The sequence below is a fragment of the Jatrophihabitans sp. YIM 134969 genome, assembly GCF_054456675.1.
The window spans coordinates 1-97,376 of sequence record NZ_JBTJEQ010000015.1 but is presented as its reverse complement, the minus strand read 5'-3'; the positions used below and the strand labels follow the sequence as shown (position 1 = coordinate 97,376).

The following is a 97,376-nucleotide window of genomic DNA, read 5'->3' as shown; positions in this document are numbered from 1 at the left end:
CAGCGGACCGCCGCGCCGGCCCCCGCACCACGACCGGGCGCCCGCCCGGCCACCCGTCCGACCGGGCGCCGCCCGGCCGGCAACCAGAACCGACCGAGAGGCAAGCGGTGACCGACCCGTCCAGCTCTTCCCCCGACGCCGCCGCCCCGACCGGCGACGCCGGTCCGGCGATCGCCAAGATCGTCGCCGACGGCATGCGGGACGTCCCGGACTACCCCAAGGAAGGTGTCCTCTTCAAGGACATCGTCCCGCTGCTGGTCGACGCCGACGCGTTCGGCGCCACGATCGCGGCGCTCGCGCAGATCGTGAAGGCCGCGCACGGCGACGAGCCGGTCGACCTGGTCGCGGGCATCGAGGCGCGCGGGTTCATCGTCGCGGCGGCGCTCGCCCGTGAGCTCAAGTGCGGGCTGTTGCCGCTGCGCAAGGCGGGCAAGCTCCCGCCGCCGGTCATCAGCGAGACCTACGACCTGGAGTACGGCACCGCGACGATCGAGACCTCCACCGGCGTCATCGACGGCCGGTCGGTCTACCTCGTCGACGACGTCCTCGCGACCGGCGGCACCCTCGTCGCCGCCTCCAAGTTGGTGTCCGGCGCGGGCGGCACGCTCGTCGGTGTCGGGGTGCTGCTCGAGCTGGGGTTCCTGGGCGGGCGGGCCAAGCTGGCCGAGGCCGTCGCGGCGGACCTCCCGCTCGCTGCGCTGCTCGCGGTCTGAGGAGCGGGCGCCGGGCCGGGCGGGAACGTTCTCGGCTCGGTTAGCCTTGAGGTGGACAGACGCACCGCCCGGTCCGTCCCGCCGTCCCGTCGCCGCGAGGAGAACACCCTGAGCACCGACGCCACCACCGCGAGTCAGCAGAGTGATGCGCTGACGCGCTCGGACGCGCCGGTCGGGTCCACACCCGCCACCTCGGAGGCCCTCGCTGCCACCGAGACGCCCGTCGACCCGGCTCCGGCCGCGCCGCCCGCCTCGCCCACACGACCCGCGGCCACCACCGTCGCTTCGCCCGCGACCGTCGCCGCCTCGCTCACCGCGCCGGGCAGCGCCGGGCGTCGCCGGGTCCGCGACCGGCTCGCCCGCCGCCTGGTCACCGCCGGGTCGAGGACCCCGACCGTGGCGCCGGTGCTCGAGCCGCTCATCGCCACCCACCGCACCGCCCACCCGAAGGTCGACCCCCGGCTGCTGCAGCGCGGCTACGACGTCGCCGAGGAACGCCACCGCGGGCAACTGCGCAAGAGCGGCGATCCCTACATCACCCACCCGCTCGCGGTCGCGACCATCCTCGCCGAGCTCGGCATGGACACCACGACCCTGGTCGCGGCCCTGTTGCACGACACCGTCGAGGACACCGGCCTGACCCTCGACGAGGTCCGGGCCGAGTTCGGTGACGAGGTCGCGCACCTGGTCGACGGCGTCACCAAGCTCGACAAGGTCAAGTACGGCGAGGCCGCCGAGGCCGAGACGATCCGCAAGATGATCGTGGCCATGGCCCGCGACCCGCGGGTGCTGGTCATCAAGCTCGCCGACCGGCTGCACAACATGCGCACGCTGCGGTTCCTGCCGCCGGCCAAGCAGGAGCGCAAGGCCCGCGAGACCCTCGAGGTGCTCGCCCCGCTCGCGCACCGGCTGGGCATGAACACCATCAAGTGGGAGCTGGAGGACCTCGCGTTCGCCACGCTCTACCCCAAGCGCTACGACGAGATCGTGCGCCTGGTCGCCGAGCGCGCGCCCGGCCGCGACACCTACCTCACCGAGGTCACCGACCGCATCAACGCCGACCTCAAGGGCGGCGGGATCAAGGCGAGCGTCACCGGACGCCCGAAGCACTACTACTCGATCTACCAGAAGATGATCGTGCGCGGCCGCGAGTTCACCGACATCTACGACCTCGTCGGCATCCGCGTGCTCGTGGAGTCCGAACGCGACTGCTACGCCACCCTCGGTGTCATCCACGCGAACTGGCAGCCGGTCCCCGGCCGGTTCAAGGACTACATCGCGATGCCGAAGTTCAACATGTACCAGTCGTTGCACACGACGGTGATCGGCCCGGGCGGCAAGCCGGTCGAGCTGCAGATCCGCACCCACGGCATGCACCGCACCGCCGAGTACGGCATCGCCGCGCACTGGAAGTACAAGGACGCCGGGGCGGCCGTCGCCGCGCCCGCCGCTGTCGCCGACGACATGGGCTGGCTGCGTCAGCTGCTGGACTGGCAGCGGGAGGCGCAGGAGCCGGAGGAGTTCCTGGACTCCCTGCGCTACGACCTCGCCGGCGCCGAGGTGTACGTCTTCACCCCCAACGGCGACGTCCAGGCTCTGCCCGCGGGCTCGACCCCGGTCGACTTCGCCTACGCCGTGCACACCGAGATCGGTCACCACTGCATCGGCGCCAAGGTCAACGGCAAGCTGGTCGCCCTCGAGAGCACCCTCGACCACGGCGACGTCGTCGAGGTCCTCACCAGCAAGGCCGAGGGCGCCGGTCCCTCGCGCGACTGGCTGGAGTTCGTCAAGAGCCCGCGCGCCCGCACCAAGATCCGGCAGTGGTTCGCGAAGGAACGCCGCGAGGACGCGATCGACGCCGGCAAGGTTCAGCTCTCGCGCGCCATGCGCAAGGCGGCCCTGCCGTTGCAGCGGCTCATGGGCGGCGACGCGCTGCTCTCCATCGCCCGTGAGATGCACCTGGCCGACATCGCGGCGCTCTACGCCGCGGTCGGCGAGGGGCACGTCTCGGCGCAGTCCGTGGTCCACAAGCTCGTCGCTGCGCTCGGCGGCGAGGAGGGGGCCACGGAGGACATCGCCGAGACCGCCCTGCCGCAGGTCTCCTCGCCCGCGGCCGACCGCCGCGGCGGCGACACCGGTGTCGTGGTGAAGGGCGTCAGCGACATCCTCATCAAGCTCGCCCGCTGCTGCACTCCCGTGCCGGGCGACGAGATCCTGGGCTTCGTCACCCGCGGTGGCGGGGTCTCGGTGCACCGCCGCGCGTGTACGAACGCGTCGTCGCTGCTCGACCAGCCCGAGCGGCTCGTCGAGGTCGAGTGGGCGCCGTCGACCACGTCGCGGTTCGTCGTGTCGATCCGGGTCGAGGCCCTCGACCGCCACCAGCTGCTCTCCGACGTCAGCCGCGTGCTCTCCGACGAGCGGGTCAACATCCTCTCGGCGTCGGTGAACACCAACCGCGACCGGGTCGCGATCAGCAACTTCACCTTCGAGCTGGCCGCGGCCGAACACCTCGGTCACCTCGTGCGCACCATCCGCGGGGTCGAGGGCGTCTACGACGTCTACCGCGTGCAGGCCACGGCGTAGCGGTGCCTACGGTGAGGTCATGAGCGATCTCGCCTCCCTCCCCGTCACCACCCTGCAGGGCGAGGCCACGACCTTCGGTGAACTCACCGGGGGCCGGGCCGCGCTGGTGGTCAACGTCGCCAGCAAGTGCGGGTTGACCCCGCAGTACACGGCGTTGGAGAAGCTGCACGAGGAACTCGGCCCCCGCGGGTTCACCGTGATCGGGTTCCCCTGCAACCAGTTCATGGGCCAGGAGCCCGGGAGTGCCGCCGAGATCGAGGAGTTCTGCTCGGCGACCTACGGCGTCACCTTCCCGATGACGGCCAAGATCGAGGTCAACGGCGCCGACCGCGACGCCGTCTACCAGGCGTTGACCGAGACCCCGGACGCCGACGGCGAGGCCGGCGACGTGCAGTGGAACTTCGAGAAGTTCCTCGTCGCGCCCGGCGGTGACGTCGTCGCCCGCTTCCGTCCCCGCACCGAGCCCGACGACCCGGCCGTGCGCGCGGCGATCCAGCAGGTCCTGCCCGCCTGATCGAGGCGCGCCGCGTCAGCAGCGGCCGTGGGGGGTCACGCCGGGCGGAGCAGGTACGTCTCGAGTTCGCCCAGCGCCGCCCGGGCGTAGCCGGGCCAGAACCGGGCGATGAGCGGGACGGCCACCGCGCCGACCCGGCCCCGCGGGTGCAGGGTCCAGGCCCAGGTGACCCGCGAGCCTGTGCCGGCGGGCTCGATCGTCCAGCTGCCGTCGACGTACTCGACCAGCGGCTTCAGCGCGCCGGTGAAGGTGTCGACGCGGTAGGCGAAGCGGTGCGGCCGGGCAACGTCCAGCAGTCGCTCGAGCATTGTGCCGCCGTCGGCGAGGCGGATGGTGCGGGTCTGGCCGACCGTGCCCCACACGCCGTCCTGGTCCGTGCTCCGGATGGGCGGCAGCGGACCGAACCGGTGCGCGAACAACTGCGGCAACGGCATCGGCAGCAGCCGGTCGAACGTCTCCTCGACGCTCACCGGGTACGTGCGGGACTCGGCGACCTCGACGGCGTGGGCCATGCCGTCGAACCCTAGGCCTTCGACATCGCGAATTCTGTGTACTCCTGCGGCGTCAGGCCGCAGGAGTACACAGAATTCGGCAGTGGGTCAGCCGGTGGCGGAGGAGGGAGCGCCGCTCGCGGGCGCCGACGACGCCGCGGCCAGGTCGAGCTCCGGCGACACCGTGACCTTCGTGAACTTCAGCTCCTGCTTGGGCTTGCCGCCGCCCGCCTGGTTGCTGCCGTCGTTGCCGGCCTTGACGACCTTGTCGAGCAGGTCGAGCCCGGTCGTCACCTGGCCGATCACGGTGTAGTTCTGGCCCAACTGGCTGTCGGCGGTGATGAAGAAGAACTGGCTGCCGTTGGTGTTCGGGCCGCTGTTGGCCATCGCCACCGCACCGGCGGTGTACTTCGCGGCCGAGAGGTTCTCGTCCTTGGTGGTGTACGTCGGGCCGCCGGCCGTCGTGCCGCTGGGGTCGCCGCACTGGACCACGAAGATGCCGGAGTCGACCGTGCGCGGGCAGTTGGTGCCGTCGTAGAAGCCCTTCTGCGCGAGGTACGCGATGGACTGCACGTTGCACGGGGCGCCGGCGCCGTCCATCTTCACCACGATCGGGCCGAGGTTGCTGGTGAACGTCAGCGTGCGCGCGATCGTCGGCGTCGGGTCGGGGTCCGGCGGCAGGCCGACGTCGGTGAGGTTCGTGTTGCCGGCGGCCGCCGGGGTGTAGCCGCAGGGGCCGGTGGTCGCGTTCGCCGGCGCCGTCGTCGCGCTGGTGGGCGCGCTGGAGTCCGACCCGTTCGCGACGGGCTTGGTGCCGCTGTCGTTGCCGCCGAGGCCGATGACCAGACCCAGGACGACACCGATCACGACGAGCGTCCCGACGACCGTCACACCGATCATGGTCTTGCGACGGCGGGCCTCCGCCTCACGACGACGCTCGAGCTGCTGCTGCAGGTTGCGGCGGGCGCGCTCGCGCTCCTGCTTGTTGGTCGGCACGGGCTCGGAAGATACAGGGCGCGGCCGTGCGGCGTGGCCCCCCTCATCGCGCGCGCTCAACCCGGTGGAGGCACGTCGGTAGGGTTGACGGGTGCTCGTCGAGGGATTTCCCGCCCAGTACGCGGGCACCAACTGCTACGTCGTGGCTCCGGACGCGGGGGAGCAGTGCGTGGTCGTCGACCCCGGCGTGGGGGTCGGGCCGCAGCTCGCCGACGTCCTGGAGCGGCACCGGCTGCACGCCGTGGCGGTGCTGCTGACCCACGGCCACCTCGACCACACCTTCTCGGTCCTGCCGGTCTGCCAGGCCACCGGCGTCGCCGCCTACGTCCACGCCGCGGACCGCCGGATGCTCGCCGATCCCTGGTACGGCCTCGGGATGGCGCCGGGCGCGCCGCTACTCGGCGTCGAGGGGCTGACGTTCGCCGAACCCGACGACGTCCGCGAGATCGCCGACGGCGAGCAGCTCGACCTCGCCGGCTTGCGCTTCACCGTCCGGGACGCCCCCGGGCACACGAAGGGCAGCGTCCTGTTCGGCTTCGACACCGAGGCCACGGGCGCCGAACCGGTCGTGCTGTCCGGCGACGTGCTGTTCGCGGGCTCGATCGGGCGCACCGACCTGCCGAGCGGCTCGATGGCCGACATGCGCGCCTCGCTGCGCGACGTCGTCCTGCCGCTCCCCGACGACACCGTGGTCCATCCGGGCCACGGGCCGTCGACGACCATGGCGCGTGAACGCGCCACCAACCCGTACCTGCAAGGACTGACCCCATGAGCCGACCGAGACCCCTCTCGGGCTTCCCCGAACTGCTTCCCGCCGCCCGGATCGTCGAGCAGACCGTGCTCGACATCCTGCGGCGGACCTTCGAGCTGCACGGCTTCGCCTCCGTCGAGACCCGCGCCGCCGAGCCGCTGGCGCAGCTGCTGCGCAAGGGCGAGATCGACAAGGAGGTCTACGTCCTGCGGCGGCTGCACGCCGAGAACGAGCCCGAGCCGTCGGGCGAGGTCGACGAGGACCAACTGGCGCTGCACTTCGACCTCACCGTGCCGTTCGCGCGGTACGTGCTGGAGAACGCGGGGCACCTCGACTTCCCGTTCCGCCGCTACCAGATCCAGAAGGTGTGGCGGGGCGAGCGGCCGCAGGAGGGCCGCTACCGCGAGTTCACCCAGGCCGACATCGACATCGTCGCCCGCGACACCCTCGGGTTCCACCACGACGTCGAGGTGGCCCGCGTCATGGCCGAGGCCCTCGCCGCGTTGCCGCTGCCCGGTGCCCGCCTGCAGGTCAACAACCGCAAGCTCATCGAGGGTTTCTACCGCGGGCTGGGTGCCCCCGACACCGCGGCCGTCATGCGGGTGGTCGACAAGCTCGACAAGTTCCCGCGTGAGGCCATCGCGGGCCAGCTCGAAGCCGAGGCGGGCCTGTCGGCCGAGCAGGCCGAACGCTGCCTGCAGCTCGCCGAGATCCGCTCGACCGACACCACGTTCGTGGAGCAGGTCCGCGCCCTCGGCGTCACCGACGACCTGCTCGAGGAAGGTCTCGCCGAACTGGCCGCCGTCCTCGAGGGGTGCGCCGGGCTGACGGGAGCGGCCGCCGGCCGCGTGCGGGTCGAGGCCGACCTGCGGATCGCGCGCGGTCTGGACTACTACACCGGCACGGTCTTCGAGACGCGCCTCGACGGCTTCGAACGGCTCGGGTCGATCTGCTCCGGCGGCCGGTACGAGTCGCTCGCCAGCGACGGCAAGGTGTCGTTCCCCGGCGTCGGGATCTCCCTCGGCGTCAGCCGGTTGCTCATCCCGCTGCTGCAGCGCGGCGTGCTCGCGGCCACCCGGTCGGTGCCCTCGGCCGTCCTGGTCGCGCTCGTCGACGACGAGTCGCGGCCGCGGTCGCAGCGCATCGCGACGGCCCTGCGCTCACGCGGCATCCCGTGCGAGGTCGCGTCCGCGCCGCAGAAGTTCGGCAAGCAGATCCGGACCGCGGAGCGGCGCGGCATCCCGTTCGTCTGGTTCCCCGGCGACGACCCCGGCGATCCGCTCGCGGGCGACGTCAAGGACATCCGCTCCGGCGAGCAGGTCACTGCTGACGCCGCCCAGTGGTCCCCGCCCGCCGAGGACCTGCACCCCACCATCGACTCCACGGCCGACGAACCGATCGTCGACACCGTTCCCATCCCGTGATCCGCACCGCCGAAACCAGGAGATCTGAGTCCACGTGACCACGCCCGCCCCGTATCGCACCCACGCCGCCGGATCGCTGCGTCGCGAGAACGCCGGCGACACCGTCGTCCTGTCCGGGTGGGTGGCCCGCCGGCGCGACCACGGCGGGGTCGCGTTCATCGACCTGCGCGACGGCTCGGGCGTCTGCCAGGTCGTCATCCGCGAGGAAGCCGCCCACGAACTGCGTTCCGAGTGGTGCCTGCGCATCACCGGCGAGGTGCGCGTCCGGCCCGAGGGCAACGAGAACGTTGCACTGGGCACCGGTGAGATCGAGGTCGTGTGCAACGAACTCGAGGTGCTCTCGACCTCGCCCGCGCTGCCGTTCCCGCTCGACGACCACCTCGAGGTCGGCGAGGAGACCCGCCTGAAGTACCGCTACCTCGACCTGCGCCGCAGCGGGCCGTCCGAGGCCATCAAGCTGCGCAGCCGGATCAGCCGCGCCGCCCGTGACGTGCTCTACGGCTTCGACTTCCACGAGATCGAGACGCCCACCCTGACCCGCTCCACCCCCGAGGGCGCGCGCGACTTCCTCGTGCCCGCGCGGTTGCGGCCCGGGTCCTGGTACGCGCTGCCGCAGAGCCCGCAGCTGTTCAAGCAGTTGCTGATGGTCGGCGGCATGGAGCGCTACTTCCAGATCGCGCGCTGCTACCGCGACGAGGACTTCCGCGCCGACCGGCAGCCGGAGTTCACCCAGCTCGACATCGAGATGAGCTTCGTCCACCAGGACGACGTCATCCGCGTCGCCGAGGCCGTCGTGGCCGCGCTGTGGAGCGAGATCGGCTACGAGGTCCCGCTGCCGATCCCGCGCATGACGTACGCCGACTCGATGGCCCGCTACGGCAACGACAAGCCCGACCTGCGCTTCGGCCAGGAACTCGTCGACTGCACCGCGTACTTCGCCGAGACCCCGTTCCGGGTCTTCCAGGCCGAGTACGTGGGCGCGGTGGTCATGCCGGGCGGCGCCTCGCAGCCGCGGCGCACGCTCGACGCCTGGCAGGACTGGGCCAAGCAGCGCGGCGCCCGCGGCCTGGCCTACGTCCTGGTCGGCAACGACGGCACGCTGTCCGGCCCGGTGGCGAAGAACCTGTCGGACTCCGAGCGTGAGGGCCTCGCCGCGCACGTCGGCGCGAACCCCGGCGACTGCGTGTTCTTCGGGGCCGGCGCGACGTCCTCCACACGGGCCCTGCTGGGCGCTGTCCGGCTCGAGGTCGGCAAGCGCTGCGACCTCATCGACGAGTCGGCCTGGGCGTTCACCTGGATCGTCGACGCCCCGCTGTTCGAGCCGGCCGGTGACGCCCGGGCCGCGGGTGACGTCGCCGTGGGCTCCGGGGCCTGGACGGCCGTCCACCACGCGTTCACCTCGCCCAACCCCGAGTGGATCGACCGGTTCGAGGAATCGCCCGGCGAGGCGCTGGCGTACGCCTACGACATCGTCTGCAACGGCAACGAGATCGGTGGCGGGTCGATCCGTATCCACTCCGAGTCGGTGCAGAAGCGGGTCTTCGCGATCATGGGGCTGTCCGAGGAGGAGGCCCAGGCCAAGTTCGGGTTCCTGCTCGATGCGCTGAAGTACGGCGCTCCGCCGCACGGCGGCATCGCGTTCGGCTGGGACCGGATCGCCATGCTGCTGCACGGCGACGCCTCGATCCGCGAGGTCATCGCGTTCCCGAAGTCCGGTGGCGGCTACGACCCGCTCACCGCGGCGCCGGCGCCGATCACCGCCGAACAGCGCGCCGAGGCGGGCATCGACTTCGAGCCCGAACCGGAGGACGGCGAATCGCCGCCCACCGCACCCCAGGGCGTCACGACGAGCAACTGATGGGTTCCACGCGGGCGACGGCGGCCGCGGTCGTCGTGCTCGCCGGTGTGGTCCTCACGGGCTGCTCCGGCGGATCGGACGGTGGTGGGCCCACGTCGTCGTCCGCGCCGAGCACGGTCACGTCCACCCCCACCGGCTCGCCGACCACGTCGACGCCGACCACGACGCCGCCGACCTCGCCGACCTCGTCCGCGTCGACCGGTACGCCGTCGACCGGCACGTCCGGTGCGCCGACATCGGCTTCGCCCGCACCGACCCGGTCGGTGGCGCAGCCGCCCGACCCGGTCGTCGAGGCGCCCAACGTCGCGGCGTGGACGCTCACCCGGGCCGCGCCCGGGGCGCCCGTCGCCCGGCAGTTGCCCGCCGTGCAGTGCGGTCAGGACGGCTCGGTCGTGGCCGCGGGTCTGAGCCTCGCCGCGGGCGGGACCCGACTCGCGCTCAGCGACCCGGCGGTGACGGTCACCGGCACCTCGGACGTCGACGCCGCCGGTGGCACGTTCCGCGGCCGGGGCGTCGACACCGCCGTCGTGTTCACCTGGACGTGCTGACGTCCTTCACGAACGTGGTCGTGCCCTCGGGGCCGTCCGCGTCCGGCACCGGCCGGTAGCCCTGCCGGGCGTAGAACGCGTGGTTGGCGCTCGACAGCGCCCCGGTGATCAACTCGAACCGGGTCACCGACTCCGGCACGTGGGCCTCGGCCCAGGCGAGCACCGCCGCACCGAGGCCGTGCCCCTGCCGGTCCGGCACCACGCCCAGCCGCCCGACGAACGCGGTGCGGCCGGCGTCGCGCAGTGAGGTGCGGACCATCGCGGTCAACCGGCCGTGGTCACGCACCCCCCACACGGTGAAGGTGTCGTCCGCGAGGTCGCGTTCGACGTCGGCGAGGGTCTCGTGCAACGGCGGGATGGCCAGCGTGTCGTTGGCGTGGGCTTCCTGCACCCACGCCGCGAGCTGCAGGGTCAGCACCTCACCGGCGTCCGCTGGTCCGAGGCGGGTGGTCGAGGCGGCGATGTCGGGCACGGGCACGGTCCGATCCTCGTCCTACGCTGACCGGCATGGGTCAGGGGCTGTTCGACGTCGACACACCCGACGTCGACGACCGCTCGGGTGCGGTCGGCGGAGGCGACCCCGACGGCCCGGACGCGCCGCTCGCGGTGCGGATGCGCCCGCGCACCATCGACGAGGTCGTGGGGCAGGGGCACCTGCTCGGGCCGGGCTCGCCGTTGCGCCGCCTGGTCGAGGGCAGCGCACCGCTCTCGCTGATCCTGTGGGGGCCGCCCGGCACCGGCAAGACCACCCTGGCCCGCCTGGTCGCGGGCGTCCCCGGGCGGCGGTTCGTGCAGCTGTCGGCACTGACCGCGGGCGTGAAGGACGTCCGGGCGGTGATCGAGCAGGCCAAGACCGACCTGGCCCGACGCGGCACGCTCACCGTGCTGTTCATCGACGAGATCCACCGGTTCTCCAAGACCCAGCAGGACTCCCTGCTCGGCGCGGTCGAGGCCCGCACGGTCACGCTCGTCGCGGCCACGACCGAGAACCCGTTCTTCTCCGTGGTCTCGCCGCTGCTGTCCCGCAGCCTGCTGCTGACCCTCGAACCGCTCACCGACGAGGACGTCGCTGGGCTGGTCGACCGTGCGCTCGTCGACAACCGCGGCTTGGGCGGGGCGGTCACGCTCGACCCGGAGGCCCGCTCGCACCTGCTGCGCATCGCCGGCGGCGACGCACGTCGGGCGCTCACCGCGCTCGAGGCGGCCGCCGGCGCGGCGGTCGCGGCCGGGCGGGAGTCGATCGACCTCGCCACGCTGGAACAGGCCGTCGACACCGCGGCGGTCCGGTACGACCGTGACGGCGACCAGCACTACGACGTCATCTCGGCGTTCATCAAGTCCATCCGCGGGTCCGACGTCGACGCTGCGTTGCACTACCTCGCCCGCATGATCGAGGCGGGGGAGGACGCCCGGTTCATCGCCCGGCGCCTGGTCGTCCACGCCAGCGAGGACATCGGCATGGCCGATCCCACCGCGATGCTCGCAGCCCACGCGGCGGCCGACGCCGTGCAGCTCATCGGCATGCCGGAGGGTCGGATCCCGCTGGCGCAGGCCACGATCCACCTGGCGCTGGCGCCGAAGTCCAACGCCGTGGTCGCAGCGATCGACGCCGCTCTCGCCGACGTCCGTGAGGGTGTCGCCGGGGGCGAGGGCGGCGCGGTGCCGCCGGCCCTGCGCGACGCCCACTACGCGGGTTCGAAGAAGCTGGGGCACGGCGCGCGGTACCGGTACCCGCACGACGATCCCGCCGGCGTGGTCACGCAGCAGTACCCGCCCGACGCCGTCCTCGACCGGAGTTACTACCGCCCGACCGGGCGCGGCAACGAACGCGCCGTGGCCGAACGGGCCGCCGCGTTGCGGCAGATCGTGCGGGGCGGCCGCGACTGAGGTCGGGGTCGCTTCCCGGGAAGTCTCAGCAGAACGCTGACCCGCGCGGGGTCGCCGGGTAGGGTCGCCGGGTACCGCGACGCCGGTGCGCGTGAGCATGCGCGTACGCCAGGGCCGTCGCCAGGCGAGTCACGAGGAGTTTTCCGTTGTCGGGTGGGACCATCGCCGGGTTGATCGCGGCAGGCGCGTTCGTGCTGCTCGTGCTCCTTCTGGCCGTGCCGTTGCTCAAGCTCGGCCGCGTGCTCGACGAAGCCACACTCGCGATCCGCAAGACCTCCGACGGTGCCGTGCCGCTGCTGTCCGGCGCCCAGGTCACGCTCGAGCAGGTCAACACGCAGCTCGGTGAGGTCGAGGGCATCACCAAGGGCGTCGGGAACATCACGACCAACGCTGCGGCGTTGACGTCGATCGTGTCGAGCACCGTGGGTGGTCCGCTCATCAAGGTCGCGGCGTTCAGCTACGGCGTGCGCAAGACCGTCCGCTCACGGCGCGAGGGTGACCTGGCCCCCAGCCGTCACGGCCGCCGTCGGGCTCGCTGATGCGCCGCCTCTTCTGGCTCGTCGCGGGCGTCACCCTCGGGGTGCTCGCGTTCCGCCGTCTGCAGCAGACGGCCGAGAAGTTCTCGGCCACCAACGTCGGCAACAGCCTGTCCAGCGCGCTGACCCAGCTCGCCGAGCAGGCGGGGGAGTTCCTCGCCGACGTCCGCGCCAGCATGCGCGAGCAGGAGGACCGCCTGCGTGAAGGCGCGGGCCTCGACGCCGAACCGGCCGCCGCGCTGCCGGACCGACGGGCGGAGCCCTCGGCGTGAAGACCGCTGAGATCAAGCGGCGGTTCCTCGCGCACTTCGTCGACCACGGGCACGAACTGGTGCCCAGTGCACCACTCCCGTTCGACGACCCGAACCTGCTGTTCGTCAACGCCGGCATGGTCCAGTTCGTGCCGTACTTCATCGGCCAGCTCTCCCCGCCGTGGAAGCGCGCCACCAGCGTGCAGAAGTGCGTGCGGACGCAGGACATCGAAGAGGTCGGCAAGACCACCCGTCACGGCACGTTCTTCCAGATGAACGGCAACTTCAGCTTCGGCGACTACTTCAAGCAGGGCGCCATGGAGCTGGCGTGGGAGCTGTCGACCAAGTCCGTCGCCGACGGCGGGTTCGGCCTCGACCCCGAACGGATCTGGCCGACCGTCTACCTCGACGACGACGAGACCTTCGCGTTGTGGCGTGACCACATCGGTGTCCCGGCCGAGCGCATCGTGCGCCGCGGCAAGGAGGACAACACCTGGGACATGGGCATCCCCGGCCCGGCCGGCACGTGCAGCGAGTTGTTCTACGACCGCGGCCCGGACTACGGGCCCGAGGGTGGCCCGGCGGTCGACGAGGACCGCTACATGGAGTTCTGGAACCTCGTCTTCATGCAGTACGAGCGGGGCGCCTCGACCGGCCCGCACAAGGGCGACTACGACATCCTCGGCGACCTGCCGAGCAAGAACATCGACACCGGCATGGGTCTCGAGCGGATGGCGACCCTGCTGCAGGGCGTCGACAACCTCTACGAGATCGACGAGACCTTCCCGGTGCTGCAGCGGGCGGCCGAACTGTCCGGCAAGGCCTACGGCGCGCACTCCGGGCACCTCGCCTCGGACTCCACCCAGGACGACATCCGGTTGCGGGTCATCGCCGATCACGTCCGCACCGGGCTGATGCTCGTGGGCGACGGCGTGACCCCCAGCAACGAGGGCCGCGGTTACGTGCTGCGGCGGATCCTGCGACGCGCGGTGCGGGCGGCGCGCCTGCTGGGCGGGGAGTTCACCGACGGCGAGGTGCTGCCGCAGTTGCTGCCGGTCGCGCGTGACGCCATGAGCCCGAGCTACCCCGAGCTCGCCACCGACTACGACCGCATCGCGATGATCGCCTACGCCGAGGAGGCGACGTTCCGCCGCACCCTGGCGTCGGGCACGACCATCCTCGACACCGCGGTCCGCGACACCAAGGCCGCGGGCGGGACCGCTCTGGCCGGCGACCGCGCGTTCGCCCTGCACGACACCTACGGCTTCCCGATCGACCTCACGGTCGAGATGGCGGCCGAGGCCGGACTCTCGGTCGACCAGGACGAGTTCCGCCGGCTGATGGCCGAGCAGCGCGACCGGGCCAAGGCCGACGCCAAGTCCAAGAAGAGCGGCGTGGGTGCGAGCCCGGCCTACCGCGAGCTGCGCGAGGTCGGGCCGACGCAGTTCACCGGCTACGAGACCCTCGAGACCGAGTCGCGCGTGCGCGGCATCATCCGCGACGGCGACCTCGTCGACTCCGTGGGTCCGGGCCACACGGTCGAGGTCGTCCTGGACGCCACGAGCTTCTACGCCGAGTCCGGTGGCCAGATCGCCGACGAAGGGATCATCACCGTTGCAGGGCGCAACGGTGATTCCCGGCTCAAGGTGCTCGACGTCCAGCGGCCGGTCAAGGGACTGATCGTCCACCGCGTCGAGGTGCAGTCCGGTGAACCGTTGCGTGGTGCAACGGCCCTGGCCCAGGTGGATCCCGAGTGGCGACGCTCGGCGCGCCAGGCGCACTCCGGCACGCACGTCGTGCACGCCGCACTGCGGGAGATCCTCGGCCCGTCGGCGCTGCAGAGCGGTTCGTTCAACCGGCCGGGGTACCTGCGGCTCGACTTCGCGTGGGGTTCGGCGCTCGACCAGCGCACCCGCGCCGACGTCGAGGACGCCGCGAACCGCGCGTTGCGGCTCGACCTGCCGGTCGAGGTCCGCTACATGCCGCTCGTGCAGGCCCGGGAGATCGGCGCGCTGGCGCTGTTCGGTGAGACCTACGACGCCGAGGTCCGGGTGGTCGACATCGGCGGCCCGTGGTCGCGTGAGCTGTGCGGTGGCACGCACGTCGCGCACTCGTCGCAGATCGGCGCGATCACGCTGACCGGCGAGTCGTCGGTCGGCGCCGGCGTGCGGCGCGTCGAGGCGTACGTCGGGCTCGAGGCCATCCACTACCTCGCGAACGAGCGGGCCCTGGTCGCCGGGCTCACCGAGATGCTGAAGGTCCCGGAAGCCGAACTCACGGACCGTGTCGCCTCGCTCGTCGCGCGGCTGCGTGCGGCCGAGAAGGAGCTCGACGCCGCGCGCGCAGGCGCCGTCCTCGCCCAGGCGGGCGCGCTCGCGGCGAAGGCCGAGGCCGTCGGGTCGGTCAACGCCGTCCTGGCCGCGGTCGCCCCGGGTGTCACCGGCGGCGACCTGCGCACCCTCGCCCTCGATGTCCGCAGCCGTCTCGGTGAACCGCCGGCCGTCGTCCTGCTGGCCTCGCCCCCGTCCGATCCGGGCGGCGCGACAGCCTTCGTGGCCACGGTGAACGCGGCCGGGGTCGCCGCCGGTGTGTCGGCGGGCGACGTCGTCAAGACGTTCGCGCCCGTGCTCGGCGCGCGTGGCGGCGGCAAGGCCGACGTCGCCCAGGGCGCCGGTGGCGACGCCGCGAAGCTGCCCGACGCGCTCGCGGCCGCGCGGACACTGCTCGCGGGAGCCGCCGGCTGATGGCGGTCTGGCTCGGGGTGGACGTGGGCACCGTCCGGATCGGCGTCGCGAAGAGCGACGCCACCGGACTGCTCGCGTCTCCGCTCACGGCCGTCCGCCGCGACCGCCGCGGCGGCACCGATGTCGCGGCCCTGGTCGCGCTCGCCGCCGAGTGGGAGGCCGAGGGTTTCGTCGTCGGGCTGCCGGTGACGTTGCGCGGCACGGAGGGCGCCTCGGTCGGCATGGCGCGGGAGTTCGCCGCCGCGCTGACCGCCGCCGCCCCGGACCTCACGGTGCGGTTCACCGACGAACGCAACACCACGGTGACCGCGCAGCAGCACCTGCGCGCCATCGGGATCCCGGCCCGGCGCCAGAAGGACCTCATCGACGCGCGTGCGGCAGCGGTCCTGCTGCAGGCCTGGCTGGACCGGGAACGCGCCGCCACGAGCAGCGGGGAGGTGACGGCGTGAGCCGCCACGGGAGCGGGGAGAGCCGCGAGGACCACGGGTACGGGAACGCGGCGTCGGACCTGTTCGAGCCGTACCCCGAGGACGACTTCGCCGACGACGACCACGGTCACCCCAGCGGCCCGCTGCCGGTGACCCGCGCGAGCCGTCGGGCGGCCAAGGCCCAGGCACGCCGTCGCCGGCGTCGCCGCCTGGTCCTGGTGCTCGGACTCGTGGTCATCGTCGGGTTGGGGTTCGGCGCGTACAAGCTGTCGGGGTCGTTGTTCGACTTCGGTGGCAGCGCGGCCGACTACGAGGGGCAGGGCAGCGGGTCGGTCACGATCCGCATCCAGCCGGGCGACGGCGCCGGTGCCATCGGCCAGACCCTCGCCGACGCAGACGTCGTCGAGAGCGCCGAGGCATTCGTGGCCGCGGCCCAGGCCGACGACCGGTCGACCGACATCCAGCCCGGGGTCTACGCCCTGCGCCGCCAGATGTCGGCGCAGTCGGCCCTCGCGTTGCTGCTCGACCCGACCTCCCGGCAGAGCGTGCAACTGGTCATCCGCGAGGGGGCGGTGCAGGCCGACGTCGAGCGTGACCTCGCGACCGCGCTGAAGGTCCCGGTGGCGGAGGTGCAGGCGGCGGCGAAGGACGTCCGGCAGATCGTCCCGGACGACTACCTGACCCCGAAGCCGCCGACCTCCCTCGAGGGGTTCCTGTTCCCGGCCACCTACGACTTCGACCCCGGCACGACCCCGCTCGAGGCCCTGCAGGCCATCGTCACCCGGTACACCACCAACGACCGTGAGGCCGGGTTGTCCGGATCCGCGGCCAAGCTCAGGTTGACGCCGTACCAGGCGCTCACCATCGCCTCGATCGCCGAGGCCGAGGCGAAGTTCCCGGGTGACTACGCCAAGGTGGCGCGGGTGATCATGAACCGGCTCGCCGCGAAGCGGCCGTTGCAGATCGACGCGACGACCATCTACGGCGCGAAGGTCGCAGGCGTCGACCCGAAGACCATCACGTACTCCGAGTTCGTGACGCCGTACAACAGCTACCTCAACGCCGGGCTGACCCCGACCCCGATCGGCAACCCGGGCGAGGCGGTCATGGCCGAGACGGCCGCTCCGCCCGCCGGGAACTGGATCTACTACGTGAACGGCGACGCGCAGGGCCACCTGTTCTTCACCGCCAGCGAGGCCGAGTTCACCGCGGCCGTGACCCGGTGCCGCGACAACAACTGGGGTTGCGCCTGAGCGCACCGCGGCGCGCGGCGGTCCTCGGGTCGCCGGTCGCGCACTCGCTCTCGCCGGTCCTGCACCGCGCCGCGTACGCCGCGCTCGGGCTCGACGGCTGGACCTACGAGGCGATCGAGTGCGACGAGGCCGCGTTCCCCGGAGTGCTCGCGGCGCTCGACCCGGCCTTCGTCGGACTCTCGTGCACGATGCCGCTCAAGCGGGTCGCGCTCGCGGCCGCCACCACCGTCGCCCCCGCCGCGAGGCTGGTCGGCGCGGTCAACACCCTGGTCCGCGCCGACGACGGCTGGAGCGCGGACAACACCGACGTCGACGGCGTCCTCGGCGCGCTGGCCGAGGCGGGCACCGGGTCCGCCCCGGAGTCGGTGCTGCTGCTGGGCGCGGGTGGGACGGCCCAGGCCGTCGTCGTCGCCCTGGCCCGGCTCGGGGTCACGGGGGTGACCGTCGGCGTGCGCGACACCACCCGGGCGGCGGAGCTCCGCTCGACCGCGGAGCGGGCGGGCGTCGTGCTCGACGTGGCGCCGTTCGCGGACCGCCTCGACGCCGAGCTGGTGGTCTCCACGCTGCCCGGCGACGCCGCGGCCCCGCTGGCCGGTCGGCTCGCTCCGGACGTCCGGACCCTGCTCGACGTCGTCTACGCCCCCTGGCCGACCACGCTCGCCCGGTCCGCGGCCGCCGCCGGCGCCGGGGTCGTCGGTGGGCGGGCCGTGCTGCTGCACCAGGCCGCCCGGCAGGTGGAGCTCATGACGGGCCGTCCCGCGCCGCTCGCGGCGATGGCGGCGGCGCTGCCGGCATGACCCGCGGCCACCCCGCCCCGCCGCACGGCACCGCCCCCGCGGCCTACGCTCGACCCGTGGCCATCGCGACGACCCGGCGCGCGGTGGTGGCGGTCCGCCCCGACGTCGCACCGCGGCAACGCCCGGACGACCTCGCGGTCGAGGCACCACTCTCGCTCGTCCTCGACGAGACCGTCATCGCCACCCTCATGCGCACGCCGGGTCACGACGTCGAACTCGCGGCGGGGTGGTTGGTCGTGGAGTCCGGTGTGACCCGCCGTGACGACGTCGAGGGTCTCGCGGAGGTCCACGCCTTCGACCTCGAACCCGACCGGGTCGTGCTGCGCCTCGCGCCGGGCGTCGAACCGCCGCGGCCCCGCGCCTACGTCACCTCCGCCGCGTGCGGGGTGTGCAGTGCCGACGTCCTCGACCTCGCCGGCACGCGCCCTCCGGGCGTGCCCGCGGCGACCGACGGCTGGACGGTCGCGTCCGACGTCCTGGTGGCGTTGCCCGACACGATGCGTGAGCACCAGCGCGCGTTCGACCGCACCGGCGGGGTCCACGCCGCCGCGGTGGCGACCCCCCGCGGTGAGTTGCTCGTGGTCCGGGAGGACGTCGGGCGGCACAACGCGGTCGACAAGGTCGTGGGCCACGCGCTGCTCGAGGGTCCCTTCCCGCTGACCGACCACCTGCTCGTGGTGAGTGGGCGGGTCTCGTTCGAGATCGTGCAGAAGGCGGTGGCCGCCGGGGTGTCGGCGATCGTGGCCGTGTCGGCGCCGTCGTCGCTCGCGGTCGACCTCGCCCGCGAGCACGGTGTGCTGCTCGCCGGGCTCGTCCGGGGCGGCCGGATGAACCTGTACGCGGAGGCGGAGCGGGTCGTCTGACGTCACGCCGGGTGATTGCGTCCCAGGACGCAACCGGCGGTTCAGTGGGCGTTCGACGCGCGTGATCCGTCGGTAAGGTCCGAGACGAGCTGCCCACCCGCGTCAGTCCGACACCGCACGTCGGCCCACCGACAGGAGCACCGATGGCGTACGACCCGAGCGAGGAGCTCGCCGTCCTGCGTGACGATCTCGACCGCCTCCAGCAGGATTTCGGCGCCGCCGAGGAGGCGAGCCGCAAGCCCGTGACCGAGTACGACCGGACCGGCACGGTCACGGTCGAACTCGACGCCGACGCCCGGCTGCAGCGCATCAAGATCGCCGGCTCCTGGAACCGGCACCTGCAACCCCACCAGCTCGGCGCGGCCGTGCAGGAGGCGTTCGTCGCCGCCGGCCTCGCGCGGACCCACGCCTGGGGCGAGAAGATCGCCGACCAGCGCCCGGCGAGCCGGGCGCGGCCGGCGGAGCCGCCGAGCACGGCCCTCGCGGCCCAGCTGGACTCCGCGCAGGAGCGCGGCGTCGACACCGACGAGGTCCTGCGTGCGCTGCGCGACATGCTCCGCGAGTTCAACGAGAGCATCGACGCGGTGTCCGAGCAGGCGGACGCGATGGTCGCGGCCGAGTACTCCGGCCGGAGCACGTCCGGTCACGCCACGGCCGTCGTCGGTGGGACGGGGGACCTGCTCCAGCTGGAGTTCTCGCCGGGCTGGGTGGAGACCGCCCACCCCACGAACCTCGGCCGTGAGGCCACCGAGGCCGTCCTCGCCGCGCAGCGGGCCCGGGGTGAGTCGACCGTGCAGGACCTCATCGAGAACAGTCCGATCGGGGAGGCGCGCCGCCTCGGCGCCGACCCCCTCGAGCTAGCCCGCCGCCTCGGACTGGGCTGAGCCCGTCCACCCGATCCGTTCCACCAGAGAGGAAGAGCGATGACCCTGAAGAGCGCGCTCGAGGCGCTGGAGACCGACGCCAAGACCTGGGACGACGTGAACGTCTCGCTCACCTCGGCGGCCGCCAGCGCCACGTTCGAGAACCTCACCGACGACGAGTTCTCGTGGGCGGGTTCGGCCAGCGGCCTCACCGCCACCTACGCGGCCCTGCAGCAGAAGGTCGCGGGCCTGTGCAGTGGCGGGGCCACCGAAGCCGGCGACATCGCCGTGGAACTGCGCAACGTCAAGAAGACCTACGAGGGCACCGACGAGGCGGCCAAGGCCCGCCTCCAGGGCGTCTGGGACGTCGCGTGAGCGCCGCCGGAGCCGATCTCCTCGCCGAGATCGACGACCTCTGGAACAAGCTGCAGGACAAGTTCACCAGCCTGCGCGACACCATCAACCGGATGCTGGACAAGGTCCCGGGCTTCCTCGACTGGATCGTCGACCGGGTGAGGGACGGCTGGAACTCCCTCTGCGACAAGATGCAGATGGTCTGGGACCGCGTCTCCTACTTCTTCGGGCACATGGGTCGACCGTGGGACCTGTCGAGTACCGCCGACAGTTGGTCGACCGACGTCGGCGGCAAGACGAGCAACGAGGTGACCAAGGTCGACGCCGGCCTGTTGCTGGTCGACGACAACTGGGCCGGTGACGCCGCTGACCAGTACAAGCAGCACATCCCGCTGCAGAAGGCGGCGCTGCAGGCCATCAAGACCACCTACACCGACGCCATCAGCGCCGCCCTCGACAAGGTCCAGATGGCGATCTACGTGTTCTGGGGCCTCTGCGTCACCGCCATCGTCACGTTCATCGGCGGCATGATCGGCGCGTTGTCCTCGGCGGCCACGATCTTCGGTCTGCCCGCGGCCCCGTTCATCGCCGTGGGTGCCGCCCTCGCCGCGGACGCGCAGTTCGCCGGCGGCGCGTACAACCTCAAGGCGCAGGCGGCCAGTGCCAACAGCTCGCTGGTGGCCAAGCTCGCCGACAACACGGCGTTCCCGAACGGCGCCTGGCCGAAGGGCACCGCCTGAGCACCTCGGCGGCGCCGACCGGCCGGGTCGGCGCCGCTCGTGCGGGGTACGCGTTCCTACTGATCGTCCTGGAGCTGGTCTTCACCCTGCTCGGCTGGGTCGGGGGCGCGGACGACGGCGCGCTCGAGGTCGTGTTCCGGTGGTCGGCACCCGTCGGGGTGCTCCTGATGTTCGCGCTGCTGGTCGCCGCCGGCGCGCGCAACCGTCGGGTCGTGGGGACGATCACCGGTCTGGCCGCGGTGCGGGTCGTCGTCGTGCTGGTGGCGCTGCTCGCCGTCGGCAGCGACGACCCGAACGGCCGCGCCGACGGGAGCTACCTGCTGCTGACCGTGCTCGGCACGGTCGTCGCGCTCGCCGCGGTGGTCGTCGCGCTGTCGGTGCTGCGTGTCCTCAGCCGCGGTCGGCCAGCAGGGCGCTGAGCCGGTCGACCGCGGCTCGGACGTCGTCCGGCGACCCACCGGCGCGCCCGGCGGCGAGCCCGGCCAGGAACGTCGTGAGCGGTGCGGCCGGGCGGGCCACGCCGTGCGCGGCGTCGCGGGCGAGGTCGAGCAGCAGCGTCACCGGCACCACGCCCGCCGGCAGGTCGAGGGCGGCCGCCGCCTCCTCGAGCCAGGTGGTCATCGGGGCCGGTTCGGGTGTCGAGGTCACCTCGGCACTGTGCCCGGCCGCGGTGAGCCGCTCGACGTCGGCCGGGGTGTCGAGGTCGTCGCTCCACCCCCCGCTGTCGGCCACCCCGACCACGTCGACGCCGTCGTAGAGCGCCCGCACCCGGGCCCCGGCGGGGTCGCCGACCCGGTGCAGCGATCCACGCAGGGCGGCGGTCCGCCACACCGCGAGCAGCCACTGCCGGCGACCGCCCGCCTCGACCACCGCGGCGTCGTGGTCACCGAGCGCCGCCAGCAGCGCGGGCACGGCCCCGCCGCCCGCGGGGAGGTCGCCCGCGAGCAGGACGACCGCCGCCGCGCTGACGTGGGGGAGCCCCGCTGCGAGCGCCGCGACCGGACCGCCCCCGGGCGGGTCCTCGCGGGTCCACACGTCGACGCCCGCCACCGCGCGCTCCGGTCCGACCACCACCCGGTGCCCCGCGACCGGCGCCGCGAGCAACCCCTCGAGCACGGTGCGGCCGTCGGGGCGGCGCAGCAGCGCCTTGTCCAGGCCGCCCAGGCGGGTGGCGGGGCCGCCCGCGACGACGAGCAGGTCGGCCTCGGGCAGGTCGGCGTCGGGCACGTCGTCATCCTGCCGCGCACCACGCCCGGTTCGACGCGGATCGGTGCCCGTTGTCCGGAATCTGCCCGCGATCTTGAGCATGATCGCCGTGAGCTGATCTTGGTCGCGCGGGATCACGTGTTCCGTCAGCTGCCCCCCCCCGAACGTGAGAGCAGGTTCCCCCGTGACCACCACGCCCCACCGCGACCACCGCCCCGCCGCGACCCCCGCCACCGACGTCGTGACCACCCGGCGGTCGTGGTGGGAGGGCGTCCAGTGGGACGTGAGCGCCCTGCTCACCGAGGCCGCCCACCCGCTCGCCACCGAGCGCCGCGCGAGCTGACCCGACGGTCGCGGCGGGCCCGACCCCGTCGCCCACCGATCCGCGGTCGGCGCCTCCCGGGGAGCCGCCCCGGCCCCAGGGCATGTCTCAGGACCTCGTGCTCCGCGCGACGAGCGGCGGTTCTGAGACACGCCCCAGGGCATGTCTCAGGACCTCATGCTCTGCTGCGCGGCGCCGAGGCACAGCGTCTGCTGCGTTGTCGTCGTCGCGGACACCACAACGGTGTCCGTGTCCTCCTCCGCCTTGCATCCACCGCACCTCGACGCCGCTCGCGACGAGCGGAGGTTCTGAGACACGCCCTAGCCTGACCGGGTGACCTGGACCGGCGCCGTGGCAGGGGCGGTCGCGGGGCTGCTGCTCGGCCCGCTCGTCGCGTCCCTGGTCCTCACCGCCCCGGAGCCCGGACCCTGGTGGGCGCCGTGGCGGCCGACCGGGCGCCGGTGGTCCGACACCCCGGTCCGGGAACGGGCCGGGGTCACCGCGGTGGCGGTGGTCGCCGCCGCCCTGGCCGGAGCCGGTGCCGGGTGGACCGCCGCCTGGCCGGCGTTCGTCCTGGTCGGGATCGCGGCGGGTCCGCTCACCGTCGTCGACCTGCGCCTGCACCGCCTGCCCGACCGCATCGTCGGACCCACCGCGCTGCTCGCGGTCGCCCTGTTGGGCGTCGCGTCCCTGGCGACGGACCTCGCGCAGGCGTGGCTGCGGGCCGTGGTCAGCGGCGTCGTCGTGCTGGTGGTGCTCGGCGCCCTGGCGCTCGCCGCCCGCGGCGCGTTCGGGCTCGGTGACGCGAAGTGCGCCGCCGTGCTGGCCGTGCTGCTCGGCTGGCGGTCGGTCACGGCGGTCGTCGTCGGGCTCTGGGTCGGGTTCCTCGTGGCCGGGCTGGCGGCGGTGGTGCTGGTCGTGGCCGGCCGCGCCGGCTGGCGGACCCGCATCGCGTTCGGGCCGCCGCTGCTGCTCGGTGCGCTCGGCACCGCCGCGGTGCTCGCCGGCTGAACCCGGGTCGGGGCGTCTGGGAGACTGACGGGCGTGTTGCGGTGGATGACGGCGGGGGAGTCGCACGGTCCGGCCCTGGTCGCGGTGGTCGACGGTCTGCCCGCGGGCATCGAGGTGACCACGACCGCGATCGCGGACGCGCTGGCGCGGCGTCGGCTCGGGTACGGCCGCGGGGCCCGGATGAAGTTCGAGCAGGACGTCGTCGAGATCACCGGCGGCGTGCGGCACGGGCGCACGATGGGCGGGCCGGTCGCGATCCGCGTCGACAACACCGAGTGGCCGAAGTGGACCACGGTGATGAGTGCCGACCCGGTCGACGCCGAGGTCCTCGCCGAGCAGGCCCGCAACGCCCCCCTCACCCGGCCGCGCCCCGGTCACGCCGACCTCGCCGGCATGCAGAAGTACGACGTCGACGACGCGCGCCCGGTGCTGGAGCGCGCGAGCGCCCGCGAGACCGCGGCGCGGGTCGCGGTGGCGACCGTCGCCCGCCACTTCCTCGCCCAGGTCGCGGGCGTCGAGATCCTCTCCCACGTCGTGTCGATCGGGTCGGTCGCCGTCCCGGCGGGCACCCTCCCCGGGCCGGGCGACCTCGCCGCGGTCGACGAGTCCCCGGTCCGCTGCGCCGACCCGGCCACCTCGGCCGCCATGGTCGAGGAGATCGACGAGACCCGCCGCGCGGGCGACACCCTGGGCGGGATCGTCGAGGTCGTCGCCTACGGCCTGCCGCCGGGGCTCGGGTCGCACGTTCAGGGCGACCGTCGCCTCGACGCCCGGCTCGCCGCGGCCCTCATGGGCATCCAGGCCATCAAGGGCGTGGAGGTCGGCGACGGCTTCGAACTCGCCCGCATCCGTGGCTCGCAGGCGCAGGACGAGATGGAGCCGGTCACCGGTGGCGTCCGCCGCCGCTCCGGCCACTCCGGCGGCACCGAGGGCGGGATGACGACCGGGGAGGTCCTGCGGGTCCGGGCCGCCATGAAGCCGATCTCGACCATCCCGCGCGCCCTGCAGACCGTCGACACCGTCACCGGCGAGACGGCCGTGGCCATCAACCAGCGCTCGGACGTCTGTGCCGTCCCGGCCGCGGGTGTCGTGGCCGAGGCCATGGTCGCGATCGTGCTGGCCGAGGCCGTCCTGGAGAAGTTCGGTGGCGACAGCGTCGGCGAGACCCGTCGCAACGTCCAGAGCTACCTGGCCCGGGTCGCCGAGCGCGGCCTGGCCGTCGCGCCGTGACCACGGTCCTGGTCGGGATGCCGGGCGCGGGCAAGACGACCGTCGGCCGCACGCTCGCCGCGCGCCTCGGCCTGCCCTTCGCCGACAGCGACGACCTGGTCGTCGCCGCCACCGGCCGGTCGGTCACCGACCTGTTCGCCGAGTCCGAGGCCGTGTTCCGCGCCGCCGAGGCCACCGCGATCGTCGACGCCCTCGCCTCGTTCGACGGCGTGCTGGCGCTCGGGGGTGGATCGTTGCTCACGGCATCGGTCCGCGAGGCGCTGGCGGCGGGTGGGGTCCCGGTCGTCCTCCTCCGCGCCCGGGTCGACACCCTGGCGGGTCGCGTGGGCGACGCCACCACCCGGCCGCTGCTGGTCGCGGACCCGGTGGCACGCCTCGAGGCACTCGACGCCGAACGGGCCGCGCTCTACCTCGACGCCGCCGACGTCGTCGTCGACACCGACGACCGCAGCGTCGCCGACATCGTGGATCTGGTGCAGCAAGCAACGATCGGAGTGCGTTCGTGACCGACTCGCCCACCCGGATCACGGTGGCCGGCGCGCAACCGTACGACGTCGTGGTCGGGACCGGCCTGCTCGGCGAACTCCCCGCCCTGCTCGAGGGTGCCGCCCGCGTGGCGGTCATCCACCCGCCGACCCTGCGTGCGAGTGCCGAGGCGATCCGGGACGACCTCGCCGGCCGCTTCGAGGTGCACACCGTCGAGGTGCCCGACGGCGAGGACCAGAAGACCGTCCCCGTCGCGGCGTACTGCTGGGACGTCCTGGGCCAGGTCGGCTACACCCGCTCGGACGTCGTCGTCGGGCTCGGCGGCGGCGCGACCACCGACCTCGCCGGCTGGGTCGCCGCGGCGTGGCTGCGGGGCGTGCGGGTCGTGCAGGTCCCGACCACCCTCGCCGGCATGGTCGACGCCGCAGTCGGCGGCAAGACCGGCGTCAACACCGAGCGCGGCAAGAACCTGGTCGGCGCGTTCCACCCGCCGGTCGGTGTGCTGTGCGACCTCGCGTCGCTCGCCACGGTGAACGTCAACGACTACGTCACCGGGTTGGCCGAGGTCGTCAAGTGCGGCTTCATCGCCGACCCCGCGATCCTCGACGTCGTCGAGGCCGACCCGGCCGCGGTGATCGTGCCGGGCAACCCGTTCGAACGGGAACTGGTCGAACGGTCGGTACGGGTCAAGGCCGACGTGGTCGGTGAGGACCTCACCGAACAGGGTCGGCGCGAGATCCTCAACTACGGCCACACCCTCGGCCACGCCATCGAGAAGGCCGAGCGGTACCGGTGGCGCCACGGCGCCGCCGTGTCGGTGGGGCTGGTCTACGCCGCCGCGCTCGGCCGCGTGCTCGGCCGCCTCGACGACGCCACGGCCGACCGCCACCGACGCGTCCTCGACTCCCTGGGGCTGCCCGTGCACTACGCGGCCGACGCGTTCCCGGCGTTGCTGGAGAACATGAAGATCGACAAGAAGGCGCGCGGCAACCGGCTGCGCTTCGTCGTCCTCGACGGCCTGGCCCGGCCGGTCACCGTCGACGGCCCCGACCCGTCGCTGCTCGCAGCGGCCTACAGCGAAGTGGCGGTCTGAGAACAGTGCCTGGTGCAACGGTCCGCGTCCTCAACGGCGCCAACCTCGGACGGCTCGGCACCCGCGAGCCCGAGATCTACGGTTCGACCACGTACGCCAAACTGGCCGCCCTGTGCGTCGCCGCCGGTCACGAGATGGAGCTCGAGGTCATCGTCGACCAGACCGACGACGAGGGGCAGCTGCTGCGTTGGCTGCACGAGGCCGCCGACGCCCGCACCCCCGTGGTCCTCAACCCGGGCGGGTGGTCCCACACCTCGGTCGTGCTGCGTGACGCCGTCGCCGACGTCACCTCCCGCGGCGTGCACGTGCTCGAGGTGCACATCAGCAACGTCCACGCCCGCGAGCAGTTCCGTCACCGCTCGCTGGTCTCGGGCGTCGCGAGCGGGGTGCTCGTCGGGCTCGGGGTCCAGGGCTACGTGCTCGCCCTGTCCTGGCTCGCCGGCGAACTCGACGTCTGAACCCCCGAATTCCGTGTCTTCTTGCAACCGTCGGCTGCAAGAAGACACAGGATTCGTCAGAAGCTGGCGGGCTTGGACTTCGTGTACAGCCAGGTCTGGAACAGGTCGGTGAGGTCCCGGCCGCTCACCTGCTGCGCGAGTGCGATGAACTGCGCTGTGGTGGCGTTGCCGTAGCGGTGCTGGTCGGTCCAGCTCTTCAGGGTCTCGAAGAACGCGGCGTCGCCGATGGTGTGGCGCAGCACCGCGAGCGTCATGCCGCCGCGCTCGTACACCGCACCGGAGAACATCTGGTCGCGGCCGGGCGCGGCGATGGCCTGCTTCCAGAACGACGAGCTCGCCGGGATCCCCGCCCACTCCTGGCGGAACGACGTGTACGTGTCGTCGCCGCCGCCGTGCTCACCCCAGTACGCCGCGGCGAAGGTCGCGAAACCCTCGTTGAGCCAGATGTCCTTCCACGTCGCCACCGACACCGAGTCGCCGAACCACTGGTGGGCGAGCTCGTGCGAGATGGTGCCCTGGTCCGGCGCGAACCCGTAGAGCGGACGGGTCTGGGTCTCCAGCGAGAAGCCGACGTCCGGCACGTTGTCGACGATCGCGCCGGTCGAGGTGAACGCGTACGGGCCGAAGACCTTGCTCCAGTAGTCGGTCACCCGCCCGCTCACGCCGAACACGTCGCGTGACGTCACGTCGTCGGCGAGTGCCGGGTCGTACCCCATGGTCTCGGGGATGCCGCCCGGTGTGGTGCCGTTCCGGATCGTGAACTTCCCGATGTCCACCGTCAGCAGGTAGGTCGCGGTGGGAGACGGGTCGTCCCAGACGAACGTCGTCCGGCCGGCGCCCGTCGTGGTCGAGAGCAGGTCACCGTTGCCGATGACCTGGGTGCCCTTCGGCACGGTGGTGCGGACGGTGAACGTGGCCTTGTCGCTCGGGTGGTCGTTGCTCGGGAACCAGGTGTGGGCGGCGTTCGGCTCGTCACCGACGAACGCGCCGTCGGGCGTGTACTGCCAGCCGTAGTCGGCCCCGAACACGATGGGCGAACCGGTGATGGTCTCCGGGACGCCGGCGTAGGCCACGGTCGTCGTGAACGATGCACCGCGCAACAGTCCGGTGCGCGGGGAGACGATCAGTTCCCCCCCGCTCTGCGTGAACGTCGCCGTCACCCCGTTCACCAGGACGCTGCTGACCTTCATGCCCGAGAGGTCGAGGTCGAAGCGGGAGAGGTTCTGCGTGGCCCGCATGGCGAGCACCGCCTTGCCCCGGAGCCGGTGCGTCGAGGGCGTGTAGTCCAGCGCGAGGTCGTAGTGACCGACGTCGTACCCGCCGTTGCCGAGCGAGGGGAAGTACGGGTCACCGACGCCGGCGGCGCCCGGTGCGTACGTGGGCGGTGCGGCCGTCGGCCGCGCGGCGGCGGCCGACCCACCGGCGAGGGCACCCGCCGCGAGGACGGCGACGGCGGAGGCGGACAGGACGGAACGACGACGCGACACGGGGCACCTCGGACAGACGTGGGGATCGGCGGTGCATCACCTTTGCCCGAGATGTGGGTTCCGTCAACCACCGGTCAGCGCCGTGGCGCGCCCAGCGCGCGGAAGACGGTCACCAGGGCGTCGGGGTGGACGAAGCCGACCACGACGTCGCGGTCCAACCCGGCGCGGGCGAACGCGGCCTCCAGGGCGCGCCGCGGGTGGTACTCGGCGAGCGAGGCGAACAGCGACCCGCCGCGTCCGATGAACGCGGCGTCGACGTCGCGCTCCCAGCGGGCCCGGTCGCCCGCGGGCAGCAGCGGGGTCGGGCGCCGGACGATCCGCAGGACCCCGGCGTCGGTCGCGGGGACCGGCGCGAACGACCGCCGGGGGATCCGGGCACCGAGCTCCCAGGCGAACCAGGGCCACGACATCGCGGTCGTCCTGGTCCACCGGTCGAAGTCGCCCGCGCGCTTGCGGGCGAACTCCCACTGGGTGATGAGGGTGGCCGTCCGCAACGCCGGAGCCGCCAGCACCCACGTCACGATCGGCGTGGTGCGGCCGAACGGGATGTTGCCGGCGAGGTGGAACGGCGTGCGTGGCGGTGCGGACGCCAGGAAGTCACCGGTCTCGAACCGGATCCCGTCGACGTCGCGCAGTCGCCGCTGGGCGGTCGCGGCCATCGCCGGGTCGAGCTCCCACGTCGTCAGCGTGCCGAAGTGCGCGGCGAGGTCGCGGGTCAGCGCGCCGTCGCCGGTGCCGACCTCGACCGCGGGCAGTCCGTCGGCCGGCGGCAACGCGGCCAGGAAGGAGGCGATCGCGCGGGGGTCGCGCAGGAGGTTCTGCGACAGGGTGCGGCGCCGGTCGCCGCGCCCGCCCCGGCCGGTGTGGCGGCGCGGGGGCGGCGGGGTCACGGCGGCGACCCTAACGAGGGCTCGCCGGGGGTGCCCGTGGACCCTGCGTACCCTGGGCCGCTGACCGCACCCCGCCCCCGGGCCGGGCGTGCACGCAGACCGCACGACCGAACGCCGACCACATCGACTGGAGCACACACCCAAGTGGCCACCACCAACGACCTGAAGAACGGCCTCGTCCTCAACATCGACGGCCAGCTCTGGACGGTCACCGAGTTCCAGCACGTCAAGCCCGGCAAGGGCGGCGCGTTCGTCCGCACCACCCTGAAGAACGTGCTGTCGGGCAAGGTCGTCGACCGCACCTTCAACGCCGGCACCAAGGTCGAGACCGCCAACGTCGACAAGCGCGACATGACCTTCCTGTACCGCGAGGGCGACGACTTCATCTTCATGGACGGCGACACCTACGACCAGATCCCGGTGCCGCTCACGGTCGTCGGGACCGGCGCGGGCTACCTGCTCGACAACTCCGAGGCGACGGTCGCGGTCCACGACGGCACCCCGCTCTACGTCGAGCTCCCCACCTCGGTGGAACTGGTCATCTCCCACACCGACCCCGGCCTGCAGGGCGACCGCTCGACCGGTGGCACCAAGCCCGCGACGCTCGAGACCGGCGCCGAGATCCAGGTGCCGCTGTTCGTGTCGACCGGCGAGAAGGTCAAGGTCGACACCCGCGACGGCCGTTACCTCGGCCGCGTCAACAGCTGACGCTGCGACCCGGAACCCGATGCCCGCCCGCTCCAAGGCCCGCAAACGCGCGGTCGACGTCCTCTACGAGGCCGACCTGCGCGGTACCGACCCGCTGACGACCCTCGCCGAGCGGGTGGCGCGTGCCGACCCGCCGGTGCGCGACTACACCGTCGAACTGGTCGAGGGCACGGCCGCACGCCTCGCGTTCATCGACCAGGTCCTGGACGAGTACGCCCAGGGCTGGACGGTCGGCCGCATGCCCGACGTCGACCGCGCGGTGCTGCGCCTGGCGGTCTTCGAACTGCTCTACCGCGACGACGTGCCGGCCGCTGTCGTCATCGACGAGGCGGTCGAACTGGCCCGGATGCTCTCGACCGACGACTCGCCGGGGTTCGTCAACGGCGTGCTCGGCCGCGTCCACCGCGAGGGCCCGCCCGCGAGCGCCGGCGACCTCCCGGCGGCTCCCGTGGCTCCCGCGGCTCCCGCGGCGGAGCAGCCCGCCGACGACGACGCTCCGGTCGACGACGACGTGGTCCGGCCCCTGTAGGTCGCCCCCGGAACACTGACGGGGAAGTGCGGGGACGGCGAGCCCTGGGTACAGCGGGGACGACGACCCCCTAGGGTCGATCGACGACACGTCCCGTACGCGACCCGAGGAGTTCCATGACGACCCCAGAGGGCACCACCACTGCCCGCAACCCGCTGCTCTCGATCGCACCGCTCGTCGTGGCGGGTCTCGGCGTGGTCGCCTTCATCGCCGGGTTCCTGAAGTTCAGCGGGACCGACGGCGAGCTCTCCTTCTCGGCCAACGGCTACGAGACCGGCATCTCGGTCGTGCCGTTTGCCCTCGTCGTGGCCGGGCTGGGCGCGGCGGCAGGGCTCTCGAAGGCCGTGACCGCGTGGCCGGTGCTCGCCGTCGCGGGCGCGGTGTTCCTCTACCACCTCGGTCTGATCTTCAGCGGCCCCGGCGGCGCCCGGTACGGCTACTGGATCGTGTTCGTCGTGGCGCTGCTGCAGACCGCCGCCGCGGTCGTCTACCTGCTGGCCGAGAAGGGGATCATCAAGAACACCCCGAAGCAGCCCACACAGAACTTCGGCGGCGGGTACGGCGGCCAGCCGGGCTACGGCCAGCCGTCGCAGGGCTACAACGCCCCGGGTCAGGGTGGCTACGGCCAGCCCTCGCAGGGGTACGCGACCCCGCCGGCCACGCCGTCGTACGGCCAGCCCGCGAGCGGCTCGGGCTACGGGCAGCCCGCGGGCTCGGGCTACGGCCAGCCCGCGACGCCGCCGGCGACCCCGCCGCAGCAGCCGGGTGCCCAGCCCGGTGGCGGCTACGGCTCCTCGGGCGGCGGCTACGGCCAGTCCGCGCCGCAGCAGTCGCCTCCGCCGCCGCAGAACCCCGGCGGCGCGCCGTCCTCCCAGCCCTGGCAGTCGCCGAACTCCTGACCGGTAGGCTCACCGGCAGTCCCGACGCTCGTCAACGGGCCGTCCCGAGAGGCGGACACGACGTCGGGGGAGGAGGTTCTGCCTGCCCATGGGAAGTGTCCCGGCAGCAGCGGACAGTGCGACGGTGGTGGCGGCTCCCGCCGCGGCGACCGTCCTGTCCGCCGGCGATATCGGCCGCACCGTCGACCGCATCGCCCACCAGATCCTGGAGAAGACCGGCGGCGCCGAGGGCGTGGTGCTGCTCGGCCTCCCGACCCGCGGGGTCCCGCTCGCCCGTCGCCTCGCCGCCCGCATCAGCGCGTTCGGTGAGCGCGAGATCGCGGCGGGCGCGCTCGACATCACCCTCTACCGCGACGACCTGCGCAGCGGCGGCGGCATCCGCGCCCTGCACGAGACGGTCGTGCCCGACGGTGGGGTCGACGGTGCCACCGTCGTCCTCGTCGACGACGTCCTGTACTCCGGTCGGACCGTCCGGGCCGCCCTCGACGCCCTGCGCGACCTCGGCCGGCCCGCGGTGGTCCAGCTCGCGGTGCTGGTCGACCGCGGCCACCGCGAGTTGCCGATCCGGGCCGACTACGTCGGCAAGAACATCCCCACGGCGCCCGACCAGAGCGTGCGGGTCCGCCTCGCCGAGACCGACGGTGACGACGCCGTCCTGCTGACCGCGAACGCGCGGGCGGACGGAGGCCCCCGGTGAAGCACCTGCTCTCGGCCGCCGACCTCGGCCACGACGAGGCCGTCGCGGTCCTCGACACCGCCGAACGTCTCGACGCCGCCCTGGTCGGCCGCGAGGTCAAGAAGCTGCCGCCGCTGCGCGGACGCACCGTGGTCAACCTGTTCTACGAGGACTCCACCCGCACCCGGACCTCGTTCGAGCTGGCCGCGAAGCGCTTGTCCGCCGACGTCATCAACTTCGCCGCCAAGGGCAGCAGCGTCAGCAAGGGCGAGTCGCTCAAGGACACCGCGCTGACCCTCGAGGCCATGGGCGCCGACGCCGTGGTGATCCGCCACTCCGCCAGCGGGGCCGCGCACCGGCTCGCGGGCTGGGTGCAGGGCAAGGTCGTCAACGCGGGCGACGGCACCCACGAGCACCCCACCCAGGCCCTGCTCGACGCCTTCACCATCCGGCGGCGCCTGCGCGGCGGGGAGGGCGACCTCGCCGGTCTGACCGTGACGATCGTGGGCGACGTCCTGCACTCCCGGGTGGCCCGTTCGAACGTGTGGCTGCTGACCGCCCTCGGGGCGTCGGTCAAACTGGTCGCCCCGCCGACCCTGCTGCCCATCGGCGTCGAGGCCTGGCCGGTCGAGTTCGGCTACACGCTCGACGACGCCCTCGAGGGCAGCGACGTCGTGATGATGCTGCGGGTGCAGCACGAACGCATGGGCCAGAGCTTCTTCCCGACCTCGCGCGAGTACGCCCAGCGGTACGGGCTGGACTCCCGCCGGCTCGGGCTGATGCCGGACGACGCCGTGGTGATGCACCCCGGCCCGATGAACCGGGGGATGGAGATCAGCGCCGAGGTGGCCGACGACCCGAAGCGCTCGACGATCGTCGAGCAGGTGGCGAACGGGGTGTCGGTGCGCATGGCCGTGCTCTACCTGATGCTGGCCGGGGGTGACGACGATGCCTGAGCTCCTGCTCACCGACGTCCGGCCCTACGGGGAACAGGCCGTCGACGTCCTCGTGCGTGACGGTGTCATCGCCGAGATCGGCACCGGCCTCCGCACCGAGGGCGAGACCGTTGCAGGCAACAACGGTGTGCTGCTGCCCGGTCTGGTCGACCTCCACGTGCACCTGCGCGAGCCCGGCCACCCCGACGCCGAGACCGTCGCCACGGGTTCCGCCGCGGCGGCGCTCGGCGGGTTCACCGCGGTGTTCGCGATGCCCAACACCGAACCCGCTGCCGACACCGCGGGGGTCGTCGAGCAGGTCCGGCGGCTCGGGCGCGAGGCCGGGCTGGTCGACGTCTACCCGATCGGGGCCGTCACGGTCGGCCGCGCCGGCGAGCAGCTGGCCGAGTTGGGCGCGATGGCGACCTCGGCCGCGGCGGTGCGGGTGTTCTCCGACGACGGCTTCTGCGTCTCCGACCCGGTGCTGATGCGCCGCGCGCTGGAGTACGTCAAGGCGTTCGACGGCGTCATCGCCCAGCACGCCGAGGAACCCCGGCTGACGGTCGGCTCACAGATGCACGAGGGGCTGGTGTCGGCGCGGCTCGGGCTCGCGGGCTGGCCCGCGGTCGCCGAGGAGGCGATCATCGCCCGCGACGTCCTGCTCGCCGGTCACGTCGGCTCCCGCGTGCACATCTGCCACCTCTCGACCGCCGGCAGCGTCGCCATCGTGCGCGCCGCGAAGGCCGCCGGGCTGCCGGTCACGGCCGAGGTCACCCCGCACCACCTGGTCCTCACCGACGACCTGGCCGAGGGGTACGACCCCGTGTTCAAGGTCAACCCACCGTTGCGTACTGCAACGGACGTCGAGGCCGTCCGGGCGGGCCTGGCCGACGGCACCATCGACGTCGTCGCCACCGACCACGCTCCGCACGCCACCGAGCACAAGGAGTGCGAGTGGTCGGCGGCGAAACCCGGGATGCTCGGCCTGCAGACCGCGCTGCCCGTCGTCATCGACACGATGGTGCGCACGGGCCGTTTGGACTGGCGCACGCTCGCCGAGCGGATGTCAGTGGCGCCGGCCCGCATCGGCGCGGCCGACCGTGACGGCCACGGCGGCACGCTCGAGGTCGGCGCACCGGCCCACCTGACCGTCGTCGACCCCGACGCCACCTGGACCGTCAGCGGAGCGGCCCTCGCCTCGATCGCCCGCAACACCCCGTTCGACGGCCGGACCCTGCCCGGCCGGGTCACGACCACGCTGCTGCGGGGCGTGCCGACCGTCCTCGACGGCCGGGTCGTCGCCCGGGTGCCCGCGTGATCCGACTACTCCTCACGGTGGTCGTCGCGGCCGTCGTGGTGCTCGTGCTCGCCGCCATGCTCTGGGGCTGGCAGCGGCGCGCCGCGCGGCAGGACGTCCTGCTCCCCGACCTCGACACCAGCCCACCCGCCGAACCCGACCTCGGCGAGCTGGTCGCCGGACCCCACACCGGTCTGTACGTCGGCACGACGTTCGCCACCAGCTGGCAGGACCGGGTGGTCGTCGGTGGGCTCGGCCGGCGGGCGTCGGCCACCGCCTCGCTGTACCGCGGCGGCGCGGTGTTCGAGCGCCGGGGCGACACCCCGGTGTTCCTGCCGTGGGCCGTGATCGACGGCGCGCGGGTCGAACCCGCCCTCGCCGGCAAGGTGCTCGGCAAGGGAGGGCTGCTGGTCCTGCGGTGGCACCACGCCACCGGATCCGACCTGCACCTGCTCGACACCGGGTTCCGCGCCGACGACCGCCGCGCCTACCTGGAGTGGGTCACGGCGCTCGACGCCCCCGCCCTGCTCCCACCCGCGTCCCCACCCACCTCACACGAACCCAGGGAGTCCGCCTCGTGACCACCCGCGACGCCGTCCTCGTACTGGAGGACGGCCGTGCCTTCCGCGGCGAAGCGTTCGGCGCCGTCGGCGAGTCCTTCGGCGAGGCCGTCTTCTCCACCGGCATGACCGGCTACCAGGAGACGCTCACCGACCCGAGCTACCACCGGCAGGTCGTCGTGGCCACCGCCCCGCAGATCGGCAACACCGGGGTGAACGACGACGACACCGAGAGCCGCCGGATCTGGGTGGCGGGGTACGTCGTCCGCGATCCCTCACCGCGTCCGTCGAACTGGCGCTCGCAGCGGTCGTTGCACGACGAACTGGTCGTGCAGGACGTCGTCGGCATCAGCGGCGTCGACACCCGGGCCGTCACCCGCCACCTGCGCGAGCGGGGCGCCATGCGGTGCGTCGTGAGCAGCGTCGACACCGACGTCGACTCGCTGCTGGCCAAGGTGCTCGCCAGCCCGACCATGACCGGGAGCGACCTCTCCGCGCAGGTCACGACCTCCGAGCCGTACACGGTCCCGGCGGCCGGCACCCAGAACTTCGCCGTCACCGCGCTGGACTTCGGCATCAAGGCCATGACCCCGCACCGGCTGGCCGAACGCGGGATCGCCACCACGGTCGTGCCCTCGACCAGTTCGCTCGAGGACGTCCTCGCGGCCGGTGGCGACGCCGTGTTCCTCGCCAACGGCCCGGGCGACCCCGCGACCGCCGACGCCGCGGTCGAGGTCGTGCGCGGTCTGCTGGCGCGCCGGGTGCCGGTGTTCGGCATCTGCTTCGGCAACCAGATCCTCGGCCGCGCCTACGGTTTCGGCACCTACAAGCTGCGCTACGGCCACCGCGGCCTCAACCAGCCGGTGGCCGACCGCCGCACCGGCAAGGTCGAGATCACCGCCCACAACCACGGGTTCGCGGTCGACGCCCCGACCGACCGCACCACCGACACCCCGTTCGGTGCGGTGTCCGTCAGCCACGTCTCCCTCAACGACGACGTGGTCGAGGGCCTGCAGGCCCACGACGTCCCCGCGTTCTCCGTGCAGTACCACCCCGAGTCCGCCGCCGGCCCGCACGATGCCGGCTACCTGTTCGACCGTTTCGTCGAACTGCTCGAGAAGAAGGGTCCCGACGCCTGATGCCCAAGCGCACCGACATCGAGCACGTCCTGGTCATCGGGTCCGGCCCGATCGTGATCGGCCAGGCCTGCGAGTTCGACTACTCCGGCACCCAGGCCTGCCGGGTGCTACGGGCCGAGGGTCTGCGGGTCAGCCTGGTGAACTCCAACCCGGCGACGATCATGACCGACCCCGAGTTCGCCGACGCGACCTACGTCGAGCCGCTGACGCTCGAGGCCGTCACGAAGGTCATCGAGGCCGAACGCCCCGATGCGATCCTCGCGACCCTCGGCGGCCAGACCGCCCTGAACCTCGCGATCTCCCTGCACGAGGCGGGGGTCCTGAAGAAGTACGACGTCGAGCTCATCGGCGCCGACGTCGACGCCATCCACCGCGGCGAGGACCGCCAGATCTTCAAGGACATCGTGCGCAAGGTCGGCGGCGACGTCCCCGACAGCGCGGTGTTCGGCGACGTCGACGCCGCCATGGAGTTCGCGGCCGGTGTCGACCACCGCATCGTGGTCCGGCCGAGTTTCACCATGGGCGGGCTGGGTTCCGGCCTCGCCGACACCGAGGAGGGCGCCCGGGCCGCGATCGCCCGTGGTCTCGCGGCGAGCCCGGTGCACGAGGTGCTGGTCGAGGAGAGCGTGCTCGGGTGGAAGGAGTACGAGCTCGAGCTCATGCGCGACAAGCACGACAACGTCGTGGTCGTGTGCTCGATCGAGAACGTCGACCCGATGGGCGTGCACACCGGTGACTCCATCACCGTCGCGCCCGCGATGACCCTCACCGACCGCGAGTACCAGGACATGCGCGACATGGGCATCGCCGTGCTCCGCGAGGTCGGCGTGGACACCGGCGGCTGCAACATCCAGTTCGCGGTCGATCCCAGCAACGGCCGGATGATCGTCATCGAGATGAACCCGCGCGTGTCGCGGTCCTCGGCACTGGCCAGCAAGGCCACCGGCTTCCCGATCGCCAAGATCGCGGCGCGCCTCGCCATCGGCTACACCCTCGACGAGATCGACAACGACATCACCGGCGGGACGAAGGCCGCCTTCGAGCCGAGCATCGACTACGTCGTCACGAAGATCCCGCGGTTCGCGTTCGAGAAGTTCCCCGGGGCCGACCCCGTGCTCACCACGCACATGAAGAGCGTCGGGGAGGCCATGGCCATCGGCCGGAACTTCGCCGAGTCGTTCGGCAAGGCGCTGCGGAGCATGGAGACCACCGCTGCCGGGTTCTGGACCACCCCCGACCCCGATCCCGACGCCTCGCTCGACGACCTCGTGCGGCGCGCCGCGATCCCGACCGACGGCCGCATGTACGCCGTCGAGCGGGCGTTGCGGGCCGGGGCGAGCGTCGAGCGGGTCCACGAGGCCACCGGTATCGACCCCTGGTTCCTCGATCAGATCGAGTTGATCGGGGCGATCGGAGCGGCCGTGCGTGACGCCGCCTCCCTCACCCCGGACCTGCTGCGCCGCGCCAAGCGGCACGGTCTGTCCGACCGGCAGATCGCCGCGCTGCGGCCCGAACTCGCCGGCGAGGCGGGTGTCAGGACCCTGCGCTGGCGCAACGGGATCCGCCCGGTCTACAAGACCGTCGACACCTGCGCGGCCGAGTTCGCCGCCCGGACCCCCTACCACTACTCGTCGTACGACGAGGAGACCGAGGTCGAGCCGCAGACCGAGAAGGCCAAGGTGCTGATCCTCGGCAGCGGACCCAACCGGATCGGCCAGGGCATCGAGTTCGACTACTCGTGCGTGCACGCCACGATGGCCCTGCGCGCCGCGGGGTTCGAGACGATCATGGTCAACTGCAACCCCGAGACCGTCTCGACCGACTACGACACCGCCGACCGGCTGTACTTCGAGCCGCTCACCCTCGAGGACGTCCTCGAGGTCGTCGAGGCCGAACGGGTCTCCGGCGCCGGCGGACCGGGCGTGGCGGGCGTCATCTGCACGCTCGGCGGCCAGACCCCGCTGGGTCTCGCCCAGGCGCTGAAGGACCTCGGCGTGCCGGTGCTCGGCACCCAGCCCGAGGCGATCGACCTCGCCGAGGACCGCGGCGAGTTCGGCCGTGTGCTCGCCGAGGCCGGACTCCCCAGCCCGAAGCACGGCACCGCGACCAGCTTCGCCGGGGCGAAGGCCGTGGCCGACGGCATCGGGTACCCGGTGCTGCTGCGTCCGAGCTACGTCCTGGGCGGGCGCGGCATGGAGATCGTGTACGACGAGGCCAACCTCGAGCGCTACATCGCGAGCTCCACCGACATCGCGCCGGAGCGTCCCGTGCTCGTCGACCGGTTCCTCGACGACGCCGTCGAGATCGACGTCGACGCCCTGTACGACGGCACCGAGCTGTACCTCGGCGGCGTCATGGAGCACATCGAGGAGGCGGGCATCCACTCCGGCGACTCCGCGTGCGCGCTGCCGCCCATCACGTTGGGCGAGAGCGACATCGAGGCCGTGCGCCGGTCGACCCTCGCGATCGCCGAGGGTGTCGGCGTGCGCGGCCTGCTCAACGTGCAGTACGCGCTCGCCGGTGACGTGCTCCACGTCCTGGAAGCCAACCCGCGGGCCAGCCGCACGGTGCCGTTCGTGTCCAAGGCCACCGCCGTGCAGCTGGCCAAGGCCGCGGCGCGGATCGCGGTCGGCACGACCATCGCCGAGCTGCGCGCGGAGGGGATGCTGCCTTCCGGTGACCAGGACGGCGGCAACCTGCCGCTCGACGCCCCCATCGCGGTGAAGGAGGCGGTGCTGCCGTTCCACCGGTTCCGCGCCGCCGACGGCACGCAGGTCGACAGCCTGCTCGGGCCGGAGATGAAGTCCACCGGCGAGGTCATGGGCATCGCCACCGTGTTCGGCACGGCGTTCGCCAAGAGCCAGGAGGCGGTCTACGGGCCGCTGCCCGAGAGCGGCGCGGTGTTCGTGTCGGTGGCCAACCGCGACAAGCGGGCCGCCCTGTTCCCGATCAAACGCCTCGCCGACCTCGGGTTCCGGGTGCTGGCGACCTCCGGCACCGCCCAGATGCTGCACCGCAACGGCGTGCCGGTCGAGGTGGTCGCGAAGTACAGCGAGCGCGACACCGCCGGCACGACGATCGTCGACCGCATCGCCGCGGGCGATGTCCAGCTGGTGCTGAACACCCCCAGTGGCACCGCCGGCAACTCCGGCCCGCGCATCGACGGTTACGAGATCCGCACCGCGGCCGTCGGGGCCAACGTGCCGTGTCTGACGACTGTGCAGGCGTTCTCGGCGGCGGTGCAGGCGATCGACCAGCTCCGCGAGGGGCCGCCCGGAGTCCGCTCGCTGCAAGCGTTGCACCGTGCACTGATCGAGCAGCGGGCCGGCGCGTGACCCGACCCGTCCACGAGATCGGGGAGATCTTCGCCGTCACCCCGGTGGGGGAGTACACCCAGTTCACCGTGGTCGCGCCGGGCATCGCGGCCGGGTTCGAGCCCGGCCACTTCGTCGCGGTGTCGGTCGGGGCGTCGCCGGGCGACCCGACGTCGTCGATGCTGCTGCGACGCTCGTTCGCGCTCTACGGCGCGACCCCGACGTCTGACTACGCCGGCACGGTCACGTTCGTGGTGGCCGACGCCGGCCCCGGCACGCACTGGCTGACCCAGCGGCAGGTCGGCGACCGGCTCGACCTCATCGGCCCGCTCGGACGCCCCTTCCCCCTGCCCGCCGAACCGGTCCCGGCGGTGCTCGTCGGTGGCGGCTACGGCACCGCACCGCTGGTGCCGCTCGCGGCGATGCTGCGCGAACGCGGCAGCGAGGTCGAGGTGATCGTCGGGGCCTCGAGCGCGCCGAAACTGTTCGGCGAACTGGCCGTCAAACGCGTCGTCGGGGCGGTCACCGTCACCACCGACGACGGCAGCGCCGGCGAACGGGGTCGCGTCACCGACGTCCTGCCCGAGGCCATCGCGCGGATCGGCGCCCAGGTCGTGTACGCCTGCGGCCCGATGCCGATGTTGAAGGCCGTCGGCGCGGTCGCGGCGCAGCACGCGATCACCGCCCAGGTCGCGGTCGAGGAGGCCATGGCCTGCGGCATCGGGGTCTGCATGACCTGCGTGCTCCCCGTCCGCGGCGACGACGGTGGGTCCCGCTTCGTGCGCGCCTGCACCGACGGCCCGGTGTTCGACGCCGCGCGGGTGCGGTTCGACGACGTCGGCACCCTTCCCCCCGATCTGGTCGGTGCGGACGCGATGGTCAGGAGGCCCCGAGCGTGAGCGTGGACATGACGGCGCGGCTGGCGAGCGTCACGCTGCCCAACCCGGTGCTGACGGCGAGCGGCTGCGCCGCCGCCGGCCGCGAACTGGACGCGTTCTGCGACGTCACCGAACTCGGGGCCGTCGTCACCAAGTCGGTGATGCCGTACGCCCGCTCCGGCCGCGCCACCCCGCGCATGGCCGAGACACCGAGCGGGATGCTCAACTCCGTGGGTCTGCAGGGCCCTGGCATCGCGTCGTTCATCGAGCACGACCTCGCCTGGCTCGCCGAGCGCGGCGCGCGGGTCGTGGTGTCGATCGCGGGGGGCTCCACCGACGAGTTCGTCGCGTGCGCCCGGGCGCTGCACGGCCACCCCGCGGTCTCGATGATCGAGGCCAACATCTCCTGCCCGAACGTCGAGAGCCGGGGCGAGGTGTTCGCCTGTGACCCGACCGCGAGTTCGCGGGTCATCGCCGCAGTGCGGCGCGCGGCCGACCCGGACCAGCCGGTGTTCGCGAAGCTCACGCCCGACGTCACCGACATCGCCACCATCGCCCGGGCCTGCTCCGACGCCGGCGCCGACGGCCTGTCGCTGATCAACACGACACTCGGCATGGTCATCGACACCGACCGGATGGCGCCGGCGCTGGCCGGGATCACCGGTGGGTTGTCGGGCCCCGCGATCCGCCCGATCGCGGTGCGCTGCGTCTGGCAGGTCCACCAGGCCGTCCCGTGGCTGCCGATCCTCGGCATGGGCGGTATCCGCACCGGCCTGGACGCGTTGCAGTTCGTGCTGGCGGGGGCGTCCGCGGTGTCGATCGGCACGGCGGTGTTCGCCGACCCGACGACGCCGTTGCGCGTGCTCGCCGAGCTGGAGCAGGCCCTGTCCGAGCGGGGTTTCGCCTCGTTGGCCGACGCCGTCGGCTTCGCGCACCTCAGCCCCGAGCAGCGCCTGCAGCGCGTGCGGCTCGCCGACACGTTGGAATCCGCATGACCTTCGGCGCCCGGCTCGACGCCGCGATGGACGCGCACGGCCCGCTGTGCGTGGGCATCGACCCGCACCCGCCGCTGCTGGAGCGGTGGGGGCTCGGTGTCGACCTCGACGGCCTGGCCCGGTTCACCGATGCCTGCGTCGAGGCGTTCGCGGGCCAGGTGGCCGTCGTCAAACCGCAGTCGGCGTTCTTCGAGGCCTTCGGTGCGGCGGGATCGGCCGTCCTGGAACGGGCGGTGCAGGCCCTGCGGTCGGCCGGGACACTCGTCCTGCTCGACGTCAAGCGCGGCGACATCGGCTCCACCATGGCGGCGTACGCCGCCGCCTACCTCGACCCCGCCTCGCCCTTCGCAGCCGACGCCATGACCGTCAGCCCGTTCCTCGGCGTCGGGTCGCTGGAGCCGGCGTTCGACACCGCGGCGCGGCACGGCGCGGGGGTCTTCGTGCTGGCCCGCACGTCCAACCCCGAGGGGGCGTCCGTGCAGAACGCGGTGACGCCGTCGGGACCGACGGTCGCGGAATCGATCGTGGCCGACATCGCGGCCCGCAACGCCGGCGCCGAACCGTACGGCTCGTTCGGACTGGTGGTGGGTGCAACGATCACGGATCGGTTGCAGCTCGGTGAACTGCGGGGGCCGGTGCTCATGCCGGGGGTCGGCGCTCAGGGCGGGACAGCCGCGGACGTCGCCCGACTGGTCGGTGAGCACCGTCGAGGTGTCCTGCCCAGCGTCTCGCGCGAGGTACTCTCGCACGGCCCCGATCCCGCAGCGCTGCGGGCGGCGGCCGGTTCCCTCGCCGACCAGTTCCGGTTCCTCCGGTGAACGTCCAGTGACCAATCGCATCTCGCGCAGGTCGTCCTCGAACAGGTGGGTAGAGCAACTCTCGTGATCGTCGTGGCCGTTGTTGTCGGGATCGCCCTCGCGCTGTGCGTGGCGGGCTGGGTCCCGCTCGTCCGCGACGCCCTGCGCACCGACCACGTCCTGCCCGGCCCGGCCGTCCGCGAAGCCGTGGCCGCCGTCGTCGCGGCCCGTCCGGATCCCGAACCGCTGGGCGAGGCCGTGCCGGAGTCCGTCACCGTCTGAGCGTCCGACGACCGTCGACGCCGGGTGGGGTTCCGCGCCCGAGGTCGGGCGGCGCGATACTGCCCCGATGAGCACCCGCCGTCAGCGCGTCCTGGTCACCGGCGCGAGCTCGGGGCTCGGCGAGGCGATGGCCCACCGGTGGGCCGCCCGGGGTCACGACGTTGCGTTGCTGGCGCGCCGCGCCGACCTGCTCGAGACCATCGCGGCGTCGCTCACCGGCGACGGCCGGTACGTCGTCGAACCGCTCGACGTCACCGACCCCGAGGCCGTCCCCGCGGCGTTCGACCGGGTGTGCGACGAACTCGGCGGCCTGGACCGGGTGGTCGTCAACGCAGGCATCGGGCGGGGTGCGCCGGTGGGGTCGGGGCGCCCGGACGCCAACCGCGACACCCTGCTGGTCAACACGGTCGCGGCGTTCGACCAGGCCGACGCCGCGATGGCGGTCTTCCGCGAGCAGGGCCACGGCCACCTGGTGCTGGTCGGCTCGGTCGCGGGCGTGACCGGCCTGCCGGGAGCCACGGCCGCCTACTCGGCGTCGAAGGCCGCTGTCCGTTCGCTCGGGCGCAGCCTGCGGGCCGAACTCGCCGCCGCGGACTCGCCGATCCGGGTGACCACGGTGCTGCCCGGCTACATCCGCACCCCGATGAACGAGGGCCACGTGCGCCCCTTCTCGGTCTCGCTCGCGCGCGGCGTCGACCTGCTGGTCGCGGCGATCGAACGGGAACCGGCCGAGGCGTTCGTCCCGCGGATGCCGTGGGCCGTCGTCGGACGCCTCCTGCCGCTGCTCCCCGACAAGCTCCTCGGCCGCCGCGTCCGCGGCTGACCGCCCAGACCCGGGAGCCGGGACCCCAGACCCCCACCCCAGACCCGGGAGCCGGGACCCCAGACCCGGTGAGTGGTCACCTCACCCCGTGAGTGGTCGGAAATTGGTGACCACTCAGCGGAAGAGGTGACCACTCGCCGGAGCCGTCATCCCTGCGGAGCCGTCAGCCCTGCGGGGCGGCCTTGGTGGCGCCGTCGAGGGCGGCGAGGTCGTCGGCGGTCGGGTTCCAGGCGCCGGCGGCGACGTTGGCGCGGACCTGCTCCGGCGTGGTCGCGCCGGCGATGACGCTCGCGACCGTCGGCTGCGCGGCGAGGCCGCCGATGGCGACGTCGAGCAGGCCGATCCCCCGTTCCCCGGCGAACGCCTCGAGCTTCTCGACGGCGTCGAAGGTCGCGTCGGTGAGCCGGCTCGACATGCCCCACGCCTCGATCCGCGACCCGGCGGGCGCCGCCTCGCCGCGGCGGTACTTGCCGGTGAGCAGCCCGCTCGCGAGCGGGAAGTAGGGCAGCAGCCCGAGGCCGTACTGCTCCAGCGCCGGGACGAGGTCGGTCTCGACCTCGCGCTCGAGCAGGTTGTAGTTGTTCTGCGCGCTCACGAACGGGGTCAGGCCGGCCGTGCGGGCCGTCCAGTCGGCGTGGGCGGTCTGGAAGCCGCTGAAGTTCGAGTGGCCGACGTAGCGGACCTTGCCCTCGTGGACGAGGTCGTCGAGGACCGACAACGTCTCCTCGATCGGGGTGGCCGGGTCGGGCCGGTGCATCTGGTAGAGGTCGATCCAGTCGGTGCGCAGGGCCCGCAACGACGCCTCGACGGCCTTGCGCACGTAGCGCCGCGACCCGCGGGCGCCCCAGTCCTCGCCGACGAGGAACTCCGGCGACCGGTCACGGTTGCCGGTCGGGCTGCCGAACTTGGTGGCGAGGACGACGTCGTCACGCCGACCCTGCAGGAGCTCGCCGATCCGTTCCTCGGACCTGCCGTACGAGTCGGCGGTGTCGATGAGGGTGATGCCGGCGTCGAGCGCGGCGTCGAGGACGGCGCGGGACTGCTCGAGGTCGAGCTTCATCCCGAAGTTGTTGGTGCCGAGGCCCACGCTCGACACGACGAGCCCGGAGTCGCCCAGCCGGCGGTAGCTGATGTCAGAGGTCACGTCCGCTCACGGTAGGCCCGTCGATCTAGGGTCGGGACCGTGCCCACTCCGCCCGCCCTGACCGCGGAGCAACGCCGGGCGGCGGGGGCCGCCGCGGTGCAGGCCCGGGCCGTGCGCGCCGATTTGCGCCGTGAGCTGGCCGCCGGTCGGACGACCCTCGCGGCGGCGTTCGACCGGGCGGCCGCCGACGATCCGGGCGCGGGGGCCGTCGGGGCGATGCAGGTCCGGGTGCTGTTGGAGTCCCTGCCGGGCGTGGGTGACCGGATCGCCGACCACGTCATGACCGACCTCGCGATCCCGGTCGGACGTCGCGTGCGGGGCCTGGGCCCCGGCCAACGCGCCGCGCTCGTCGCCCGCTTCCCCTGACCGCCGCCGCGGACCCGCCCGGTAGGTTGCCGGGCGTGCGACCCGACAACTCCCCTCGGGCCCGACTCACGGTGCTCTCCGGCCCGAGCGGTGTGGGCAAGGGGACGGTCGTCCGCGAGGTGCGTGCGCTCGGCGCCGACATCTGGATCTCCGTGTCCTGCACCACCCGCCGTCCGCGGCCGGGGGAGCGTGAGGGCCGCGAGTACTTCTTCCGCTCCGAGGACGAGTTCCAGGCCATGGTCGAGTCCGGCGCGATGCTGGAGTGGGCCCGGTTCGCCGGCAACCTCTACGGCACCCCGCGCGAGCCGGTGGAGCAGCGGCTGGCCGCGGGGATCCCGGTGCTGCTGGAGATCGACCTGCAGGGCGCCCGTCAGGTCCGCGCCGCCATGCCCGGTTCCCGACTCGTGTTCCTGGCCCCGCCGGACGTCGCCGAACTGGACCGCCGGCTGACCGGACGGGGCACTGAGGACGAGCAGACGCTGGCCGCGCGCCGCGCGCTCGCCGAGGTCGAACTGGCGGCGGCGGAGGAGTTCGACACGGTCGTCGTCAACGACGACGTCCGGCGCGCCGCCGTCGAGTTGGTAGGCTTGGTCGATTCTGCTGTCTAGAAGAACGAGGGTCTGACTCGCGTGTCTGGAACCGTCGCCGCCCCTGAGGGCATCACCAACCCGCCGATCGACGAACTGCTCGAGCGCACCCAGAGCAAGTACGGCCTGGTGATCGTCGCGGCCAAGCGCGCCCGCCAGATCAACGCCTACTACAGCCAGCTCGGCGAGGGCCTGCTGGAGTACGTCGGCCCGCTGGTCGAGACCGCCCCGCAGGAGAAGCCGCTGTCGATCGCGCTGCGCGAGGTCAACACCGACCTCATCGAGTTCGGCCCCGCGGCCGAGCTGCCCGAGCAGGGCGAGGTCCAGGTCGACGAGTTCGGTGCCGTGCTCGGCGCGACCCCGACCGACGACCCCGCCTCCGCCTGAACCGCCTGATCTGAACCGACGGTGACCGCGCCGCACGTCGTTCTCGGCGTCGGCGGCGGCATCGCCGCCTACAAGAGCCTCGAGCTGCTCCGACGGCTCCGGGAGGCCCCGCCGCACGGCCTCGGTGCCGACGTCCACGTCGTGCCGACCGCTGCGGCCCTGGAGTTCGTCGGGGCGCCGACCTTCGCCGCCCTGGCGGGCCACCCGGTCGCGGCCGACGTCTGGACCGACGCCCACGAGGTCCCGCACGTGCGCATCGGTCGCTCCGCCGACCTGCTCGTCGTCGCCCCCGCCACGGCCGACCTGTTGGCCAGGTTCGCCCACGGCCTCGCCGACGACCTGCTCACCAACACCGCGCTCACGGTGCGGTGTCCGGTGCTCGTCGCCCCCGCGATGCACACCGAGATGTGGCAGCACCCCGCGGTCGTCGACAACGTCGCCACCCTGCGGCAGCGCGGTGTGGTCGTCGTCGAACCCGCGAGCGGCCGCCTCACCGGGGCCGACACCGGCCCCGGGCGTCTGCCGGAACCCGCGCAGTTGGCCCAACTCGCCGAGCTGCTGCTGCACCGCCCGGACGCCCTGCCCCACGACCTCGCCGGCCGGCACGTCGTGGTCAGCGCCGGCGGCACCCGCGAACCGCTCGACCCGGTGCGCTTCCTCGGCAACGCGTCGTCCGGCCGGCAGGGCCTCGCCCTCGCCGCCGTCGCGGCCGCCCGGGGCGCCCGGGTGACCCTGGTCGCGGCCAACCTCGAGGTGGTCGCACCCGGTGGGGTCACCGTCGTCCCGGTCGACACCGCCGTAGCCCTGGGTGAGGCCGTCAGCAAGGCCGCGCTCGACGCCGACGTGGTCGTGATGGCCGCCGCGGTCGCCGACTTCCGTCCGGCCGCCACCGCCGACCACAAGATCAAGAAGACCGCCGGAGTCCCCGCGCCCGTCGCGCTCGAGGCCAACCCCGACGTCCTCGCGGGCCTGGTGGCCGACCGCACCGCGCGCGGGACGCGTGAGCCGCTGCTGGTCGGGTTCGCGGCCGAGACCGGTGACGCCGACGCCGACGTCATCACCCACGGCCGCGCGAAGCTCGCCCGCAAGGGCGCCGACCTCATGGTCGTCAACGCCGTCGGCAAGGGGGTCGCGTTCGGCACCGCCGACAACGCCGCCACCCTGCTCGGCGCCGACGGCACGGAGACCGGCGTCCCGCTCGGACCCAAGGCCGTGCTGGCCGCGGCCGTGTTCGATGCGGTCTCGGCCCGCCTGGACCAGTAGACTGCGGCGCGGTTCCGGGGGCCCGACGCCTCCGCGCGCAGAAGTTCCGTCACCACGTCTCTCGAGGAGAAGCCCTTCCGTGTCCCGTCGCCTGTTCACCTCCGAGTCGGTCACCGAGGGCCACCCCGACAAGATCGCCGACCGCATCAGTGACTCGATCCTCGACGCCCTGCTCGCGCAGGACCCGCGCAGCCGCGTGGCGGTCGAGACCCTCATCACGACCGGCCAGGTCCACGTCGCCGGCGAGGTGACCACCGACGCCTACGTCGACATCCCGACCATCGTGCGCGAGCAGATCCTCGACATCGGTTACGACAGCTCGCGCAAGGGTTTCGACGGCACCTCGTGCGGTGTCAACGTCGCGATCGGCGCGCAGAGCCCCGACATCGCGCAGGGCGTCGACACCTCGTTCGAGTCGCGCACCGGGAGCGAGAGCGACGAGATCGCGTCGCAGGGCGCGGGCGACCAGGGCCTGATGTTCGGCTACGCCTGCGACGAGACCGACACCCTCATGCCGCTGCCGATCGCGCTGGCCCACCGCCTGGCCGAGCGTCTCACCGCGGTCCGCAAGTCCGGCACCGTCCCGTACCTGCGCCCGGACGGCAAGACCCAGGTCACCATCGAGTACGTCGACGGCAAGCCCGCGCGTCTGGACACCGTGGTCGTCTCCACCCAGCACGCCGACGACATCGACCTCGACACGCTGCTCGCACCGGACATCGAGGAGCACGTCGTGCGCCCCGAGCTGGCGAAGCTCGACATCGACACCGAGGGCTACCGGCTGCTGGTCAACCCGACCGGCAAGTTCGTCATCGGCGGCCCCATGGGCGACGCCGGCCTCACCGGCCGCAAGATCATCGTCGACACCTACGGCGGCATGTCGCGCCACGGTGGCGGCGCGTTCTCCGGCAAGGACCCGTCGAAGGTCGACCGCTCCGCGGCCTACGCGATGCGCTGGGTGGCGAAGAACGTGGTCGCCGCCGGTCTCGCCAAGCGCTGCGAGGTCCAGGTCGCCTACGCGATCGGCAAGGCCGAGCCCGTGGGTCTGTTCGTCGAGACCTTCGGCACCGAGAGCGTCGACGTCGAGAAGATCTCCGCCGCGATCACGTCGGTCTTCGACCTGCGCCCGGCCGCGATCATCCGCGACCTCGACCTCAAGCGCCCGATCTACACCCCGACCTCGGCGTACGGCCACTTCGGCCGCGAACTGCCGGAGTTCACGTGGGAGAAGACCGACCGCGCCGACGCCCTCAAGGCCGCCGCGACCAGCTGAGGCACCGCACGGCAGACCCCGCACGACGACGGAGGGCCGCACCCGCTCGGGTGCGGCCCTCCCTCGCGTCCGCGGGCGCCCGGCGGAACCGTCGGTGCCCCCTGCGAGACTCGCAGGCGTGGGTGACGGACGGCAGGGCGCGGTGGCCCGGCTCGCCGTCGACACCCCGCTGCCGCACCTCGACCGGCCCTTCGACTACGCCGTCCCGCCCGATCTCGACGACACCTTGCAGGTCGGCTCGCGGGTCCGGATCCGCTTCTCCGGGCGGCTCACCGACGGCTGGGTGCTGGAGCGCGCCGACGACACCACACACCAGGGCAAGCTGGCGCCGATCCTGCGGGTCGTCGGCGACGAACCCGTCCTGACCCCGCAGACCGGCGCGTTGTTCCGCGCCGTCGCCGACCGGTACGCGGGCACCTTCGCCGACGTCGTCCGCCTCGGGGTCCCGGCGCGTCACGCCCGGGCCGAGACCGCGGCGTCCGGTCCCGCGGACCTCGCCGCGCCGTCGCCCCGACCGTCCGCGTGGGCGCCCTACCGGGCGGCGGACGCCTTCCTCGCGGCGGTGCGTGAGGGCCGTCCGGCGCGTGCGGTGTGGCAGGCGCTGCCCGGACACGACCCGTTCGAACCGCTCGCGGAGGCGGTCGAGGCCACGGCGCGCGCCGGCCGTGGCGTCGTCGTGGTCGTCCCCGACGCCCGCGACCTGCGCCGCCTCGAGGCGGCCGTGGCCGCCCGGGTCGGCCCGGCCGCGGCCGTCACCCTCGCGGCCGAACACGGCCCCCAGCGCCGCTACCGCCGCTGGCTCGCGGTGCGCCGCGGCGACGTCCGGATCGTGCTCGGTTCCCGAGCGGCCGCCTACGCGCCGGTCGCCGATCTCGGCCTCGTGGTGGTCTGGGACGACGGCGACGACCTTCACGCCGAACCCCGCGCGCCCTACCCGAACACCCGCGACGTCCTGGCCATCCGGTCGTCGTTGCAGGGTGCAGCGATGTTGGTCGGCGGCTTCGCCCGCACCGCCGAGACCCAGCAGTGGCTCGACGCCGGGTGGGCCCACGAGATCGTCGCCGACCGCGCGACGGTCCGCGCCGCCGCGCCGCGGGTGCTGACCGCCGGCGACGACGCCGAACTCGCCCGCGACGAAGCGGCCCGTTCGGCGCGGTTGCCGACCCTCGCCTGGCGGACCGCCCGCGACGCGATCGCGGGTGGGCGGCCGGTGCTGGTCCAGGTGCCGCGGCGCGGCTACGTGCCGGCGCTCGCGTGTCAGCGCGACCGCACGCCCGCCCGGTGCGTGCACTGCCACGGCCCGCTGCAGGTCGGACGCTCGGGCGGCACGCCGGTGTGCGGGTGGTGCGGACGCACCGCCACCACCTGGGCATGCCCGGTGTGCGGGGAGACGACGCTGCGGGCGGTGGTCATCGGTTCCAAGCGGACGGCCGAGGAGTTGGGCCGGGCCTTCCCCGGGGCGTCGGTGCGGACCTCCGGTGCGGGGGAGGTGCTCGACCGGGTCGGCAGCGGGCCGGCGTTGGTCATCTCCACGCCCGGTGCCGAACCGGTCGCGGAGGGCGGGTACGGAGCGGCCCTGCTGCTCGACGCCTGGGCGTTGCTCGGGCGGCCCGACCTCCGGGCGAGCGAGGAGACGCTGCGGCGGTGGTGCGCGGCCGCCTCCCTGGTCGCCTCCGACGGCACCGTGGTGGTCACGGCCGACCCGCAACTCGCGCCCGTGCAGGCCCTGGTCCGGTGGGACCCGGAGTGGCACGCCGCCCGCGAACTGGCCGACCGCGCCGAACTCGGGTTCCCCCCGGCGGTCCGCATGGCGTCGCTGCGGGGCACGGCCCCGGCGGTGGCGGACCTGCTCGCCGGGTCACCGCTGCCGGGCTCCGCCGAGGTCATCGGCCCGGTCGGGTCCGGCGACGACGAACGCCTGCTGGTCCGCGTTCCCCGCACCGAGGGCGCCGCGCTCGCGGCCGCGCTCAAGATCGGCGCCTCGGCCCGGTCGGCCCGCAAGGCCGATCCGGCGGTGCGGATCGATCTCGACCCGGCCGTCCTCGGCTGATCTCGCGCCATTCGGTTGCGCGCAACTAGACTGCGCACATGCCGTCCGCACCGGTGGTGACCCTCGACGACCTGCTGTGCTTCGACCTCTACGCGGCGTCGCGTGCCGTGACCGCGCGGTACCGGCCCCTGCTCGAACCGCTGGGGCTGACGTACCCGCAGTACCTCGTCATGGTCGTGCTGTGGGAGGGCCAGCCGGTCACCATGACCGAGCTCGGGGCGCGCCTGCACCTGGACTCCGGCACCCTGAGCCCGCTCGTCCGGCGGCTGCAGGACGACGGCCTGGTGGCGAAGCGGCGGCGGGCCGAGGACGAACGCAGCGTCGAGATCTCGGTGACGCCCGAGGGTCGCGCCCTCAAGCGTCGGGCGGCCAGGGTGCCGCAACAGATGGGGCGCGCGATGGGCCTCGACGACGAAGGCTTCGCCGCCCTGCGCACCGTCCTGCGGCAGCTCGAGGACAACCTCGCGGCGTCGTGAGCAGCCCCACTTGATTGTGCACAACTGAATTGGGTACGTTTCATGTCGTAGGGCGGCGCCAGTCCGCCCTCCCCGACGACGAGGAGATCCCATGCCCACGCGCACCGCTCGCACCGCCTGGAACGGCAGCCTGCAGGAGGGTTCCGGCCAGGTCGAGCTGTCCAGCTCGAAGGTCGGCACCTACGAGGTGTCGTTCCCCAAGCGCGCCGCTGACGACGCGGACGGCACCACCAGCCCCGAGGAGCTCATCGCCGCGGCCCACTCGGCCTGCTACGCGATGCAGTTCTCGGCCATGCTCGGCGAGGCCGGCGGCACCGTCGAGAGCCTCGACGTCAAGGCCGACGTCTCGCTCGGCCCGGACCCGGCGGGCGGCTTCAAGCTCACCGGCATCAAGCTGACCGTGGTCGGCGAGGTCCCCGGCGTCGACGCCGCGGCGTTCGAGCAGGCCGCTCAGGCCGCCAAGGCCGGCTGCCCGGTCAGCAAGGCCCTCACCGGCGTCGACATCACGCTCGACGCCCGCCTCGAGGCCTGAGCCGCCTCCGTACGATCGAACCCGTGAGTGTCGTCCCCATCCGGCTGTTCGGAGACCCCGTCCTGCGCACCGCCGCGGAACCCGTGACCGTCTTCGACAAGGAACTGCGCCGGCTGGTCGACGACCTCACGGCCACGATGCTCGACGCACCCGGCGTCGGTCTGGCTGCACCCCAGATCGGCGTCGGGTTGCGTGTCTTCACCTACCACCTCGACGAGGAACAGCAGGGCCACCTGATCAACCCGGTCCTGCACTTCCCGGGCGACGAGGAGCAGGACGGCCCCGAGGGCTGCCTGTCGATCCCCGGCCTCGCCTTCGACTGCGTCCGCAAGGAGCACGTCGTCGCCCACGGCCAGAACGTCCACGGCGACCCGATCACGATCGAGGGCACCGCCAAGCTCTCGCGCTGCATCCAGCACGAGACCGACCACCTCGACGGCGTGCTGTTCGTCGACCGCCTCGACACCGAGGCCCGCCGCGCCGCGATGAAGGCGATCCGCGAGGCCCAGGCCCCCGGGGGCGCGTGGTCGGGGGAGTCCGCGCCCGTCGTCAAGATCTCGCCGCACGACGGCCCGACCGTGAGCGCCTTCGGACCCGCCCGGTGAGGCTCGTCTTCGCGGGCACCCCCGCCGCAGCCCTGCCCAGCCTGCGCACGCTGCTCGAGGTCGACCGCCACGAGGTCGCGGCGGTCGTCACCCGCCCGGCCAAGCCGCAGGGTCGCGGCCGCGCCCTGACGCCGTCGCCCGTGGCCGAACTGGCCGCCGAGCACGGCGTGCCGGTCCTCACCCCGGCCAAGGCGGGCGACCCGGAGTTCCTCGACCAACTGCGCGACCTCGAGCCCGACTGCTGCCCCGTGGTGGCGTACGGCGCACTGTTGCCCTCTGCAACGCTCGAGATCCCCGTGCACGGCTGGGTCAACCTGCACTTCTCGATCCTGCCCGCCTGGCGGGGCGCCGCGCCGGTCCAGCACGCCGTCCTCCACGGCGACGACGTCACCGGCGCGTCGACGTTCCTCATCGAACGCGGCCTCGACACCGGGCCGGTGTTCGGCGTGCTCACCGAGACCGTCCGCCCCACCGACACCGCGGGCGACCTCCTGGACCGCCTGGCGACCGCCGGTGCCGGTCTGCTGCTGGCCACGCTCGACGGGATCGAGGGCGGCCAGCTCGAACCGGTGCCGCAGCCGGACGACGGCGTGTCGATCGCCGGCAAGATCACGGTCGACGACGCCCGGATCGTGTGGACCGATCCGGCCGTCGCCGTCGACCGCCGGGTCCGTGCCTGCACCCCCGAACCCGGGGCGTGGACGACCTTCCGCGACACCCGGCTGCGGCTCGGACCGGTCGGGCTGACCGGCGACCCGGAGAGCCTCACGCCGGGCGAGATCGCCGTCGTGGGCAAGGCCGTCCGCATCGGCACCGCCACGAGGGCCGTCGAACTGGGGTGGGTGCAGCCACCGGGCAAGAAGCCCATGCCCGCGGCCGACTGGGCCCGCGGCGCCCGCCCGACACCGGGGGAGCGGTGTGCCTGACCGCGCCCGCCGCGTGGCGCTCGACCTGCTCTGGGCCGTCCGCGCCGACGACGCCTACGCCAACCTGACCCTGCCGACCCTGCTGCGCGAGGCGAAGCTCGACACCCGCGACGCCGCGTTCGCCACCGAGCTCGGGTACGGCACCCTGCGCGCCGGGGGTGTGCTCGACGAGATCGTCGCCCGGTGCAGCAACCGGCCGCTCGACCGCCTCGACCCCGCGGTACTGGACCTGCTGCGCCTCGGCGCCTACCAGCTCCTGCGCACCCGGGTGCCCCCGCACGCAGCCGTCGCGAGCACCGTCGACCTGGCCCGCGCCGGCAAGTCCGCCCGGGCCTCGGGCTTCATCAACGCCGTGCTGCGTCAGGTCGGCACCAAGGACTGGGACGCCTGGACCGCGCAGTTGGCGAACGGGCGTGACCCGCTCGCCGCGCTCGCCGTGCGCGACGCCCACCCCGCCTGGATCGCCGAGGCGTTCGCCCGAGCGTTGCATGATGCAACACCGTTCGCGGAGACGGCCGCGGCGCTCACCGCCGACGACGTCCGGCCCGTCACCCACCTCGTCGCCCTGCCGGGCCTCGCCGACCGCGACGCCCTGGCCACCGCCGCCGGGGGCGAGGCCGCCCCGTGGTCGCCGTACGGCGTGCGCCTGGACCACGGCGGCGACCCGGGCGCGCTGCCCGACGTCCGCGCCGGCCGTGCGGCGGTCCAGGACGAGGGCAGCCAGCTGGTCGCCGTCGCGCTCACCCGCGCCCCGTTCGACGGTCCTGACCTGCGCTGGGCGGATCTCGCGGCCGGCCCCGGCGGCAAGACCGCGCTGCTGGGCGCGATCGCCCGCGAGCGTGGAGCGCACGTCGTCGCGACCGAACTGCACCCGCACCGCGCCGACCTCGTACGCCGCCGGGTCGCGGGCCTCGCCGACACCGTCACCGTCGAGGTCGGCGACGCGCGGCTGCTCGAGGACGGCGGGTTCGACCGCGTGCTGCTCGACGCCCCGTGCACCGGCCTCGGCGCCCTGCGCCGGCGGCCCGAGGCGCGGTGGCGCCGCACCCCGGCCGACGTCGCGCCGCTGGTGTCGCTGCAGGGTGAACTGCTCGACGCCGCCGTCCGGGTCACCCGGCCCGGCGGCGTGATCGCGTACGTCACCTGCTCGCCGCACCCCGACGAGACGACGGGTGTGGTCGGCAAGGCGCTCACCCGCCACCCCGGTCTGACCCAGCTCGACGCCCGCCCGGCCTTCCCCGGCGTCCCCGACCTCGGCGACGGTCCGCACGTGCAGCTGTGGCCCCACCGCCACGGCACCGACGCCATGTTCCTCGCCCTGCTCCGCGTCGCCGACTGACACCACCGCGCGCTACTTTCCCGTCGTGAGCGAGACGGTGGACCCGGCGGGGGCGGTCGAGCGACCGAGCAGTGTCCGGGCGTTCGGCATCGCCGCCGTCGTGCGGATCGTGGTCGTGGGCGTGGTCCAGGTCGCCTCGGTGATCGCCGCCCCCTCGATCGTGGACGGGTACCAGGACCGTCTCGACCAGCGCCTCGGCCTCGGCGGCGGCCGGGTCCAGACTGTCGATCCGGCGATCACCCGGTTCAGCGAGACGATCGGCGCCGTCGTCGGCGGGGTCTTCGCGCTCGGCTTCCTCGTCGGCTGGGCGTTGTTCGCGCGCTCGGCGTACCGCGGCACGCGGTGGGGTGTGGTCGGCACCGCGATCCTGTCCGGTCTGAACCTGCTGAGCGTCGTCACCCTCCCGCTGCTGCGGGTGCTGGGCCTGGACTACCCGGGGTGGTTGCTGGGGCTCGCTGCGCTGGCGGTCGCGGTCGACGCCGTGGTCGTCACGCTGCTCCTGCTCCCGGCGTCGCGCGCCTGGTACGCGGCCGTACGACCACCGCCGGCCACCCTGTCCCCGGCCCCGGGCCCGGGCGGACCGCCGCCGGACTGGACCCCGCAGCCGACCGGCTGGACCTCGCCGTCGCCCGTCGCGACCGCGGGCCCACCACCCCTCGACGCCGGCTTCCCGTCCCTGCCGCCTGCGCCGCACCTCGACCGACCGCCGCCCGGATGGTCGCCTCCGGACGACGGTCAGCCGGGGCGTCGGCACTGACCACGGACCCCGGTGTGGCCCCGCGGCCGCCGAAGCCCCCAGCGGTCCGTGCGCTGCTCCCGCTCGGGGTGGCCCGTGCCGTGCTGCTGGCGGTCGGGTCCACCGTCTCGATCGCGTCCGCGCCGCGCCTGGCTGACGAGGTGGCCCGGGTCGTGTCCGCCGTCGCCGGCGACGTCGCGGTCGACGGTGACGCCCTGGAGGCGGGCCTCGCCGTGGCACTCGGGGTCCTCGGGGTCGCGATGATCGCGGTGTACCTGGTGGTCGTGCGCGCGGCGCGTCGGGGTGGCCTCGCCGGGTCGGTACTGCTCGCGCTGGCCTCCGGATACTTCCTCGTCCCGATCCTGATCGGGCTGGCGCAGCGCGTCGTGGGGACCGTCGACAGGAACGTGCCCGTGCTGTTCGCCGTGCCGGACTGGCTGCGCTGGCTGTTCGCGGCCAGCGCGACCCTCGACGTCGCGGTGCTCGTCGTGCTCGTCGTGCCGACCACCCGGCGGTGGCGGGCCTCCGTGGCAGCTCACCGCCGGTGGCCGCCGCCGCCGACCTCACTAGGCTCGTGAACCGTGGCCGACACCTCGGGAACCCCGGAACCGATGATCGCGCCGAGCATCCTCGCGGCCGATTTCGCCGCCCTCGGCGCGGCGGCCGACGCCGTGGGCAACGCCGACTGGCTGCACGTGGACGTGATGGACAACCACTTCGTCCCGAACCTCACGCTCGGCCCGCCGGTGGTGAAGAGCCTGCGCGCCGCCACCGACCTCCCGCTCGACTGTCACCTCATGATCGACGACCCCGACCGGTGGGCCGTCGGCTACGCCGAACTCGGCGCCACCAACGTCACCTTCCACGCCGAGGCCGCGGCCGACCCGGCGGCGATCGCGCGTGACCTGCGGGCCGCGGGTTCGCTCGCCGGCCTCGCCATCGACGCCGACTCCGACATCGAGCCCTACCTCGACGTCCTCAAGCACTTCGACACCGCGCTGATCATGACGGTCAAGGCGGGCTTCGGCGGCCAGTCGTTCCGCGCCGACTGCCTGCGCAAGGTCACGGCCGTGCGCAAGGCGGTGAACGCCGGGCACCTGCGGCTGTTCCTCGAGGTCGACGGCGGCATCGACCCCGACACCATCGGCCGGGCCGCCGAGGCGGGCGCCGACGTCTTCGTCGCCGGGTCCGCCGTCTACAACGCGGACGACCCCGCGGCGGCGGTCGAGGCCCTGCGCGCCGTGGCCCGCCCGGCGATGGCCTCGGCGAGGAGCACCCGCTGACCACCGACCTCTCCACCGCGATGGCCCGCGCCCGCCTGCTGGGCGCGCGCGTGCAGGGCCGCACGAGTCCCAACCCGCCGGTCGGCGCCGTCGTGCTCGACGCCGCGGGCGACCCGGTCGGCGAGGGTGGCACCGCCCCGGCGGGAGGTCCGCACGCCGAGGTCACCGCGCTGGCCGCGGCCGGGGAGCGGGCCCGCGGCGGCACGCTCGTCGTCACCCTCGAACCGTGCGACCACACCGGCCGCACCGGCCCCTGCACCGCCGCGATCCTGCAGGCGGGAATCGCCACGGTCGTCGTCGCCACACCCGAACCCACCGACGAGGCGTCGGGCGGGGCGGACCACCTCGCGCGCGAGGGGGTCGAGGTCGTCACCGGGTTCGAGACGGCCGAGGCGGTCGCCGGCGCACTCGGTCCGTGGCTGCACGCCGTGCGCACCGGACGGCCGTTCGTCACCTGGAAGTTCGGCGCGACCCTCGACGGCCGGGTCGCCGCCGCCGACCGCACCTCACGCTGGATCACCGGCGAGGCCGCGCGCCGCGACGTCCACGCGTTGCGCGCGCGGGTCGACGCCATCGTGGTCGGCAGCGGCACCGTGCTGGTCGACGACCCGCAGCTGACCGTGCGCGACGCCGACGGCGAGAACGCCGAGCACCAGCCGCTGCGGGTCGTCCTGGACCGCCGGCACCGCGTGCCCGACACCGCCCGGGTCCTCGACGACGCCGCCGAGACCGTCCTGCTCGACACCGCCGTCCCGCGGTTCGCGTTGAAGGCGCTCTACGACCGCGGCGTGCGCCACGTCCTGGTCGAGGGCGGCCCGACGGTCGCGGGTGCGTTCCTCGAGGGCCGGCTCGTCGACGAGGTCGTGGGCTACCTCGCGCCGCTGTTGCTGGGGTCGGGTCCGTCACTGCTCGCCGACGCCGGTGTGGACACCCTCGCCGATGCCGTCACACTGAGTTTGGACAGCGTCGAGCGCGTGGGGGAGGACCTGCGGCTCGTCGCGCGCCCGCGGTACCCGGGGGACCGGGACCAGGACCGGAGTTGGGGAGACAGCTAGGTGTTCACGGGCATCGTCGAAGAGGTCGGTGAGGTCGTCCAGGTGACCCGCGAGGGCGACGGCGGGGTGTTGACGATCGCTGCGCGCACGGTCGCGGACGACATCACCCACGGGGCGTCCATCGCGGTCAACGGCGTCTGTCTCACGGTGACCGGCTGGTACGCCTACGGCGAGCAGCAGCAGATCTCCTTCGACGTCATGGGCGAGACGTTCGACCGCACCACCGTCGGCGGCCTCGCCGCGGGCGACCCGGTCGACCTCGAACGCGCCGTCCGCGCCGACGCCCGCCTCGGCGGCCACGTCGTGCAGGGCCACGTCGACGGCACCGGGCGGGTCGTGTCACGCACCCCCGGCGCCAACTGGGAGCTGGTCCGCTTCGCCCTGCCGGCCGACCTCGCCCGCTACGTCGCCGAGAAGGGGTCGGTCGCCGTCGAGGGCGTGTCGCTCACCGTCGCAGGCGTGGGCCGCGACGACGACGGCTCGGACTGGTTCGAGGTCGGCCTCATCCCCGAGACCCTGCGGGCGACGGTGCTGGGCGCGAAGCAGCCCGGCGACCCGGTCAACCTCGAGGTCGACGTGCTCGCCAAGTACACCGAACGGCTGTTGCAGGTCGTACGCCGGGAGGACGCATGACCAGCACCACGACCCGGCTCGACACCGTCGAGCGGGCGATCGCGGACATCGCCGCGGGCAAGGCCGTGGTCGTCGTCGACGACGAGGACCGCGAGAACGAGGGCGACCTGATCTTCGCGGCCGAACTGGCCACGCCCGAGCTCATCGCGTTCACCGTCCGCTACACCTCGGGCTACATCTGCGTGCCCCTGCCCGAGGCCGACGCCGACCGGCTCGACCTGCCGCCGATGTTCCGCACGAACCAGGACCGGCGCGGCACCGCGTACACCGTGACCGTCGACGCCCGCGACACCCGCAGCACCGGCATCTCGGCCACCGACCGCGCCCACACCATCCGCCTGCTGGCCGATCCCACCTCGACCGCCGCGGACTTCACCCGGCCGGGCCACGTCGTCCCGCTGCGGGCGAAGGAGGGCGGGGTGCTGCGCCGTCCGGGGCACACCGAGGCCGCGGTCGACCTCGCGACCCTCGCCGGGCTCAACCCCGTCGGGGTGCTGTGCGAGATCGTCAGCGAGAAGGACCCCTCCGGTATGGCCCATGCCGAGGAACTGCGGGTCTTCTGCGACGAGCACGACCTCGCGCTGATCTCCATCGCCGACCTCATCGCCCACCGCCGTCGTTCTGACCGGCTGATCGAACGGGCCGCCGAGGCGAACGTCCCGCTCGAGCAGGGCACGTTCCGGGCCATCGGCTACCGCAGCACCTACGACGCCCGCGAGCACATCGCCTTCGTCATGGGTGACATCGGCGAGGTCCCGGCGGGCGCCGACCACGCCCCCGACGCCGACGACGTCCTGGTCCGGGTCCACTCCGAGTGCCTCACCGGCGACGTCTTCGGGTCGCTGCGGTGCGACTGCGGGCCGCAGCTGCAGGCGGCGCTCGCGGCCGTCGCCGCCGAGGGCCGCGGGGTCGTGCTCTACATGCGCGGGCACGAGGGACGCGGGATCGGCCTGCTGCACAAACTGCAGGCCTACCAACTGCAGGACGAGGGCAGCGACACCGTCGACGCCAACCTCGAACTGGGCCTGCCGGCCGACGCCCGCGACTACGGCACCGGTGCCCAGATCCTCCGCGACCTCGGCGTCCGGACCATGCGGCTGCTGTCGAACAACCCCGCCAAGCGCGTCGGGCTCGAGGGGTACGGCCTGACCGTCCTCGGCAACGTCCGCCTGCCCGTGCAGGTCACCCCGCACAACCTGCGGTACCTCCAGACCAAGCGCGACCGGATGGGCCACGTCTTCGAGGTCGAAGCGATGCTCACCGGCGGCGACGACGGCGTGGTCCACGAGCCCGCCGACCCCCGCCTCGACCCCGGATCGGAGCTCTGAGCGTGGCCGGTCACGGCGCGCCGGCGGCCGAACCCGTCCGCGGCGCCGAGGGGTTGCGGGTCGCGGTCGTCGCCTCGCTCTGGCACACGGTGGTCATGGACGGCCTGCTCGAGGGCGCCCGGCGCGCTCTGGCCGAGTCCGGGGTGACCGAGGTGCTCGAGGTGCGCGTGCCCGGCAGCTTCGAGTTGCCGGTCGCCGCGTCCCGCCTGGCCGCGGGTCACGACGCCGTGGTCGCCCTCGGCGTGGTGATCCGGGGCGGGACGCCGCACTTCGACTACGTCTGTGCGGGGGCGACGAACGGACTGGTGGACGTCGCCGTGCGCACCGGCGTGCCGATCGGCTTCGGCCTGCTCACCTGTGACACCGAGGCCCAGGCCCTCGACCGCGCCGGACTGCCGGGGTCGGCCGAGGACAAGGGGTACGAGGCGGCGCAGGCCGCACTCGCCACGGCCGTCACGCTGCGCGAGGTCGCTCCGCGCTCGTGACATTCCGGGTCAAACCCGTGTGGGTGTTCTGTGGACCTCCTCAGTTCACAGTGGCTTCGCGTGGTACGACGGCCTGAGAACCCGTATCCTCGACAACGACTTCACAGTCGGATGTCTCAGGATCGGAGGCGAACATGGACACAGCTCACCAGCCCGTCGTGTCGGGCGGACGCGACCAGGCGTCCACGTCGGCCCCCGAGGACGACCGTCCGGCCGAGCCGTTCCGCCGGCCGCGGCGCCACTTCGCCCTCGACGCCGCGAGCGCCCCGTTGGTGACCACCGCGCTCGCCTGGAACGCCGCCGCCTCGCGCTGAGATCCGCGCGGGCGCGTCAGCCCCGTGCGTCGTCCGTCCGGGCCCGGTGGTCGTCGAGCAACAGCAACGCCGCCACGCTGTTGGAGTCGGCGAACCGGCCGTGGCGCACCATCCGCCGCACCTCGGCCTCGGGGAACCACCGGGTCACCATGTCCTGCTCCGACGCCTCCCGCCGGGTGGGGCCGAGCGTGAGGTCGGTCGCGAGGAACACGTCGAAGGACTGGTCGCTGTACCCGTAGGCCGCGAACAACCGGCCCAGGTGCTCCCACGTCGCCGCCCGCAGTCCGGTCTCCTCGGCCAGCTCGGCCCGCGCGAGGTCGGCCTGGGTGCCGGAGTGGCCCGCGGGCCAGCCGCCCTGGGGGAACTCCCACTGGCGGGAGCCGACCGGGTACCGGAACTGCTCGACCAGCCAGAAGCCGTCCCGCTCGGCCGCGACCACCGTGACGAAGTCGCGCTTGGCCACGACGCCGAACGTGCCGCGCGAGCCGTCCGGGAACTGCACCTCGTCCTCGCGGACGGTCATCCACGGCGTCGTGTGCACCGCGCGCTGCGCGACGGTCCGGATGACCCCACCGACCTCGCCGCCCGGCACCTCGCCACCCCCGACGACGACGTCGGCGCTCACCGGGTGCGCCGCGAACCAGGCGTCCTCGCGGTCGAGCCACCGCCGCCACTCCGGCAGCAGGTGGTCCTCGCGGTCACGCGCGAGCCACCGCCGTTCGCGCTCCGGCCGGTCGAGGTCGACCCACACCGTGAGCGCCGCGGCGTCACCGCACGCCGCCACAGCACTCACGCCCTCGACCACGACGACGTCCGCGACCCGCACCTCGGTCTCGCCGTCGAAGCGGCCCGCGTGCCAGTCGTAGCGGGCGACCCGTCCCGGCCGGCCGGCCGCGAGGGGAGCGAGCACGTCGTCGCGGAGCCGGTCGTGGAACGTGAACTGGCCGTCCCAACCCTCCAGCAGGAAGTCGGTCTGCAGCACCTCGGCCGTGTGCCCGCGGTCGCGCACCGCCGCGGCGAGCGCCCGGGCGAGCGTGGACTTCCCCGCCGCCGCCCCGCCGTCGACCGCGACCACCCGCACGGTGCCGAGGCGGGGCGGTGCGGCGAGGACCCGGTCGGCCAGGTCGCCGGGGGTGGGGGCGCGGGGGATCTGCGTGACGACGTCCACGCGGCGAATCTAGAGAGGGGGGCGGTCGATACCCTCGGAGGTGCCATGACGAGCTTCGACGCGCTGTTCGACCAGCTGACCGACCGGGCGCGTGAACGCCCGACCGGATCGGGCACCGTGGCGGCCCTCGACGCCGGCGTCCACACCATCGGCAAGAAGTTGGTCGAGGAGGCCGCCGAGACCTGGATGGCCGCCGAGCACGAGGACGCCGACCGCACCGCGGAGGAGCTCTCACAGCTGCTCTACTGGGCCCAGGTCCTGATGCTCGCCAAGGGCCTCTCCCTCGAGGACGTGTACCGACACCTGTGAACGCCGCCGACCCCATCCGGATCGCGGTGCCCAACAAGGGCACCCTCGCCGATCCCGCGTCGCAGATGCTCGCCGAGGCGGGCTACCGGCAGCGCCGTGACAGCAAGGAACTGGTGCTCGTCGACGACGACAACCACGCCGAGCTGTTCTTCCTGCGCCCCCGCGACATCGCCGTCTACGTCGGCTCCGGCCGTCTCGACGTCGGCATCACCGGCCTCGACCTGCTGCTCGACGCCGGCGCCGACGCCGCCCCCCTGCTCGAGCTCGGGTTCGGCCGCTCGACCTTCCGCTTCGCCGGGCCCACCGGGCGCTTCGCCGGGGTCGGCGACCTCGAGGGCGCCCGTATCGCGACCGCCTACCCGGGCGTGCTCGAGCGGTACCTCGGCGAGCACGGTCTGACGGCCGAGGTCATCCGCCTCGACGGTGCGGTGGAGACGGCCGTGCGCCTCGGCGTCGCCGACGCCATCGCCGACGTCGTCGAGACCGGCACCACGCTGCGCAACAACGGCCTGGAGGTGTTCGGCGAACCGTTGCTCACCAGTCAGGCGGTGCTGATCGGCCGGGCCGGGGAGCCGCGCATCGAGCAACTGCTGCGCCGGCTGCAGGGCGTCATCATCGCCCGGCAGTGGGTGCTCATGGACTACGACATCCCCACCGAGCTGCTGGAGCAGGCCGTGGCCATCACGCCCGGGTTCGAGTCACCGACCGTCTCCCAGTTGCACGACCCGGCGTGGTCGGCGGTGCGGGCGATGGTCCGCCGCCCCGACACCAACCGGGTGATGGACGATCTCTGGGACGTCGGGGCGCGCGCCATCTTCGTGACGCGGATCGACGCGTGCCGGCTGTGACCCGCGACTTCGGCACCGGGGCGCCGCCTGTCGACGAGGCGACGGCCGTGCGGGCGCATCCGGTCGTGGTCGCCCGGTGGGCCGTCGTCGGCGCCGTGGCGGTCCTCATCCTGTTCGTGGCCATCGCGCTGGTCATGCGGGGGTCGGAGAGCGCCGGCGCCCCGTTCACCTCCGCCGACCAGGTCGCCACCGGCGTCATCGGCCTGTTCGCCGCCGCCGGTGTCCTCCTGCTGACCCGGCCACGGCTGGTCGCCGACCGGCACGGCTTCCGCACCAAGGCCTGGGCCGGCCGGTACCGGTACGTCCCGTGGGACGTCGTCGTCGACATCCGCTTCCCGGCCGGCGCCCGCTTCGCGCGTCTCGTGCTGCCGGGCGAGGAGTACCTCTCGCTGTATGCCGTCCACCGCTGGGACGGCGACCGCGCCGTGGCGACGATGACGCAGTTGCGCCAGCTGCAGGCGCAGGTGCGGTCCCCACGCGCCGCCGCCTGACCGGACCCCCTGACCGGACCCCCCTGACCGGACCCCCCTGACGGGACTTCTGCCGGACTCTCCGGCGGAACTCTCGGGCGGACGGCGCCTACCGCTCGCCCGGCCCCTGACCGGGGGCGTCGGGGTACGGGGACGCCTCCCGGAAGGCCGCCTGCAACGAGCGCACCCCGTCGCGCAGCGGCTGCCGGTGCATCCCGAGGTTCGGCTCGGCCGCCTTGACCAACCCGGCGAGCGCCTCGATGAGCCGGCGGGCCTCGTCGAGGTCGAGCCGGGCCGCGGCCCGGTCGTCGGCGCCCAGGCCGAGCTTGTCGGCGGCGCCGCTCATGAGCATGACCGCCGCCCGGGTGATGATCTCGACGGCGGGGATGTCCCCGAGCTCGCGGGCGGGCTCGTGGGGGTGGTCGTGGTCGGCGTTGGCCGGGGGTTCGCTCACGCTGCTACCCTGGCACTCGACCAGGCCACCGGTCCGCGCGGGATCCCCGCACGCGATCGGTGGCCGGCAAGCGGAGACCGTCGAGGTCACCCACCCGTCCGTCAGGTACGAAGGCGTCCGGGTCCGGTCGAGCGGCGCACCGCGCCGTGCCCGTGGAACGCGGCCCCGCCGTGTCCGACGGGCACGCGAGCCGTGCACCGCTCTCCTCCTCGGCCCCGTCTGCCACGTCGCAGCGGGGCCGTCGTCGTGCCGGGCGCCTCGCGATCCCAGAACCGCATCGACCCCAGAACCACATCGAACCCAGAACCACATCGAACACAGGAGGCCCCATCAGCTCCGAACCGAGGATCAACGACCGCATCCGGGTCCCGGAGGTCCGACTCGTCGGACCCGAGGGCGAGCAGGTCGGCATCGTGCCGATCGGCAAGGCTCTCGAGCTCGCCGCCGAGAGCGACCTGGACCTGGTCGAGGTCGCCCCCATGGCCCGGCCGCCCGTCTGCAAGCTCATGGACTACGGCAAGTACAAGTACGAAGCCGCCCAGAAGGCTCGCGAGGCGCGTCGCAACCAGGCCCTGACCGTCGTCAAGGAGATGAAGCTCCGGCCGAAGATCGACCCGCACGACTACGAGACCAAGAAGGGTCACGTCGAGCGGTTCCTCAAGGCCGGCGACAAGGTCAAGATCACCATCATGTTCCGCGGACGCGAGCAGTCCCGCCCCGAGCTGGGGTACCGGCTGCTGCAGCGGCTCGCGCAGGACATCGGTGAGCTGGGCTTCGTCGAGGCTTCGCCCAAGCAGGACGGCCGGAACATGACCATGGTCGTGGCCCCGCACCGCGCGGGTCAGCCCAGCCGTACCAAGCCCGAGTCCGCCACCGCCTGAGCGCGTACCGGATCCGGACCGCCCGCGCCGCACCCGGACGTCGCACCCGACGTCCGGGGCGGCACGAACCAGAGAGTCGAGTCACCGAAGCCATGCCCAAGAACAAGACGCACTCCGGCGCGAAGAAGCGCTTCAAGACCACCGGCAGCGGCAAGCTCATGTTCGAGCGCGCCGGCAAGCGCCACCTGCTGGAGCGCAAGTCCTCGCGTCAGAAGCGCCGCATGACCGGCGAGCAGCAGCTCGCGCCGGCCGATGTCGGCCGCGTCGAGCGCCTGCTCGGCCGCTGAGGCCGCCCGCTCACGACCACCCCGACCGGACGACCTCGAACGTCGCCGGTCCCGACGCAAGGAACTGATCACACGTGGCACGCGTGAAGCGGGCAGTCAACGCCCAGAAGAAGCGCCGTTCGACCCTCGAGGCCGCCTCGGGGTACCGGGGCCAGCGGTCCCGGCTCTACCGCAAGGCCAAGGAGCAGCTGCTCCACTCCAGCACCTACGCCTACCGCGACCGCAAGGCGCGCAAGGGTGACTTCCGGCAGCTGTGGATCACCCGCATCAACGCGGCGGCCCGCCTCAACGGCATGACCTACAACCGGTTCATGCAGGGGCTCAAGCTCGCGGGCATCACGGCCGACCGCAAGGTTCTCGCCGAGATGGCCGTCCACGACGAGACGGCCTTCGCCGCGCTCGTCGAGGTCGCCCGGGCGGCCGTGGCCGCCGAAGGTACGGGCGGCGCGGCCGCGCAGTCCGCTGCCTGACCTGCTCAGCACCGCCAACGCCCGGCTCGCCGCGGCCCGACGCCTCACCCGGCGCCGGGCCCGTGGCGAGGCCGGGCGTTTCCTCGCCGAGGGGGCGCAGGCCGTCCGGGAGGCGCTGGCCGCGGACGCCGTCGTCGAGCTCTTCGCGACGCCGGACGCCGCGGCCCGCCACCCCGACCTCGCCGCCGGCGCCTCGCTGGTGTCCGACCGCGACGCTGCCGCGCTCTCGGAGACCTCGACCCCGCAGGGCCTGGTCGCGGTCTGCAGCCTGACCCAGCCGAGCCTCGCGGACGTCCTCGCGGCGTCGCCGCGGCTGCTGGTCGCCCTCGTCGAACCCAACGAACCCGGCAACCTCGGCGCGATCATCCGAACCGCCGACGCCGCGGGCGCGGACGCCGTGGTCGTCGACGGCGGCGCCGACCCGTACGGCGGCAAGGCCGTGCGGGCGTCGGCCGGCAGCCTGTTCCACCTCCCGGTCGTCCCGGCACCGGCCCCGGATCTGCAGGGAGTCGGGCTGCTGACGCTCGCGACCTCCGGCTACGGCGACGCCGACCTGTTCGCCCTCGAAGCGGACGAGACGTTGCGACGGCCGACGGTCTGGCTGTTCGGGTCCGAGGCGCACGGGCTGCCCGACCCCGTGCTCGCGGCGGTCGACCACCGGGTGCGGATCCCGGTCCTCGGCCGCGCCGAGAGCCTCAACCTCGCCGCGGCGGCCGCCGTCTGCCTCTACGCGTCGGCCCGCGCGCAGCACCCGACCGACACCCGCCCCGGAACCCGCCCCGAAACCCGCCCGGAAACAGCGCGGACCCGACCCGGAGAATGAGAGCCATGCCGTCCACCAGCGCGAACTACGACCCGGTCGAGGTGAGCACGCTGTCTCCCGAGAACATCGAGGCGGCGGTGGAGGCCGCCCGGGCCGCGTTCGCCGCGGCGCCGGACCTCGACGCGCTGCACACGGCCGAACTGGCGCACGCGGGCGACCGCTCGCCCCTCGCCCTGGCCAACCGCGAGATCGGCGCGCTGCCGCCCGCCGCCCGGGCCGACGCGGGCAAGCGCATCGGGCCGGCCCGCGGCCAGGTCAAGCAGGCGCTCGCCGCCCGCCGCGCGGAACTCGAGCGCGCGCGCGACGAGCGGGTGCTCGTCGAGGAGCGCGTCGACGTCACGCTGCCCTCGGACCGTCGCCCGACCGGTGCGCGGCACCCGATCACCACGTTGTCCGAGCGCATCGGGGACGTCTTCGTCGCCATGGGCTACGAGATCGCGGAGGGTCCGGAGCTCGAGGCGTCCTGGTACAACTTCGACGCCCTCAACATGGGGCCGGACCACCCGGCGCGCTCGATGATGGACACCTTCTTCACGAAGGGCGGGTCGCCGGACGCCGCCGCCGACCCGGCGTCGCTGGTCCTGCGCACCCACACCTCGCCGGTCCAGATCCGCACCATGCTGACCCGCACCCCGCCGATCTACGTCGTGTGCCCGGGCACGGTGTTCCGCACCGACGAACTCGACGCCACGCACTCGCCCGTGTTCCACCAGGTCGAGGGCCTCGCGATCGACAAGGGACTGTCGATGGCCGACCTCAAGGGCACCCTCGACCACTTCGCGGAATCCATGTTCGGTCCCGGCATCATCACGCGCCTGCGGCCGTCGTTCTTCCCGTTCACCGAACCCTCGGCCGAGCCGGACCTGCTGTGCTTCGTGTGTCGCGGCGACTCGGTCGGCAACCCCGACCGGCCGTGCCGGACCTGTGGGTCCAGCGGCTGGATCGAGTGGGGCGGTTGCGGCATGGTCAGCCCGCACGTCCTGCGCACCTGCGGCATCGACCCCGAGGTCTACAGCGGCTTCGCCTTCGGGATGGGGATCGACCGCACCTTGATGTTCCGCGACAACGTGGCCGACCTGCGCGACGTGTTCGAGGGCGACGCCCGCTTCACGGCGGCCTTCGGGATGGAGGCCTGATGCCCGGCGGTGGAGTGGTCAAGGTCCCGCGCAGCTGGCTCGGGGAGCACGTCGACGTCCCGGCGGGTCTGTCGACCACCGGACTCGGCGACGCGCTGGTGCGTGTCGGCTTCGAGGTCGAGGAGGTCGAACTCGCCGCCGATCGGATCACCGGTCCGGTCGTGCTCGGGCGCGTGCTCGAGATCGAGGAGCTCACCCAGTTCAAGAAGCCGATCCGGTACTGCCAGGTCGATGTCGGCAACGCCGAGCCGAGGGGCATCGTCTGCGGCGCGCGCAACTTCGCCGTCGGCGACCTCGTGGTCGTCTCGCTGCCCGGCGCCGTGCTGCCCGGCGGGTTCGCGATCGCCGCGCGGAAGACGTACGACCACGTGTCCGACGGCATGATCTGCTCCGCGCGCGAACTCGGCCTCGGCGACGACCACGACGGCATCATGGTGCTGCCGGCCGAGACCGGTGCACCGGGCGACGACGCGCTGCCGATGCTCGGCCTCGACGACGACGTGCTGCACCTCGCCGTCACCCCCGACCGCGGGTACGCCCTGTCGATCCGCGGCCTGGCCCGCGAGACGTCCACCGCGCTCGACGTCGCGTTCCGCGACCCGGCCGAGGTCGACGTACCGCCGGTCGGCGACGGGTTCCCGGTGACGGTCGACGCCGTCGACGGCTGCGACCGGTTCAGCGCGCTCGAGGTCACCGGCCTCGACCCCGCGGCCGCGAGCCCCACGTGGATGACCCGCCGCCTGCGCCAGGCCGGCATGCGGCCGATCTCCCTGGCCGTCGACGTCACCAACTACGTCATGCTCGAACTCGGCCAGCCCCTGCACGCCTTCGACCGCGCCACGGTGAAGGGCGGTCTCGGCGTCCGCCGGGCGACGGCGGGCGAGACGCTGCGCACCCTGGACGGCGCGGACCGCACCCTGGCCGCCTCCGACCTCGTCGTCACCGACGACGACGGCCCGGTCGCCCTCGCCGGCGTCATGGGCGGGGAACGGACCGAGATCTCCGCCTCGACCACCGACATCGTGCTCGAGGCCGCGCACTGGACCCCGGCCGACATCGCCCGCACCGTCCGGCGGCACCGACTGCCGAGCGAGGCCGCCAAGCGCTTCGAGCGCGGCGTCGACCCGGAGGTCGCCGGCCCCGCCCTGGCCCGGGCCGCCTCGCTGCTGGCCGAGTTCGGTGGGGCGACGGTCGCAGGTGTCCTCACCGTCGTAGGGGAGCCCACGTTGCCCGCGGCGGTCACCGCCCGACCCGGGCGCCTCGCGGCGCTCGCCGGTGTCGAGTGGTCGGCCGCGACCATCACCCGGCGCCTCGAGCAGGTGGGGGCAACCGTTGCTGACAGCAACGGTGAGCTCACCGTGACCCCGCCGTCCTGGCGCCCCGACCTGCGCGACGAAGCCGATCTGACCGAGGAGGTCGCGCGGCTCGAGGGTTACGACTCCATCCCGTCGCGACTCCCCACCCCGCCCGCGGGAGTCGGTCTGACCGCGAGCCAGCGGCTGCGGCGCGACGTCACGCGCGCCGTCGCCGCCTCGGGCTACCTCGAGGTCGTCGCGTCGCCGTTCATGTCGGCCGCCTCGCTCGACGCCTTCGACCTCGCCGCGGCCGATCCGCGCCGTCGCACCGTCGAACTCGCCAACCCCCTCGCCGACACCGACCCGCTCATGCGCACCACGTTGCTGCCGGGTCTGCTCGCGGCGCTGGTCCGCAACGTCGGACGAGGTCAGCGTGACGTCGCGCTGTTCGCGACCGGCCTGGTGTTCCTGGCCCGCCCCGACGCCGTCCCGGGTCCGCGCCTCGCGACCGGGTCCCGTCCCTCGGACGCGGACCTCGCGGCACTCGACGCCTCCCTGCCCGAGCAACCCCGCCACCTCGCGGCCGTGCTCACGGGTGAACGTGACCCGCGTGGCTGGTGGGGTCCCGGCCGCCCGGCCGACTGGGCCGACGCCGTCGAGGTCGCCCGCACCGTCGCGGCCGCCGCCCGCGCCGACCTGACCGTGGCCGCGGGGCACGTGGCGCCCTGGCATCCCGGCCGGTGCGCCGAACTGCGGGTGGCGGTGGACGGCGTGGGTGAGCGCGTCGTCGGCCATGCGGGAGAGCTGCACCCCCGGGTCGTCGCCGCCCTGGGCCTGCCCGCGCGGACCTGCGCGGTCGAACTGGACCTCGACGCCTTCGCCCCGCCCGCGCCGGTGCAGGCGCCGGTGGTGGCGCCGTACCCGCCGGCCCTCGCCGACATCGCCCTCGTCGTCGCCGACCGGGTGGCCGAGGCCGACGTCGCCGCGGCTGTCCGGGCCGGAGCCGGTGACCTGCTGGAGTCGGTGCGGCTGTTCGACGTCTACACCGGTGCCAACCTGGGCGAGGGTCGCAAGTCGCTGGCCTACGCCCTGCGCTGGCGGGCGCCCGACCGCACCCTGACCTCCGACGAGGTCTCGGCGTTCCGGCAGGCCGCGGTCGACCGCGCGCAGGCCGACGTCGGCGCAGTCCTGCGTACCTGACCGGGCGCCCGCCCGGGATCAGCCGGGTGGTCGGGCCCAGCCGCGGGAGCAGATCCAGGCGCCCGCCGCCGTCACCGCGAGCGGGACCAGGAACCACACCGGGACACCGGTGACCTCCCAGGCGAAGGCGAGGGCGGTGAACGGCGCCCGCATCGTCACGACCAGGACCCCGGCCGCGACCAGGACGGAGTAGGCCGCGGTGTCGGAGGTGCCGACCAGGTCGGTCCACCCGGCGCCGAGACCCGCGCCGAGCAGGGCGCCGGTGGCGAGCGCCGGTGTCACGAGCCCGCCGCTGACCCCGGTGCCGAGGCAGGCGGCCGTCACCAGCGGCTTGGCCACCGCGAGCACCAGCAGCAACCAGACCGCGTGGTCGGACACGTCGAAGGCGAGGGTCGCGGGCCCGCGGCCGTTGCCCAGCAGTTCGGGCGCGGCGATCCCCACCACGCCCAGCAGGGTGAAGACCGGCACCGCCGTGACCGGGATCCGCCACCCGCGGGCGCGGTGCGCGCCCGCGAAGGTCGTGACCCGCTCGAACCCCAGCCCCGCGGCCGCAGCCACCGGCCCGGCGAGCAGGGCGCCGAGCAGCAGCCACCCGGACGCGCCCCGCACGCTCACCGCGTAGAACGGCTCCCACGGCACGGAGATCCACGCGACCGCCGTGGCCACGACACAGACGAGCGCGGCGGTCAGCACGGTCGCGGCCCGCCGCGTGCGCAGCAGGATCTCGGCGACGAACAGGGTGCCGGCGAGCGGGACGTTGTACACGGCGCCGAAGCCCGCGCCCGCGGCGCACGCGATGACGACCCGGGTCTGGTCGCGGTCGAGGTGCACACCGTCGGCGAGCCACTGGGCCAGGGCGCCGCTCATCCGCCGTGGGGCGCTCTCGCGTCCGAGCGAGGCCCCGAGCCCGACCGTGACGATCTGCAGCAGGCTCTCGACGATCGTCGACTCCGGCCGCATCCGGATCCGGTCACGCACCGCGACCCGTACCCGGACCGGGTCCGGGAGGTGCCGGCGCAGCAGGTACCAGCCGACGCCCGCGACCACGCCGCACGACCCGAGCGCCGCGACCCGCCGCCACCCGGGGGCCCGTTGCACACCCACGGCGAACGGACCGCTGTCGTACCCGAAGGCGAGGTGCTGGACGGCGTGCAGCAATTCGGTGAGCCCCGCGGCGACCAGGCCCGCGAGCACGCCCGCCACCAGCAGCGACGCTCCGAACCTCCACGACGGCGTCGGCACGGGCTGATCGTGCCCGGTCGAGGTGTTCGCCCGGTGAACCCGACCCGGGTCGCGTATGAAGTTGCAGCATCGTGCATGATGTTGCACATGGGGACGACGACGGCCATCGCAGGTGCGAGCGGCTACGCAGGCGGTGAGCTGCTGCGGCTGGTGGCAGCCCACCCCGATCTCGACCTGGTGGCGGCCGCGGCCGGGTCGTCGGCGGGTCAGCCGGTGGGCGCACTGCACCCCCAGCTGGTGAGTCTCGGGGACCGCGTCCTCGAGCCCACCACCCCGGAGGTGCTCGGTCGCGCCGAACTGGTGTTCCTCGCCCTGCCACACGGCGCGTCCGCCGCGATCGCGGCGCAGTTGCCGCCCTCGACCCGGGTCGTCGACCTGGGCGCCGACTTCCGGCTGCGCGACCCCGCCGCCTGGGAGCGGTACTACGGCGGTCCGCACGCCGGCACCTGGACCTACGGCCTGCCGGAACTCCCGGGCGCCCGCGCCGCGATCGCCGCCTCCGAGCGCGTCGCCAACACCGGCTGCTACGCGGTCGCGATCACCACCGCCCTCGCGCCGCTGGTCGCCGCGGGGATCGTCGAGGCCGACGACGTCGTCGTCGTGGCGGCCTCCGGCACCTCGGGGGCCGGCCGGGCCGCCAAGGCCAACCTGCTGGGCAGCGAGGTCATGGGCGACCTGTCGCCGTACAAGGTCGGCGCGCACCAGCACGTCGCGGAGATCCTGCAGGCCACCGGCGCCCGCACCTTGTCCTTCACCCCGGTCCTCGCCCCGATGCCGCGGGGCATCCTCGCGAGCGTCACCGCCCGCCCGGTGGGGAGCGTGTCGACCGACGACGTCCGCGACGTCCTGCTGGCGGCCTACGCCGACGAGCCCTTCGTGCACGTCCTGCCCGGCGGCCGCCAGCCGCACACGGCGTCCGTTGCAGGCAGCAACAGTGTCCACCTCCAGGCCGCCGTCGACGTGTCGAGCGGCCGGGTGATCGTGACCAGCGCGATCGACAACCTCGGCAAGGGCGCGGCCGGCCAGGCCGTGCAGAACGCGAACATCATGCTGGGCCTGGCGGAGACCACCGGGCTCGCCGTCGACGGGATCGCGCCGTGAGTGAGCATCGCAGCGAGCGCCAGCGAGCGAGGAGCGGAGCGAACATGCCCGAGGAGCGCAGCGACGAGGGGTGGTGGCGTTGAGCGTCGTCGCTGCAGCGGGGTTCCGGGCTGCCGGCGTCACCGCCGGGATCAAGGCCAGTGGCGGGCGGGACGTCGCGCTCGTCGTGAACGACGGCCCGTCCGACGTCGCCGCCGCCGTGTTCACCCGCAACCGGGTCAAGGCGGCGCCGGTGCTGTGGTCGCAGCAGGCGGTGGCCGACGGACGCGTGAAGGCGGTCGTGCTGAACTCCGGCGGGGCCAACGCCTGCACCGGGCCGGACGGCTTCGCCGACACCCACCGGACCGCCGAACACGTCGCCGCCGTGCTCGGCTGCGGCGCCGGTGACGTGCTGGTCTGCTCCACCGGCCTCATCGGTGAGCGGCTCCCGCTGCAGAAGGTGCTCGCCGGGGCGGCGCAGGCCGCGGCCGGACTGCGCCCCGACGCCGACGCCGGTGCCGAAGCCGCCGACGCCATCCGCACCACCGACAGCGTGTCGAAGCAGGCGGCGGTGACCCACGACGACGGCTGGACCGTCGGCGGCATGGCCAAGGGTGCCGGGATGTTGGCGCCGTCGCTCGCGACCATGCTGTGTGTCATCACCACCGACGCCGTCCTCGACACCGCGACCGCCGACGCCGCCCTGCGCGAGGCGGTCGACGTCACGTTCGAGCGGGTCGACAGTGACGGCGCCACCTCCACCAACGACACCGTCGTGCTGCTGGCGAGCGGCGCGTCCGGGGTGACGCCCGACCCGCAGGTGTTCACCGCCCTGCTCACCGAGGTCGCCCAGGACCTCGCGTTGCAACTGGTCGCCGACGCCGAGGGCGCGACCAAGGAGGTCACCGTCGACGTCGTCTCGGCCGCGTCCGTGGCCGACGCCGTCGAGGTCGGCCGCGCCATCGCCCGCGACAACCTCGTCAAGACCGCGCTGTTCGGCTCCGACCCCAACTGGGGCCGGATCATCGCCGCCGTCGGCGTGACCTCGGCGGCGTTCGAACCCGACGAGATCGACGTGGCCGTGAACGGCGTGGTGGTCTGCCGCGGCGGAGCAGCGGGGGAGCCGCGCGACCTCGTCGACATGACGCCGCGAGCGATCGCCATCACCGTCGACCTCCACGCCGGTGTGCATACTGCAACGATCTGGACCAACGACCTGTCGCACGGGTACGTGCACGAGAACAGCGCCTACAGCTCATGACCGCAGGCCGTGTCATCTCCCAGGCGCAGGCCCTCGACAAGGCCGCGACGCTCATCGACGCCCTGCCGTGGCTGCAGCGTTTCCACGGCAAGGTCGTGGTGATCAAGTTCGGCGGCAACGCCATGACCTCACCGGAACTGTCGGCCGCGTTCGCCGAGGACATCGTGTTCCTGCGCTACGCCGGCATCCGGCCGGTGGTGGTGCACGGTGGCGGACCGCAGATCAGCGACCACCTCGACCGCCTGGGCATCGCGTCGGAGTTCCGGGCCGGCCTGCGCGTCACGACTCCCGAGGCCATGGCCGTCGTCCGGATGGTGCTGGTCGGTCAGGTCAACGGCGACGTCGTCAACCTCGTCAACGACCACGGCCCCTTCGCCGTCGGACTGTCGGGCGAGGACGCCCACCTGCTGCTCGCCGAGCGGCACACGCAGGTGGTCGACGGCGAGACCGTCGACTTCGGCCAGGTCGGCGACGTCGTCTCGGTCAACCCCGGCCCGGTGCTGGCCCTGCTCGACGAAGGCCGCGTGCCGGTCATCGCGACCGTCGCGCGGGGGCTGGACGGCAGCAGCTACAACGTCAACGCCGACACCGCCGCGGCGGCGATCGCCACGGCGCTGGGTGCCGAGAAGCTGGTGGTGCTCACCGACGTCGCGGGTCTCTACGCCGACTGGCCCGCCAGCGAACGCATCGTCAGCAGCATCCACGCGACGGAACTGGCCGCGATGTTGCCGTCACTGTCGTCCGGCATGGTGCCGAAGATGGCCGCCTGCCTCGACGCCGTCCGAGGCGGGGTGCCCGCAGCCACTGTCATCGACGGCCGGGTGCCGCACGGCCTGCTCGTCGAGGTCTTCACCACCGAGGGGACCGGCACGATGGTGCGGCCCGATCCTGTGACCACGGACGAAGGAGCGACGGCGTGAACGCCACGGAGGACTGGCAGGCGCGGTGGGACGCCGCGATGATGCCGAACTACGGCACGCCGTCGGTCGTGCTCGACCACGGTGCCGGCAGCACGGTCTGGGACGTCGACGGCCGCGAGTACCTCGACTTCGTCGGGGGGATCGCGGTGTCCTCGCTCGGACACGCCCATCCCGCAGTGGTCGCCGCGGTCAGCGAGCAGGTGGCGCGGTTGGTCCACACCTCCAACCTCTACGTGCACGCGCCGGGCGTGACCTTGGCCGAGCGTCTCCTCGAACTGGCCGGCACCCCCGGCCGGGTCTTCTTCGGCAACAGTGGCGCCGAGGCGGTCGAGTGTGCGTTGAAGATCGTCCGCCGCCACGGCCACACCCACGGCGAGCGGGTCGAGATCGTCTCGACGTCGAACAGTTTCCACGGCCGGACCCTCGGCGCGCTCTCCGTGACCGGGAACCCCGCCAAGCGCGAGCCGTTCGCGCCGCTGCCCGGGCCGGTCACCTTCGCGCCGTACGGCGACGTGGACGCGTTGCGGGCGGTCGTCGGGCCGCAGACCGCGGGCGTCGTGGTCGAACCGCTGCAGGGGGAGGGCGGGGTCGTCGAGCCACCCGCGGGCTACCTGGCCGCGGTGCGCGAGCTGTGTGACTCCGCGGGTGCGCTGCTGGTCGTCGACGAGGTGCAGTCCGGGATCGGTCGCACCGGCCACTGGTTCGCCGCGCTCGCCGAGGGGGTCCGGCCCGACGTCATGACCCTGGCCAAGGGGCTCGGCGGCGGCATGCCCATCGGGGCGTGCCTCGCGTTCGGTGACGTCGCCACCACGTTCGCGCCCGGCGACCACGGCAGCACCTTCGGTGGCAACCCCGTGTCCTGCGCCGCGGCGCTCGCCGTGCTCGACACGATCGCGGACCAGCACCTGCTCGACCACGTCAAGCGGGTGGGCGAGCACCTCGCCGACGGCCTGGCTTCGATCGACAGCCCGCTGGTCGCGGGTGTGCGCGGCGTCGGGCTGTGGCGCGGGCTCGCGCTGACCGGTGACCACGCCGCCGCGGTCGAGACCGTTGCTCGGAGCAACGGTCTGTTGGTGAACACCGTCAAGCCCGCCGTGCTGCGGCTCGCGCCGCCCCTCATCGTCACCGACGCCGAGGTCGACCGGGCGGTCGCCGTCCTGAGCGATGCCGTCCACACCGTCGCCGCGGAGGTGGCCCCGTGACCCGCCACTTCCTCCGCGACGACGACCTGACCCCGACCGAACAGGCCGAGGTCCTGGCGCTGGCCGCGGACATGAAGGCCAACCGTTTCGCGCACGCGCCGCTCGCGGGCCCCCGGACCGTGGCGGTGCTGTTCGACAAACCGTCGACCCGCACCCGGGTCTCGTTCGCCGCGGGCATCGCCGAACTGGGTGGCAGCCCGCTCGTCATCGACGGCGGCAGCAGCCAGATGGGGCGCGGCGAACCGGTCGCCGACACCGCACGCGTGCTCGGGCGGATGGTGAGCGCGGTCGTGTGGCGCACCTTCGCGCAGTCGGACCTCGAGACGATGGCGCAGTGCGCGGGAGTCCCGGTGGTGAACGCGCTGTCCGACGCCTTCCACCCGTGCCAGATCCTGGCCGACCTGCAGACCGTGACCGAACGCCGCGGCACGCTCGCCGGTCTCACCTTCGCCTACGTCGGCGACGCCGCGAACAACATGGCCCACTCGTACCTGCTCGGCTGTGCCACCGCCGGGATGCACGTGCGGGTCGCGGGTCCCGACGGGTACCTGCCCGATCCCGCGGTGGTGCTCGACGCCGAACGGATCGCCGAGCAGACCGGCGGGTCGGTGCTCGTGACGGCGGACCCCGCCGCGGCGTTCGCCGGGGCCGACGTCGTCGCGACCGACACCTGGGTGTCCATGGGTCAGGAGGACGAGAAGGTCGAGCGGATGAACCTGTTCGGCGACTACGCCGTGACCCGGGCCGCCCTCGCCGCGAGCCACCCCGACGTCGTCGTGCTGCACTGCCTGCCGGCGTACCGGGGCCTGGAGATCGAGGCCGAGGTCATCGACGCGCCCGGCACCGCGGTCTGGGACGAGGCGGAGAACCGACTGCACGCGCAGAAGGCGCTGCTCGCGTTCCTGCTGGAGCGGGCGTGACGGCCGGACTCGAGCGCGCGAGCAAGGCGACCCGGCACGCCCGGATCGTCGACATCCTGGCCCGTGAACCGGTGCGGTCCCACGGCGAGCTCGCCACCCACCTCGCCGAGGGTGGCCTCCACGTCACCCAGGCCACGCTGTCCCGCGATCTCGACGAACTCGGTGCGGTCAAACTGCGCCCGCCGGACGGCGGGGTGCCGGTGTACGTCGTCCCCGAGGACGGCTCCCCGGTGGCCGTCCGTCGTGAGGGCGACGCCCCGCCGCACCGGCTCGCGCGCCTGGTGGGTGAACTGCTCACCTCTGCCGAGGCCAGTGGGAACCTGGTGATCCTGCGGACCCCGCCGGGCGCTGCGGGGTTCCTCGCGTCCGCCGTCGACCGCGCCGGTCTGCCCGACGTCCTCGGGACCATCGCCGGGGATGACACCATCCTCGTGGTCGTCCGCGATCCCGACGGCGGCCCGCGCCTCGCCCAGAACCTCCGCGACCTCGTCGCACCGCGTCACGAACCCTGAGGAGTCCAGCCCTTCATGAGCAAGGTCGTCACGTCACTGCCCGTCGGCGAACGCGTCGGCATCGCCTTCTCCGGCGGTCTCGACACCTCGGTCGCGGTCGCCTGGATGCGCAGCAAGGGCGCCGTCCCGTGCACGTACACCGCCGACATCGGCCAGTACGACGAGCCCGACATCTCCGGGGTGCCCGAGCGGGCGCGGCAGTACGGCGCCGAGATCGCCCGGGCCGTCGACTGCCGTCGTGAGCTGGTCGAGGAGGGCCTCGCCGCGATGGCGTGCGGCGCCTTCCACGTCCGCACCGGCGGCCGCACCTACTTCAACACCACACCTCTCGGCCGGGCCGTCACCGGCACCCTGCTGGTGCGCGCGATGCAGACCGACGACGTCCACATCTGGGGCGACGGCTCGACGTTCAAGGGCAACGACATCGAGCGCTTCTACCGCTACGGGCTGCTCGCGAACCCCTCCCTGCGCATCTACAAACCGTGGCTCGACGCCGACTTCGTGTCCGAGCTCGGGGGTCGCGCGGAGATGAGCCAGTGGTTGGTCGACCACGACCTGCCCTACCGCGACAGCAAGGAGAAGGCGTACTCGACCGACGCCAACATCTGGGGCGCCACCCACGAGGCGAAGACGCTCGAGCACCTCGACGTCTCGATGGAGACCGTCGAACCGATCATGGGCGTGCGGTTCTGGGACCCGTCGGTCGCGATCGAGACCGAGGACGTCACCGTGCGGTTCGTCGCCGGGCGCCCGGTGGCGATCAACGGCGTGCAGTTCGACGACCCGGTGCTGCTCGTCACCGAGGCCAACGCCGTCGGCGGCCGTCACGGGCTGGGCATGTCCGACCAGATCGAGAACCGGATCATCGAGGCCAAGTCCCGCGGCATCTACGAGGCGCCGGGCATGGCGCTGCTCTGGATCGCGTACGAGCGACTGCTCAACGCCATCCACAACGAGGACACGGTCGCGAACTACCACGGCGAGGGCCGCAAACTCGGCCGCCTGCTCTACGAAGGACGCTGGTTGGACCCGCAGGCGCTCATGATCCGCGAGCCCCTGCAACGGTGGGTCGCGTCGGTCGTCACGGGCGAGGTGACCCTGCGACTCCGGCGCGGTGACGACTACACGATCCTGCGCACCGAGGGCCCGGCGTTCAGCTACCACCCCGACAAGCTGTCGATGGAACGCACCGAGAGCGCCGCGTTCGGTCCGGTCGACCGGATCGGTCAGCTCACGATGCGCAACCTCGACATCGCCGACTCCCGCGCCAAGCTCGAGCTGTACGCGGGCCAGCCGTTGGACCAGGGGCAGGTGCTGGTCGAGAACGGCACCTTGTTCGGCGCCATCCCCGCGGGCAACGCCGCGCAGATCGCCGAGAACCCCGCACCCGGTGACGACGAGGCGGCGCTCGACCAGGCCGCGATGGAATTCGGCAGTGACTGACGACGCCGGCCCGGGGACGGCGGCCGGACGGCTGTGGGGCGGCCGGTTCGCCAGTGGCCCGTCGCCCGAACTGACCGCGCTGTCGTTGTCGACCCACTTCGACTGGCGCCTCGCCGCCGTCGACCTGCGCTCGTCCATGGCGCATGCACGAGTGCTCGCGCGGGCGGGTCTGCTCACCGACGACGAGCTCCGCGTGATGCTCGGCGGACTCGAGCAGTTGCTGGCCGAGGTGCGGGCGGGAACGTTGCACCCTGATCCGGACGACGAAGACGTGCACGGTGCGTTGGAACGTGAGCTGGTGCAACGGTTGGGCGCGGTGGGCGGCAAGCTCCGTGCCGGCCGCAGCCGCAACGACCAGATCGCGACGGACCTGCGGCTCTGGTTGCGGGGGCACGTCCGGGCGCTGGTCGGCCAGGTGCTGGACCTCGTCGACGCCCTGGCCGGGCAGGCGGATGCGCACGTCGGCGTCGCCATGCCGGGGATGACCCACCTGCAGCACGCGCAACCGGTGCTGCTCGGTCACCACCTGCTCGCCCACGCTCAGGCGCTGCTGCGCGATGTCGCCCGGTTGCGCGACTGGGACGTCCGTGCCGCGGTGTCCCCGCTGGGTTCCGGAGCCCTCGCCGGGTCGTCGTTGCCGTTGGACCCCGCGGCCGTCGCCGCCGACCTGGGTTTCGACGCACCGGCCGAGAACTCCATCGACGCCGTCAGCGACCGCGACTTCGCCGCCGAGTACCTGTTCGCCGCGACGATGGTGGGGATCCACCTGTCGCGGCTGGCCGAGGAGGTCATCGTCTGGGCCACGCCGGCGTTCCGCTGGGTGCGGTTGCCGGACTCGTGGTCGACGGGGTCCTCGATCATGCCGCAGAAGAAGAACCCCGACATCGCGGAGCTCGCCCGGGGCAAGAGCGGCCGGCTGCTGGGTGACCTCACCGGGCTGCTGGCCACGCTCAAGGCCCTCCCGCTCGCGTACGACCGTGACCTGCAGGAGGACAAGGAGCCGGTCTTCGACGCCGCCGACCAGCTGGTGATGCTGTTGCCGGCCGTCACCGGACTCGTGACCCACCTGTGGTTCGACCGGGACCGGCTGACCGCCGCCGCGCCGTCGGGCTTCGCGCTCGCGACCGACGTCGCCGAGTGGCTGGTGCGGCAGGGGGTCGCGTTCCGGGACGCGCACGAGATCAGCGGGGCGCTGGTGTCGTGGTGCGAGGCGCGCGACCGTGAACTGTTGGACCTCACCGACGACGAGTTGCGTGAGGTCGACGAGCGGTTGGTCGGTGCGGGCGAGGTCCTCACCGTGCAGGGGGCGCTGGCGGCACGGGCCGCGGTCGGCGGCACGGCGCCCGACCGGGTGGCCGACCAGACGGCACGGCTCCGGTCGCGGGTGGACGACGCGCGGACCTGGGTGGACGCGTGGAGCCCGGACGCCCCCTGACCCCGTCGGGTGCGGCTCTGCTGCGCGTCCTGCAACGGGGATCGGTGGCGGCGGCACCCCGCCTGCTCGGCGCCACCCTGGTCTCCGACGTCGGAGGTCGGGTGGCGGTGCGGGTGACCGAGGTCGAGGCGTACCGGGAGGACGACCCCGCGTCGCACTCCGCCCGGGGTCGCACCCCGCGCACCGCGGTGATGTTCGGCCCGGCGGGAGTGCTCTACGTGTACTTCGTCTACGGGATGCACTGGGCGGCCAACGTCAGCTGCGGCGCCGACGGCGTGGGGGAGGCGGTGCTGATCCGTGCCGGCGAGGTCGTCGAGGGCGTGGACCTCGCCCGGACCCGACGGCTCTCCGCGCGACGCGACGCCGACCTCGCCCGGGGACCGGCACGGTTGGCGGCCGCCCTGGGTCTCGACCGCGCGGTGCTCGGTGTCGACCTGCTGGACCCGGCCTCACCGGTCCGGCTCGAGCCCGCGCCGCGGCGGGTTGTCGCCGACGTCGGGCCGCGGGTCGGCGTGAACCACGCCGCCGACGTGCCGTGGCGGTGGTGGGTCCCCGGAGATCCCACCGTGTCGCCCTTCCGAGCGGGGACCCGGCGCCGCAACGGGCCCACGGCGCCCCCTACCGATGAAGCTGCGGGTCTGCAAGCCGCCAGGCCGAAGAAAAGAAGGTGACGGGCGTCTCGACCCCCTGGTTTGGCGATCCGGCGATCCGTGTGTAATGTTATGCAAGTCGGAGCGCGAGAGCGAGCCGGCCGCCTGACTCGAAGCGCCAGACGGAGCAGCCGCGAGGTTGGTCCACAGAGCCCACCGAGTCACCGGGCAGAGCGGGGTTTGACTCCGCGACACTGACCGACTAGCGTTTCACGGGTTGCCCCGAAGCTGACCGAGAGGTCAGGGACGGTGCGCGTCCGCTCCTTGAGAACTCAACAGCGTGCCGAAAGTCAGTGCCATTAAGCACTAACCTCCGTTCGGTCCGTACCGACCCCGCACTCGCGGGTCACGGGCAGACCGCAATGGAATTCCTTTGGTACAACGAGTAATCCGTCCGGCTTCGGTCGGGCGGGCCAGCTCGTCACAACCAAGATCATGCCACGCGAGTGGCGACTTTCTGTGTCGATACAGCGGTCTTCGGACCGCGTGTCATACATACCTTCACGGAGAGTTTGATCCTGGCTCAGGACGAACGCTGGCGGCGTGCTTCACACATGCAAGTCGAGCGAGGCCCTCTCTTCGGAGAGGAGCCCTAGCGGCGAACGGGTGAGTAACACGTGGGCAACCTGCCCTCAGCTCTGGGATAAGCCCGGGAAACCGGGTCTAATACCGGATACGACTCCTGCAGGCATCTGCCGGGAGTGGAAAGATTCATCGGCTGAGGATGGGCCCGCGGCCTATCAGCTTGTTGGTGGGGTAACGGCCCACCAAGGCGACGACGGGTAGCCGGCCTGAGAGTGCGACCGGCCACACTGGGACTGAGACACGGCCCAGACTCCTACGGGAGGCAGCAGTGGGGAATCTTGCACAATGGGCGAAAGCCTGATGCAGCGACGCCGCGTGAGGGATGACGGCCTTCGGGTTGTAAACCTCTTTCAGCAGGGACGAAGCGCAAGTGACGGTACCTGCAGAAGAAGGACCGGCCAACTACGTGCCAGCAGCCGCGGTAATACGTAGGGTCCAAGCGTTGTCCGGAATTATTGGGCGTAAAGAGCTCGTAGGCGGCTTGTCGCGTCGGCTGTGAAAACCTGGGGCTCAACCCCGGGCCTGCAGCCGATACGGGCAAGCTAGAATTCGGTAGGGGAGACTGGAACTCCTGGTGTAGCGGTGAAATGCGCAGATATCAGGAAGAACACCGGTGGCGAAGGCGGGTCTCTGGGCCGATATTGACGCTGAGGAGCGAAAGCGTGGGGAGCGAACAGGATTAGATACCCTGGTAGTCCACGCCGTAAACGGTGGGCGCTAGGTGTGGGCAACATTCCACGTTGTCTGTGCCGCAGCTAACGCATTAAGCGCCCCGCCTGGGGAGTACGGCCGCAAGGCTAAAACTCAAAGGAATTGACGGGGGCCCGCACAAGCGGCGGAGCATGTGGCTTAATTCGATGCAACGCGAAGAACCTTACCTGGGTTTGACATGCAGGGAAATCTCGTAGAGATACGGGGTCCGCAAGGGCCTTGCACAGGTGGTGCATGGCTGTCGTCAGCTCGTGTCGTGAGATGTTGGGTTAAGTCCCGCAACGAGCGCAACCCTCGTCCTATGTTGCCAGCGAGTCATGTCGGGGACTCATAGGAGACTGCCGGGGTCAACTCGGAGGAAGGTGGGGATGACGTCAAGTCATCATGCCCCTTATATCCAGGGCTGCACACATGCTACAATGGCCGGTACAAAGGGCTGCGATACCGCAAGGTGGAGCGAATCCCAGAAAGCCGGTCTCAGTTCGGATTGGGGTCTGCAACTCGACCCCATGAAGTCGGAGTCGCTAGTAATCGCAGATCAGCAACGCTGCGGTGAATACGTTCCCGGGCCTTGTACACACCGCCCGTCAAGTCACGAAAGTCGGTAACACCCGAAGCCGGTGGCCCAACCCTTGTGGAGGGAGCCGTCGAAGGTGGGATCGGCGATTGGGACTAAGTCGTAACAAGGTAGCCGTACCGGAAGGTGCGGCTGGATCACCTCCTTTCTAAGGAGCACTTGCCGCCGGCCTCGATGAGGCAGGCGGCCAGAGCCGTTTCGTGACCGTACGTGTCACGGCGGTAGCTCACGGGTGGAACACTGACCAGTTCGGTACGCCTCGACACCATGTCGTCAGTACCAGCGAGCCTCCGGGCGAGCAGGGAACCTCGAGACGGAGTCGTGGCAAGCCGTAGGCACGCTGTTGAGTCCTGAGGGAGTGGACGAACTCCTTCTGGGTCCGACCCCCTGACGTTGCGCTCACCGAGTGCAGCGTCGTCGTGGTCCGACCAGCCGGCCGTCCCGCTCGTCGAACGGCGCATCAGTCGATGCGTACGCGATGGATCAGCGCGGACGTGCCGCCCGTACCTTGAGAACTGCACAGTGGACGCGAGCATCTTTGTGGCCAAGTTGATAAGGGCGCACGGTGGATGCCTTGGCACCAGGAACCGAAGAAGGACGTAGAGGACTGCGATAAGCCTCGGGGAGCTGTCGATCGAGCTGTGATCCGAGGATTTCCGAATGGGGAAACCCGGCAAGAGTCATGTCTTGTCACCCTCACCTGAACACATAGGGTGAGTGGAGGGAACGTGGGGAAGTGAAACATCTCAGTACCCACAGGAAGAGAAAGCAACCGCGATTCCGAGAGTAGTGGCGAGCGAAATCGGAACAGGCCAAACCGAGTACACGTGATAGCTGGCAGGCGTTGTGTAATCGGGGTTGTGGGACCGCATTGCTGATTCTGCTAGATCAGCGAGGAGTCAGAAAGCATCGTAGTTAGTCGAAGAACCTGGGAAGGTTCGGCACAGAGGGTGATACCCCCGTAGACGAAAACTCGATGCCTCCTTTTGCGTCATCCCAAGTAGCAGCGAGCCCGTGAAATTCGCTGTGAATCTGGCGGGACCACCCGCTAAGCCTAAATATTCCCTGGTGACCGATAGCGGACAAGTACCGTGAGGGAAAGGTGAAAAGTACCCCGGGAGGGGAGTGAAATAGTACCTGAAACCGTGCGCTTACAAGCCGTGGGAGCGTCGCTGCACCTTGCGTGCAGTCGTGACCGCGTGCCTTTTGAAGAATGAGCCTGCGAGTTAGCGGTACGTGGCGAGGTTAACCCGTGAGGGGAAGCCGTAGCGAAAGCGAGTCCGAACAGGGCGATACAGTCGCGTGCTCTAGACCCGAAGCCGAGTGATCTACCCATGGCCAGGTTGAAGCGCGGGTAAGACCGCGTGGAGGACCGAACCCACTTAGGTTGAAAACTGAGGGGATGAGCTGTGGGTAGGGGTGAAAGGCCAATCAAACTCGGTGATAGCTGGTTCTCCCCGAAATGCATTTAGGTGCAGCGTCGCGTGTTTCTTGCCGGAGGTAGAGCTACTGGATGGTCTAGGGGGCCCACAAGCTTACCGAAATCAGCCAAACTCCGAATGCCGGTAAGTGAGAGCGCGGCAGTGAGACTGCGGGCGATAAGGTTCGTAGTCGAGAGGGAAACAACCCAGAACACCAGCTAAGGCCCCTAAGCGTGTGCTAAGTGGGAAAGGATGTGGAGTCGCACAGACAACCAGGAGGTTGGCTTAGAAGCAGCCACCCTTTAAAGAGTGCGTAATAGCTCACTGGTCAAGTGGTTCTGCGCCGACAATGTAGCGGGGCTCAAGCACACCGCCGAAGCTGTGTCATTCACGTGTCAGCCTGTCGTCGTTCTTCGGATCGCCGGCCAGGTACGTGGATGGGTAGGGGAGCGTCGTGTGCCGGAAGAAGCGGCGGGGTAACCCAGCCGTGGACGGCACACGAGTGAGAATGCAGGCATGAGTAGCGAAAGGCGAGTGAGAAACTCGCCCGCCGAATGACCAAGGGTTCCTGGGCCAGGCTAATCCGCCCAGGGTAAGTCGGGACCTAAGGCGAGGCCGACAGGCGTAGTCGATGGACAACGGGTTGATATTCCCGTACCCGCGAAAGAGCGCCCATGCTGAACCCAGTAATGCTAAGTGTCTGAAGCCGGTGAGTCCTTCGGGACGATCTCGGTGGAACACACGACCCGAACTGGTAGTAGGCAAGCGATGGGGTGACGCAGGAAGGTAGTCGTACCGGTCAGTGGATATACCGGGGTAAGCGTGTAGGGCGTTGTGTAGGCAAATCCGCACAACAATGCCTGAGACGCGACGCATAGCCGATTGAGGCGAATTCGATGATCCTATGCTGCCGAGAAAAGCCTCTAGCGAGCTCTGAGCGGCCCGTACCCCAAACCGACACAGGTGGTCAGGTAGAGAATACCAAGGCGATCGAGAGAACCATGGTTAAGGAACTCGGCAAAATGCCCCCGTAACTTCGGGAGAAGGGGGGCCAGTTCGCGTGATCGGATCTTGCATCCGTGAGCGTGGGCCGGCCGCAGAGACCAGCGAGAAGCGACTGTTTACTAAAAACACAGGTCCGTGCGAAGTTGCAAGACGATGTATACGGACTGACGCCTGCCCGGTGCTGGAAGGTTAAGAGGACGGGTCAGCTCTTCGGAGCGAAGCTCAGAATTTAAGCCCCAGTAAACGGCGGTGGTAACTATAACCATCCTAAGGTAGCGAAATTCCTTGTCGGGTAAGTTCCGACCTGCACGAATGGCGTAACGACTTCTCGACTGTCTCAACCATGGACTCGGCGAAATTGCACTACGAGTAAAGATGCTCGTTACGCGCGGCAGGACGGAAAGACCCCGGGACCTTTACTATAGCTTGATATTGGTGTTCGGTTCGGATTGTGTAGGATAGGTGGGAGACTGTGAAGTCGGCACGCCAGTGTCGGTGGAGTCATCGTTGAAATACCACTCTGTTCGAATTGGATGTCTAACCTCGGTCCGTGATCCGGATCAGGGACAGTGTCAGGTGGGTAGTTTAACTGGGGCGGTTGCCTCCCAAAATGTAACGGAGGCGCCCAAAGGTTCCCTCAGCCTGGTTGGCAATCAGGTGTTGAGTGCAAGTGCACAAGGGAGCTTGACTGTGAGACTGACACGTCGAGCAGGAGCGAAAGCTGGGACTAGTGATCCGGCACCGGCATGTGGAAGCGGTGTCGCTCAACGGATAAAAGGTACCCCGGGGATAACAGGCTGATCTTCCCCAAGAGTCCATATCGACGGGATGGTTTGGCACCTCGATGTCGGCTCGTCGCATCCTGGGGCTGGAGTCGGTCCCAAGGGTTGGGCTGTTCGCCCATTAAAGCGGCACGCGAGCTGGGTTTAGAACGTCGTGAGACAGTTCGGTCCCTATCCGCCGCGCGCGCAGGAGATTTGAGAAGGGCTGTCCCTAGTACGAGAGGACCGGGACGGACGAACCTCTGGTGTGCCAGTTGTTCCGCCAGGAGCACCGCTGGTTGGCTACGTTCGGAAGGGATAACCGCTGAAAGCATCTAAGCGGGAAGCTCGCTTCAAGATGAGATCTCCCATCCGTTATGGAGTAAGGCCCCCGGCTAGACCACCGGGTTGATAGGCCGGAGGTGGAAGCGTGGCAACACGTGGAGCTGACCGGTACTAATAGGCCGAGGACTTGCCTACAATCCTCTTTCGAGAGGGCTCGCGTCCACTGAGCAGTTCCCGAGATACGGTCGGGTTCGCTCCCTCGTCGACCTTTCGGGTCGATGCGGGTCCGAGTAGCCGGACACATCTCCATAGAGTTTCGGTGGTCATAGCGAGAGGGAAACGCCCGGTCCCATCCCGAACCCGGAAGCTAAGCCTCTCAGCGCCGATGGTACTGCACGGGTGACTGTGTGGGAGAGTAGGACGCCGCCGGACACACCTTCGCAAAAGCCGCCCTTCGGGGCGGCTTTTGTGTTTTCCGGGCATTGTTCGACGCCCGGTGTTGTTCCATTGCTCGACCCACACTTCCACAGCGTCACCGCGCCGACGTCGCCATCGACCGGCATCCACGGACACTGCTGCATCTCACGAACGAGGACCCCGCACACCATGACCCAGCCCGAGGACCGCCGCGACGACGACCCGCGCCGCGACCGCACCACCCGTCCGGACCGCTCCCAGCGACCGGCCCGTCCGACGTCCGGAGGCGCACGCAACTCCGATTCGCGTGGCGGCCGAGCCGGCTCGGACCGCACCGGGGGTGGGCCACGTGGTGGCGCGGGGGACCGCTCAGGTCGCCCCGCGGGCGGCGCAGCCCGCGATCGCTCGGGCAGTCGTCCGGGCTCCACGGGCGGACGTCCCGCCAGCGGTGATCGCACCGGCGGGTACGGCGGCCGTCCGTCCGGCGGTGGTGACCGCACCGGCGGTTCCGGTGGGCGCCTGTCCGGTGCCGGCGGTCGTGGAGCTCTCGGTCGCGGTGACCGCGACGCCACACGTGGCGCCGGTCCGCGTTCTGGTTCCAGCCGTCCCGCACCCGCGGGTCGCCGGGACGGCGATCCGCGTCGTGGCGGTGCGGACAGCACGCGGGGTCCCCGCCCGGAGCGTCGTGGCGACACGCGCGGTGACTCTCGCCGCGGCGGACCGAACCCGGCACGCGGAACGGACTCTGCGCGAGGAGCACGGCCGGAACGGCGCTCGGACTCCCGTGGTGACGACCGTCGTGGAGCACGCGGTCAGTCCCGTCCGTCCGAACCCCGGGAGACGTTCGAGCCCGCCCCGCGTCTGGAGATCCCGTCGTGGGCGCGCAGTGCGGAACTGGACCCCTCGGTGCGTTCGGCGCTGCGATCGTTGTCCGCGCGCGCCGCGGAGGAGGTCGGTGGCCACCTCGCCGCCGCTGCCGAGCTGCTGGACGACGACCCCCAGACCGCCCTCGCGCACGCCCGCGCTGCCCGCGCTCACGCCGCGCGCGTCGCGGTGGTGCGCGAGGCCGTGGGGATCGCCGCGTACCGGGCCGAGGAGTGGACCGAGGCCCTCACCGAGCTGCGGGCCGCGCACCGGATGAGCGGCGAGTACTACCTCATCCCGTTGCTGATGGACACCGAGCGTGCTCTCGGTCGGCCGCAGGCGGCGCTCAAGCTCGCCGAGAGCTTGCGGGGTAAGCGTCTCGACGCCGCCACCCACGTCGAGCTCGCGGTGGTGATGGCGGGTGTCCGGCGCGACCTGGGCTCCGCCGACGCGGCGCTCGCGGTGCTCGAGCGTGAGGACCTGACGCGTCGGCGTGAGCCCGAACTGTCGGTGCGGCTCTGGTACGCCTACGCCGACGCGCTCGAGTCCGCCGGCCGGCGTGACGAGGCCGCGAACTGGTTCGGCCAGGCCGCCGGTCTGGACCGCGACGGCGTCACCGACGCCGCGGACCGCGCCGCCAACCTGCTCTGACCTGACGTCGGCTCTGGACCTCGACCTGAGGTCGGGGCCCGCGATCTGTGGACGGTGGACGGTTGTCCACAGATCGCGGCTGACCCCACCACGGCGACCGCGGATCGCCCAGGCTGGTCGGCATGAGTCCCCGAACCGCCACCGCGGAGTCCGCCCGGCCCGATGCCGCTGTGCCGTGGCAGAACACCGTCGTCCTCTGCGGCCGGCTGACCGCCGGCCCAGAACCCGTCGAACTCCCCAGCGGTGATCCGTTGTGGCGGTTCCGGGTCACCGTGGAGCGCCCGACCGGCCGCACCGCGAGAGCGGGTGAAGCGTCCCGGCGTGTGGTCGATGCTGTCGACTGCTCGACCGGTCTGCCGAAGGTCGCCCAGCGGCTCGAGCGGCTCGCGGTCGGGTCACCGATCGAGGTCAGCGGCATGTTGACCCGCCGGTTCTGGCGCTCGGCGGGTGGGCCCGCCAGCCGTTACGAGGTGGTTGTCGACCGCGTCACCGCGGTGCGGCGCAGCACCACACGGGCCTCGGCCTGACCGACGGGGCGTCGTGCGGTCAGGACTCGGGTTGCTCGTCGGCGAAGCGCCGGATGACCAACCCCGATGCGGGCTTCGGAACGAACAGGGTCGACTTGCGCGGCATCCGGCCGCCGGCTCGAGCCACGGCCATGACGGCTTCGACCGGCGTCGGTCGGAGCAACACCGCCACACCGCCGGTCTCCGCCGCCAGTTGCACCGCCTCGTCCACGTCGTGTGCGTAGCGCACCGTCTCGACCGTGTCCGCGACGCCGAGCCGGCGCTCGATGAGGTCGCGGTGCACCGCCACCACGTCGAGGTCCGAACCCAGCTCCTCGGTGGGCGAGCGCAGCCCCTCGACGACCACCGCGCCACCCGCGTCCGTCAGCACCACCGCAGCGCCGGTCGCGGAGTCCGGGCGCTGCTCGATCTCGTGCAGGGCGGCGAGGGCGTCGTCCACCGGCGTGACCGTGAGATCCGGACCGTCGCTCTCCCGCTCGAGGCGGCGGACGGCTTCGCCGAGGTCGACCCCGGGGATCACGCGGTGGATTGCCTCCACCTGCGCGCCGTACGTGGAGGTGTCGACCAGCAGCGTCAGGCCGCGGTCCCACGGCCCGGCGCCATGCTCGGCGGTCCGTCGCGCCTGCAGCTCGCGGTACGTGGCGTAGCGGTGGTGTCCGTCGGCGATGACCGCGGTGTGCTGCGAGAGGTCCGCCGCGACGGCGGCGTGGGCCTCCGGATCCGTCACCGCCCACAGCCGGTGGGTCACACCATCCGGTGTGGTGACGTTCGCGAGCTCGCGCGCGGAGCTGTCCGTGCGGTCGACCGCGGCCACGAGGTCGCTGGTCGCACCGCCGCCGGGGTAGACGAGGTAGATCGGCTCGAGGTTCGCGTCGGTCGCCTCCATGAGCGCCAGGCGGTCGGCCACCGGCCCCGCCATGACGTTCTCGTGGGGGAGGATCACGCCGTCGGAGGGGTCGTGCAGCGTCACCGCACCGACCACGCCGCGCGTGGTCGCCTCGCCGGTGCTCATCTCGTAGACGTAGAGCGCGGGTTCGGCGTCGACCGCCATGACCGGCCCGTCGTCCTCGGCGCTCCAGCCGGCGAGGGTGTCGGCCGCCCCGCTGTACGGGTCGGAACCGTCGTCGGTGCGGGGGAGGATCACGGTCACGACGTTGTCGGCGTTCCCGGCGACCAGTGCGGCTCGCTCCGCGTCGTCGATGACGTCGTAGGGCGGCGAGAGCAACTGGGCCAGGTGTGCGGTGTCGGTGTACCGCCGCGCCCGGAAGGGCGCGAGGGACAGTCCGGCGGAGGCCGGAGGACGAGGAGCCGCAGCGTCGGTCACGAGCGGCGATGCTATCGGCGGCCGCGGGCGCGACCGGTGCGGGCGGGTCAGGGGGACCTGCCAAGCTGGCCGGGTGAGTCACCGACTGCGCGGTTCGAAGCGCCCCCTGACCGAGCTCCACGACGTGGCGCTGCTCGACCTCGACGGGGTGGTCTACGTCGGCGACCGTCCGGTCCCGGGCGCACCGGAGGCGCTGGAGACGGCTCGGTCGGCCGGGATGCGGCTCGCGTTCGTCACCAACAACGCCTCCCGTACGGCGTCGGCCGTGGCCGACCGCTTGCGGGGGATGGGCGTGGCGGCGACCGCCGACGAGGTCACCACGTCGGCCCAAGCCGCCGCCCGCCACCTCGCCGAGCTGCTCCCGCCCGGTTCCGCCGTGTTGGTGGTGGGCGGCGAGGGTCTCCGCGGTGCGGTGACCGACCGCGGTCTGCGGCCGGTCTCGACCGCGGTCGACCCCGACTCCGGCGAGCCGGTCGCGGCGGTCGTCCAGGGTTTCGCGCCGGAGGTCGGCTGGACGCTGCTCGCCGAGGCGGCTGTGGCGATCCGGGCCGGAGCGCGGTGGGTCGCCACCAACCTGGACCGGACAATCCCGAGCGAGCGCGGACCGCTGCCGGGCAACGGAGCGCTGGTCCACGTGCTGCAGTTCGCGTTCGGCTTCACGCCGGAGTCCACGGGCAAACCCGACCCGACGATGCACCTGGAGTCGGTCGACCGGTCCGCCGCGGCGAACCCGCTGGTGGTCGGCGACCGGCTGGACACCGACGTCGAGGGAGCTGTGCGGGCCGGGGCGCCGAGCCTGCTGGTGCTGTCGGGGGTCACGGACGCCGTGGGTGTCCTGGGCGCCGGGCCGGGGGAGCGCCCGGACCACCTGGCCCGCGACGTCGGGGGGCTGTTGACCACCCACCCAGAGGTGGACTGGTCGGATCCGGCGACGAGCGCGCTCGAGGTCGGGCGGTGGCGGGCGACCCTCGCCGACGGCCAGGTGCGTCTCGCCAGGTCGGGGGCGGGGCAGGCGGGGTCGGGCGACGACGCGCTCGACGCGCTGCGGCTGGTCGCGCCCGCGGTGTGGCGCACGGTCGACACGGCACCGGAGGCCGGTGGTGCGGGCGCCCCCGGGGTCGATGCGGTGGTGGTCGCCGACGACGCGGAGGCGGAACGGGTCCTGGCGGCGTGGGGGTTGGCCGCGGGTGGGCCCGGCGGGGTCAGAACAACGCGCGGAGCTTGAGCAGGTCGAAGACGCTGGCGTCGACCTTGAGCTTGCCGGAAGCCCACGCGGAGGCGAAGCCGAGCGAGCCGTCGGTCAGCGCGACCAGGGTGTCGCTGGCCATCGCGAGCTTGATCTGCGCGTCGGCCTGGGCGACCTCGTGGATGTCGTGCAGTCCGCCGTCGCGCAGGCGGCCCTGGAAGACGGTGTCGAGATCGGTGATGGTGGCAGCGATGGTCCGGTCCAGGACGACCTTCTTGCGGGTCTTCTCGTCGACCTGACCGAGCATGTCCGCCAGTCGCGCGAACGCCGCTTCGCACTCCTGCTTGGTCGCCACCGGCGCGTCGCCTCCGAGGGTCGGGCCCGCGACGTCCGGGCGCGGTCGCGCGGGGATGTCGGTCGGGCTCACTACTGTGGCGGCGGGTGTCGGACCCGCCGGACGCGGACGTTACCGGAGGCGGAACCGGCACCACCGACGACGAGTGCGTGACGACGGAAGGGGTGGACGACGGTGTCCGATGAGACCGTGGCCGGCAACGGGTCGGAACCCACCGCGGCCGGCGAACCGGCTCCCACTCCCGCGACCCCGACCGGTCCGACCCCCGCCGCCCCGGTGAGCGCGGGTGACGGAACGACCGGCGCGGGTGACGCGCCCGTCCCCGGCGACCCTGTGCGCCGCGACCTCGCAGCGGTGGAGGACGCGATGGCGCGGGCGCGGGCCGGGGTCCCGAATCCTGACGGCGGTCCGCGGGTGCCCGACGACGACGAGGTGGCGGGGCTCGAACAGGCCCACGACGCGCTGCGCACCACCCTCGACCGGGTCGAGCGGGGTGGCTGAGGTGACGCGACCCGCGCCGGTCGCGGCGTCGAACGCCACGACCGGGCCGGTGGACCCGGTGGATCCGGTGGATCCGGTGGACCCGGTGGATCCGGTGGACCCGGCCGAGGGGACGGCGACGCAGCGGTTGGACGTCGCGCTCGTCAGTCGGGGGCTCGCGCGGTCTCGCACCCACGCGGCCAAGCTCGTGGCCGCCGGACGCGTCAGCGTGGGCGGGCGGGTCGCGAAGCGCGCGTCACAGCCGGTCGGAGCTGCGCAGGTGGTCGACGTCGACGGTGGTGACGAGGACGCGCCGGGCGAGGTCGACTGGGTGTCGCGCGGCGCGGTCAAGCTGGACCGCGCGTTGTCGGCGTTCGCCCGGGACCGCGCGCCCGGAGTGCCGGTGGCGGGCTCGCGGTGCCTCGACGCCGGAGCGTCGACGGGTGGGTTCACCGAGGTCCTGCTCGGCCGGGGGGCGCGTCGGGTCGAGGCGGTCGACGTCGGGCACGACCAGTTGGCGCCGTCGGTGCGCGCCGACGCACGGGTCGGCGACCACGAGGGTGTGTCGGTCCGCGGGCTCGACCCGGCGGTGGTCGGCGGCCCGGTCGACCTGCTGGTCGCCGACCTGTCTTTCATCTCGCTGCGCACCGTCCTGGCCGACCTCGCCGCTCTGGTGCGGCCCGCGGGGCAGATGGTGCTCATGGTCAAACCGCAGTTCGAGGTCGGTCGCGCCCGCCTGCCCCGGGGTGGCGTGGTGCGCGACGCCGCCGACCGGGTCGACGCGGTGCTGGGCATCGTGACCAGTGCCCGGGCCCTCGGCTGGACCCCCGTCGCGGCGGTACCGAGCGCGCTGCCCGGCCCGGCGGGCAATCTGGAATTCTTCGTGTGGCTGACGTCGGACCCGACGGACGCCGTGGACCTGGGCGACGACGTCCTGGGCCGGATCGTGCAGGAGGCTCGATGAGCGAGGACGCGCGCGAACGCCGGGTGCTGTTGATCGCCCACACCGGCCGGCAGGACGTCGCCGACCGCACCCGCGACGCCGCCAAGGGCCTCATCGAGCGGGGGTTCCGGATCCGGATGCTCGCCGACGAAGCCGCCGACGCCGGGATGACCGGCGAGGTCGACATCGTCGAGGAGGCGGACGCGGCGCAGGGCGCCGAGTTCGCCCTGGTCTTCGGCGGCGACGGCACGTTCCTGCGGGCCTGCGAGTTGGTCCACCCGTTCGGCACGCCGCTGCTCGGCGTCAACCTCGGGCACGTCGGGTTCCTCGCCGAGGCCGAACCGCACGAGCTCGAGGCGGCGCTCGACGCGATCGCAGGCTGCCTCTACACCGTCGACCGCCGCGTGACGCTCGAGGTCGAGGTCGTCGTCGACGGCCAGGTCGCGGCCCGGACCTGGGCGCTGAACGAGGCGTCGGTCGAGAAGAGCTCCCGCGAGCGGTTGCTCGAGCTCGCCGTCTCGGTCGACGACCGGCCGGTGCTGCGCTTCGGGTGCGACGGCGTGCTGTGCGCGACCCCCACCGGCTCGACCGCCTACGCCTTCTCGGCCGGCGGGCCGATCGTCTGGCCCGACGTCGACGCCCTGCTCGTCGTCCCCAACGCCGCCCACGCCGTCTTCAGTCGGCCGCTGGTGTTGTCGCCGGAGTCCGTCGTCGAGATGGACCTGCTGCGCACCGACTTCCCGGGCGTGCTGTCGTGCGACGGTCGGCGTTCGGTGCCGTTGCCCCCGGGGTCGAAGGTGCGCATCCGCAAGTCGCCGCAGCCGGTGATGGTGGCGCGGCTGCTCGGCGACACCTTCGCCGAACGCTTGGTCGCGAAGTTCGGGATCCCGGTCCGTGGGTTCCGCGACGAGAGCTCGAGCTGATCCGGGGCCGCCTGACGATGCCCGCCGCGAGGAAGACCACCGCGAGGAAGACCGCCCCTCGCACGAGTGCCGCCCGGGAGACGACCGCTGCGCGGGAGGTCCGGGCGCAGACGGTGGCGCCCACCGCCACCGCGACCGGCTCCGCGCCCATCACCCCCGCGAAGGGCTTTACGCCCACCGCGACCGACCTCGCGCCCGACGACACGGCGACCGACCTCGCGCCCGACGACACGGCGACCGACCCCGTGCCTCACGGCATGTCGACCGCCCCCGCGCCCCACGACACGGCGCGCGGGCCGGCGGCGCTGGTGGAGCTGCGCATCCGCGACCTCGGGGTCATCGCCGACGCCGAACTCCGGCTCGGGCCGGGTCTCACCGTCCTGACCGGCGAGACCGGGGCCGGCAAGACCATGGTCGTCACGGCCCTGCTGTTGCTGTTCGGTGGCCGGGCCGAGGCCCAGCGGGTGCGGCCCGGGGCCGAACGCGCCGTGGTCGACGGTCGGTTGGCCCTGTCCGCCGACCACCCCGCGGTGCGTCGGGTCCTCGACGCCGGCGGTGACCTCGACGACGACGGCACGCTCACCCTGCGCCGGGTCGTGGCGGCGAACGGTCGTTCGCGCGCGTTCGCGGGCGGTGCGCCGGTGCCGGTCGGCGTGCTGTCCGACCTCGCCGCCGACGTCGTCGCCGTGCACGGCCAGACCGACCAGCTGCGTCTCACCCGTCCGGCGGAGCAGCGGGCCTCGCTCGACCGCTTCGCCGCGGCGCACGACCGTGCGTTCGCCGCGACCGCCGCTCGCTGGTCCGAGGCGTACGCCCGGTGGCGCGACGCCGAGCAGGCCCTGCGTGACCGGCGCGCCCGGGCGGGGGAGTTGCGGCGGGAGGCGGACTTCCTCCGGCATGGCCTCAGCGAGATCGAGCGGGCCGCGCCTCAACCCGGGGAGGACCTCGAACTGGCCACGCGCGAGGAACGGCTCGGTCACCTCGACGCCCTGCGGGAGGCCGCGCACACCGCGCACGACGCCGTGGCCGGTGACCCGGACGACCCGGCGGGCAGTGGGGTCGACGTCGCCACCCTGCTTGGCCGGGCCCGCTGGGCGCTCGACCACGCCGGCGTCGGCGACGCCGACCCGCGGATCACCGGGCTCTCCCAGCAGCTCGCGGGGCTCGCCGCGGCCGCGACCGACATCGGGACCGAGTTGTCGGCGCTGCTGGCCGACCTCGACGCCGAGGGCGCCGACCCGCTGGCGCTCGCGCGGGTGCAGGAACGACGGCACGCCCTCGCGGGCCTGGTCCGCAGCTACACCGACCCCTACGCCGACCCGCCGACCGACGGCGTCGACGGTGTCCTCGCCTGGGCCAACGCCGCCCGCACCCGCCTGGGTGATCTCGACGTCTCCGACGAGGCCCTCGCGGGCCTCGCGGCCACGGCCACCGCCGCCCGGACCGCCGCCGCGACCGCCGCGGCGGCGCTGTCTGCGGCCCGCACCCGCTCGGCGCGGAAGCTGTCGGCGGCCGTGACGGCCGAATTGGCGGGCCTCGCCATGGCTGCCGCCGCCGTCGAGGTCACCGTCACGCCCCGCACCGCGCCGGACGCCGGAGCGGCTCAACGACCAGAACCGGACCCGACCGGTACCGGAAGTCTCGAGCTCGACTCGAAGGTTGTCCACGCGACGGTGGACGGCACGGACGAGATCGCCATCGTGCTGCGTCCGCACCCGGAGGCTCCCGCCCTGCCCGTCCACCGCGGAGCGTCCGGGGGCGAGCTCTCACGGGTGATGCTCGCGCTCGAGGCCGTGCTCGCCGAGACCGATCCGGTGCCCCTGCTGGTGTTCGACGAAGTCGACGCCGGTGTCGGCGGCCGCGCGGCGGTCGAGGTCGGGGCCCGGTTGGCGCGGCTCGGTTCCCACCACCAGGTCCTCGTGGTCACCCACCTCGCGCAGGTCGCGGCGGCCGGCGACGGTCAGGTCGTCGTCACCCGCGGCGACGGCGCGGTGTCCCGGGCCGATGTGGTCGCTCTGGCAGCCGATGGCCGGACGTCCGAGCTGGCGCGCATGCTGTCCGGGCAGGACACGCCCACCGCCCGCCGTCACGCCGAGGAACTGTTGTGGACAGGCCAGCAGGCCCGCACGGTGCCCGCGCCGTGACGTCCCAGCCGCCCGGCGACCAGCGGCCCGGCGACCAGCTGCCCGACGAGGCGCAGCCGACCGCCGACGCCGGGCTCCCCGTGGACGCCCCACCGCCCGTCGACGCCGCGCCGACCCCGCCGCGCGACGCGCCCGGCCCACCCGCGGAAACCCGGCGGAAGCGCCGTCGGATGGCAGCATGGGCCCCCATGAGGCTCGCAGGCACGCTGCGTCGGCGCTCGGACACCGAGGCCGGCGTCTCGGGGACCGCGCGGCTCGACCGACGCACCAAACGACTCGTGACCCGGCTCAACCCGGGCGACATCGCGGTCATCGACCACGCCGACCTCGACCGGGTCGCGGCCGACACGCTGGTGTCGGCCAAACCCGCCGCGGTCATCAACGCGTCGCCGTCGATCACCGGGCGGTACCCCAACCTCGGCCCGGAACGCCTCGTCGAGCACGGCATCCTGCTCATCGACAACGTCGGTGAGGGCATCTTCAAGGCGGTCAAGGAAGGCAGCCGGCTCCGCATCGAGGGCGACACCGTCTACCTCGGTGACCAGCCGGTCGCGGTCGGCGCGGTGCAGGACCAGGAGTCGGTCGCCCGGCTCATGGTCGAGGCCAAGGCCGGGTTGTCCAGCCAGCTCGAGGCCTTCGCCGCCAACACCATCGAGTACATGCGCCGCGAGCGGGCGCTGCTGCTCGACGGCGTCGGCGTCCCCGACATCAGGACCAAGATCGAGGGTCGCCACGTCCTCATCGTCGTGCGCGGCTACGACTACGAGGCCGACCTGCGGGCCCTGAAGAACTACATCCGCGAGTTCCACCCGATCCTCATCGGGGTCGACGGCGGCGCCGACGCGCTGCGCGAGGCGGGGCACAAGCCCGATCTCATCGTCGGCGACATGGACTCGGTCGGCGACGAGGTGCTGCGCTCCGGCGCCGAGGTGATCGTGCACGCCTACCCCGACGGCCGCGCGCCGGGCCTCGCCCGGGTGCAGGACCTCGGCATCCAGGCCGTCACCTTCCCGACCATCGGCACCAGCGAGGACATCGCGATGCTGCTGGCCGACGAGAAGGGCGCGAGCCTGGTCGTCGCGGTCGGCACGCATAGCGGCCTCGACGAGTTCCTCGACAAGGGGCGCGGCGGCGCCGCGTCCACCTACCTCACCCGGCTGCGCCTCGGCGGCAAGCTCATCGACGCCAAGGGCGTGAACCGCCTCTACCGCAGTCGGATCTCCTCCTGGTCGCTCGTGGTGCTCGTCCTCGCGGCGTTCATCGCGATCGGCGCGGCGCTCGCCGTCTCCACCGCCGGCCAGACCTACCTCGACGTCATCGGCGCCGACTGGGACCGCTTCATCGATTGGGTACAGGGCCTGTTCTCGTGATCTCCTTCCGCTACCACGTCGTCTCGATCGTCGCGGTCTTCCTCGCGCTGGCGCTCGGCATCGTCGTCGGGACCACCGCGCTCAACGGCCCGATCACCGACGACCTCCGCAACCGGGTCGACGCCGCCAACAAGAGCACCAAGAACCTCCAGCAGCAGCTCGACACCGCGCAGTCGACCAACAGCGACGCCAACGCGTTCGTCGAACAGTTCGGGCCGCTCATCGTCAAGGACGCCCTCAAGGACAAGAAGGTCCTCGTGGTCGTGCTGCCGGGCTCGGGCTCGGCGCAGGACGACATCGCCAAGGAGGTCACCTCCGCGGGCGGGACGATCGCCGGCACCATCACGATGACCAACGACTTCTTCAGCACCGCCCGTGCGGCCGACATCACCTCGCTGGTCACCAACGGCACCCAGCCGAGCGACCTGCGTCTGCCCGCCACCGACGACGCCGTCGCCCTGGGCGGGGCGCTGCTGGCGTTCGTGCTCACCGGCAAGGGCACGGAGACCGAGCTCGCCACGACGGTGTCGGCGTTCGCCTCGCTGCAGATGCTCGAGGTCGCCGACACCGCGCAGCCCACCCCGACCGACCTGGTCGCGTTCGTCGGCACCGGTGCCCCGAGTGATGCCAAGGTCGGGACGTCGGAGGCCACGTTCGTCAGCGCCTTCCAGCAGGCCGGCGCCAAGACGGTCGTCGCGGGCGACTCCGCCTCCAACGCCACCCCCGGTCTGGTCGCGACGATCCGCGCCGACGACACCCTGGACAAGACCATCTCGACGGTCGACAACTCCGGGACGGCGATGGGCCGGATCTCGACGGTCCTCGCGCTCACCGAGGGCGCCCAGGTCGGCTCCTACGGCATCGGGACCAACGCCGACTCGCCGTACCCCAAGCTGACCAGTTGATCCGCGCGGCCGGCGCGGCGGCGGCGGCCGCGTCCGCCGCCCTCGCGGTGCTGCGGGCGGTCGACCGTTCCGCGCTCGAGGACGTCCCCGGCTGGCGTCGCACCAACTTCCGTGACCGGGAGGTCACCCTCACCGGCGGTGTGGCCGCCGCGCTGGGCGCCGCAGTCGGAGCCGGCGTCGCCGCCGATCCCCACGCGGTTGCGCTCACCATCGCGGCCGGAGGCGCCGGGGCGTACGACGACCTGGTCGGTCCGCGGCTCGAAGCCCGGGGCGACAAGGGTCTGCGTGGCCACCTCGCCGCGCTGCGCGCCGGGCGGGTGTCGGGCGGGGTCGTGAAGGTCGTCGTGATCGGCGGGACCGCGTGGTGGGCGGTCGGCCCCCACGCCCGCTCGCTGCCCGACCGCATCGTGCGCACGGTGGCGGTCGCGGGCACCGCCAACCTGGTCAACCTGCTCGACCTCCGACCCGGACGCGCGGGCAAGGTCGCCGCCGTCGCGGGCCTGCTCGCCGCCGGCCCCGCCGCGGTCGGCGCCCTCGGAGCGGCG

At 72.7% G+C, this 97,376-nt stretch carries 96 protein-coding genes, 3 rRNA genes and 2 pseudogenes; 89 read left to right on the top strand and 12 right to left on the bottom strand.

Annotation, left to right across the window (positions count from 1 at the left end; all coding sequences use genetic code 11):
• Positions 1 to 107: 107 nt before the first annotated feature.
• The 3 genes from ACXR2U_RS10320 to ACXR2U_RS10310 all read left to right on the top strand — a co-directional run bounded on the left by ACXR2U_RS10320 (position 108) and on the right by ACXR2U_RS10310 (position 3,810).
• The gene (locus ACXR2U_RS10320; RefSeq protein WP_458824926.1) at positions 108 to 713 is read left to right on the top strand and encodes an adenine phosphoribosyltransferase; all 606 of its coding nucleotides are present in this window, start codon (positions 108 to 110) and stop codon (positions 711 to 713) included.
• A 108-nt stretch (positions 714 to 821) separates the two neighbouring features.
• A complete protein-coding gene (locus ACXR2U_RS10315; RefSeq protein WP_458824934.1) occupies positions 822 to 3,296 on the top strand; it encodes a RelA/SpoT family protein in 2,475 nt (824 codons plus the stop codon).
• A gap of 19 nt (positions 3,297 to 3,315) precedes the next feature.
• On the top strand, positions 3,316 to 3,810 hold the full coding sequence (locus ACXR2U_RS10310) for a glutathione peroxidase (RefSeq protein ID WP_458824925.1): 495 nt from the start codon (positions 3,316 to 3,318) through the stop codon (positions 3,808 to 3,810).
• Positions 3,811 to 3,845: 35 nt separating this feature from the next.
• Here the strand turns inward: ACXR2U_RS10310 and ACXR2U_RS10305 are convergent, their stop codons facing one another.
• Both ACXR2U_RS10305 and ACXR2U_RS10300 read right to left on the bottom strand, forming a co-directional pair.
• Entirely contained in the window at positions 3,846 to 4,322 is a 477-nt protein-coding gene (locus ACXR2U_RS10305) for an SRPBCC family protein (RefSeq protein ID WP_458824924.1), read from the bottom strand.
• A gap of 87 nt (positions 4,323 to 4,409) precedes the next feature.
• The gene (locus tag ACXR2U_RS10300; RefSeq protein ID WP_458824923.1) at positions 4,410 to 5,297 is read right to left on the bottom strand and encodes a peptidylprolyl isomerase; all 888 of its coding nucleotides are present in this window, start codon (positions 5,295 to 5,297) and stop codon (positions 4,410 to 4,412) included.
• 91 nt (positions 5,298 to 5,388) lie between these two features.
• Between ACXR2U_RS10300 and ACXR2U_RS10295 the strand changes: the two genes are divergently transcribed.
• Genes ACXR2U_RS10295 through ACXR2U_RS10280 form a run of 4 tightly spaced genes read left to right on the top strand, consistent with a single transcriptional unit; the run spans position 5,389 to position 9,878 of the window.
• Positions 5,389 to 6,069, top strand: a complete 681-nt coding sequence (locus ACXR2U_RS10295) for an MBL fold metallo-hydrolase (RefSeq protein WP_458824922.1) — start codon at positions 5,389 to 5,391, stop codon at positions 6,067 to 6,069.
• A complete protein-coding gene (hisS, locus tag ACXR2U_RS10290) occupies positions 6,066 to 7,472 on the top strand; it encodes a histidine--tRNA ligase (protein ID WP_458824921.1) in 1,407 nt (468 codons plus the stop codon). Before ACXR2U_RS10295 ends, hisS begins: the two co-directional genes overlap by 4 nt.
• Before the next feature lie 34 nt (positions 7,473 to 7,506).
• Positions 7,507 to 9,330, top strand: coding sequence for an aspartate--tRNA ligase (gene aspS, locus ACXR2U_RS10285; protein WP_458824920.1), 1,824 nt, complete (start codon positions 7,507 to 7,509; stop codon positions 9,328 to 9,330).
• The gene (locus ACXR2U_RS10280; protein WP_458824919.1) at positions 9,330 to 9,878 is read left to right on the top strand and encodes a hypothetical protein; all 549 of its coding nucleotides are present in this window, start codon (positions 9,330 to 9,332) and stop codon (positions 9,876 to 9,878) included. Before aspS ends, ACXR2U_RS10280 begins: the two co-directional genes overlap by 1 nt.
• On the opposite strand, the gene ACXR2U_RS10275 is transcribed toward ACXR2U_RS10280, so the two are convergent.
• Positions 9,862 to 10,356 carry a GNAT family N-acetyltransferase gene (locus ACXR2U_RS10275; RefSeq protein ID WP_458824918.1) on the bottom strand — a complete coding sequence of 165 codons (495 nt, stop codon included), beginning with the start codon at positions 10,354 to 10,356 and terminating at the stop codon, positions 9,862 to 9,864. The genes ACXR2U_RS10280 and ACXR2U_RS10275 overlap by 17 nt on opposite strands.
• 29 nt (positions 10,357 to 10,385) lie before the next feature.
• On the opposite strand from ACXR2U_RS10275, the gene ACXR2U_RS10270 reads away from it, so the two are divergent.
• The 12 genes from ACXR2U_RS10270 (at position 10,386) to ACXR2U_RS10215 (ending at position 21,013) form a co-directional block, all read left to right on the top strand.
• Entirely contained in the window at positions 10,386 to 11,765 is a 1,380-nt protein-coding gene (locus ACXR2U_RS10270; protein WP_458824917.1) for a replication-associated recombination protein A, read from the top strand.
• 146 nt (positions 11,766 to 11,911) lie between these two features.
• Positions 11,912 to 12,304 carry a DUF948 domain-containing protein gene (locus tag ACXR2U_RS10265; protein ID WP_458824916.1) on the top strand — a complete coding sequence of 131 codons (393 nt, stop codon included), beginning with the start codon at positions 11,912 to 11,914 and terminating at the stop codon, positions 12,302 to 12,304.
• Positions 12,304 to 12,573, top strand: a complete 270-nt coding sequence (locus ACXR2U_RS10260; RefSeq protein WP_458824915.1) for a hypothetical protein — start codon at positions 12,304 to 12,306, stop codon at positions 12,571 to 12,573. Before ACXR2U_RS10265 ends, ACXR2U_RS10260 begins: the two co-directional genes overlap by 1 nt.
• Entirely contained in the window at positions 12,570 to 15,296 is a 2,727-nt protein-coding gene (alaS, locus tag ACXR2U_RS10255; protein WP_458824914.1) for an alanine--tRNA ligase, read from the top strand. The genes ACXR2U_RS10260 and alaS overlap by 4 nt, the downstream gene beginning before the upstream one ends.
• Complete coding sequence (gene ruvX, locus ACXR2U_RS10250) at positions 15,296 to 15,745, top strand: Holliday junction resolvase RuvX (RefSeq protein ID WP_458824913.1); 450 nt, start codon at positions 15,296 to 15,298, stop codon at positions 15,743 to 15,745. Before alaS ends, ruvX begins: the two co-directional genes overlap by 1 nt.
• Entirely contained in the window at positions 15,742 to 16,977 is a 1,236-nt protein-coding gene (gene mltG, locus ACXR2U_RS10245; RefSeq protein ID WP_458824912.1) for an endolytic transglycosylase MltG, read from the top strand. Before ruvX ends, mltG begins: the two co-directional genes overlap by 4 nt.
• Complete coding sequence (locus ACXR2U_RS10240; RefSeq protein ID WP_458824911.1) at positions 16,968 to 17,774, top strand: shikimate dehydrogenase; 807 nt, start codon at positions 16,968 to 16,970, stop codon at positions 17,772 to 17,774. The genes mltG and ACXR2U_RS10240 overlap by 10 nt, the downstream gene beginning before the upstream one ends.
• Positions 17,775 to 17,830: 56 nt before the next feature.
• Positions 17,831 to 18,637, top strand: a complete 807-nt coding sequence (fdhD, locus tag ACXR2U_RS10235) for a formate dehydrogenase accessory sulfurtransferase FdhD (RefSeq protein WP_458824910.1) — start codon at positions 17,831 to 17,833, stop codon at positions 18,635 to 18,637.
• A 143-nt stretch (positions 18,638 to 18,780) separates the two neighbouring features.
• Complete coding sequence (locus tag ACXR2U_RS10230) at positions 18,781 to 19,521, top strand: hypothetical protein (RefSeq protein ID WP_458824909.1); 741 nt, start codon at positions 18,781 to 18,783, stop codon at positions 19,519 to 19,521.
• 39 nt (positions 19,522 to 19,560) lie between these two features.
• Positions 19,561 to 19,875, top strand: a complete 315-nt coding sequence (locus ACXR2U_RS10225) for a hypothetical protein (protein WP_458824908.1) — start codon at positions 19,561 to 19,563, stop codon at positions 19,873 to 19,875.
• A complete protein-coding gene (locus ACXR2U_RS10220; protein ID WP_458824907.1) occupies positions 19,872 to 20,594 on the top strand; it encodes a hypothetical protein in 723 nt (240 codons plus the stop codon). Before ACXR2U_RS10225 ends, ACXR2U_RS10220 begins: the two co-directional genes overlap by 4 nt.
• Before the next feature lie 131 nt (positions 20,595 to 20,725).
• Positions 20,726 to 21,013, top strand: coding sequence for a hypothetical protein (locus ACXR2U_RS10215; protein ID WP_458824906.1), 288 nt, complete (start codon positions 20,726 to 20,728; stop codon positions 21,011 to 21,013).
• Here the strand turns inward: ACXR2U_RS10215 and ACXR2U_RS10210 are convergent.
• Complete coding sequence (locus ACXR2U_RS10210; protein ID WP_458824905.1) at positions 20,985 to 21,821, bottom strand: DUF6457 domain-containing protein; 837 nt, start codon at positions 21,819 to 21,821, stop codon at positions 20,985 to 20,987. The genes ACXR2U_RS10215 and ACXR2U_RS10210 overlap by 29 nt on opposite strands.
• Positions 21,822 to 21,984: 163 nt before the next feature.
• On the opposite strand from ACXR2U_RS10210, the gene ACXR2U_RS10205 reads away from it, so the two are divergent.
• The 6 genes from ACXR2U_RS10205 to ACXR2U_RS10180 all read left to right on the top strand — a co-directional run bounded on the left by ACXR2U_RS10205 (position 21,985) and on the right by ACXR2U_RS10180 (position 26,400).
• On the top strand, positions 21,985 to 22,143 hold the full coding sequence (locus ACXR2U_RS10205) for a hypothetical protein (RefSeq protein ID WP_458824903.1): 159 nt from the start codon (positions 21,985 to 21,987) through the stop codon (positions 22,141 to 22,143).
• A 312-nt stretch (positions 22,144 to 22,455) separates the two neighbouring features.
• Positions 22,456 to 23,133, top strand: a complete 678-nt coding sequence (locus tag ACXR2U_RS10200; protein WP_458824901.1) for a prepilin peptidase — start codon at positions 22,456 to 22,458, stop codon at positions 23,131 to 23,133.
• Positions 23,134 to 23,166: 33 nt separating this feature from the next.
• A complete protein-coding gene (gene aroC, locus ACXR2U_RS10195; RefSeq protein ID WP_458824900.1) occupies positions 23,167 to 24,363 on the top strand; it encodes a chorismate synthase in 1,197 nt (398 codons plus the stop codon).
• Complete coding sequence (locus ACXR2U_RS10190; protein ID WP_458824899.1) at positions 24,360 to 24,869, top strand: shikimate kinase; 510 nt, start codon at positions 24,360 to 24,362, stop codon at positions 24,867 to 24,869. Before aroC ends, ACXR2U_RS10190 begins: the two co-directional genes overlap by 4 nt.
• Positions 24,866 to 25,942, top strand: coding sequence for a 3-dehydroquinate synthase (gene aroB / locus ACXR2U_RS10185; RefSeq protein ID WP_458824898.1), 1,077 nt, complete (start codon positions 24,866 to 24,868; stop codon positions 25,940 to 25,942). The genes ACXR2U_RS10190 and aroB overlap by 4 nt, the downstream gene beginning before the upstream one ends.
• 5 nt (positions 25,943 to 25,947) lie before the next feature.
• Positions 25,948 to 26,400: a type II 3-dehydroquinate dehydratase gene (locus tag ACXR2U_RS10180; protein WP_458824897.1), complete on the top strand. Its 453-nt coding sequence runs from the start codon at positions 25,948 to 25,950 to the stop codon at positions 26,398 to 26,400.
• 56 nt (positions 26,401 to 26,456) lie between these two features.
• Here ACXR2U_RS10180 and ACXR2U_RS10175 read toward each other — a convergent pair whose 3' ends face one another.
• Both ACXR2U_RS10175 and ACXR2U_RS10170 read right to left on the bottom strand, forming a co-directional pair.
• Positions 26,457 to 27,866, bottom strand: a complete 1,410-nt coding sequence (locus ACXR2U_RS10175) for a M1 family metallopeptidase (protein WP_458824933.1) — start codon at positions 27,864 to 27,866, stop codon at positions 26,457 to 26,459.
• A 95-nt stretch (positions 27,867 to 27,961) separates the two neighbouring features.
• Entirely contained in the window at positions 27,962 to 28,777 is an 816-nt protein-coding gene (locus tag ACXR2U_RS10170) for a ribosomal RNA small subunit methyltransferase A (protein ID WP_458824896.1), read from the bottom strand.
• Positions 28,778 to 28,921: 144 nt separating this feature from the next.
• On the opposite strand from ACXR2U_RS10170, the gene efp reads away from it, so the two are divergent.
• From efp to ACXR2U_RS10100, 14 genes are all read left to right on the top strand, one after another.
• Positions 28,922 to 29,485 (top strand): elongation factor P, encoded by a 564-nt coding sequence (gene efp, locus ACXR2U_RS10165; RefSeq protein ID WP_458824895.1) that lies wholly within the window; start codon positions 28,922 to 28,924, stop codon positions 29,483 to 29,485.
• Positions 29,486 to 29,504: 19 nt separating this feature from the next.
• Positions 29,505 to 30,014: a transcription antitermination factor NusB gene (gene nusB / locus ACXR2U_RS10160; protein WP_458824894.1), complete on the top strand. Its 510-nt coding sequence runs from the start codon at positions 29,505 to 29,507 to the stop codon at positions 30,012 to 30,014.
• Between the two features lie 116 nt (positions 30,015 to 30,130).
• On the top strand, positions 30,131 to 30,913 hold the full coding sequence (locus tag ACXR2U_RS10155) for a DUF5336 domain-containing protein (protein ID WP_458824893.1): 783 nt from the start codon (positions 30,131 to 30,133) through the stop codon (positions 30,911 to 30,913).
• 88 nt (positions 30,914 to 31,001) lie between these two features.
• Positions 31,002 to 31,610 (top strand): bifunctional pyr operon transcriptional regulator/uracil phosphoribosyltransferase PyrR, encoded by a 609-nt coding sequence (gene pyrR / locus ACXR2U_RS10150; RefSeq protein WP_458824891.1) that lies wholly within the window; start codon positions 31,002 to 31,004, stop codon positions 31,608 to 31,610.
• The gene (locus ACXR2U_RS10145) at positions 31,607 to 32,545 is read left to right on the top strand and encodes an aspartate carbamoyltransferase catalytic subunit (RefSeq protein WP_458824890.1); all 939 of its coding nucleotides are present in this window, start codon (positions 31,607 to 31,609) and stop codon (positions 32,543 to 32,545) included. The genes pyrR and ACXR2U_RS10145 overlap by 4 nt, the downstream gene beginning before the upstream one ends.
• On the top strand, positions 32,538 to 33,842 hold the full coding sequence (locus ACXR2U_RS10140; RefSeq protein WP_458824889.1) for a dihydroorotase: 1,305 nt from the start codon (positions 32,538 to 32,540) through the stop codon (positions 33,840 to 33,842). Before ACXR2U_RS10145 ends, ACXR2U_RS10140 begins: the two co-directional genes overlap by 8 nt.
• Complete coding sequence (locus tag ACXR2U_RS10135) at positions 33,839 to 34,402, top strand: PH-like domain-containing protein (protein ID WP_458824888.1); 564 nt, start codon at positions 33,839 to 33,841, stop codon at positions 34,400 to 34,402. Before ACXR2U_RS10140 ends, ACXR2U_RS10135 begins: the two co-directional genes overlap by 4 nt.
• Complete coding sequence (gene carA / locus ACXR2U_RS10130; protein ID WP_458824887.1) at positions 34,399 to 35,520, top strand: glutamine-hydrolyzing carbamoyl-phosphate synthase small subunit; 1,122 nt, start codon at positions 34,399 to 34,401, stop codon at positions 35,518 to 35,520. The genes ACXR2U_RS10135 and carA overlap by 4 nt, the downstream gene beginning before the upstream one ends.
• A complete protein-coding gene (gene carB, locus ACXR2U_RS10125) occupies positions 35,520 to 38,855 on the top strand; it encodes a carbamoyl-phosphate synthase large subunit (protein WP_458824885.1) in 3,336 nt (1,111 codons plus the stop codon). The genes carA and carB overlap by 1 nt, the downstream gene beginning before the upstream one ends.
• Positions 38,852 to 39,733, top strand: a complete 882-nt coding sequence (locus ACXR2U_RS10120) for a dihydroorotate dehydrogenase electron transfer subunit (protein WP_458824884.1) — start codon at positions 38,852 to 38,854, stop codon at positions 39,731 to 39,733. Before carB ends, ACXR2U_RS10120 begins: the two co-directional genes overlap by 4 nt.
• Positions 39,734 to 39,741: 8 nt before the next feature.
• Positions 39,742 to 40,707, top strand: coding sequence for a dihydroorotate dehydrogenase (locus tag ACXR2U_RS10115; protein ID WP_458824932.1), 966 nt, complete (start codon positions 39,742 to 39,744; stop codon positions 40,705 to 40,707).
• Complete coding sequence (pyrF, locus tag ACXR2U_RS10110; protein WP_458824883.1) at positions 40,704 to 41,525, top strand: orotidine-5'-phosphate decarboxylase; 822 nt, start codon at positions 40,704 to 40,706, stop codon at positions 41,523 to 41,525. Before ACXR2U_RS10115 ends, pyrF begins: the two co-directional genes overlap by 4 nt.
• 63 nt (positions 41,526 to 41,588) lie before the next feature.
• The gene (locus tag ACXR2U_RS10105; protein WP_458824881.1) at positions 41,589 to 41,786 is read left to right on the top strand and encodes a hypothetical protein; all 198 of its coding nucleotides are present in this window, start codon (positions 41,589 to 41,591) and stop codon (positions 41,784 to 41,786) included.
• Between the two features lie 67 nt (positions 41,787 to 41,853).
• Positions 41,854 to 42,609 carry an SDR family oxidoreductase gene (locus ACXR2U_RS10100; RefSeq protein ID WP_458824880.1) on the top strand — a complete coding sequence of 252 codons (756 nt, stop codon included), beginning with the start codon at positions 41,854 to 41,856 and terminating at the stop codon, positions 42,607 to 42,609.
• Between the two features lie 163 nt (positions 42,610 to 42,772).
• Here ACXR2U_RS10100 and ACXR2U_RS10095 read toward each other — a convergent pair whose 3' ends face one another.
• Positions 42,773 to 43,741, bottom strand: coding sequence for an aldo/keto reductase (locus tag ACXR2U_RS10095; RefSeq protein ID WP_458824931.1), 969 nt, complete (start codon positions 43,739 to 43,741; stop codon positions 42,773 to 42,775).
• 51 nt (positions 43,742 to 43,792) lie between these two features.
• Between ACXR2U_RS10095 and mihF the strand changes: the two genes are divergently transcribed.
• The 19 genes and pseudogenes from mihF (at position 43,793) to ACXR2U_RS10000 (ending at position 59,391) form a co-directional block, all read left to right on the top strand.
• Entirely contained in the window at positions 43,793 to 44,119 is a 327-nt protein-coding gene (mihF, locus tag ACXR2U_RS10090) for an integration host factor, actinobacterial type (protein ID WP_458824878.1), read from the top strand.
• 35 nt (positions 44,120 to 44,154) lie between these two features.
• A complete protein-coding gene (gmk, locus tag ACXR2U_RS10085; RefSeq protein ID WP_458824876.1) occupies positions 44,155 to 44,727 on the top strand; it encodes a guanylate kinase in 573 nt (190 codons plus the stop codon).
• Positions 44,728 to 44,748: 21 nt separating this feature from the next.
• Positions 44,749 to 45,000: pseudogene (gene rpoZ, locus ACXR2U_RS10080) on the top strand (DNA-directed RNA polymerase subunit omega); the annotation flags it as partial.
• Positions 45,001 to 45,114: 114 nt separating this feature from the next.
• Positions 45,115 to 46,356, top strand: a complete 1,242-nt coding sequence (gene coaBC, locus ACXR2U_RS10075) for a bifunctional phosphopantothenoylcysteine decarboxylase/phosphopantothenate--cysteine ligase CoaBC (protein WP_458824874.1) — start codon at positions 45,115 to 45,117, stop codon at positions 46,354 to 46,356.
• A 79-nt stretch (positions 46,357 to 46,435) separates the two neighbouring features.
• On the top strand, positions 46,436 to 47,629 hold the full coding sequence (gene metK / locus ACXR2U_RS10070) for a methionine adenosyltransferase (protein ID WP_458824872.1): 1,194 nt from the start codon (positions 46,436 to 46,438) through the stop codon (positions 47,627 to 47,629).
• Positions 47,630 to 47,747: 118 nt separating this feature from the next.
• Complete coding sequence (locus tag ACXR2U_RS10065) at positions 47,748 to 49,679, top strand: primosomal protein N' (protein WP_458824870.1); 1,932 nt, start codon at positions 47,748 to 47,750, stop codon at positions 49,677 to 49,679.
• Between the two features lie 38 nt (positions 49,680 to 49,717).
• Positions 49,718 to 50,155 (top strand): MarR family winged helix-turn-helix transcriptional regulator, encoded by a 438-nt coding sequence (locus ACXR2U_RS10060; RefSeq protein ID WP_458824868.1) that lies wholly within the window; start codon positions 49,718 to 49,720, stop codon positions 50,153 to 50,155.
• Between the two features lie 91 nt (positions 50,156 to 50,246).
• Entirely contained in the window at positions 50,247 to 50,687 is a 441-nt protein-coding gene (locus ACXR2U_RS10055) for an OsmC family peroxiredoxin (protein ID WP_458824866.1), read from the top strand.
• 23 nt (positions 50,688 to 50,710) lie between these two features.
• Positions 50,711 to 51,292 carry a peptide deformylase gene (def, locus tag ACXR2U_RS10050; RefSeq protein ID WP_458824864.1) on the top strand — a complete coding sequence of 194 codons (582 nt, stop codon included), beginning with the start codon at positions 50,711 to 50,713 and terminating at the stop codon, positions 51,290 to 51,292.
• On the top strand, positions 51,289 to 52,218 hold the full coding sequence (gene fmt / locus ACXR2U_RS10045) for a methionyl-tRNA formyltransferase (protein ID WP_458824862.1): 930 nt from the start codon (positions 51,289 to 51,291) through the stop codon (positions 52,216 to 52,218). The genes def and fmt overlap by 4 nt, the downstream gene beginning before the upstream one ends.
• Complete coding sequence (locus ACXR2U_RS10040) at positions 52,211 to 53,557, top strand: RsmB/NOP family class I SAM-dependent RNA methyltransferase (protein ID WP_458824860.1); 1,347 nt, start codon at positions 52,211 to 52,213, stop codon at positions 53,555 to 53,557. The genes fmt and ACXR2U_RS10040 overlap by 8 nt, the downstream gene beginning before the upstream one ends.
• Positions 53,558 to 53,582: 25 nt before the next feature.
• The gene (locus ACXR2U_RS10035; protein WP_458824859.1) at positions 53,583 to 54,314 is read left to right on the top strand and encodes a hypothetical protein; all 732 of its coding nucleotides are present in this window, start codon (positions 53,583 to 53,585) and stop codon (positions 54,312 to 54,314) included.
• A gap of 14 nt (positions 54,315 to 54,328) precedes the next feature.
• A complete protein-coding gene (locus ACXR2U_RS10030) occupies positions 54,329 to 54,871 on the top strand; it encodes a hypothetical protein (RefSeq protein WP_458824857.1) in 543 nt (180 codons plus the stop codon).
• 33 nt (positions 54,872 to 54,904) lie between these two features.
• The gene (gene rpe / locus ACXR2U_RS10025; protein WP_458824930.1) at positions 54,905 to 55,576 is read left to right on the top strand and encodes a ribulose-phosphate 3-epimerase; all 672 of its coding nucleotides are present in this window, start codon (positions 54,905 to 54,907) and stop codon (positions 55,574 to 55,576) included.
• 20 nt (positions 55,577 to 55,596) lie between these two features.
• On the top strand, positions 55,597 to 56,631 hold the full coding sequence (ribD, locus tag ACXR2U_RS10020; RefSeq protein ID WP_458824855.1) for a bifunctional diaminohydroxyphosphoribosylaminopyrimidine deaminase/5-amino-6-(5-phosphoribosylamino)uracil reductase RibD: 1,035 nt from the start codon (positions 55,597 to 55,599) through the stop codon (positions 56,629 to 56,631).
• Complete coding sequence (locus ACXR2U_RS10015) at positions 56,632 to 57,264, top strand: riboflavin synthase (RefSeq protein ID WP_458824853.1); 633 nt, start codon at positions 56,632 to 56,634, stop codon at positions 57,262 to 57,264.
• Complete coding sequence (locus ACXR2U_RS10010) at positions 57,261 to 58,592, top strand: bifunctional 3,4-dihydroxy-2-butanone-4-phosphate synthase/GTP cyclohydrolase II (protein WP_458824851.1); 1,332 nt, start codon at positions 57,261 to 57,263, stop codon at positions 58,590 to 58,592. Before ACXR2U_RS10015 ends, ACXR2U_RS10010 begins: the two co-directional genes overlap by 4 nt.
• A 2-nt stretch (positions 58,593 to 58,594) precedes the next feature.
• Entirely contained in the window at positions 58,595 to 59,077 is a 483-nt protein-coding gene (ribH, locus tag ACXR2U_RS10005; protein ID WP_458824849.1) for a 6,7-dimethyl-8-ribityllumazine synthase, read from the top strand.
• 134 nt (positions 59,078 to 59,211) lie between these two features.
• Positions 59,212 to 59,391, top strand: coding sequence for a hypothetical protein (locus ACXR2U_RS10000; protein ID WP_458824848.1), 180 nt, complete (start codon positions 59,212 to 59,214; stop codon positions 59,389 to 59,391).
• Between the two features lie 16 nt (positions 59,392 to 59,407).
• On the opposite strand, the gene ACXR2U_RS09995 is transcribed toward ACXR2U_RS10000, so the two are convergent.
• Positions 59,408 to 60,559: an NUDIX domain-containing protein gene (locus ACXR2U_RS09995; RefSeq protein WP_458824846.1), complete on the bottom strand. Its 1,152-nt coding sequence runs from the start codon at positions 60,557 to 60,559 to the stop codon at positions 59,408 to 59,410.
• A gap of 45 nt (positions 60,560 to 60,604) precedes the next feature.
• On the opposite strand from ACXR2U_RS09995, the gene ACXR2U_RS09990 reads away from it, so the two are divergent.
• The 3 genes from ACXR2U_RS09990 to ACXR2U_RS09980 are packed head-to-tail and all read left to right on the top strand — an operon-like array spanning position 60,605 to position 62,207.
• On the top strand, positions 60,605 to 60,868 hold the full coding sequence (locus tag ACXR2U_RS09990; RefSeq protein ID WP_458824844.1) for a phosphoribosyl-ATP diphosphatase: 264 nt from the start codon (positions 60,605 to 60,607) through the stop codon (positions 60,866 to 60,868).
• Positions 60,869 to 60,882: 14 nt separating this feature from the next.
• Positions 60,883 to 61,716: an ATP phosphoribosyltransferase gene (hisG, locus tag ACXR2U_RS09985; protein WP_458824929.1), complete on the top strand. Its 834-nt coding sequence runs from the start codon at positions 60,883 to 60,885 to the stop codon at positions 61,714 to 61,716.
• Positions 61,704 to 62,207 (top strand): PH domain-containing protein, encoded by a 504-nt coding sequence (locus ACXR2U_RS09980; RefSeq protein WP_458824842.1) that lies wholly within the window; start codon positions 61,704 to 61,706, stop codon positions 62,205 to 62,207. Before hisG ends, ACXR2U_RS09980 begins: the two co-directional genes overlap by 13 nt.
• An 88-nt stretch (positions 62,208 to 62,295) precedes the next feature.
• Here ACXR2U_RS09980 and ACXR2U_RS09975 read toward each other — a convergent pair whose 3' ends face one another.
• The gene (locus ACXR2U_RS09975; protein ID WP_458824840.1) at positions 62,296 to 62,640 is read right to left on the bottom strand and encodes a DUF1844 domain-containing protein; all 345 of its coding nucleotides are present in this window, start codon (positions 62,638 to 62,640) and stop codon (positions 62,296 to 62,298) included.
• Positions 62,641 to 62,903: 263 nt separating this feature from the next.
• On the opposite strand from ACXR2U_RS09975, the gene infC reads away from it, so the two are divergent.
• The 6 genes from infC (at position 62,904) to pheT (ending at position 68,732) form a co-directional block, all read left to right on the top strand.
• Complete coding sequence (infC, locus tag ACXR2U_RS09970; protein ID WP_458824928.1) at positions 62,904 to 63,521, top strand: translation initiation factor IF-3; 618 nt, start codon at positions 62,904 to 62,906, stop codon at positions 63,519 to 63,521.
• Between the two features lie 92 nt (positions 63,522 to 63,613).
• Positions 63,614 to 63,808: a 50S ribosomal protein L35 gene (rpmI, locus tag ACXR2U_RS09965; RefSeq protein WP_458824839.1), complete on the top strand. Its 195-nt coding sequence runs from the start codon at positions 63,614 to 63,616 to the stop codon at positions 63,806 to 63,808.
• A gap of 74 nt (positions 63,809 to 63,882) precedes the next feature.
• Positions 63,883 to 64,278 (top strand): 50S ribosomal protein L20, encoded by a 396-nt coding sequence (rplT, locus tag ACXR2U_RS09960; protein ID WP_458824837.1) that lies wholly within the window; start codon positions 63,883 to 63,885, stop codon positions 64,276 to 64,278.
• A 1-nt stretch (position 64,279) separates the two neighbouring features.
• Positions 64,280 to 65,101 (top strand): TrmH family RNA methyltransferase, encoded by an 822-nt coding sequence (locus ACXR2U_RS09955; protein WP_458824927.1) that lies wholly within the window; start codon positions 64,280 to 64,282, stop codon positions 65,099 to 65,101.
• A 5-nt stretch (positions 65,102 to 65,106) separates the two neighbouring features.
• Positions 65,107 to 66,237 carry a phenylalanine--tRNA ligase subunit alpha gene (gene pheS, locus ACXR2U_RS09950; RefSeq protein WP_458824835.1) on the top strand — a complete coding sequence of 377 codons (1,131 nt, stop codon included), beginning with the start codon at positions 65,107 to 65,109 and terminating at the stop codon, positions 66,235 to 66,237.
• Positions 66,237 to 68,732 carry a phenylalanine--tRNA ligase subunit beta gene (pheT, locus tag ACXR2U_RS09945; protein WP_458824834.1) on the top strand — a complete coding sequence of 832 codons (2,496 nt, stop codon included), beginning with the start codon at positions 66,237 to 66,239 and terminating at the stop codon, positions 68,730 to 68,732. Before pheS ends, pheT begins: the two co-directional genes overlap by 1 nt.
• Positions 68,733 to 68,750: 18 nt before the next feature.
• Here pheT and ACXR2U_RS09940 read toward each other — a convergent pair whose 3' ends face one another.
• Positions 68,751 to 69,974, bottom strand: coding sequence for a chloride channel protein (locus tag ACXR2U_RS09940; protein WP_458824833.1), 1,224 nt, complete (start codon positions 69,972 to 69,974; stop codon positions 68,751 to 68,753).
• Positions 69,975 to 70,061: 87 nt separating this feature from the next.
• Here ACXR2U_RS09940 and argC point away from each other — a divergent pair, with 87 nt between their 5' ends.
• From argC to ACXR2U_RS09870, 14 genes are all read left to right on the top strand, one after another.
• The gene (argC, locus tag ACXR2U_RS09935) at positions 70,062 to 71,075 is read left to right on the top strand and encodes an N-acetyl-gamma-glutamyl-phosphate reductase (RefSeq protein ID WP_458824831.1); all 1,014 of its coding nucleotides are present in this window, start codon (positions 70,062 to 70,064) and stop codon (positions 71,073 to 71,075) included.
• Positions 71,076 to 71,154: 79 nt separating this feature from the next.
• Complete coding sequence (gene argJ, locus ACXR2U_RS09930) at positions 71,155 to 72,315, top strand: bifunctional glutamate N-acetyltransferase/amino-acid acetyltransferase ArgJ (RefSeq protein WP_458824830.1); 1,161 nt, start codon at positions 71,155 to 71,157, stop codon at positions 72,313 to 72,315.
• Positions 72,312 to 73,235, top strand: coding sequence for an acetylglutamate kinase (gene argB, locus ACXR2U_RS09925; protein WP_458824828.1), 924 nt, complete (start codon positions 72,312 to 72,314; stop codon positions 73,233 to 73,235). Before argJ ends, argB begins: the two co-directional genes overlap by 4 nt.
• Complete coding sequence (locus ACXR2U_RS09920; RefSeq protein ID WP_458824827.1) at positions 73,232 to 74,437, top strand: acetylornithine transaminase; 1,206 nt, start codon at positions 73,232 to 73,234, stop codon at positions 74,435 to 74,437. The genes argB and ACXR2U_RS09920 overlap by 4 nt, the downstream gene beginning before the upstream one ends.
• The gene (argF, locus tag ACXR2U_RS09915; protein WP_458824825.1) at positions 74,434 to 75,357 is read left to right on the top strand and encodes an ornithine carbamoyltransferase; all 924 of its coding nucleotides are present in this window, start codon (positions 74,434 to 74,436) and stop codon (positions 75,355 to 75,357) included. The genes ACXR2U_RS09920 and argF overlap by 4 nt, the downstream gene beginning before the upstream one ends.
• Entirely contained in the window at positions 75,354 to 75,869 is a 516-nt protein-coding gene (locus tag ACXR2U_RS09910; RefSeq protein WP_458824824.1) for an arginine repressor, read from the top strand. The genes argF and ACXR2U_RS09910 overlap by 4 nt, the downstream gene beginning before the upstream one ends.
• Before the next feature lie 15 nt (positions 75,870 to 75,884).
• Complete coding sequence (gene argG, locus ACXR2U_RS09905) at positions 75,885 to 77,312, top strand: argininosuccinate synthase (protein WP_458824823.1); 1,428 nt, start codon at positions 75,885 to 75,887, stop codon at positions 77,310 to 77,312.
• Positions 77,305 to 78,747: an argininosuccinate lyase gene (argH, locus tag ACXR2U_RS09900; protein ID WP_458824822.1), complete on the top strand. Its 1,443-nt coding sequence runs from the start codon at positions 77,305 to 77,307 to the stop codon at positions 78,745 to 78,747. The genes argG and argH overlap by 8 nt, the downstream gene beginning before the upstream one ends.
• Entirely contained in the window at positions 78,726 to 79,418 is a 693-nt protein-coding gene (locus ACXR2U_RS09895) for a DNA-3-methyladenine glycosylase (protein ID WP_458824821.1), read from the top strand. The genes argH and ACXR2U_RS09895 overlap by 22 nt, the downstream gene beginning before the upstream one ends.
• A 479-nt stretch (positions 79,419 to 79,897) precedes the next feature.
• Positions 79,898 to 81,418: ribosomal RNA gene (locus tag ACXR2U_RS09890) — 16S ribosomal RNA — on the top strand.
• 394 nt (positions 81,419 to 81,812) lie between these two features.
• Positions 81,813 to 84,937 (top strand): 23S ribosomal RNA (locus ACXR2U_RS09885).
• 120 nt (positions 84,938 to 85,057) lie between these two features.
• Positions 85,058 to 85,174 (top strand): 5S ribosomal RNA (rrf, locus tag ACXR2U_RS09880).
• The 16S, 23S and 5S rRNA genes sit together here, the layout of an rRNA operon.
• A gap of 891 nt (positions 85,175 to 86,065) precedes the next feature.
• Positions 86,066 to 86,674 carry a hypothetical protein gene (locus tag ACXR2U_RS09875; RefSeq protein WP_458824820.1) on the top strand — a complete coding sequence of 203 codons (609 nt, stop codon included), beginning with the start codon at positions 86,066 to 86,068 and terminating at the stop codon, positions 86,672 to 86,674.
• Between the two features lie 122 nt (positions 86,675 to 86,796).
• Entirely contained in the window at positions 86,797 to 87,201 is a 405-nt protein-coding gene (locus ACXR2U_RS09870; protein ID WP_458824818.1) for a single-stranded DNA-binding protein, read from the top strand.
• Positions 87,202 to 87,220: 19 nt separating this feature from the next.
• On the opposite strand, the gene ACXR2U_RS09865 is transcribed toward ACXR2U_RS09870, so the two are convergent.
• Positions 87,221 to 88,525: a DUF1015 family protein gene (locus ACXR2U_RS09865; protein ID WP_458824816.1), complete on the bottom strand. Its 1,305-nt coding sequence runs from the start codon at positions 88,523 to 88,525 to the stop codon at positions 87,221 to 87,223.
• A 73-nt stretch (positions 88,526 to 88,598) separates the two neighbouring features.
• Here ACXR2U_RS09865 and ACXR2U_RS09860 point away from each other — a divergent pair, with 73 nt between their 5' ends.
• Positions 88,599 to 89,750, top strand: coding sequence for an HAD-IIA family hydrolase (locus ACXR2U_RS09860; RefSeq protein WP_458824814.1), 1,152 nt, complete (start codon positions 88,599 to 88,601; stop codon positions 89,748 to 89,750).
• Here ACXR2U_RS09860 and ACXR2U_RS09855 read toward each other — a convergent pair.
• On the bottom strand, positions 89,728 to 90,138 hold the full coding sequence (locus ACXR2U_RS09855) for an SCP2 sterol-binding domain-containing protein (protein ID WP_458824813.1): 411 nt from the start codon (positions 90,136 to 90,138) through the stop codon (positions 89,728 to 89,730). The genes ACXR2U_RS09860 and ACXR2U_RS09855 overlap by 23 nt on opposite strands.
• 102 nt (positions 90,139 to 90,240) lie before the next feature.
• Between ACXR2U_RS09855 and ACXR2U_RS09850 the strand changes: the two genes are divergently transcribed.
• The 7 genes and pseudogenes from ACXR2U_RS09850 to ACXR2U_RS09820 all read left to right on the top strand — a co-directional run.
• On the top strand, positions 90,241 to 90,567 hold the full coding sequence (locus tag ACXR2U_RS09850) for a hypothetical protein (protein ID WP_458824811.1): 327 nt from the start codon (positions 90,241 to 90,243) through the stop codon (positions 90,565 to 90,567).
• A 1-nt stretch (position 90,568) separates the two neighbouring features.
• Positions 90,569 to 91,510 carry a TlyA family RNA methyltransferase gene (locus ACXR2U_RS09845; RefSeq protein WP_458824809.1) on the top strand — a complete coding sequence of 314 codons (942 nt, stop codon included), beginning with the start codon at positions 90,569 to 90,571 and terminating at the stop codon, positions 91,508 to 91,510.
• Positions 91,507 to 92,412, top strand: a complete 906-nt coding sequence (locus ACXR2U_RS09840; protein WP_458824808.1) for an NAD kinase — start codon at positions 91,507 to 91,509, stop codon at positions 92,410 to 92,412. Before ACXR2U_RS09845 ends, ACXR2U_RS09840 begins: the two co-directional genes overlap by 4 nt.
• Before the next feature lie 113 nt (positions 92,413 to 92,525).
• Complete coding sequence (gene recN, locus ACXR2U_RS09835; protein WP_458824807.1) at positions 92,526 to 94,556, top strand: DNA repair protein RecN; 2,031 nt, start codon at positions 92,526 to 92,528, stop codon at positions 94,554 to 94,556.
• Between the two features lie 188 nt (positions 94,557 to 94,744).
• The gene (gene steA / locus ACXR2U_RS09830) at positions 94,745 to 95,926 is read left to right on the top strand and encodes a putative cytokinetic ring protein SteA (protein ID WP_458824806.1); all 1,182 of its coding nucleotides are present in this window, start codon (positions 94,745 to 94,747) and stop codon (positions 95,924 to 95,926) included.
• Entirely contained in the window at positions 95,923 to 96,831 is a 909-nt protein-coding gene (locus tag ACXR2U_RS09825; protein WP_458824804.1) for a copper transporter, read from the top strand. Before steA ends, ACXR2U_RS09825 begins: the two co-directional genes overlap by 4 nt.
• Positions 96,828 to 97,376: pseudogene (locus ACXR2U_RS09820) on the top strand (hypothetical protein); the annotation flags it as partial. The gene ACXR2U_RS09825 and the pseudogene ACXR2U_RS09820, both read left to right, overlap by 4 nt.

What these genes read in the sequence shown, in the direction of transcription:
- ACXR2U_RS09990 (WP_458824844.1), top strand. Translation starts at nt 60,605, where the DNA reads ATGACGAGCTTCGACGCGCTGTTCGACCAGCTGACCGACCGGGCGCGT.
- ACXR2U_RS10010 (WP_458824851.1), top strand. Translation starts at nt 57,261, where the DNA reads ATGACCAGCACCACGACCCGGCTCGACACCGTCGAGCGGGCGATCGCG.
- nusB (WP_458824894.1), top strand. Translation starts at nt 29,505, where the DNA reads ATGCCCGCCCGCTCCAAGGCCCGCAAACGCGCGGTCGACGTCCTCTAC.
- ACXR2U_RS10060 (WP_458824868.1), top strand. Translation starts at nt 49,718, where the DNA reads ATGCCGTCCGCACCGGTGGTGACCCTCGACGACCTGCTGTGCTTCGAC.
- pyrR (WP_458824891.1), top strand. Translation starts at nt 31,002, where the DNA reads ATGGGAAGTGTCCCGGCAGCAGCGGACAGTGCGACGGTGGTGGCGGCT.
- ribD (WP_458824855.1), top strand. Translation starts at nt 55,597, where the DNA reads ATGGCCCGCGCCCGCCTGCTGGGCGCGCGCGTGCAGGGCCGCACGAGT.
- ACXR2U_RS10155 (WP_458824893.1), top strand. Translation starts at nt 30,131, where the DNA reads ATGACGACCCCAGAGGGCACCACCACTGCCCGCAACCCGCTGCTCTCG.
- ACXR2U_RS10055 (WP_458824866.1), top strand. Translation starts at nt 50,247, where the DNA reads ATGCCCACGCGCACCGCTCGCACCGCCTGGAACGGCAGCCTGCAGGAG.
- ACXR2U_RS09840 (WP_458824808.1), top strand. Translation starts at nt 91,507, where the DNA reads ATGAGCGAGGACGCGCGCGAACGCCGGGTGCTGTTGATCGCCCACACC.
- ACXR2U_RS10225 (WP_458824908.1), top strand. Translation starts at nt 19,561, where the DNA reads ATGACCCTGAAGAGCGCGCTCGAGGCGCTGGAGACCGACGCCAAGACC.
- ACXR2U_RS10260 (WP_458824915.1), top strand. Translation starts at nt 12,304, where the DNA reads ATGCGCCGCCTCTTCTGGCTCGTCGCGGGCGTCACCCTCGGGGTGCTC.
- ACXR2U_RS09870 (WP_458824818.1), top strand. Translation starts at nt 86,797, where the DNA reads ATGAGTCCCCGAACCGCCACCGCGGAGTCCGCCCGGCCCGATGCCGCT.
- argG (WP_458824823.1), top strand. Translation starts at nt 75,885, where the DNA reads ATGAGCAAGGTCGTCACGTCACTGCCCGTCGGCGAACGCGTCGGCATC.
- ACXR2U_RS10140 (WP_458824889.1), top strand. Translation starts at nt 32,538, where the DNA reads ATGCCTGAGCTCCTGCTCACCGACGTCCGGCCCTACGGGGAACAGGCC.
- argC (WP_458824831.1), top strand. Translation starts at nt 70,062, where the DNA reads ATGGGGACGACGACGGCCATCGCAGGTGCGAGCGGCTACGCAGGCGGT.
- pheT (WP_458824834.1), top strand. Translation starts at nt 66,237, where the DNA reads ATGCCCGGCGGTGGAGTGGTCAAGGTCCCGCGCAGCTGGCTCGGGGAG.
- ruvX (WP_458824913.1), top strand. Translation starts at nt 15,296, where the DNA reads ATGGCGGTCTGGCTCGGGGTGGACGTGGGCACCGTCCGGATCGGCGTC.
- ACXR2U_RS10305 (WP_458824924.1), bottom strand. Translation starts at nt 4,322, where the DNA reads ATGGCCCACGCCGTCGAGGTCGCCGAGTCCCGCACGTACCCGGTGAGC.
- ACXR2U_RS10000 (WP_458824848.1), top strand. Translation starts at nt 59,212, where the DNA reads ATGGACACAGCTCACCAGCCCGTCGTGTCGGGCGGACGCGACCAGGCG.
- hisS (WP_458824921.1), top strand. Translation starts at nt 6,066, where the DNA reads ATGAGCCGACCGAGACCCCTCTCGGGCTTCCCCGAACTGCTTCCCGCC.
- ACXR2U_RS10100 (WP_458824880.1), top strand. Translation starts at nt 41,854, where the DNA reads ATGAGCACCCGCCGTCAGCGCGTCCTGGTCACCGGCGCGAGCTCGGGG.
- ACXR2U_RS10230 (WP_458824909.1), top strand. Translation starts at nt 18,781, where the DNA reads ATGGCGTACGACCCGAGCGAGGAGCTCGCCGTCCTGCGTGACGATCTC.
- rpe (WP_458824930.1), top strand. Translation starts at nt 54,905, where the DNA reads ATGATCGCGCCGAGCATCCTCGCGGCCGATTTCGCCGCCCTCGGCGCG.
- ACXR2U_RS10270 (WP_458824917.1), top strand. Translation starts at nt 10,386, where the DNA reads ATGGGTCAGGGGCTGTTCGACGTCGACACACCCGACGTCGACGACCGC.
- ACXR2U_RS10115 (WP_458824932.1), top strand. Translation starts at nt 39,742, where the DNA reads ATGACGGCGCGGCTGGCGAGCGTCACGCTGCCCAACCCGGTGCTGACG.
- steA (WP_458824806.1), top strand. Translation starts at nt 94,745, where the DNA reads ATGAGGCTCGCAGGCACGCTGCGTCGGCGCTCGGACACCGAGGCCGGC.
- pheS (WP_458824835.1), top strand. Translation starts at nt 65,107, where the DNA reads ATGCCGTCCACCAGCGCGAACTACGACCCGGTCGAGGTGAGCACGCTG.
- carB (WP_458824885.1), top strand. Translation starts at nt 35,520, where the DNA reads ATGCCCAAGCGCACCGACATCGAGCACGTCCTGGTCATCGGGTCCGGC.
- pyrF (WP_458824883.1), top strand. Translation starts at nt 40,704, where the DNA reads ATGACCTTCGGCGCCCGGCTCGACGCCGCGATGGACGCGCACGGCCCG.
- ACXR2U_RS10310 (WP_458824925.1), top strand. Translation starts at nt 3,316, where the DNA reads ATGAGCGATCTCGCCTCCCTCCCCGTCACCACCCTGCAGGGCGAGGCC.
- argB (WP_458824828.1), top strand. Translation starts at nt 72,312, where the DNA reads ATGACCGCAGGCCGTGTCATCTCCCAGGCGCAGGCCCTCGACAAGGCC.
- ACXR2U_RS10280 (WP_458824919.1), top strand. Translation starts at nt 9,330, where the DNA reads ATGGGTTCCACGCGGGCGACGGCGGCCGCGGTCGTCGTGCTCGCCGGT.
- rpmI (WP_458824839.1), top strand. Translation starts at nt 63,614, where the DNA reads ATGCCCAAGAACAAGACGCACTCCGGCGCGAAGAAGCGCTTCAAGACC.